The 111,167-nt window shown below is 41.5% G+C and carries 112 protein-coding genes (1 of these 112 cut by a window edge); 6 read left to right on the top strand and 106 right to left on the bottom strand.

Features of this window, described 5'->3' with window-relative positions:
• Positions 1–439 carry the 5' portion of a glutathionylspermidine synthase family protein gene (locus tag BUB71_RS10160; protein WP_073154735.1) on the bottom strand. The gene continues 803 nt to the left of window position 1, outside the view, so only the first 439 of its 1,242 coding nucleotides appear in the window; it begins with the start codon at positions 437–439; the stop codon falls past the left edge of the window.
• 8 nt (positions 440–447) lie between these two features.
• The gene (locus BUB71_RS10165; RefSeq protein ID WP_073154736.1) at positions 448–711 is read right to left on the bottom strand and encodes a hypothetical protein; all 264 of its coding nucleotides are present in this window, start codon (positions 709–711) and stop codon (positions 448–450) included.
• 173 nt (positions 712–884) lie between these two features.
• On the opposite strand from BUB71_RS10165, the gene BUB71_RS10170 reads away from it, so the two are divergent.
• Positions 885–1,184, top strand: a complete 300-nt coding sequence (locus BUB71_RS10170) for a hypothetical protein (RefSeq protein ID WP_073154737.1) — start codon at positions 885–887, stop codon at positions 1,182–1,184.
• Between the two features lie 59 nt (positions 1,185–1,243).
• On the opposite strand, the gene BUB71_RS10175 is transcribed toward BUB71_RS10170, so the two are convergent.
• The 19 genes from BUB71_RS10175 to metK form a co-directional block, all read right to left on the bottom strand.
• Positions 1,244–1,909, bottom strand: a complete 666-nt coding sequence (locus tag BUB71_RS10175; RefSeq protein WP_073154738.1) for a TerC family protein — start codon at positions 1,907–1,909, stop codon at positions 1,244–1,246.
• A 294-nt stretch (positions 1,910–2,203) separates the two neighbouring features.
• Positions 2,204–3,175 carry an ornithine carbamoyltransferase gene (argF, locus tag BUB71_RS10180; RefSeq protein WP_073154739.1) on the bottom strand — a complete coding sequence of 324 codons (972 nt, stop codon included), beginning with the start codon at positions 3,173–3,175 and terminating at the stop codon, positions 2,204–2,206.
• A complete protein-coding gene (locus tag BUB71_RS10185) occupies positions 3,147–4,346 on the bottom strand; it encodes an acetylornithine transaminase (RefSeq protein ID WP_073154740.1) in 1,200 nt (399 codons plus the stop codon). The genes argF and BUB71_RS10185 overlap by 29 nt, the downstream gene beginning before the upstream one ends.
• On the bottom strand, positions 4,330–5,112 hold the full coding sequence (argB, locus tag BUB71_RS10190; RefSeq protein WP_175552339.1) for an acetylglutamate kinase: 783 nt from the start codon (positions 5,110–5,112) through the stop codon (positions 4,330–4,332). Before argB ends, BUB71_RS10185 begins: the two co-directional genes overlap by 17 nt.
• A gap of 10 nt (positions 5,113–5,122) precedes the next feature.
• Positions 5,123–6,334, bottom strand: a complete 1,212-nt coding sequence (gene argJ, locus BUB71_RS10195) for a bifunctional glutamate N-acetyltransferase/amino-acid acetyltransferase ArgJ (RefSeq protein ID WP_073154742.1) — start codon at positions 6,332–6,334, stop codon at positions 5,123–5,125.
• A gap of 28 nt (positions 6,335–6,362) precedes the next feature.
• Positions 6,363–7,391: an N-acetyl-gamma-glutamyl-phosphate reductase gene (argC, locus tag BUB71_RS10200; RefSeq protein ID WP_073154743.1), complete on the bottom strand. Its 1,029-nt coding sequence runs from the start codon at positions 7,389–7,391 to the stop codon at positions 6,363–6,365.
• A gap of 331 nt (positions 7,392–7,722) precedes the next feature.
• Positions 7,723–8,061, bottom strand: a complete 339-nt coding sequence (locus BUB71_RS10205; RefSeq protein ID WP_245815566.1) for a c-type cytochrome — start codon at positions 8,059–8,061, stop codon at positions 7,723–7,725.
• Positions 8,062–8,077: 16 nt separating this feature from the next.
• Positions 8,078–9,058, bottom strand: coding sequence for a hypothetical protein (locus BUB71_RS10210; protein ID WP_073154745.1), 981 nt, complete (start codon positions 9,056–9,058; stop codon positions 8,078–8,080).
• Between the two features lie 72 nt (positions 9,059–9,130).
• Entirely contained in the window at positions 9,131–9,919 is a 789-nt protein-coding gene (locus tag BUB71_RS10215; protein WP_073154746.1) for an enoyl-CoA hydratase/isomerase family protein, read from the bottom strand.
• Between the two features lie 111 nt (positions 9,920–10,030).
• A protein-coding gene (gene prfB / locus BUB71_RS10220) for a peptide chain release factor 2 (RefSeq protein ID WP_139279059.1) occupies positions 10,031–11,144 on the bottom strand; the annotation gives its coding sequence in 2 pieces (ribosomal slippage) (positions 10,031–11,071 and positions 11,073–11,144; 1,113 coding nt in all).
• A 53-nt stretch (positions 11,145–11,197) separates the two neighbouring features.
• Positions 11,198–13,762 (bottom strand): preprotein translocase subunit SecA, encoded by a 2,565-nt coding sequence (secA, locus tag BUB71_RS10225; protein ID WP_073154748.1) that lies wholly within the window; start codon positions 13,760–13,762, stop codon positions 11,198–11,200.
• A gap of 182 nt (positions 13,763–13,944) precedes the next feature.
• Complete coding sequence (gene hpf, locus BUB71_RS10230) at positions 13,945–14,517, bottom strand: ribosome hibernation-promoting factor, HPF/YfiA family (protein ID WP_073154843.1); 573 nt, start codon at positions 14,515–14,517, stop codon at positions 13,945–13,947.
• 243 nt (positions 14,518–14,760) lie between these two features.
• Positions 14,761–14,958: a cold-shock protein CspD gene (cspD, locus tag BUB71_RS10235; protein ID WP_073154749.1), complete on the bottom strand. Its 198-nt coding sequence runs from the start codon at positions 14,956–14,958 to the stop codon at positions 14,761–14,763.
• Between the two features lie 264 nt (positions 14,959–15,222).
• The gene (locus BUB71_RS10240) at positions 15,223–15,498 is read right to left on the bottom strand and encodes an HU family DNA-binding protein (RefSeq protein ID WP_175552345.1); all 276 of its coding nucleotides are present in this window, start codon (positions 15,496–15,498) and stop codon (positions 15,223–15,225) included.
• Between the two features lie 142 nt (positions 15,499–15,640).
• Entirely contained in the window at positions 15,641–16,186 is a 546-nt protein-coding gene (locus BUB71_RS10245) for a ComF family protein (RefSeq protein ID WP_073154751.1), read from the bottom strand.
• Positions 16,187–16,356: 170 nt separating this feature from the next.
• Positions 16,357–18,030: a helicase-related protein gene (locus BUB71_RS10250; protein WP_073154752.1), complete on the bottom strand. Its 1,674-nt coding sequence runs from the start codon at positions 18,028–18,030 to the stop codon at positions 16,357–16,359.
• 529 nt (positions 18,031–18,559) lie between these two features.
• A complete protein-coding gene (locus BUB71_RS10255; RefSeq protein WP_073154753.1) occupies positions 18,560–18,991 on the bottom strand; it encodes a hypothetical protein in 432 nt (143 codons plus the stop codon).
• A gap of 68 nt (positions 18,992–19,059) precedes the next feature.
• A complete protein-coding gene (locus tag BUB71_RS10260; protein WP_084731405.1) occupies positions 19,060–19,803 on the bottom strand; it encodes a LuxR C-terminal-related transcriptional regulator in 744 nt (247 codons plus the stop codon).
• 234 nt (positions 19,804–20,037) lie between these two features.
• On the bottom strand, positions 20,038–21,252 hold the full coding sequence (metK, locus tag BUB71_RS10265) for a methionine adenosyltransferase (RefSeq protein ID WP_073154754.1): 1,215 nt from the start codon (positions 21,250–21,252) through the stop codon (positions 20,038–20,040).
• A 451-nt stretch (positions 21,253–21,703) separates the two neighbouring features.
• On the opposite strand from metK, the gene BUB71_RS10270 reads away from it, so the two are divergent.
• Together BUB71_RS10270 and BUB71_RS10275 are read left to right on the top strand one after the other, a co-directional pair.
• The gene (locus tag BUB71_RS10270; RefSeq protein WP_073154755.1) at positions 21,704–22,729 is read left to right on the top strand and encodes an LCP family protein; all 1,026 of its coding nucleotides are present in this window, start codon (positions 21,704–21,706) and stop codon (positions 22,727–22,729) included.
• A 55-nt stretch (positions 22,730–22,784) separates the two neighbouring features.
• On the top strand, positions 22,785–23,402 hold the full coding sequence (locus BUB71_RS10275) for an IMPACT family protein (protein ID WP_073154845.1): 618 nt from the start codon (positions 22,785–22,787) through the stop codon (positions 23,400–23,402).
• Here the strand turns inward: BUB71_RS10275 and BUB71_RS19570 are convergent.
• From BUB71_RS19570 to prfA, 62 genes are all read right to left on the bottom strand, one after another.
• The gene (locus tag BUB71_RS19570; protein ID WP_175552340.1) at positions 23,399–23,545 is read right to left on the bottom strand and encodes a hypothetical protein; all 147 of its coding nucleotides are present in this window, start codon (positions 23,543–23,545) and stop codon (positions 23,399–23,401) included. The two genes, BUB71_RS10275 and BUB71_RS19570, sit on opposite strands and share 4 nt — an antisense overlap.
• A 343-nt stretch (positions 23,546–23,888) precedes the next feature.
• Positions 23,889–24,518 (bottom strand): exopolysaccharide biosynthesis polyprenyl glycosylphosphotransferase, encoded by a 630-nt coding sequence (locus tag BUB71_RS10280; RefSeq protein WP_073154756.1) that lies wholly within the window; start codon positions 24,516–24,518, stop codon positions 23,889–23,891.
• Positions 24,519–24,666: 148 nt separating this feature from the next.
• Positions 24,667–25,611 carry an NAD-dependent epimerase/dehydratase family protein gene (locus tag BUB71_RS10285; RefSeq protein ID WP_073154757.1) on the bottom strand — a complete coding sequence of 315 codons (945 nt, stop codon included), beginning with the start codon at positions 25,609–25,611 and terminating at the stop codon, positions 24,667–24,669.
• A complete protein-coding gene (locus BUB71_RS10290) occupies positions 25,608–26,750 on the bottom strand; it encodes a glycosyltransferase family 4 protein (RefSeq protein ID WP_084731409.1) in 1,143 nt (380 codons plus the stop codon). The genes BUB71_RS10285 and BUB71_RS10290 overlap by 4 nt, the downstream gene beginning before the upstream one ends.
• A gap of 110 nt (positions 26,751–26,860) precedes the next feature.
• On the bottom strand, positions 26,861–28,255 hold the full coding sequence (locus BUB71_RS10295) for an O-antigen ligase family protein (protein ID WP_073154758.1): 1,395 nt from the start codon (positions 28,253–28,255) through the stop codon (positions 26,861–26,863).
• 3 nt (positions 28,256–28,258) lie between these two features.
• Positions 28,259–29,722, bottom strand: coding sequence for a lipopolysaccharide biosynthesis protein (locus tag BUB71_RS10300; protein WP_073154759.1), 1,464 nt, complete (start codon positions 29,720–29,722; stop codon positions 28,259–28,261).
• A gap of 6 nt (positions 29,723–29,728) precedes the next feature.
• Positions 29,729–30,472 (bottom strand): acyltransferase, encoded by a 744-nt coding sequence (locus tag BUB71_RS10305; RefSeq protein ID WP_073154760.1) that lies wholly within the window; start codon positions 30,470–30,472, stop codon positions 29,729–29,731.
• A 12-nt stretch (positions 30,473–30,484) separates the two neighbouring features.
• Complete coding sequence (locus BUB71_RS10310) at positions 30,485–31,816, bottom strand: nucleotide sugar dehydrogenase (protein ID WP_245815567.1); 1,332 nt, start codon at positions 31,814–31,816, stop codon at positions 30,485–30,487.
• A gap of 1 nt (position 31,817) precedes the next feature.
• Positions 31,818–32,933: a DegT/DnrJ/EryC1/StrS family aminotransferase gene (locus BUB71_RS10315; RefSeq protein WP_073154761.1), complete on the bottom strand. Its 1,116-nt coding sequence runs from the start codon at positions 32,931–32,933 to the stop codon at positions 31,818–31,820.
• Between the two features lie 13 nt (positions 32,934–32,946).
• Positions 32,947–33,984 carry a Gfo/Idh/MocA family protein gene (locus tag BUB71_RS10320; RefSeq protein ID WP_073154762.1) on the bottom strand — a complete coding sequence of 346 codons (1,038 nt, stop codon included), beginning with the start codon at positions 33,982–33,984 and terminating at the stop codon, positions 32,947–32,949.
• A gap of 175 nt (positions 33,985–34,159) precedes the next feature.
• Positions 34,160–35,368 (bottom strand): glycosyltransferase family 4 protein, encoded by a 1,209-nt coding sequence (locus BUB71_RS10325; RefSeq protein ID WP_073154763.1) that lies wholly within the window; start codon positions 35,366–35,368, stop codon positions 34,160–34,162.
• Positions 35,365–35,784, bottom strand: a complete 420-nt coding sequence (gene fabZ / locus BUB71_RS10330) for a 3-hydroxyacyl-ACP dehydratase FabZ (protein WP_073154764.1) — start codon at positions 35,782–35,784, stop codon at positions 35,365–35,367. Before fabZ ends, BUB71_RS10325 begins: the two co-directional genes overlap by 4 nt.
• A gap of 71 nt (positions 35,785–35,855) precedes the next feature.
• Positions 35,856–36,383: a CDP-alcohol phosphatidyltransferase family protein gene (locus tag BUB71_RS10335; RefSeq protein WP_073154765.1), complete on the bottom strand. Its 528-nt coding sequence runs from the start codon at positions 36,381–36,383 to the stop codon at positions 35,856–35,858.
• A 93-nt stretch (positions 36,384–36,476) separates the two neighbouring features.
• Positions 36,477–37,373, bottom strand: coding sequence for a DNA-directed RNA polymerase subunit beta (locus BUB71_RS10340; RefSeq protein WP_073154766.1), 897 nt, complete (start codon positions 37,371–37,373; stop codon positions 36,477–36,479).
• A 341-nt stretch (positions 37,374–37,714) separates the two neighbouring features.
• Complete coding sequence (gene spoIIID / locus BUB71_RS10345; RefSeq protein WP_073154767.1) at positions 37,715–38,011, bottom strand: sporulation transcriptional regulator SpoIIID; 297 nt, start codon at positions 38,009–38,011, stop codon at positions 37,715–37,717.
• Between the two features lie 136 nt (positions 38,012–38,147).
• The gene (locus BUB71_RS10350; protein WP_073154768.1) at positions 38,148–38,831 is read right to left on the bottom strand and encodes a M23 family metallopeptidase; all 684 of its coding nucleotides are present in this window, start codon (positions 38,829–38,831) and stop codon (positions 38,148–38,150) included.
• A gap of 180 nt (positions 38,832–39,011) precedes the next feature.
• Positions 39,012–40,004: a stage II sporulation protein D gene (gene spoIID / locus BUB71_RS10355; protein ID WP_245815568.1), complete on the bottom strand. Its 993-nt coding sequence runs from the start codon at positions 40,002–40,004 to the stop codon at positions 39,012–39,014.
• 142 nt (positions 40,005–40,146) lie between these two features.
• A complete protein-coding gene (locus BUB71_RS10360; RefSeq protein WP_084731413.1) occupies positions 40,147–40,887 on the bottom strand; it encodes a trypsin-like serine peptidase in 741 nt (246 codons plus the stop codon).
• Positions 40,888–41,392: 505 nt separating this feature from the next.
• The gene (gene murA / locus BUB71_RS10365) at positions 41,393–42,691 is read right to left on the bottom strand and encodes a UDP-N-acetylglucosamine 1-carboxyvinyltransferase (RefSeq protein ID WP_073154770.1); all 1,299 of its coding nucleotides are present in this window, start codon (positions 42,689–42,691) and stop codon (positions 41,393–41,395) included.
• Positions 42,692–42,773: 82 nt separating this feature from the next.
• A complete protein-coding gene (locus tag BUB71_RS10370) occupies positions 42,774–43,502 on the bottom strand; it encodes a YwmB family TATA-box binding protein (RefSeq protein WP_073154771.1) in 729 nt (242 codons plus the stop codon).
• A 72-nt stretch (positions 43,503–43,574) separates the two neighbouring features.
• On the bottom strand, positions 43,575–43,820 hold the full coding sequence (locus BUB71_RS10375; protein WP_073154772.1) for a DUF1146 domain-containing protein: 246 nt from the start codon (positions 43,818–43,820) through the stop codon (positions 43,575–43,577).
• 424 nt (positions 43,821–44,244) lie between these two features.
• The gene (locus BUB71_RS10380; RefSeq protein ID WP_073154773.1) at positions 44,245–45,747 is read right to left on the bottom strand and encodes an NADH-quinone oxidoreductase subunit N; all 1,503 of its coding nucleotides are present in this window, start codon (positions 45,745–45,747) and stop codon (positions 44,245–44,247) included.
• Positions 45,748–45,750: 3 nt separating this feature from the next.
• Positions 45,751–47,253, bottom strand: coding sequence for a complex I subunit 4 family protein (locus tag BUB71_RS10385; protein WP_340148297.1), 1,503 nt, complete (start codon positions 47,251–47,253; stop codon positions 45,751–45,753).
• Positions 47,250–49,115, bottom strand: a complete 1,866-nt coding sequence (nuoL, locus tag BUB71_RS10390) for an NADH-quinone oxidoreductase subunit L (protein WP_175552341.1) — start codon at positions 49,113–49,115, stop codon at positions 47,250–47,252. The genes BUB71_RS10385 and nuoL overlap by 4 nt, the downstream gene beginning before the upstream one ends.
• A 26-nt stretch (positions 49,116–49,141) precedes the next feature.
• Positions 49,142–49,465: an NADH-quinone oxidoreductase subunit NuoK gene (nuoK, locus tag BUB71_RS10395; RefSeq protein WP_073154775.1), complete on the bottom strand. Its 324-nt coding sequence runs from the start codon at positions 49,463–49,465 to the stop codon at positions 49,142–49,144.
• Positions 49,465–49,971 (bottom strand): NADH-quinone oxidoreductase subunit J, encoded by a 507-nt coding sequence (locus tag BUB71_RS10400; RefSeq protein WP_073154776.1) that lies wholly within the window; start codon positions 49,969–49,971, stop codon positions 49,465–49,467. The genes nuoK and BUB71_RS10400 overlap by 1 nt, the downstream gene beginning before the upstream one ends.
• Positions 49,968–50,423, bottom strand: a complete 456-nt coding sequence (nuoI, locus tag BUB71_RS10405; RefSeq protein ID WP_073154777.1) for an NADH-quinone oxidoreductase subunit NuoI — start codon at positions 50,421–50,423, stop codon at positions 49,968–49,970. The genes BUB71_RS10400 and nuoI overlap by 4 nt, the downstream gene beginning before the upstream one ends.
• A 22-nt stretch (positions 50,424–50,445) precedes the next feature.
• Positions 50,446–51,426 carry an NADH-quinone oxidoreductase subunit NuoH gene (nuoH, locus tag BUB71_RS10410; RefSeq protein ID WP_073154778.1) on the bottom strand — a complete coding sequence of 327 codons (981 nt, stop codon included), beginning with the start codon at positions 51,424–51,426 and terminating at the stop codon, positions 50,446–50,448.
• Positions 51,426–52,526 carry an NADH-quinone oxidoreductase subunit D gene (locus BUB71_RS10415; RefSeq protein ID WP_073154779.1) on the bottom strand — a complete coding sequence of 367 codons (1,101 nt, stop codon included), beginning with the start codon at positions 52,524–52,526 and terminating at the stop codon, positions 51,426–51,428. Before BUB71_RS10415 ends, nuoH begins: the two co-directional genes overlap by 1 nt.
• A 3-nt stretch (positions 52,527–52,529) precedes the next feature.
• The gene (locus BUB71_RS10420) at positions 52,530–53,138 is read right to left on the bottom strand and encodes an NADH-quinone oxidoreductase subunit C (protein WP_084731417.1); all 609 of its coding nucleotides are present in this window, start codon (positions 53,136–53,138) and stop codon (positions 52,530–52,532) included.
• A complete protein-coding gene (locus BUB71_RS10425; protein ID WP_073154780.1) occupies positions 53,135–53,653 on the bottom strand; it encodes a NuoB/complex I 20 kDa subunit family protein in 519 nt (172 codons plus the stop codon). The genes BUB71_RS10420 and BUB71_RS10425 overlap by 4 nt, the downstream gene beginning before the upstream one ends.
• Complete coding sequence (gene ndhC, locus BUB71_RS10430) at positions 53,644–54,012, bottom strand: NADH-quinone oxidoreductase subunit A (RefSeq protein WP_073154781.1); 369 nt, start codon at positions 54,010–54,012, stop codon at positions 53,644–53,646. Before ndhC ends, BUB71_RS10425 begins: the two co-directional genes overlap by 10 nt.
• A gap of 261 nt (positions 54,013–54,273) precedes the next feature.
• Complete coding sequence (locus BUB71_RS10435) at positions 54,274–54,471, bottom strand: hypothetical protein (protein ID WP_073154782.1); 198 nt, start codon at positions 54,469–54,471, stop codon at positions 54,274–54,276.
• 156 nt (positions 54,472–54,627) lie between these two features.
• Positions 54,628–57,459: a hypothetical protein gene (locus BUB71_RS10440; RefSeq protein ID WP_073154783.1), complete on the bottom strand. Its 2,832-nt coding sequence runs from the start codon at positions 57,457–57,459 to the stop codon at positions 54,628–54,630.
• Between the two features lie 68 nt (positions 57,460–57,527).
• Positions 57,528–60,218, bottom strand: coding sequence for a VirB4 family type IV secretion system protein (locus BUB71_RS10445; protein WP_073154784.1), 2,691 nt, complete (start codon positions 60,216–60,218; stop codon positions 57,528–57,530).
• Positions 60,219–60,220: 2 nt separating this feature from the next.
• Positions 60,221–60,628 (bottom strand): hypothetical protein, encoded by a 408-nt coding sequence (locus tag BUB71_RS10450; protein WP_073154785.1) that lies wholly within the window; start codon positions 60,626–60,628, stop codon positions 60,221–60,223.
• A 33-nt stretch (positions 60,629–60,661) separates the two neighbouring features.
• Positions 60,662–60,940 (bottom strand): hypothetical protein, encoded by a 279-nt coding sequence (locus BUB71_RS10455; RefSeq protein ID WP_073154786.1) that lies wholly within the window; start codon positions 60,938–60,940, stop codon positions 60,662–60,664.
• A 1-nt stretch (position 60,941) separates the two neighbouring features.
• Positions 60,942–61,940, bottom strand: coding sequence for a conjugal transfer protein (locus tag BUB71_RS10460; RefSeq protein ID WP_073154787.1), 999 nt, complete (start codon positions 61,938–61,940; stop codon positions 60,942–60,944).
• Between the two features lie 297 nt (positions 61,941–62,237).
• Positions 62,238–62,843, bottom strand: a complete 606-nt coding sequence (locus tag BUB71_RS10465; RefSeq protein ID WP_073154788.1) for a class D sortase — start codon at positions 62,841–62,843, stop codon at positions 62,238–62,240.
• Positions 62,844–62,852: 9 nt separating this feature from the next.
• Entirely contained in the window at positions 62,853–63,878 is a 1,026-nt protein-coding gene (locus tag BUB71_RS10470) for a hypothetical protein (RefSeq protein ID WP_073154789.1), read from the bottom strand.
• A 947-nt stretch (positions 63,879–64,825) separates the two neighbouring features.
• Positions 64,826–65,224: a F0F1 ATP synthase subunit epsilon gene (locus tag BUB71_RS10475; RefSeq protein ID WP_073154790.1), complete on the bottom strand. Its 399-nt coding sequence runs from the start codon at positions 65,222–65,224 to the stop codon at positions 64,826–64,828.
• A 122-nt stretch (positions 65,225–65,346) separates the two neighbouring features.
• Positions 65,347–66,750: a F0F1 ATP synthase subunit beta gene (gene atpD, locus BUB71_RS10480; protein WP_073154791.1), complete on the bottom strand. Its 1,404-nt coding sequence runs from the start codon at positions 66,748–66,750 to the stop codon at positions 65,347–65,349.
• Between the two features lie 56 nt (positions 66,751–66,806).
• Positions 66,807–67,682 (bottom strand): ATP synthase F1 subunit gamma, encoded by an 876-nt coding sequence (gene atpG, locus BUB71_RS10485; protein ID WP_073154792.1) that lies wholly within the window; start codon positions 67,680–67,682, stop codon positions 66,807–66,809.
• Between the two features lie 38 nt (positions 67,683–67,720).
• Complete coding sequence (atpA, locus tag BUB71_RS10490; RefSeq protein WP_073154793.1) at positions 67,721–69,241, bottom strand: F0F1 ATP synthase subunit alpha; 1,521 nt, start codon at positions 69,239–69,241, stop codon at positions 67,721–67,723.
• Between the two features lie 30 nt (positions 69,242–69,271).
• Complete coding sequence (locus tag BUB71_RS10495; protein WP_073154794.1) at positions 69,272–69,823, bottom strand: F0F1 ATP synthase subunit delta; 552 nt, start codon at positions 69,821–69,823, stop codon at positions 69,272–69,274.
• Positions 69,820–70,308, bottom strand: coding sequence for a F0F1 ATP synthase subunit B (atpF, locus tag BUB71_RS10500; RefSeq protein ID WP_073154795.1), 489 nt, complete (start codon positions 70,306–70,308; stop codon positions 69,820–69,822). Before atpF ends, BUB71_RS10495 begins: the two co-directional genes overlap by 4 nt.
• A 124-nt stretch (positions 70,309–70,432) precedes the next feature.
• A complete protein-coding gene (atpE, locus tag BUB71_RS10505) occupies positions 70,433–70,654 on the bottom strand; it encodes a F0F1 ATP synthase subunit C (RefSeq protein ID WP_073154796.1) in 222 nt (73 codons plus the stop codon).
• A gap of 14 nt (positions 70,655–70,668) precedes the next feature.
• The gene (atpB, locus tag BUB71_RS10510) at positions 70,669–71,439 is read right to left on the bottom strand and encodes a F0F1 ATP synthase subunit A (RefSeq protein ID WP_073154851.1); all 771 of its coding nucleotides are present in this window, start codon (positions 71,437–71,439) and stop codon (positions 70,669–70,671) included.
• Between the two features lie 11 nt (positions 71,440–71,450).
• Positions 71,451–71,870 (bottom strand): ATP synthase subunit I, encoded by a 420-nt coding sequence (locus tag BUB71_RS10515; protein ID WP_073154797.1) that lies wholly within the window; start codon positions 71,868–71,870, stop codon positions 71,451–71,453.
• 122 nt (positions 71,871–71,992) lie between these two features.
• Entirely contained in the window at positions 71,993–72,214 is a 222-nt protein-coding gene (locus BUB71_RS10520; protein ID WP_073154798.1) for an AtpZ/AtpI family protein, read from the bottom strand.
• Between the two features lie 176 nt (positions 72,215–72,390).
• Positions 72,391–73,020, bottom strand: coding sequence for a uracil phosphoribosyltransferase (gene upp, locus BUB71_RS10525; protein WP_073154799.1), 630 nt, complete (start codon positions 73,018–73,020; stop codon positions 72,391–72,393).
• Between the two features lie 238 nt (positions 73,021–73,258).
• Positions 73,259–74,506 carry a serine hydroxymethyltransferase gene (locus BUB71_RS10530; RefSeq protein WP_139279060.1) on the bottom strand — a complete coding sequence of 416 codons (1,248 nt, stop codon included), beginning with the start codon at positions 74,504–74,506 and terminating at the stop codon, positions 73,259–73,261.
• 70 nt (positions 74,507–74,576) lie between these two features.
• Positions 74,577–75,113: a TIGR01440 family protein gene (locus BUB71_RS10535; RefSeq protein ID WP_073154801.1), complete on the bottom strand. Its 537-nt coding sequence runs from the start codon at positions 75,111–75,113 to the stop codon at positions 74,577–74,579.
• A gap of 8 nt (positions 75,114–75,121) precedes the next feature.
• Positions 75,122–75,559 carry a ribose 5-phosphate isomerase B gene (rpiB, locus tag BUB71_RS10540; RefSeq protein ID WP_073154802.1) on the bottom strand — a complete coding sequence of 146 codons (438 nt, stop codon included), beginning with the start codon at positions 75,557–75,559 and terminating at the stop codon, positions 75,122–75,124.
• Between the two features lie 30 nt (positions 75,560–75,589).
• The gene (locus BUB71_RS10545; RefSeq protein ID WP_073154803.1) at positions 75,590–76,243 is read right to left on the bottom strand and encodes a low molecular weight protein arginine phosphatase; all 654 of its coding nucleotides are present in this window, start codon (positions 76,241–76,243) and stop codon (positions 75,590–75,592) included.
• Positions 76,244–76,307: 64 nt separating this feature from the next.
• Positions 76,308–77,030 (bottom strand): ZIP family metal transporter, encoded by a 723-nt coding sequence (locus BUB71_RS10550; protein ID WP_073154804.1) that lies wholly within the window; start codon positions 77,028–77,030, stop codon positions 76,308–76,310.
• A complete protein-coding gene (locus BUB71_RS10555) occupies positions 77,024–77,560 on the bottom strand; it encodes a manganese efflux pump MntP (RefSeq protein WP_073154805.1) in 537 nt (178 codons plus the stop codon). The genes BUB71_RS10550 and BUB71_RS10555 overlap by 7 nt, the downstream gene beginning before the upstream one ends.
• A 98-nt stretch (positions 77,561–77,658) precedes the next feature.
• Positions 77,659–78,732, bottom strand: coding sequence for an L-threonylcarbamoyladenylate synthase (locus BUB71_RS10560; RefSeq protein ID WP_073154806.1), 1,074 nt, complete (start codon positions 78,730–78,732; stop codon positions 77,659–77,661).
• A gap of 7 nt (positions 78,733–78,739) precedes the next feature.
• Positions 78,740–79,180: a GNAT family N-acetyltransferase gene (locus tag BUB71_RS10565; RefSeq protein ID WP_073154807.1), complete on the bottom strand. Its 441-nt coding sequence runs from the start codon at positions 79,178–79,180 to the stop codon at positions 78,740–78,742.
• Between the two features lie 50 nt (positions 79,181–79,230).
• Complete coding sequence (gene spoIIR / locus BUB71_RS10570) at positions 79,231–79,881, bottom strand: stage II sporulation protein R (protein ID WP_073154808.1); 651 nt, start codon at positions 79,879–79,881, stop codon at positions 79,231–79,233.
• An 82-nt stretch (positions 79,882–79,963) separates the two neighbouring features.
• Positions 79,964–80,848: a peptide chain release factor N(5)-glutamine methyltransferase gene (prmC, locus tag BUB71_RS10575; protein WP_073154809.1), complete on the bottom strand. Its 885-nt coding sequence runs from the start codon at positions 80,846–80,848 to the stop codon at positions 79,964–79,966.
• A 14-nt stretch (positions 80,849–80,862) separates the two neighbouring features.
• On the bottom strand, positions 80,863–81,930 hold the full coding sequence (prfA, locus tag BUB71_RS10580; RefSeq protein WP_073154810.1) for a peptide chain release factor 1: 1,068 nt from the start codon (positions 81,928–81,930) through the stop codon (positions 80,863–80,865).
• Between the two features lie 154 nt (positions 81,931–82,084).
• On the opposite strand from prfA, the gene BUB71_RS10585 reads away from it, so the two are divergent.
• On the top strand, positions 82,085–83,140 hold the full coding sequence (locus BUB71_RS10585) for a CPBP family intramembrane glutamic endopeptidase (protein WP_073154811.1): 1,056 nt from the start codon (positions 82,085–82,087) through the stop codon (positions 83,138–83,140).
• Between the two features lie 350 nt (positions 83,141–83,490).
• Positions 83,491–85,080, top strand: coding sequence for a hypothetical protein (locus BUB71_RS10590; protein WP_073154812.1), 1,590 nt, complete (start codon positions 83,491–83,493; stop codon positions 85,078–85,080).
• A 645-nt stretch (positions 85,081–85,725) separates the two neighbouring features.
• Here BUB71_RS10590 and rpmE read toward each other — a convergent pair.
• The 12 genes from rpmE to BUB71_RS10650 form a co-directional block, all read right to left on the bottom strand.
• Positions 85,726–85,929 carry a 50S ribosomal protein L31 gene (rpmE, locus tag BUB71_RS10595; RefSeq protein ID WP_073154813.1) on the bottom strand — a complete coding sequence of 68 codons (204 nt, stop codon included), beginning with the start codon at positions 85,927–85,929 and terminating at the stop codon, positions 85,726–85,728.
• A 79-nt stretch (positions 85,930–86,008) separates the two neighbouring features.
• Entirely contained in the window at positions 86,009–87,040 is a 1,032-nt protein-coding gene (locus tag BUB71_RS10600) for a M23 family metallopeptidase (RefSeq protein ID WP_084731423.1), read from the bottom strand.
• Between the two features lie 132 nt (positions 87,041–87,172).
• Entirely contained in the window at positions 87,173–88,444 is a 1,272-nt protein-coding gene (rho, locus tag BUB71_RS10605; RefSeq protein ID WP_073154852.1) for a transcription termination factor Rho, read from the bottom strand.
• 25 nt (positions 88,445–88,469) lie between these two features.
• Positions 88,470–89,438, bottom strand: coding sequence for a class II fructose-bisphosphatase (gene glpX / locus BUB71_RS10610; protein WP_073154815.1), 969 nt, complete (start codon positions 89,436–89,438; stop codon positions 88,470–88,472).
• 411 nt (positions 89,439–89,849) lie between these two features.
• Positions 89,850–90,497, bottom strand: coding sequence for a fructose-6-phosphate aldolase (fsa, locus tag BUB71_RS10615; RefSeq protein WP_073154816.1), 648 nt, complete (start codon positions 90,495–90,497; stop codon positions 89,850–89,852).
• 244 nt (positions 90,498–90,741) lie between these two features.
• Complete coding sequence (fba, locus tag BUB71_RS10620; RefSeq protein WP_073154817.1) at positions 90,742–91,596, bottom strand: class II fructose-1,6-bisphosphate aldolase; 855 nt, start codon at positions 91,594–91,596, stop codon at positions 90,742–90,744.
• A 180-nt stretch (positions 91,597–91,776) separates the two neighbouring features.
• On the bottom strand, positions 91,777–92,142 hold the full coding sequence (locus BUB71_RS10625; protein ID WP_073154818.1) for a response regulator: 366 nt from the start codon (positions 92,140–92,142) through the stop codon (positions 91,777–91,779).
• 301 nt (positions 92,143–92,443) lie between these two features.
• Complete coding sequence (locus BUB71_RS10630) at positions 92,444–93,643, bottom strand: ABC transporter permease (protein WP_073154819.1); 1,200 nt, start codon at positions 93,641–93,643, stop codon at positions 92,444–92,446.
• A complete protein-coding gene (locus tag BUB71_RS10635; RefSeq protein ID WP_073154820.1) occupies positions 93,640–94,341 on the bottom strand; it encodes an ABC transporter ATP-binding protein in 702 nt (233 codons plus the stop codon). Before BUB71_RS10635 ends, BUB71_RS10630 begins: the two co-directional genes overlap by 4 nt.
• A complete protein-coding gene (locus BUB71_RS10640) occupies positions 94,334–95,401 on the bottom strand; it encodes an efflux RND transporter periplasmic adaptor subunit (protein WP_073154821.1) in 1,068 nt (355 codons plus the stop codon). The genes BUB71_RS10635 and BUB71_RS10640 overlap by 8 nt, the downstream gene beginning before the upstream one ends.
• 27 nt (positions 95,402–95,428) lie before the next feature.
• Positions 95,429–96,649: a HAMP domain-containing sensor histidine kinase gene (locus tag BUB71_RS10645; protein WP_073154822.1), complete on the bottom strand. Its 1,221-nt coding sequence runs from the start codon at positions 96,647–96,649 to the stop codon at positions 95,429–95,431.
• On the bottom strand, positions 96,639–97,334 hold the full coding sequence (locus tag BUB71_RS10650) for a response regulator transcription factor (RefSeq protein WP_217653548.1): 696 nt from the start codon (positions 97,332–97,334) through the stop codon (positions 96,639–96,641). The genes BUB71_RS10645 and BUB71_RS10650 overlap by 11 nt, the downstream gene beginning before the upstream one ends.
• 287 nt (positions 97,335–97,621) lie before the next feature.
• Between BUB71_RS10650 and BUB71_RS10655 the strand changes: the two genes are divergently transcribed.
• Positions 97,622–98,551, top strand: coding sequence for a ketopantoate reductase family protein (locus BUB71_RS10655; RefSeq protein WP_073154824.1), 930 nt, complete (start codon positions 97,622–97,624; stop codon positions 98,549–98,551).
• Positions 98,552–99,161: 610 nt separating this feature from the next.
• On the opposite strand, the gene BUB71_RS10660 is transcribed toward BUB71_RS10655, so the two are convergent.
• From BUB71_RS10660 to BUB71_RS19580, 11 genes are all read right to left on the bottom strand, one after another.
• Entirely contained in the window at positions 99,162–99,494 is a 333-nt protein-coding gene (locus BUB71_RS10660) for a cytochrome C oxidase subunit IV family protein (RefSeq protein ID WP_084731425.1), read from the bottom strand.
• Positions 99,495–99,644: 150 nt separating this feature from the next.
• The gene (locus BUB71_RS10665; protein ID WP_073154853.1) at positions 99,645–101,270 is read right to left on the bottom strand and encodes a CTP synthase; all 1,626 of its coding nucleotides are present in this window, start codon (positions 101,268–101,270) and stop codon (positions 99,645–99,647) included.
• A gap of 355 nt (positions 101,271–101,625) precedes the next feature.
• Positions 101,626–102,000, bottom strand: coding sequence for a DNA-directed RNA polymerase subunit delta (gene rpoE, locus BUB71_RS10670; RefSeq protein ID WP_175552342.1), 375 nt, complete (start codon positions 101,998–102,000; stop codon positions 101,626–101,628).
• A gap of 112 nt (positions 102,001–102,112) precedes the next feature.
• The gene (icmF, locus tag BUB71_RS10675) at positions 102,113–105,271 is read right to left on the bottom strand and encodes a fused isobutyryl-CoA mutase/GTPase IcmF (protein ID WP_073154854.1); all 3,159 of its coding nucleotides are present in this window, start codon (positions 105,269–105,271) and stop codon (positions 102,113–102,115) included.
• A gap of 30 nt (positions 105,272–105,301) precedes the next feature.
• Positions 105,302–105,922, bottom strand: a complete 621-nt coding sequence (locus BUB71_RS10680) for a TetR/AcrR family transcriptional regulator (protein WP_073154827.1) — start codon at positions 105,920–105,922, stop codon at positions 105,302–105,304.
• Positions 105,919–107,073: an acyl-CoA dehydrogenase gene (locus tag BUB71_RS10685; RefSeq protein ID WP_073154855.1), complete on the bottom strand. Its 1,155-nt coding sequence runs from the start codon at positions 107,071–107,073 to the stop codon at positions 105,919–105,921. The genes BUB71_RS10680 and BUB71_RS10685 overlap by 4 nt, the downstream gene beginning before the upstream one ends.
• A gap of 5 nt (positions 107,074–107,078) precedes the next feature.
• Positions 107,079–107,939 carry a 3-hydroxyacyl-CoA dehydrogenase family protein gene (locus tag BUB71_RS10690; RefSeq protein ID WP_073154828.1) on the bottom strand — a complete coding sequence of 287 codons (861 nt, stop codon included), beginning with the start codon at positions 107,937–107,939 and terminating at the stop codon, positions 107,079–107,081.
• 53 nt (positions 107,940–107,992) lie between these two features.
• A complete protein-coding gene (locus tag BUB71_RS10695) occupies positions 107,993–109,141 on the bottom strand; it encodes an acetyl-CoA C-acetyltransferase (RefSeq protein WP_073154829.1) in 1,149 nt (382 codons plus the stop codon).
• Positions 109,142–109,289: 148 nt separating this feature from the next.
• Positions 109,290–110,552: a glutathionylspermidine synthase family protein gene (locus BUB71_RS10700; RefSeq protein ID WP_073154830.1), complete on the bottom strand. Its 1,263-nt coding sequence runs from the start codon at positions 110,550–110,552 to the stop codon at positions 109,290–109,292.
• Complete coding sequence (locus BUB71_RS19575; RefSeq protein ID WP_175552343.1) at positions 110,552–110,707, bottom strand: hypothetical protein; 156 nt, start codon at positions 110,705–110,707, stop codon at positions 110,552–110,554. The genes BUB71_RS10700 and BUB71_RS19575 overlap by 1 nt, the downstream gene beginning before the upstream one ends.
• Before the next feature lie 196 nt (positions 110,708–110,903).
• Positions 110,904–111,167: hypothetical protein (locus BUB71_RS19580; protein ID WP_175552344.1), on the bottom strand; the 264-nt coding region annotated here is incomplete at its 5' end.

Genomic DNA, 111,167 nt, shown 5'->3' on the forward strand with positions numbered 1-111,167 from the left:
CGCATCCTTGATTTGGATTTTCACAGTCAAAGTAATCAGCAATATATTGATTGACATAAAATGATTCGACAATACTGGTAGGCGTATCACTATTATATTCAAGCAATTTTAGCCCACAGGAAGTATATGCGAAATCAAAACGCCCGATGGTAGTCGCCACCTGTTGATTCACTAGTAATCTTACAGATTCCCATGTTTCTGGGGGCAAACCTAGGCTAGCAAATAACGAATCTGGGGCCAAACGCAATTGATTTGCCACCCGTGTAAATAACTGACCGATTCGACGTGTTGCTTCTCTGATCTCCTCGACAAACTGAGGAGTTATCCGATAGACAGTTGAAAGCGCATACTCTTCTTTGTAAAGAAAATCCCAATTAAAAATCCCTGCTGCTTGAAGTGGTTGATATATTTTTTTTCTTAATTTTGCATAATCCTCCACTGGTATACTCACCCGCCATTGCTATGTAACTCACTTCGTCCAAAGCCACTTCGTAAATCATCAAATGAATCTTCATCAATAAAAAGACGCTGCTTCACACCATCAATCACAACATAGGAGTTTTTGTCATATGTTTTTCCACTATCATCACAGTAATTATCGTAATCGTTATCATAACACACCCCTACTTCTTCATCAGGGCTACATCCAGACATTGGAGCTACAACCAATGCACTGACAAATAATGTGATCAGTTGTTTCGTTTTCTTCATTCTCTTCGCCTCACTTTTATCTGTCATATTAACTATAATTGATTTATTTTAAAAATACTACATATAAGCAAACGGGTGCATAATCTACCATTGTTTTGAAAATTATATTTTCTTATCATGTAGCGGTAAACGAAATATTCTGGATCCACTCATGGAGAGTTAGAGACATCTGTTTGAGTAAATCCGGGGATTTTGTATTTCCTAATAATTACGAAAAACATGAAGACCAACAAGTGAAAACATCTTTAGTGCTTGATGATTTAGATGTAGATTTAACCGATCCTGAGCATCAGTTACATGTACATGCAACTATCATGTACAAAGGGAGAACATTAGTTAATTCTCAAACTGAAGTTCCCCCATTCGAAGAACAAAGGGCTGTGATCAAGTTAATAATTTGTGATCACTACACCCTTTTTATCTTGAAGAATAGAAACCATTACCTATGTTATGAATCAGCCATTTCTTTTTAGAAGCATCCCCGCAAACCATGGTCATAAGCAGATCACATGACTTTGCCCATAAATCTTTACTATTCATCTTGTTTTCCTGTATTGCGATGTTTGATCCACCAGCCCAGTAAGAGGACGATGGCGACAATGATAATCTGGAAAAAAATAGGATTAGGAAGGTATGCTTTGATCAGCTTTTCATCTAGCATCATTTTTGCTGCTGTCCAAGCGAGTACGGCAGAGCCAATATAAAGGATAAAGGGGTATCGATCAAGCAATTTAATAAAGAGTGTACTTCCCCAGACCACAATGGGTACACTTACAAGCAGACCGATAATAACAAGCCAGTAGTTATTGTGAGCAGCTCCGGCAATGGCTAGTACATTATCTAAGCCCATTACCGCATCGGCAACAATAATCGTTCGAATGGCAGCCCAAGTCGATTTCCCAGCTTCCACATTATGATCTTTCTCATCGGTCAGCAGCTGAAAAGCAATCCATAGTAATAGCAGTCCGCCGATCAACAATAAACCTGGAATGTGTAGTAAATAAACGACAACCAATGTGGCAATAATCCTGAGGATCACAGCTCCAGCCGTCCCCCAGAAGATCACCTTTTTTTGTTGTTCCGGTGGTAAATTTCTAGCAGCCATACCAATCACAATGGCATTATCGCCTGCTAAGACAAGGTCGATGATGATGATAGTGAGTAAACCTGTTAAAAAAGATGTTGTAAAGAGTTCCATTTATAGATCCAACCACCTTTCCTTTACCATTTCATTTTGTGTAAAAATAAATTTCTTTATCATAAAAAAGAGCAAGACCCTTACCTACACGATAAAACATGTAAGTAAAGGTCTTGCTGACAACAAAAATGTTGCCCGAAAAAGCCGGAGCGTTTGCTCGTAATGACGACTTTATCGTGATAGCTACTCCCCTTTTCATACAAAGAAGGCTCGTTCTTATTTCATTCTCACTTTATAGTATATATAAATCTATGCTGTTTGCTCGCGGCTAAGTTTGAACATCCTCGTAACAAATTAAGCCAATAAAGTAACTAATAATCCATTCTGTGCATGTAAACGGTTTTCAGCTTGATCAAAAACAACTGATGAGGACCCATCGATCACCTCTTCAGTCACTTCAATTCCGCGGTAAGCAGGTAGACAATGCATAAAGATCGCATCTTGTTTGGCCTGATTCATCATAGCTACATCGACTTGAAATCCGGCAAATGCTTTGATTCGTGCCTCTTTTTCTTGCTCTTGCCCCATGCTTGCCCATACATCTGTATAGATAACATCTGCATCTTGTACTGCTTCAATTGGATCATGGCATAAGTGTAACACTGCACCTGTGTGTTTTGCCCACTCTTTTGCTTCATCAACGACTGAAGCTAGCGGTTCATATCCTGATGGTGTAGCAATCGATAGATCCATTCCTACTGCGGCTGCCCCATGCATCAATGAATGCAATACATTATTTCCATCACCCACATAGGCCATTTTCAAACCTTGCCAATTCCCTTTATGTTCATATATGGTTAGCAAATCAGCCAATGTTTGACAGGGATGATATAAGTCAGTTAAACCATTGATCACGGGTACTTCAGCAGCAGCCGCCAATTGTTCCACAAGTTGATGATTACTAATTCGAATCATAATTCCATCCACATAGCGAGAGATTGTTGCACCAGTATCTCCAATCGACTCCCCTCTACCAAGCTGTAAATCTTGTTGGTTAAAGGTCATAGCAAATCCACCCAACCAATTCATGCCTGTCTCAAAGGAGATTCTTGTACGGGTCGATGCTTTATCAAAGATGAGTGCTAAGCCTTTATTAGAAAGGGTAGACTGAAGTGAGCCCTGTTCCTTTTTTTGCTGTTTCAATTCGTATGCTTTTAGAACCAATGCCTCAATCTGCTTTGGGGTATAGTCGAATAAGGTGAGGCAATCTTTATTTTTTAAGGAAAGAAGTATTTCTTCATTCGCTAATTTCAAGCTTTGCATCATTTTCCCCCATCTCCTCTTCAACGGATAGCGTTTGATAGATCAAATCGACAGCTTTTTTTAACTCATCAATCGTTACGATTAATGGTGGAAGTAAACGAATCACACGGTCACCGGCAGGTAGTGCAATCAGCCCTTTACACCGCAATGCGCTGATTGCATCCGTTGCTGGGTGGGATAGCTCGATGCCAATCATGAATCCTAATCCACGCACTTCTCTAACTATCTGTAAGGGGTGAAGAGACTGTGCTAAATGTGCGAGTAACATCTGTCCTTTTTTCTTCACTTGCTCCAAAAACGAGGGTTCTTGTAATAGCTCACAAACACCTTTTGCTACTGCCATCGCTAGTGGATTTCCTCCAAAGGTGGTTCCATGAGAACCGGGTGAAAACAAATCTTTCAGTTCTGAGGTTGCTAACATCGCTCCAATTGGAAAGCCATTTCCCATACCTTTGGCTAAGGTGATGATATCTGGCTTCACTCCATAATGTTGAAAAGCAAACCATTCACCGGTTCGCCCCATACCTGTCTGAACTTCATCAATGATCAATAATATTTGGTTGGCTTGACACCATGCGACTAATTGACCAATAAAGGTAGCTGGGACGGGATAGACACCACCTTCTCCTTGAACCAGCTCAAGGCAGACAGCCACAGTTTGCGGACTCTGTACCTTTTCGACTGCGTAAAGAGATAATTCTGGCGCAATCACAAAGCCTGCCGGGAGTGGTGAAAAACCTTTTTTCACCTTCTCTTGCCCGGTCGCCGTTAATGTAGCAATCGTTCTTCCATGAAATGAGCGAGAAAACGTGATGACCTCTGGCTCGGTTACTCCTTTTACTTCATGCCCCCATTTTCTTGCTAATTTAAAAGCGGCTTCATTTGCTTCAGCCCCACTGTTACAGAAAAAAACAGCATCCAATTGACTCGCTTGGGTTAACAGGTTTGCCACTTCTTCTTGAGCAGGTTGAGTAAAAAGGTTTGAAGTATGCCAAAGTGATGCTGCCTGTTGTTGCAGGGATTGCACCAACTTGGGATGAGCATGACCAAGGTTTGTAACACCAATCCCTGATCCGAAATCAAGATACTTCTTTCCTGATTGATCATAAAGGTAACTGCCACGACCTTTTACAAATGTAAGGGAGTCACGTTGATAATTAGGAAATAATGACATGATTGCCAGCTCCTTTACTAAGTAATCGTGTTCCCGTCCCTTGGCTTGTAAGTGGATGTTTTTTATGACCACTTAATATAACGACTTCACTGATTGCTCCTTGCAATGCAGTTGTCCCTGCTTGCACCTTTGGGATCATGCCTCCTGTAATCTCTCCCGTTTGTATATAGTGATCAATTTGCTGGGTAGTGAGTTGATCCATTTTTTCTCCCTGAATGATCACCCCCGGAACATCACTTACCATGACTAGCTTCTCTGCTCCTACCGCATCGGCAATTGCTGACGCAGCTTCATCTGCATTAATATTGTAGGCTTGCCCATTGTGATCTAAGCCCAACGGGGCAATAACTGGAATCCATTTCGCTGCTAGGAGTGTTATAAGAACCTCTGTATGAACATCTACAACCTCTCCTACAAAACCAAAGCGCGGATCTTTTGGCTGTGCCTTTAATAATTGCAGATCGATTCCACTGATTCCAATCGCTGATATCTCCTCAGCTATAAAGCGTGAGACAAGCTGTTTATTGACATCACCAGCTAACGATTGAATCACATGTTGCAAGTTCCGCTGGTCAGTATATCGTCGCCCATTGATAAAACGAGTTTGGATGCCTAATTTATTCAAATGTTCGGATATCATTGGACCACCACCATGAACAATGATGGGATAAAAACCTTCTTGCAATAACTGTTGACAGTCATGAAAGAATGTGGAGTCCAAATGTTCAAGTATACTGCCACCTAATTTGATCACAATCGTTTTCACGGTTCTCCCCCTACGTTCGATAACTTGCATTGATCTTGACATATTCATAAGTAAGGTCACATCCCCATGCTATGGCGAATTCCTCACCTTGTTGTAAATCAATGTCAATGACAACTGGTGATTGTTGCAAAGCATTTGAAACGTCTATTTCAGAAAAAGGAACAGGCAATCCATTTTGAATCAGTGGAATATTTCCGATCTGTAAAGAAACCCTCTCTGGGTCCACATTGGTTGCACCATAACCTACAGCGCAGACGACACGTCCCCAGTTCGCATCACCACCAAAGATCGCTGTTTTCACCAGATTTGAACCCACAACCGCCTTTGCGACCGACCGGGCAATATCTACTGTTGGTGCTCCGTTTACCTTTGTTTCGATCAAGCGCGTTGCTCCCTCTCCATCCTGAGCAATCTGCTTTGCAAGTTCTTGACACACATATTCAAATGCATGCTTAAATACATACCACTCATCATGATGACGATGAAGGGGCTGATGTCCAGCTAATCCATTTGCCATCGCAATTACCATATCATTTGTACTACAATCTCCATCAACAGTAATCATATTAAAGCTCTGATCTGTTGCTTGCCGGAGTAATAACTCCAATAAATCGCTTGAGATTTGGGCATCTGTTGTGATGAAAGCGAGCATTGTCGCCATATTTGGGTGGATCATCCCTGAGCCTTTCGCTACACCTGAAATGGTTACCTGTTTTCCTTCAATCTCCATCTTTACTTGAACCGTTTTTGTTCGCGTATCAGTTGTTAGGATCGCTTGGGCAAATTTATTCGCATCAGATGCGCTTTTGTTCAAAGACGTTAGTCCATTTCCCATCTTTTCCATGGGCAAATATTCTCCGATCACACCTGTTGAGGCAACTGCTACATAGGGTGAGGGAATACTCCAAAGCTCAGCAAATTGGGAACGAACTTGATATGCGTCCTCTAGACCTCGGTTCCCCGTACATGCATTGGCGATCCCACTGTTTACGACAATAGCTTGCAGACGCCCTTCTTTGGACAAACTGTCCTGTGTCACGATTAAAGGTGCAGCTTGAAAGGCATTCGTCGTATAAACAGCCGCTGCATGGGCTGTTTGTTCAGAGAAAATAAATCCTAGATCAAGTTTGCCTTTTTTGCGAATGCCTGCATGAACACCGCCTGCATAATAACCCTTTGGCGCTGTGATCGAAGCTGCTTCGACCACTTGAAAGAGACTCATTTGATCCTACCTCCTAAATCTATATCGGTTAGGGAGAAAGCGGAGAAAAGAGAAGACCGCTCTCCTGTGGATACCCAAAACGAAGATTAGCATTCTGAATCGCTTGCCCTGCTGCACCTTTTACAAGATTATCGATTGCAGCAATGATGATGAGTTGATTTGTACGCTGATCAAAAGACCATCCAATATCACAAAAGTTACTTCCTTGAACATGTTTACTTTGGGGAAAACCATTTGGAAATAATCGGATAAATGGACTCTTCTCATAATAGGTTTGGTAAACTTCATTGAAATCAAATGCTTGATACTCAGGTCGCACATGCGCATAGATCGTCACAATCATTCCTCGAGTCATCGGGACTAGATGTGGAGTAAAAGTAATCAACACTTCAGGCTGCCCCGAAAATAACTTGGCATAACGCTCCATTTCAGGGATATGTTGATGACCCACTACGCGGTAGGGGCGAATATTTTCATTTAACTCACTAAAAATAAATGTTGCATCAGCTGTACGCCCAGCACCGCTCACACCAGTCTTTCCATCGATGACTAGCCGGGGTTCGATCAGTTGATGTTTTAACAATGGAAGAATCGCTAACAAACTAGCAGTTGCAAAACAGCCTGGATTTGCAATCAATGAAGCATCAAGTATGGTATCGTCAACCCATTCAGTTAATCCATAGATCGATTTTTTTTGCCATTGAGGGGGGGCAGGTTCTCGTTGATACCATTGACGATATTCATCGCCTGGCAAGCGAAAATCGCCAGATAAGTCAATCACCACACAACCCTTTTCTATAAATGATGGCGCCAACTGACTACTAACTCCATGAGGAGTAGCAAAGAAAATGAGTTCATCCCCTTGAACGAGTTGATCAATCTCTAGTGCCTCCAAACGGCTCTTCATATGTGTTAGATGAGGATATATTTTTGCAATCGCTTCTCCAGATTGACTGGTTGAGACACATGATAAGGCATCAATCTGGGGGTGAGATTGTAATAATCGAATAAGTTCTAAACCACCGTAACCAGTCGCACCAATGATTACCGCCTTCACTCCATCCACCTCTTAAACAACTTTTATTGTATAATTATACATACTTAATTATATTTATGCAATAAAATCGTAAAAAAACACTTTTATTTTCTGGCAAAAATTTAATGGACAAGTGATATTATTCGAAATAAATTATAGTTTTAAATAGAAATATACTAGGAAATAATTAATGTAGATAAAAAGATAGGGAGGATATGAAATGAAAAGCGAAGAGGTTTATGAGTTTACAGTAACAAGAACTAAATAAATTCGCCTCATCTACAAACGTGCAGATACACTGTGCGTTTTTTAGTTGCAAAAAAAGACGAATGTTAATCATTCGTCATAGTCACTACTTTTTCTGAGCAAGCCAATCAGCTAATTTATCTCGCGCCTGGTCACTAATTTGTGGCTGACTTGGCATACTATTTTTACCATTTTTTATAATATCGGCAATCTGCTCTTTCTTGAGCTTGCTCCCGATCTTTTGCAAATTGGGACCCATGCCACCCTCTAACGTCATTCCATGACAGCTTGAACAATTATTTGAAAAGATTTGATCTGGTGCTTGGGAAACTTCTTGTGTGGTTTCAGTCTTTTGGCTCTGTTGATTTGTCTGGCTTTGGCAACCTGCTATGACAATAATTAGAGCTGTGACAGTTAACAAATGAATGATTGACTTCTTGATCATAACCTTCTCCTCCATGCTAAAACGTCTTCTTGCGTCTAGTTGTCATACGTCGGGAGTAACTTCCTTGTTCTTGTTGTTGATTAGTAGTGGATCGTTTTGGACGAGATGTAGTGCTTGATCGTTGGAATGGAGCCGTTTGACCGCTTTGGAATGGATTTTCTTCCTGTTCCTGCGTTGCATAAGATGATGTCTGCATAGGACGACGGCGAGCTGAGTTATAATTAGGACGTGACTGTTGTGGTTGTGTTTCTCCATTCGCTTCTTCACTAGATAAAACGCTTTGCTTAAACTTCCGTCGTGCGGTTGCTCCATCAGACGAATTTACATTTGATCTAGCAGCATCATTTGCTTCCTCGGTTTGATTTTTTGGTTTAGGACGTGATGTTTGACTTGGAAAACCTGCAAATTTTTTGGATGCTTCGATAGCTGCCTTTTCTTCTTGTTGCGCACCTGCTGACGGCTTTAACCCTTTTTTAAAACGTTCTAATGGTTCTTGCTCAGTTTGCCGCTTATTGGACCGCTTACGAGTATCTTGTCGTGGCGGATATGATGTAGAAGCAGCCGCAGCAGCTTGTTCATGTAAGGTACTATCCTCTAGGATGGAAGATTGAAAACGTGGTCGTTTGCCCATCCCGCTCTCCTCGGATTGTTGAGTTTCATGAGTAGACTCTTTTAATGTACTCATCCGTGTAGTTTGAACGAATTCTCGATCCTCTTCATCAAATACTTTTTCGCCTTTTTTGGGTCGTTGACGATCTGCATATTTTTTATTGAGTTCCTTATTACGACGCTCTCGCTCGATCGTAGATCGACGTACCTTTTCAACTGGGATCTTTTCCAATTGTTCACCGGAAAGATGACCCTCTGGAAACATATTTTCCAGTTCCTCTACTTCGCGTTTTCGCTTCTTTTCGATCACCATCCATATGACAATGATTAGAGCGATTACAACGACAGCCCCTCCTCCTAAAACTTTTGGATCCCATAAGATGTCCATCTTATTTCTTAGCCTCACTTTCTTAGCTTACCATTTCAAAACATCAGCCGATGCTGATGCTTGCTTACCTATCTACTTTCCACGAAACAATGGTTTCCGTTTCTCCAAAAAGGCAGAGATTCCCTCTTTTCGATCAGTGGTTTCCCAAACGGTTCCAAATGCTTTTGATTCTAATTCTAACGCCTCTGCAAGCGGCAGTTCATATCCTTGTCGAATTGTTTTTTTCAATTGAGCAAGTGCTTGGGCAGGCTGATTTGATAATTGTTTTGCCAAGTTTTCCGCCTCTGCAAATAGCTGATCAAAGGGTAAAACACGCCAAACCCAGCCCCATTCCTTGGCTTCCTGCGCTGTAAATGGATCACCTGTCATACATAATTGTAGCGCTCTCGATATTCCGATTGCCCGGGATAAACGCACCGTACCACCATAACCAGGTATAATGCCTAAGTTAACTTCCGGTTGCCCAAATCGAGCATGCTCAGCGGCCAGAACAATATCACCTGCTAATGCGAGTTCACAACCGCCACCTAACGCGTAACCATTTACAGCCATGATAACAGGCTTATGTAGATTTTCGATTTGTTGGAAAACGTTTTGCCCTAGACGTGATAATTGTCTAGCTTCTGCATCGGTTTGTAGATCGACAAACTGAGCAATATCGGCTCCAGCAGCAAAGGCTTTTTCTCCAGCTCCACGTACGATCACCACATGAATCTCCATCACAGAGGCAATCCAATCGAATATCTCGCCAAGCTCCTGTAACAACTCCTGGTTCAAAGCATTTAATACCTGAGGACGATTCAAAGTCAATGTGACCCAACGACCGCCTCTTTCCACCTTTACATATTTCCACTTCGACATCGAATCCCACTCTTTCATCAAGCTAAAAGACTTCGATTCCTGATGTAAGCAGCAAGGGGGTGTTACCGTCTCTCAATAACACCCTCATTCTACCACATGTATCTTGAAACTTCATCGATTGAAAGGTGAGCGAAGATACGCCTCAATAAAAGGGGTAAGGTCACCATCCATCACCGACTGAACATGACCTACTTCAACCTGTGTCCGGTGATCTTTCACCATACTATATGGATGAAAAACATAGGAGCGAATCTGATTTCCCCATGCGATCTCACCTTGATCCCCTTTTAGAGCGTTAAGTTCTGCTTGCTGTTCTTCTAGTTTCAGTTCTAACAAACGTGCTTTTAAAACTTTTAATGCCCGTTCACGGTTTTTAATCTGTGAACGTTCGTTTTGACAAGTGACTACAATACCAGTCGGCAAATGCGTAATCCGAACTGCTGAGTCTGTAGTATTGACACTCTGACCTCCAGCCCCACTGGAATGATAGGTATCAATGCGCAAGTCTTTGGGATTAATCTCTATTTCTGAGTCATCTTCCAACTCAGGCACCACATTTAATGATGCAAATGATGTATGACGTCGACCCGATGAATCAAAAGGAGAGATTCTCACCAAGCGATGGACACCTTTCTCTGCTCGTAGATATCCATATGCATTCAGACCACGAATGAAGAGCGTTACACTTTTAATGCCTGCCTCATCTCCAGGTAGATAATCAAGTGTCTCTACTTTGTAACCCTTTTTTTCAGCCCATCTCGTATACATCCTAAGTAACATTTCAGCCCAATCTTGCGATTCCGTTCCCCCAGCACCCGGATGCAGCTCGATAATGGCAGAATTACGATCATAGGGGCCATGCAACATTAAGGTGAGCTCAAATGCATCTAGCTTCTGCTGATATTGCGAAAATTCCTTCGCCTGTTCACGAATCAAGTCGGCGCTCTCTTCTCCCGCTTCACTGATGATTAAGTCAAGCATCATCTCAAGCTCTTCCTGTTGTACTTCTAGAGAGTTAAAAGTTTCGATGGTATCTTTTAACTCTTTCACTTCACGAATCACTTGTTGCGCTTTCTCTTGATCACTCCAAAATTCTGGCTCTGTCATCTGTTTTTCTAACGCGTGTAGTTTTTCATTCTTGACATCTAAGTCAAAGAGACCTCCGAATATCCACCAATGTTTTGGCTGTTTTAGAAAGCTCCTGTTTTAACTCTGATACTTCCATTCTTTGGTTCCGCCTTTCAAGGTAAAATCATCCGAATGCTATAACTCTTTTACTTATTTTGCAGCTTGTTCTTTCCGTTGGCAACAGTTCTTATATTTTTTTCCACTTCCACATGGGCAAGGCTGATTTCGTCCGATTTTCTCTCCGCGTCGGATTGGTACTTTCTTCGCTTCTTGCTCCGGCTGAGCAGTCGCTTGAGGCTCATCCCACTCAGGTGATGATGCAACGGGATTAACCGCAACCTCTTCGTGTTCAAACTCATCCTCATCGCTAACAACAGACTTAAAGATATACTTGACAATCTCTTCTTGAATCTCTTCGGTCATTTTTTCAAACATGGCAAAGCCTTCAAACTGATACTCTCGCAAAGGATTATCTTGACCATAGGCACGCAGATGAATACCTTGACGCAAATGTTCCATCGCATCGATATGATCCATCCATTTACGGTCTACTGTGCGTAAAATGACTACTTTGGAGAATTCCTGCAAGCGTTCTTCGGTTAGTTCCTCTCGTTTTTCTTCATAGTATTCTGTAGCTTGCTCATAGATGAAGTCAATCATTTCGTTAGGCTCAAGGTCTTCTAAATCAGATTCGTCGATTCGACCTTCAGGTAAGATATTGGCTTCCACATAGTCAATAATGGCGTCAAGTTCCCATTCTTCATTTAAATCATCAGCAGTGTGTGCCCTGACGATGCGTTCAATCGCCATTTTGACCATATTGAAAACTGTTTCTTGCTGACTATCATTGGTTAAAACTTCGCGTCGTTGCTTGTAGATTACTTCCCGCTGTTGATTCATGACATCATCATACTGTAGCACCCAGCGACGTGTATCAAAGTTATTCGCTTCTACCTTCTTCTGTGCATTCTCGACCGCCTTGGTAAAAAATGTACCATCGATCGGTTCGCCCTCTTCAAGTCCCAGATTGGCTAATCGATCCCATGCTTTTTGAAGGTTGTCACCAAAGCGACGCATCAAATCATCAGAAAGTGAGAGGAAAAACTGAGATGAACCAGGGTCTCCTTGACGCCCTGCACGACCACGCAACTGATTATCAATCCGACGACTTTCGTGTCGCTCTGTACCAATAATATGCAAACCACCTAGCTCTTCTACTTCTTCACCTAGCACAATATCGGTTCCACGGCCTGCCATGTTAGTCGCAATCGTAACAGTTCCTTTTTGTCCTGCGTTTGAGATAATTTCTGCTTCTCGTTCATGGTTTTTCGCATTCAAAACCTGATGTTTAATTCCTTTTCTTTTCAACATACGAGAAAGGCGTTCAGAGTTTTCAATCGAAACAGTACCTACGAGTACAGGTTGACCCGTTTGGTGACATTTGACAATTTCCTCTACAACAGCATGAAACTTTTCTTCTTCAGTTCGATAAAGCGAATCGGTTAAATCCTTACGAACCATTTCTCTATTGGTTGGAATGACTAATACGTCCATATTATAAATCTTACGAAACTCTTCTTCTTCTGTTTTTGCTGTCCCTGTCATACCTGATAACTTCTTATATAGGCGGAAGTAGTTTTGCAAAGTAATCGTCGCCAAAGTCATACTTTCATGCTGTACTTGTAAACCCTCTTTCGCCTCGATTGCTTGATGTAACCCATCTGAATATCTTCTTCCTTGCATTAATCGACCGGTAAATTCATCAACAATCACAACACCTTCGTCATTTACTACATAATCCTGGTCACGTTTCATGAGAACATGAGCTTTTAAAGCCTGTTGCACATGATGGTTGAGCGTAATTGCTTTCATATCATAGAGGTTATCAACATTCATGAACTTCTCGACCTTTTTGACACCCTCTTCAGTAAGCGCTACTTGCTTCGTCTTTAGGTCGATTGTATAATCATCATCTTCTTTCAGACGACGTACTACTCGATCCGCTGTGTAATATAGATCGGTTGCTTTATTCGCTTGCCCACTAATAATCAAAGGCGTACGAGCCTCATCAATTAAAATGCTATCGACTTCATCGACAATCGCATAATGAAGCTCTCGTTGTGTCAACTGCTCTGGGTAAAGAACCATATTATCACGAAGATAGTCAAAGCCAAATTCATTGTTTGTCCCATAGGTAATATCTGCTTGATATGCTTGTCGTTTCGCTTCAGGACTCATATCAGGCAAATTTAGACCGACGGTTAAACCTAAAAATTCAAAGATTTGTCCAACCCATTCACGGTCACGCTTTGCTAAATAATCGTTTACTGTAACAATATGCACACCTTTGCCAGACAAGGCATTTAGATAGGCTGGTAGAGTGGAAACCAATGTCTTCCCTTCACCCGTCTTCATTTCAGCAATATCTCCATTATGGAGCACAATACCACCAATAAGCTGTACGTAGAAATGGCGCATTTTTAAAACACGACTTGATGCTTCTCTCACAACTGCAAACGCCTCTGGCAGAAGATCATCTAGGTCTTCTCCATCCTGACAACGTTTCCTAAATTCAACAGTTTTTTGTTTTAACTCATCATCAGATAGCTGCTGTATTTCATCACTAAACTGCTCCACTTGATCAGCTATCTTCATGTATTTCTTGATCTGCCTCTCATTTGAATCTGGCAATAATTTTTTTAGAACTCCTAACAACGGACTTCTCCTCCTGTCTTTAAACAGACTGACGTATACAAACCCCTGACCATGCGTTCAGGGGGAATCACGCAAAGTATTATATATATTTTAGCAGATGTATTCGAACTTGAATAGCAAGCCCAGATCAAAAAGGCGGTGAGATGACCACCGCCCCATTTTCTTAGATTTATGTAACTTATTTATTCAGGTTCGATCAATCCATATTGTCCATCTTTTCGCCGATAAATCACATTCACCTGGTTGGTTTCAGCTTGAGTAAAGACAAAGAAATCATGTCCTAATGCATTCATCTGTAAGATGGCTTCTTGCGCGTCCATAGGCTTTAAGTGAAAACGTTTGCTACGAACAATTGGAAATCTTTCTGCTGTCTCTGTTGTTTCGCTTTGGCTTTTCACTTCATTTGTTTCTTGTCCAAGGCTATTTTCAATCATTTGCTGACGGAGATTATCATCATAACGGAGTTTTCGAGTAACTTTTGTTTTATACTTGCGGATTTGCCGTTCTAGCTTCTCCACTACAAGATCGATGGAGGCATACATATCTTTACTGCTTTCTTCTGCCCGAAAAACAAGCCCTGGATAAGGAATGGTTACTTCAACTTTGTGATCATTTTTTAAGACGCTCAATACTACATTAGCATCTCCTGTTGGATTCATGTCCAAAAACTTATCTAACCGGCTTAACTTGCTTCTGACAAAATTCCCTAAAGCACTTGTAATAGATATATGGTTTCCTCGAATCACCAAGTTCACTCGAATTCCTGCCACAGAAGGAACACTCCTGCAACAGGATTCACCTCCTTCCATGATCTACTTACTCTATTCCCTTTTTCACCAGAAAAACACCTCTATAAATTAAAAAAATAATACGCAATATTTAGATTTAATTTTGACATAATTTACCATACAAAAAAAGGTCGGACTTAGAGAAGATTCTCTAATGCCCGACACTCGTTTGTCATTTTTAAAACGAGAACATATTACCTCGTTTGAAATCTACAACTTTACTACATTTGCAGCCTGTGGTCCGCGAGAGCCCTCTACGATTTCAAATTCAACTTGTTGTCCTTCTTCTAATGACTTAAACCCATCTCCCTGAATCGCAGAGTAGTGTACGAATACATCGTCAGCATTTTCTACCTCGATGAATCCATACCCTTTCTCAACATTGAACCACTTGACTTTGCCTAGCATGAAGAACATTCCCTTCTTAAAATCAATTGCACTATCCTGACAATAGTGTGAACTACACTATATCATTTCATGCAAACCCCTGTCAAATTACCGAAATATGTTACTTCCACCTAATCGAATCAACGTTATATCTGTGAGAACCGCATGTTAGCATATCGCCATTGAAACGGCGAGCACCTCTTCATTGAACCGACGATCATCGATTCTCAATCGAGGAAATACCATGCCTATATTGTAGCGTTGGAATGTATCCAATCGCTCTCCTTATGTATTCACTGATTCTTTTAATTGTTTTCCTGGTTTAAATGCTGGTACTTTACTTGCTTCAATTTGAATCTCTTCACCAGTTTGCGGATTTCTACCTGTTCTCGCAGCACGTTCACGTACTTCAAAGTTTCCAAAACCGATCAATGTTACTTTTTCGCCTTTTTCTAGCGCTTCAGAAATCGCTTTAAAAATAGCGTCAACACTTGCCGCAGCTTCTTTTTTCGTTTTCCCCGTAATCTCTGCCACACGTTCTACTAATTCAGCTTTGTTCATCATGAATCTATTACTCATATCGATGGCTCAAGAACCATTCGAGTAATAGAAAGTCACCTCCTAAGGCTTTATTATATTTACCCTTGGTGTTGACAGCTTTTCTATATTCTATACCTGATCCGTCTCCCTATCTTATGAAAAGCTATCGGGCAAATGTAGTGGTACATATCTCTTCTACTCCGGCAATTTGCAAAGGTTTCGCACATTCACGCAGAGTTGTCCCTGTCGTATAGATATCATCAACGATCAACACAGGTCTGTCAACCCATAACATAAGAGAAACTTCTTCCAACACAGAAAACGCATTGGTTAATGACTGTATGCGCTCTACTCGTCCCTTCTGACTTTGCGCTCCTATGAAATGTTCTCGTTTAAGTAACGGAATGACGGGCATTCGGAGTTGAGAGCCAATTACTTCTGCTAATAATTGTGCTTGATTAAATCCACGCTCTAATAGTCTTTCACTTGTTAAAGGAACATATGTGATGATAAACGACTTCTTTTGCCAGTTTATTTGTACATTTTCTGCCATCATTCGTCCAATTGGTTCTGCTAATGATTGGTCACCCCGAAATTTATATAGCCAAATAAGCTGCTTCGCAAACGCAGAATATTCTACAACACTGCGATTGATGAGTCGATGACTAGCCTGTTCACAATCTAAACATATCTCACTCTGTCTATCCATAGACCTTTGACGTCCGCAGTAGAAACAGTTTTGGGCCTGAATACGATGTAACTCGGATTTACACTCACTACATATCTCCTGCCAAATACTTTGTAAAGGTCTACGACTAACAAAGGATGAACAAAACCAGCACTGCCCAGAACCCGGAAAGAGAAACGACCACCATCTCTTCATTGACAATACGCTTCTCTTTCGCTAAATCCTTCTTTTTTGCCAAAAATATTTAACCGTTTACACTCTTGGATCGCTTGCACTTGTGCTTCAGTGCGTTGACTGGTTAAGAATATTACCTGACCTTGTTGGTAATGTGCTGCTCTACCTACTCTTCCTGCGATTTGAACAAGCGTTGCTCTTTCGAAGACCGAATGTTCGGCAAATAAGACCAACACATGTGCTGTTGGTACGGTGACGCCTCGTTCTAAAATGGTTGTCGTCACTAAAAAATCAAGTTTTTGCTGCCGAAATAGCTCTACCATTCTACTCCGTTCCGCACAACGAGCATGGACACCAGCAATCCGATTTTTCAATTCGGGGTGTTGTATACGTAGCCAACGACAAACCAATTCAACATCACGAATCCGCGGTACAAAGATAAAGGCTTGTCCATATGTCCTCTGTACTTGTCGAACAAAAGAAGTGATAGCCGGAATATCTTTCTGTTTCACTAGTTTTCTCGATAAGCTCCACTCATAAATAATTCGTGGAACCGGAAGCGGCTTACCATGATAGCGTACTGGTAGCATGACAACTTGAAGTAAGCGCTGTTTTAATAATGACTTCCATTCTGCTGGGGGAGTAGCTGTCAAATATATTTCTTTCGCCCTTGGATGAAGCGAACGACGTAAACCCGAATCTAACATGCGATTGCGGTAGAGAGGAAAGGCATCTACTTCATCAACAATCACTAAGTCAAAAAACTGATGAAAACGCATTGCCTGATGTACAGTTGCAACGACAAAATCCGCCTTGATCCAATTCTCTCTACTCCCACCGTACATACCAATCAAGCGCTCTTGATAAAATATTTGTCTTAGACGGGGAATCAATTCTAGCACGACATCTTTACGTGGTGTGACCCATAATACTCGTTTCCCTTGCTGCAACACTTTTTGAATAATCGGAACAACTACTTCAGTTTTACCTGCTCCAGTAACCGCCCAGAGCAGCAATCTCTGATAAACTGATTGCATAAAATATTCTAGTTTCTCAATCGCTCTTTGCTGCCAAGGGGTATAAAAAATCGATGCTAACATCACTTTTCGCCTTCTCCGTACCATCGGCACAACCGATGATCGAAACAGCAATAAGGGTTCACATGAACAAGATTTCCCCAACAAATGACAGTGTTGACACATTACACAATGCTCATCACATCGTAAACATGTAACTTGTTGTAAATGCTGAATGCCGGCATTACATCGATTACAGCACCAGTCTGTTACTGCGTCATCCCACTCTACAGATGGTTGAATAAATAAACGACCTTCTAGATATAATATTTGCAAAATTTGCAACAATCTTGTGTCACTTATGCCTATTTTATTTTGTCTTAAACATTGTTTGATTTCTGATAGTAATAAAGCTCTTCCTTCGCACAAATGATAAATTTGCTCTACTTGCCCGATCTGCTGTCCACATTTCCAAATGGGTCGAGAATAGGTAAGAGACGTATAAGTGTCTGGCTGATTCCTTTTTACATACCAAAATGCTTTGGCAATGGATCGAGTTTGAAAAATTGGCTTCACCAATCTCCCTCGATTTCGCCAAGCATATTCATCCACTTCAAAGGCGAGACTAAAACGAAGTTGGTCATCACCTTCACACTGATAAATAAACATTTCCATAGCGTCAACCCTCAGAAGTAATTTTATTTACCGCTGTTAGCTCGTTTATCTTCGCCTACAATGATTCATATAAATTCAGCATGTAGACAAAGTCATATGATCTGCACGTGATCGTGGATCACAGCAACATTTCGATTCGGGCATGAAAGGAAGTGTGCGATCGCGTCCTATCAGTCTTTGCGGTCGGGCAAAACTCGTCTTCTCTGGCGTACGCACCTTGGAGACTCAAACCGTTTGCTTGCAGGGAAAATGTCGCTTTAGCCGTCATTCCGCTAAGCTGCGCCCGAAATGGAGTTTTTCCGACCACCCCTCACTCGTTCATTGGGGTTTGTCTACAGTCTCACAAATTCATGTCAAGTTAAGCCAAAATATTATTTTTATAGCTTCGCTGTATGGAAAACAGAAACAAAAATTTTCATCAAAATCTATTATATACAAATCTTAACACTTTTCACATAATTAGTTTGAATATGGAAAAGGGCTCCCACTGATCAACAGTCGAGAACCCCATTCATACATTACCCACAACCTAAGCAGAGTGCTTCTTTGTTTCTTGATCAACTTCTTGTAAATCAAGAACAACCATTTTTTCTTTATCGCCTTGGTGTTTACCCACACAACTTTCAATGGCTTCTTCTACAGTGATGGTTGGATGCAGTTTAATCACTTCAAGTCGATCATATCTCTTTTTTAAGCGATAGAGTATCTTTAATGTATCATCGGTTGAGCCTGTATCAATACTGGTAACATGCCCTTTTTTTCCCATCAAGCGGTTCCAAAAGAAATAAGACCAAATCCGCCATTCTACAGCACGTTGACTATTTCTTGTTAATAAAATAAGGTGCTTTGCTTTATTATGATAAAAACCACCAAACAAAGCCGCAATCATCCGATAGGGAAAGACAAATGGAATCGCCACACCCACCAAGACAGCAAGCGTTAGTAATAGCCAATGTTCCATAATATACCTACTAAAAACCTGCAAAAACAGGGCTTTTAGTAGCTTCCCCCTTTCTTACTGATCTAAGGTCAAATAAGCTGAACCCAACGACATTTAATCGCCATTAAGACAGCCTGTGTACGATCTTGAACACCCAGCTTATATAGTATATTACTCACATGATTTTTTACTGTTTTTTCGCTAATATATAAATGTTCACTTATTGCTCGATTATTTTTTCCCTGCGTCATTAAGCGCAAAACTTCCATTTCGCGATATGTTAAGATCTCTTGCCAATTTGTGCTTTGTTCAGTTGTATGAATACGATGAAAAGCTGTCTCTTGATGACTAAGCCTTCTTAACTCTGTAACCAACTTCTCCATTATAACAGGATGGATGTAATAACCTCCACGAGCAATTACTCGTAATGCTTCTACCACTTGATATTGATTCACATTTTTCAGCAAGTATCCTCGCGCACCTGAACGAATACTTTCCACAGCATAGGGGTCGTTCTTTTCTGACATAATTAACACTCGTGTCTCAGGCGCAATTTGACTTAATCGATAGGTTATTTCTACTCCATCCATTCGCGATAGATGAAGATCAACAATTGCAATGTGAGGACGCAGAGTATCGCATAGAATGGGTACATCTAATCCTTCACAACATTCACCAACCAATTGGATATCTTGCTTCAGTTTTAAGTTTTCTTTACATTGGTTACGATATTTCTGGTTGGAATCGGCGATTACCACTCGAATCGGAGGAGTGGATACCATTTCAATTTGGGGGGCTTCTATTTCCTGTTCAACTGGAGGCTGCCTCTCCATCAAGAAATCCACCTCTTCCTTTAATCAAAACAAAAATCTTTACGATCTTGAACTGGAATACCAGAGTAACATGAATCCGAAATAATTGAAGGCGCGGAACGACCCATCATTCATTTTGATGTAGGTTACCACGCCAAAAAAAGTGAGTACCATGATCATTTTCCTAATGAGTCTTTCACTGATATTCTACTACAAAAAGGACTCAGCCGCTATCTATGCTGAGTCTTTGCTTTTCTAATCCTTCACTTGGGTTCCAAGCTCAATTTGAAGAGCTTCTACTTGATCCGTTTGCTCCCAAGGCAGATCGATGTCAGTTCGACCAAAATGACCATAGGCAGAAGTCTGTCGATAGAGCGGACGACGCAAGTCGAGTTGGCGAATAATGCCTGCAGGGCGAAGATCAAAATGCTTACGAACAGCGCGAATCAAGCTTTTTTCATCAATACGGCCTGTACCAAATGTATCAATCCGGATGGATACAGGTCTGGCAACCCCAATGGCATAAGCGAGTTGGACCTCACACTTATCAGCTAATCCGGCAGCTACGATATTCTTCGCTACATAACGTGCTGCATATGCTGCCGAGCGATCCACTTTTGTCGGATCTTTACCCGAAAAAGCTCCTCCTCCATGCCTTGCATAGCCACCATATGTATCAACGATAATTTTTCGACCTGTTAAGCCCGCATCGCCCATCGGCCCACCAATAACAAATCGACCTGTAGGATTAATAAAATAATGTGTTTGGGAGTCTAACATTTCTGCAGGTACTATGGGTTCTATCACATGACGAATAATCTCTTGTTTTAATTGATCATGCTCGATCTCTTCAGCATGCTGCGTAGAAACCACAATCGTATCAATCCGCACTGGGCGATTCTCTTCATACTCCACTGTTACTTGCGTCTTTCCATCAGGACGTAAATATGGCAAGGTTCCGTCTATCCGCACCTCATGCAAACGCCGAGCAAGTCGATGAGCGAGTGATATGGGTAATGGCATCAATTCAGGAGTCTCGTTACACGCATATCCAAACATCAATCCCTGATCGCCCGCACCGATCGCTTCAATTTCTTGCTCATCCATTGATCCTTCACGCTTCTCTAATGCTTGATCAACGCCTTGAGCAATATCAGAAGACTGTTCGTCGATTGAAGTTAATACAGCACAAGTAGTAGCATCAAAGCCATATTTTGCTCGTGTGTAACCGATTTCACTTATCGTATTTCGAACGATTTTGGGAATATCTACATAGCATTGTGTTGATATTTCTCCAGATACTAAGACAAGTCCTGTAGTAACTGCAGTTTCACATGCAACTCGGGCATTTGGGTCTTTTTCTAAAATGGCATCTAAAATGGCATCCGAAATTTGATCACATATTTTGTCGGGATGACCCGCCGTAACAGATTCAGAGCTAAATAGGCTGCGTTGTTTCTCCTCAGACATATCCTTCGTTCCCTTCACACCTTTAAAGTAGTATATATACGTGCCATTATACAGGAAATAACAGACTAACGCACTCTCAAATTGCAACAGGACTCTGTTTCTACAAGGATAGGCGTTATTCGATAAGGTCTCATCTTTTTGGGATGACTGATAAGAATCGTATTGCTCATTGAAAACAGGAGATTTAGGATTGTTCTATGAAAAGGTCGAAAATATGATGATCAAATGAAAATAGGAAACCAATCAAGTAATCCCGATTATTTCCAAGTTACGAATTTTTTTATGATACTTGCTTAATTTTTTAAAAAAGACTAGCCAGTGTTTGCGGATTCGTCTACAATAATACTACGTACAAAGAGGAGAAATTTTCCCATTCGAAATATTTCGTTCCCTTTTTTTATAAAAAGTTACGTTACAGAAACCGATTGTCAGCAATAAAGTGGTGAAAAACATGCAAAATTATCGACGAAGGCGAAAGGATCGCTTTCCAAAAACAGAAAGGCGTAAATGGGCGATTCGTGCACTCGTCTTTATCATTGTAGTCGCCTTAGGGTCGGCAGTTTATGCTGGGACTCAAATCTGGGATGCAATTGCAAAAGGCCAAGATGAGTTAGAAAAGTCAAAACTCCGCGAAGGTCAAATCGATATGGATAAAGACCCTTTTGCAATCTTGTTAATTGGTTCCGATGCACGTAAGGAAGGCGGTCATAATTGGCGACCAGATGTTTTAATTGTAGCTGCGATCAATCCAAAGAAAAAATCAATGAAAATGATTAGTATTCCAAGAGATAGCTATGTAGAAATTGCCAATACAAATGGTGGTAAAGCAAAAATTAACCACGCTGCTCTCTACGGTTATCAGCATGGTGTAGACCCGGTAAAAAACACAAGAGAGACTGTCGAAAATTTTTTACATATTCCAATCGACTATTATGCAAAGGTTAACTTTAAAGGATTTATGGATTCTGTAGATGTCTTAGGCGGCGTCGATATAAATAATAAAAAAGCGTTTAGCCAAGGGACTTTTGGCGGAGGTAAACTATTTTTTAAATTAGGTCCTCAACATTTAGACGGAGAACATGCTTTAGCATATGCAAGAATGCGGAAGAAAGATCCAAGAGGGGACTTAGGGCGTAATGAGCGCCAACGCGAGGTGTTGAATCAATTAGTTGATAAAGCAATTAGTTTAGGTGGAATTACAAAGTTCTCAGAGTTAACACAAAAAGTAGGAGCAAACTTCAGCTATAGTTTTAAGCCTACTGAGATTCCTTCTCTGATTGCAATCTATAAAAGTATTCCAAAAAAGAACACTGAAACGCTAAATCTAAAGGTAACAAATGGTCGTCGCGACCGACAAGATGTTGTTCTAGTTGATAAACAAGATAGTGAACGGATCAGTAAGATTTTGCAAGAGCAATTGGAATGGAAACCAAAGAATGATCAACAAGGAACTCAGCAAACTGATAACCAGGAGTAATAACAAAAGAGCAAGAATGGTTCTTGCTCTTTTTGTTGTGGAATGGAGTGATCCCATGCAATCATACATAACAGTCAAAACACCTGCCATCCAAACATATACGATCCAAAAATCACGTTTTATCAGTATGATTCGTCCCATTCAATCATTAATAGAGGCAAACGAATGGCTTCGAACTGTAAAAAAAGAGTATTATCGAGCGACCCATCACTGTTATGGGTTTGTGATTGATTCTAAGATTTTAAAATCGAGTGATGATGGTGAGCCTTCTGGAACAGCAGGTCAACCCATCCTTGAACAGATTCAAGCAATGAATTGTTTTTTTACGGGAATTATAGTTATACGATATTATGGGGGTGTAAAGCTAGGAACGGGTGGATTGGTACGTGCCTATACAGAGGGCGCAAAACTTGCTCTTGATGCGGCAACAATGGTCACAATGGATCATTCACAACAGCTAACGCTTTATTTTGACTATGTTTATTTCGGTCGGTTAGAGTATGAACTGCGGCAACATGCAGTCATCAATGAAGAGCCCATCTATTTAGATAAAGTCATATGGAACATCTGGGTATCTGTTCCTACTGTCTCCAATCTAGTCGCCCAACTGCAAAATTGGACAAATGGACAAATCGAAATCAAGTATGGAGAGCGAACCTATCAGCCGCTTTAACGCTTCACGCTTGACCCTACCACCTCGAATGAGCCAAACGCCGTTATATTTAAAGTGAATTGTCCAGCTTGAACTCGTTGCATCTTCTTTAGTAGAGCAGCACTGAACTTTTCAACTCTTTCCTCGATCAATCTTTCTGACAAAGTCCGTCCCCTTTAAGTGATACTTTAACTGTGCGATCATGCAGAGGAGTTTGTACTCTTTTCCCTAAGATTACTTGACAATTACATTTAGTTTACAAATCGCTGTATAGGCGCTTTTTTTATTTCAAGTTGGGTATAATACAGTTAACAGATTGATGGAGGTGTTGGTTATGAATAACGCAACAGTAGTTAACAAAAACTTTTTGATTGGTTCACTCAATGCTGTGCTGCTCAGTCTTCCATTTTGGTTTTTGTTCTTCTACATCCTCCACATGATTACGGGCTAAGCTAATAATCCTTCGGTTTATATATAAGAAAAAACGGGTGAATCAACCCGTTTTTTCTATCTTGCTCCATTTCCAGTTAAAACAACCCAAATGGTTCTGAAAAAGATTTTTGTATCTAAAGCCATTGATTGATTTTGAATATAGTAAAGATCTAAATCCAACTTTTCTTTTGGTGTAATATCATATCCACCATTTACTTGCGCCCAACCAGTTAAACCAGGTTTGACTAACAGACGATGTTTAAAATCAGGAATCTCTTGGGCAAACTCTTCAGTGAAAATTGGGCGTTCTGGACGAGGACCGATCAGACTCATTTCTCCACGAAATACATTTAATAACTGTGGTAATTCATCAATTCTTGTTTTGCGAATGAACTGTCCGATACGCGTCACACGAGCGTCATTTTGTGTTGCCCACTGCGGACCATTCTTCTCAGCATCATTACGCATTGAACGAAACTTTATCACATTGAATAACGTCCCATTTAAACCATTCCGTACTTGTTTATAGAAAATGGGGCCCGGAGACTCCAATTTGATCGCAATTGCTGTAATAATGAGCACAGGCAACGTAACCACTAAGAGTAGCAAGCAGAACAGCACTTCAAACACTCTCTTACCAATATGATAAGCGGATGAACCGCCAATATTTGTCGTTGTTGTCAATAATACATTCTCTGCTTTCATAGTCGACTGTTACAAAAGAGACTAACGCTCCAAGTAACAGTACGTCACCTCCTATATCACTCAAAGATTACAGTAATGTTACAAAGCAACCCTAGTGCTAAGTATACTCTAGCCTTTGTCAGTTTACAACTATAAATTTTAATTCTTGCTATACTTTTGGACCAACATGCATGACAGCATACTCAGTTTGATAGTGGGTGAATGTACTGCGAAGCCCATCCTTCAATCTGATTTCAGCTTTCCAATTTAATGTTTGGTTTGCCAAAGTAGGGTCAAAGTAACTATGCTTGATATCGCCTGTACGCTCGGAAGCATACTTTTTCGTAACTGGATGCTCCTGAACCTCTTCGAATAACTGGATCAATTGATTCAACGAAACGTCTTCACCTGTACCAATGTTTAAAATTTCTCCATGACCTCGATCTATTGCTGCAAGGTTTGCCCTGGCAACATCTTGTACATTGATATAATCGCGTGTCTGTGTTCCATCTCCATAGATGGTAAGCGACTCTTCTCGTAACAAACGGTCAATGAAAATGGAAACGACTCCGCCCTCCCCATGTGGATTTTGGCGAATTCCATACACATTTGCATAACGTAAAATTGTATATTCAATCCCATACAATTCCTTATAGATGTGCAGATAGTGCTCTGCTGTATGCTTTCCTGCACCATATCCTGATAAGGGTTGTATGGGATGTTTTTCATCAATCGGAAGATAAACCGGGTTTCCATAGACTGCAGCAGTGGATGCAAAAATCGTTTTCTCGACACCTGACCTGCGCGCTGCTTCAAGTAAATGAATCGTTCCCATAATATTTGTTTGTGCATCTGCTATGGGTTGCTCAATCGATACAGGCACTCGTGTTTGAGCGGCTTGATGGAAGACGACCTTGGGACGTTCATTCATCAATACTTGTTCAAGCTGAGGGCTTGTCAAATCCATTTGATAACATGTTACAGCTTCGTTCAGATTTTCTCGATTACCAGTTGAAAAATTATCAACCACCACGACATGATGACCTTGCTCAATGCATTGATCAACGATATGTGAACCGATAAAGCCAGCCCCACCTGTAACCAGTACCTTCATCTCGTATGCTCCTTTCTAGAGTCATCCTGTAGCAAACGTTGATAGAGAGCAAATAAGTGCTTCTCTTCCATCTGCCAGTTATATTTCTCTTCATATGTTTTTCTTGCTTGGCGACTCATCAACTGAAAATGCTCTGGGTCTTTTAAGATTTCTACAACCTTTTCAGCAATCTGTTCAGGTTTCAAAGGGTCTACAACATATCCACACTGGTTACTCTCTAAAATCTCTTGCCACTGTGGAAAATTTGTTGCCACTTGCGGCAGTCCCATTGACATATATTCAAACAATTTGATTGGTAAAGATTCTCGATAATTATCAATCGGATGCAGGCAAGTAAGCCCTACTTTTCCTTTCTTGTACCACTCTTTTACCTGTTCAAATGAAACTCTTCCATGTATAAAAATATTTTTTTCTTTCAATGCTTCCTGGTTTTGGTCTTCCTGTTTAATATGTTGCAATGGTCCAATGATATGCAATTCCGCTTGATACTCTTCTGGAATGTACTCCATCATCTCAATCATTTCACGGTATCCTCTTAAATACGAAACACCGCCAACATATAAAATTCGATTCACACTCTTGTCTTCCTGTTGCTCTGTCAGGGGAGTAAAGAGCGGATAATTCTTAACTGTTACAACCTCTTTTGCTCCCTTTGATGTAAATTTCACATTAAAATCGTCTTTGACAGTAATGACGGCTGCTAGTCGTTTAGCTAAGCCTTTTTCGATAACTTTGACAATAGATGAGACAAGGGGGCGCATCCAGCGAGGAATCCAAGGTTTTGTGTGAATTTGTTGAGGCAAATCCTCATGCGAATCATAAATAACCGGTTTTCCTGTGCGCCGCTGAATACAAACCCCCCATGGGAGCAATTCGGGATCATGGAAATGGAAGATATCCGCTCCACTCGCTAGGGCACGTTTATAAAGCACCCAACCATTATAAAGCCGCTTCCAGCGGGACAATCGTTTCACACCAACGATTTTTACCCCTTGTTCCTCTTTTTGTTCAAACTCTGCAACGGCATGAAGCTCCACCTCATATCCAGCCTGAGCAAGCGAAACGGCCTCTTTATGAAAGACACGTGGATCATCATAAGCATGCACAGAACTTAAAATCATGACCTTCTTTTTACCCACTGTAGAACCCCTCTCAATTGTATCGAATGATCATTTTACCCATATGAAAGGGAAATATATTGCTCTTTTTGTTTTAGATTAGGAAAGGAGAGATGTTTGATTCTCCCTCCTTAACCTTTTGGCAATGCTTCTTTTTTCTGTAGCTCTCCAAGCACAACAACAGCTAGCCCAATTCCAATACAGATCCACATCGGTGTAAAATGAATCGCTGTACTAGGTGCAATCCCTCCAAAGCCATAGCCAATCAGCGCAGCAAGGCAGGAAACTGCAGCCCAACGAAGTTTGGTACTGATATATGGAGAGATTTTTCGTCTAGCCAAGATAAATAAACGCCACAACAACCAAACATATAGAGCCATATAAATGACAAAAATGATCACACCAAAATTAACTAAAACTTCAGCCCACCAGTTATGCATATTTACTTTATTTACTTTTGGCTGACCCTTCATCAGTGGTTCAATATTCCCGGCTCCCACACCCATATAGTGACTTTTCTTCAGGAACTTTAACCCATTTAGTAATAAAAACTTACGAACCGTTACGCTTTGCCCCGTTTCACCTTGGACAACAGCTTGATCTCCTTCCTCAACACTCCAACCCTCACGATTCAGGTCAGAAAAAATACCAAATGTACTGTTGAGTTTTGATTTGGCTTGTTTTCTTGCTTCAGCAGACAAAAATGTAGCTGACATCACGTTTACTACAACAGCAGCAACCAGAATCGCAGCGACACCAATTAAAATATTTTTCTTCGTGATTCGCTTTCGATTCATGGACAGCGGCATGACGATCAACAATATGACCGAGAAAAGTGGCAAAGCGAAAAGAGTATTACTTCTTGAACCAGTCGCTAATAATACATAAATCGCCAAGACAGCCGTCACATAGAGAAACCACTTTTGTTTTTTCTTTATCTCTAACATGTATAAAGCAGTAATTAAAAAGGGTAAACCTAGAGTAATACAAGTGGCTAAATCATTCTGGTTATTAAAAACAGATGTTACCACGGCAGAATCAAAGCCAAATGCACGGGAAGAGGGAAGATGTAAAAGTGTAATCGACTCAAAGACACCATAGAAGATGATTGCGACAAAAACACCGCACAAAATCTTCTCCATCTTCCACAGTTTGGATTCTGTGGCTAAGAAGTAAGGAAAAGATAAAGTAAGAGGTAACATCATGCCAAGAAAAATGAGGTATCGTATGCCATCACCCATACTGACAACCCACGTTAGGGAAAGTGTGGCATAAAGAAACCAAAAGAGATAAAACGCAGCATACCAACGAACTGGATACATATGGGATGCTTCCAGATTTTTTTCAGTCATAAATTTCAATATAACGCCGCCTGCGAGTAACACAAAGACTACTCGAAAGAAGGTTAACTTAAATCCTTCTGTAATTGGGATTCCTAAGGTGGGCCCCAAAAGAGCGCAGGCGATCATTAGATAAAACAATGTATCCAAACGCTTCTGTCTGGGTAACAAAAGATCACTCACCATCTCTCACCTTTTTCCTCCTAGTTTTGGCAAAAGAGCACTCAACCGATTCAAAGCTGCAAGGGGTAATAATTGGCTAGCAATAGCTGTCAATAATACAATCATCAATGCGATCAAATAATAAATCCATTGATTAGCAAAATTATTAAGTTGCACCCATGTAATTCCGATCATTGCTAGTAAATAAACCGTGATATAGATTAACATAGATCCAAAACGGAAATCTACAGGGTAAATTTTCTGGTTCTGCCGATATACGAATAAGATCACGACAAGATAAGCTACAACAGTCATGGAAACCGCTCCCCATAATCCAAAGAGAGGGATTAGCAAGATATTGCCTAATAAATAGACAATAGCAGCGACCAGAAAGGACTGAGAGATTTTCTTTGTCTGCTTCTTGATGAGCAAACCAACCCCAAACACTGTGTGTAAAACATTAAATAAGGTTCCGAGTGAAAGTAGCCAAACATAGATGTACCCTGAGGCGAGATCTGGTCTCCCAGCAAATATTTGATAGAGCGGGTCCATAAAGAAAGTTAAAATCATAATCGCAAGAGTTCCTACAACCAACAAAGCGCGCCCGACCAAACTATAGACTTGCGGAGCATCTTCTCGATCTTTAATTGACATTGAGAAAGGTCTCCATGCGAGTTGGAACGGGGAAGTGACAAGTACAATAATACTTGCTAAACGCAAACAGACTGCCAAAATATCGGCATCATGGACAGAAGAAAGATAGTAGACCATCGGCTGGCTAATAGTTGTAATAATCCAGAATGAAAGAAGTGTAGGCAGTAATGGAGCACCATAACTGATTAAATCCCCAAGATGTTTTCCCGATGGCTGAAAAACAAATTCTTTCCGAAAGATAATCAATAATATCAGTGCAACTGAACACTGACCGATCAACTGACCATAAAAGAGACCGAGCACACCTTGACCTTCTACCACAAACCAGACACTGAGCAAACTTGAGCCGATCACATAGCCCATACTAAAACTGTTAAACAACCAAACACGTCGACCATAACGTGCATAACCAAGTAGATGCTGGATAATAATCGCACCTAATGTTGCAAGTGTTGCAACTGTAAAGAGCTGGCTATAATCATGATTGGTTTTAAAAATAAGTTTCGCTAATGATTCTCCTGCAAAGAACGAGATTAAGGTAAAGACTAAGCAAATACCTGCACTAAACATAATCGCATTGGTCAAATATATTTTTCTTTCTCGTTCATCCTTCGCGTCAAAAAAGAAAAACGCCATTGCAGCATCTGTGCCAAGTATACAAAGATAAGTCAAAATTAATGTATAGCTATTTGTTAATCCCCAATCCGCCATCTGACCATCTTGATGAAGATAGCGGGTAAAAACAGGAACAAGCAATGCAGCAACTAGCTTGTTCCCCATTGTGGCTACAGCAAAAGCTGCGGAATCGGAAAATAATCGTTTAATATATTGTTTCATAAATAATCACTCTTGATTTTTGAGCTTCTCCTTCTCTGGTACAGCACGTAATTTCTTAGCAGGTACTCCCAAATATACAGTCTCTTCCTCTGTATCTTTACTAACTAGCGCTCCAGCAGCAATAAAACTTTCTTCTGCAACTGTAACACCAGGTAATAGGATGGAAGCACCCCCAACACGCGCTCCCTTTTTAATATGTGCTCCGCGTATTGATTGAAATCTTTCTTTGGTTCGGCCCATAAAGTTATCATTTGTTGTTGTCACAGTTGGAGCTATAAATACTTGTTCTTCGATTGTTGTATATGCTGTGATGTAGGCATTGGTTTGAATCTTGGTGCGGCTGCCAATTGTGACCTCGTTTTCTACCGCGACACCTCGTCCGACTACAACTTGATCACCAATCACTGTTTGTTCCCGAATCGAAGCTAAATCGCCAACCATTACTTCTGAGCCAATTGTCACACCTCGATAGAGAACTGAATTTGCACCAATTGTTGTTCCAGCCCCAATGATCAATGGTGGTAAATCCTTGCGAACTTTTACAGTTGAGAGTTTAGCTGGTTTTGGCCGCCGACCAATTACAGCATTATCAAAAATGGTCACATAATCCCCAATCTCAACACCAGCATATATCGTTACATTATTGCCGATTGAGACATGGTTTCCAATCTTGACCCCTTCTTCGATTACAGTAAAATGTCCGACAGAAACCTGCATTCCCATTTTTACGGAGTCATGGATGACATTCATGATAACTCCCCTTTATAGTTTTTCGTAAATTGCTTTGATTTTTGTTACATCTGCCAAGGCATTACGCGTGTCAAAGATCATGGGTGAATGATCAGCAATCATTTGATAATCAAAAGTCGTATGATCGGTAGTGATCAATACCAAGTCACTTGCTGATAGAAGTTCCGGCGTCAGGGGAGTTGTTTCAATCGTACGCCCCTTTAGTTGGAAACGGGGAACGTGTGGATCAACTACTGTAACATTTGCATGATTCTGTTCTAATAACTCTAAGATGGGCAGAACTGGCGATTCCCGCATGTCCTCAATATCTTTTTTATAAGCAACACCCAATACAGTAATCTTGGAACCATGTAATGGTTTCTGAGCATCGTTTAACATTTGCATAGCACGTGATAACACGAAATCTGGCATGGAATTATTAATCTCGCCTGCGATCTCAATCAATCGAGTATGATAATTATACTCACGCGCCTTCCAAGTTAAATAAAATGGATCAATGGGGATACAGTGCCCGCCCAATCCTGGACCGGGATAGAACGCCATAAAACCGTATGGTTTTGTTTTAGCAGCATTGATCACTTCCCAAACATCAATCCCCATCTTATGGCAGAGAATCGCCATTTCATTGGCTAGCCCGATATTGATATTCCGAAAGGTATTCTCTAAAATCTTTTCCATTTCTGCTACTGCTGGACTGGAAACTTCATGGACATCTCCCTCTAAAACAGAACGGTAGAGGGCAGCCGCAATCTTTGTACACTTAGTGGTTACACCCCCGACTACTTTGGGTGTATTTTTGGTTTTAAATACCTTATTTCCTGGGTCAACTCGTTCTGGTGAATAGGCAAGATAAAAGTCTTTTCCTACTTCATAGCCAGATGACTCTAAAATGGGTCGCACGATTTCCTCTGTTGTACCTGGATAAGTTGTACTTTCCAACACCACTAACATGTCCTGATGAAGATGAGCAGCAATACTACGTGCAGAAGATTCTACATAAGATGTGTTGGGTTGTTGATACTCGTCTAAGGGTGTCGGGACACAAATCATCACTGCATCAACTTCTTTGATTTTAGAATAATCAACAGAAGCGATCAATTTCCCCTCGTTCACAATCTTCTGTAGGTCATCATCAACTACATCACCTATAAAATTCACACCATCGTTCACCATATTAACACGTTTTTCTTGTACATCGAAACCGATTACTCTAAAACCAGCTTTTGCCTTTTCAACTGCTAACGGCAAACCTACATACCCTAAGCCAACTACACCAATAACAGCAGTCCGATTTTGAATCTTATCAAGCAGAACGCTTTGTTTTACTTTGGTTTCAGTTGTCACCTTAGATTCTCCCTTTATAGAAAGTCTTGATTGCATTGGCCACTTGCTCCATCACATCAAAAGATAGCTCTGGATAAAGAGGTATCGCAAATGTCCGCAATGCTGCTCGTTCAGCATGAGGCATACTACCTTCTGCATACTCTAGATGCTTAAATACTTCCTGCAAGTGGAGTGGTAATGGGTAATATATGCCCGTAGAAACACCTTGTTCTTTTAAGTATGCCATCAATTCATCTCTTTCTTCCGCTTGCACGATATAAAGATGATAAATATGTTTTCTTTGTTCAGCCGCAAAAGGTGTGACTAATGGAGTATCTGCTAACAATTGATTATATCGCTCAGCTCGCTGGCGTCGTGCATCATTCCATTGATCAAGATAGGGTAATTTAACACGTAACATTGCCGCTTGAAGCGCATCCAAACGGCTGTTATAGCCAAGCATATTATGATAATACTTCTTAGGATAGCTACCATGTACGCGTAAAATGCGGATTGTGTCAGCTAGTTGATCATCATTAGTTACAATCATACCGCCGTCTCCATATCCACCTAAATTTTTAGTTGGGAAAAAGGAGAATGTAGCCGCATGACCTAAATTGCCGATTCGCTTATCTTGATATGTTGAACCCATTGCTTGAGCAGCATCTTCAAGCACAAAGAGATGATGCTTTTCAGCAATTTCCATGATTTGATCCATATCTGCTGGTTGACCAAAAATATGAACTGGAATAATCGCTTTTGTTTTTGCTGTGATCTTCGCTTCAATCTTCTTCACGTCAATATTGTAAGTCTTTGGATCAATGTCAACAAAGACTGGTGTCGCGCCTAGCTCGGCGATCACTTCTGCTGTGGCAAAAAATGTAAATGGTGTAGTGATCACTTCATCGCCAGCACCAATTCCTTGTGCTTTTAATGCAAGTAACAAGGCATCTGTGCCATTTCCTACTCCGATAGCATGTTTCACACCACAAAACGCTGCTACTTCTTCCTCAAGTGCTTTTACTTCTGAGCCCATGATATATGCTCCACTTTCCAGCACTCGCATTGCAGCGGCTTGTATATCTTCACGGATTGTCTCAAATTGTGCTTTTAAGTCAAGTAATGATATTGATGACATGCTCATATCTCCCTTATATTGTTATATTTTTCTCTAGCTCTTCCAACTTAATTCTGTTGCCCGTATCTGCTGATCTTTGACATGCTAAAACTAATTTCAACACTTCGCGCCCCTCTACTCCCGAGACCAGAGGTGTACGATTTTCTTGAATCGCTTCAGTTAAATCCTCAATCATGCATTGATGGCCGGATACACCAAATGGATCAGCTTCAATCTGTTCTTTATAAACGGCAGCCTCTTGCTCAGATAGATCAGCAAATTTCCATTCCTTAATCCAGTTTGCCGTAGGTCCACCGATGATTGCAGTTCCTTGCTCACCAAAAATACTTAACGATTCTTCTAGATTCCGAGGGTAAAGCGTAACGGCTGCCTCTAACACGCCCAACGCTCCATTTTTAAAGCGAATAACCGATACTGAGACATCTTCTGTCTCAATATTACGTAAGCGAGTTGCAGAGTAGGTACTCACTTCTTCTGCTTCTCCCATCATCCACAATAGTAGATCCATGTTATGAATCGCTTGATTCATCAAAACTCCGCCATCCATCGCTTTTGTTCCACGCCATGCAGCTTGATCATAATAGGCTTGATTTCGATTCCAACGCACAGTTGCATTTGCATGGCTCAACTTACCAAAAGCGCCCTCTTCTAAGCGTTTATGCATCATTGCAATCGCAGGGCGAAAACGGTTGGGGTGAACAACTGCCAGTTTTACGTGATTTTTCTCACAAACATCTATCATTTGATCGGCATCTTCTAAAGATAATGCCATTGGTTTTTCTACCAGTACATGCTTTCCTGCTTCTGCTGCCTGAATGGTCAGCTTTGGATGAAGACCAGTTGGTGTACAGATCGATACGACCTCAACCTGTGGGTCTTTTAATAATTCATCAAGAGATGTATAACCTTTTACCTCATCATTTACAAAATCCTCTAATCGCACTGGGTCTGTATCACATACCGCAACTAATTTCGCATCTTTTACAGCTTGTAATGCAGCAACATGCTTTTTGGCAATATGACCACAGCCCACGATGGCATAACCAATCATGTTCATGCTCCTTTCCAACCTGTTGTTTGCCATAAGGATTTAGTTACCCAAAATCAGTCATCTACAGTTATTTATACAAATTCAATTCATTTATATTACAGTAATTTTACAAACTACTTTTCACTGTAACATAATTGAAATCTTTTGGGTATCCCTGTCCAAAAAAAGATCAACTTTATTTCTTTTGAGCAATTACTTCTTTATAAACATCAAACATTTGTGTAGCATTACTTTCCCATGTATATTGATAGGATGCTTGATATGCTGCTTCTCCATACTGTTTTCGCAATGATTCATCAGTCGTAAACCATTGCTCTATCACTTTAGCCAACTTGGTCACGTCTTGTGGGGGAACCAGTGACCCCGTTTTACCATTCTGAAGGATTTCTGCAATACCTCCAACATCTGTTGCAATCATCGGAATCCCACAAGCCATGCTTTCCAACAGCACTGAAGGAAGCCCTTCACTTAAACTAGATAATACAATCGCATCTGCACTTCTCATCCAAGTAACCATCTTTTCATACGGCTGCCGACCATGAAATGTAACCCGATGTTCGAGTTGTAAGCGCTTTGTCTCGGCTTCAAGCGAAGCGCGCAATGGACCATCACCCACTAAATGTAGCTGAAGATCAGGCGCCTTACTCGCAGCTTGCCGAAACGCTTGTAATAGATCCGAAACTCCTTTTACAGGATATAGATTTCCGATAAAGAGCAAATTTCCTTGATCAAGGGATAATCCTAACTCCTTACGAGCCTCTTGACGATCTCCAGGGGAAAACTGATTTGCAGAAAAACCATTATAGATCGTTTTTAGCTTTGCTGTTTCGGCAAAAGACCTTGCAACCTTTTCCAAGCGATGGCTAACTGTAATCACTTGATCGCTTTGTTCTAGTGTTTCAATTGTTTTCAACTTTACCCGTGGATTCCGATTTGGGTACAACATCACATCTGAACCATGAGCCGTAACGACTACTGGTAGAGATTGCTCATTCGCCAATCGAACGATTGCGTGACCATCGGGAAAAAGTGTATGTGCATGAATACAATCAGCCTTCGTCTGAGCGAGAATTGGCTTTAATGCCTGCTGGTAAAAATGACTGTAGGAACCAAAGAAAAATCCTTTTGGAAACATACGAGTTGGCACATAAGTGACAGATATTCCTTCATATTCCGTTACTTCTTTCATCGCTTTGTAACCTCGCCACTTTGGGTAACCAGGAAACGAAGGGGTTGGTGAAATTACTTTTACTTCAATCCCAATAGATTGTAAGGCTTTACATTGATTATGTACAAAAATTCCTGCTTGTGGATTCACCAAATTGGGATACATATGTGAAACAACAAGAACCCGCAGTTTAAACCACCCTTTCGAAACATTCACGAAATAGCAAACATCAACTCTCCTTGCACCGCTACTTGATCCTCTACTTTGGCGATTGCTGTTCCTTTACCAATTTTACCTGCCAAACGGGTCATCTCAACTTCTAATGTTAACACATCACCAGGTACGACTTGCTTGCGAAAACGCACTTTATCGATTCCCGCAAAGAAAACTAGTTTTCCACGATATTTTTCCATACTTAAAACAGCAACCCCACCCACCTGTGCTAATGCTTCAACAATTAACACACCAGGCATCACGGGATAGTCTGGAAAATGCCCAGGGAAAAAAGGTTCATTTATGGTAACATTTTTAATCCCAACGGCTCGTTTTCCAGGTTCTACTTCTAACATTTTATCTACTAGTAAAAAAGGGGGACGATGTGGGATTATTTTCTGTATTTCTTGAATATCCATGCTTTTGCCTCCTCATTCAAATATGAATCCATTATAGCGAAAAGCATACAATTGTTTCAAAGTTGTTTTTCCTACTTTGCATGAGATGAACGATTTAGGGAACGAAACTGAGAAATGTAAATGAGTGAAGCTAGATAGGAGAGCCCGATCACAACCCAAAGTAAATGCTGTGCAGCAGGTAAATGAAGCATTAACATGAATAAGACAACATAAAATAATACTGTCGTTAACTTTCCCAGCAAATTCGCTGGAACGGTTTTTTTGCCACGAAAATGAAAGATGGCGGAAAAGATAATCATCGCTAACTCGCGAATTAAAATCGCAATCGCTGCAGAGATTCCAATCACACCTGATAATAATAATGATAGAAAGACAGCGATTAACATACATTTATCGGCTAATGGATCTAACATAATCCCTAGCTGAGTCACTTGTTTATGTTTTCGTGCGATATATCCATCCACTACATCTGTTAATCCAGCCAGCAAGACAATCCCCAATGACCAATAGACTCTCCCTGGAATTTCAGAAAAAAAGACTCCCCAGTACACGGGTACAAGTATAAATCGAATGATTGTGAGTAAATTGGGTAGATTCATGAATAATACCTCCTCTGACAGGATCAACTGATGTCTCTCAGTTCGTTCACATGAAAGACCCCGTCTCTCGCAGGAAACTCTGTGAGACGGGATCTATTTTGTAAATATAAGTTTATACAAATGAATCCACACGTTGAAATTAAAAATGTCTCCAACCGGTTGATCCCCGATTATAGTATGACCGACTATTAATCCAATGATCAAAGCGACAATCAGAGCAACTGGTAACCAGACGATCTTTGCGCTCCAACTCCAAAAAGGACGCTCTTCTTTTTTCTTTTTTGGATCAATCGACTCACGGGTTCGCTTCTTTTTCATTTGGTCTTCATTTTCAGCTGCTGTTGAAGGCTTATCATCTTTTTTAGACTTTGAAAATACAAAAGATGTGCTTGTATCTTGTACTACTGGTTGATCTTTCTTATTTACCTTCTTTTCAGCTTCCTTTACAGGTTTCTTTGGCTTTTTCTTATGAATCTTTGTCTTTTCTAAGTCTTGATTACCTTGCCCTAAATCCGTCGTTTTCTCTTGGTTCTTTTTTCCTTTTTCCGTTGACTGTTTTACCTCTTCATTCGATTTCAACGAGTATTCTTTGAACTCTATTGGACCTAAAGTATCCTCAATGGAATAATCTTTTTTGGATTCTTTAGCTCCTGATTCAGTCTCTTTTTCTTTTGCTCTCTCTCTAGCTTTTGCTTTTCTAGTTTCATTTAAACCATTTTTTTGAGATAGCTTTTTCTTATCCTTATTTTTGCGATTCTTTGCTTTATTTTTCTTCTCTTTTTTGGTATCAACTATATTCTTATCATTATGTTTTGCATCTGGGTCTTGATCTTGTGCTTCCGTTTTTGATTCCGCCTTCAGATCTTCTTTTTCTGCTTTCTGTGAGAATTCATCCTCTTTGCTCCATTTTAATTCCCCATTTGGGACAAATGTCTCTTCTTTTTCTTTCTTATCTGTTTTTGAAAGATTTTCTTTCCCCTTTTGATTCATTGAACATTCCTCTCATCAATCACGTTTATAGATAAATAACTTGTCCAAATCTATAAATAGAATATATCCCAACCAGTAGCACAAGTCTACAATGGGATGAAATTCAAACCAACTCTGCATTTTGCATGAGATTGGAGATTACCATGAACATTATATATGATGATGAGAAATCAAGCATTCTCTTTATTCACTCTATAATCAATAACAATCAACATGCTCATTATGCATAGATTTTATTATAGCATACAAAGATGCACCGGAGGTATAAGGATGATCAATACAAATAGAATGAGAGCAAAATAAATCAATTGGTTACCGGTGCAGCCTATCTTTTGCCACATCTACACTTTTAACGTATTTACTCTTTGCTTATAAGATTCTTTTAATTTTGCTCGTCGTCTATATTTGATTTTGGTTGCCTCTCCACCACGCAAATGTCGAATCGACTTATGATATTCTAAAATCTCTTTTACCCGATTCGCTAATTCGGGGTTGATTTCGGGTAAGCGTTCTGTTAAATCCTTATGAACAGTACTTTTAGAAACCCCAAATTCTTTTGCAATCGATCGGACTGTATTTTGCGTTTCCACAAAATAATGCCCAATCTTTATCGTACGTTCTTTTATGTAATCATGCACTGAGTTCTCTCCTTTCCTTATGACAATTGCTACATTATATGAGCATTTTTGATGGTTATTCGCTTTGTACGAGCCTAGAATCGTGAAAAGAACATAAAAAAGACACCGCTTAGCAAAGCGATGTCCGATTATATGTTTATTTACTTGCTTGTGATAAATATTGTTCTGGATTTAGATGTTTTTTCTCTTTTAGCACCTCAAAGTGAATATGGTTTCCATTCTCTTTTTCAAATTGGTTTTGTCCGGCTGTACCAATCTGGTCCCCTTTTTTGATCACCTGTCCTGCTTTTACGCTGACTTCTCCCAGGCTCTGATAAACAGTGACCATACCGTTATCATGTTCAATCTCGATCTGTTTACCTACCACCGGGTTATCCTCCACCCGGCGAACGACACCATCTAATGCAGCGATGACTGTAAACACTTCTCCATCTTTTCGGGCAAAATCAATACCAGAATGGGGCCAAAATGTATTTGCATATTTTACAAGTGCCGACTCACGATCCTGCTTGGATGCTTGCTCTTGGTAGAAGTCTTTTGTTTTGACTGCCATAGAACTTGTCATCACAGGCATGCCCATGATATCGCGATCTGTTTCTTCTTCATGTAGTAATGTATCCATTGTTGATTGATGTTTATGAACATCACGCATTTGATACCCTTGATACCACCAAGTCACAGCAACAATCAAAGCGACGATTGAAAGATAAACGGCCGGTAAAAACCACTTTCTTGCAAATAAACGCTTCCATCGGAGTCTACGTTTTGCTTGTGCAAACGAAGGTGCTTGATTTTTTGCGTTTTCTTGCTCGTGCTTCATATCCTATCACCTCAGGAACCATTCTGGTCAGTGATTCGTCCTTTTATACCCGAGGTGAGGAATATTTTATTCATCTCAAAATGGATGGAATATTCCATTTTGTAAAATCACAGCATGTTTTTATTTAGATTACACTTTTAACCAAAAGATAAGTTTCTCTTCAGTCTGATATTTTCAGATTTATAATCCTTTTATCTGTACACCTGGATAGTAATGAGCAATAATCTGTGCAGCCGTATTTCCTTGTTCAGCCATATAGTTTGCACCCCATTGGCTCATCCCGACTCCATGTCCATATCCATGCGATAAAATCCAAACCTGCTTTCCCCGACGCCAGCAAGTAAAGTCGCTGGAAGGCAACTGTAATGCATCGCGTACTTCCCGACCTGTAAAAGTTTGATCGCCTATCTTCATTCTTGCTACCCGTTTCCCGGCTGTTAGCGCTTGAATCTGAGCAATTGGGGTCATCTTTGAAGCAGACAGACTGATTTTCCGTCCTGTTTTCGCTTCTAGCTTATGAATCATTTGTTGGATGGTCGTTCGTGTTAAATGTCGATACTTAGGTGATTGGCGATCCCAAGGAGAAGGGACACTGCGTAGATATGGATATGCATTAGAAAAATAATCTTCTGCATTTTCGGTATAACCATTGCTCGTGGAAAAAAAAGCGGCATAGATTGGTTTATCGCGATATGCAATAATCTGCCCTTCTGTTTCTGTTACTGCCTTTCTCACTTTATTCCAATTTTCTCTAAAGTGATTTCCCCATTTTGATCGCAGTTTTTGCTCCGTTATGTAAGCCTGATGCTGCACAGTATCTGTAACCATTGCCTCAGCGGCATCCGCTCCCCAACGGCGCATATCAGAGCGATCTTCTTCCAAACGTTTCGCTATATAAGTTCTTGCTGTCAAAGCTTGGGCTTTTAATGCTTCAAAAGCAAATTCTATTGGCATTTCCGCTGCGACAACTCCTGCTACATACTGTTCCAACGGAAGAGTGATTGTCCGATGTTCATCTACTAAATAAACCTTCACTTTTTGCTGCGCTTGTTGTGCAATGACGGGTTCTGCCTTCTGCCAAATAGCTGGGGTTGTCCAGTTAACCAATAATGTAGGCACCAAAAAAAAACAGAGCATCAATCCGATCATCCATCCGAACCAACTGATCCGCACACAATCCTCCTCCTACCACTCATTCACATAGTAGGAGTATATGAAAAGAGAGAAACGATAGAACTGATTTGCAGGTCGATCTATTATTCAACCAAAAAAGCGCCCCCAGCAATTTTCTAGCTGGGGGACGCGTTGATAAGCTTTACTCGCTCTGAGTGATCCAATGCTGAAATTCTTGTACTACGGAAGCTGTAAATCGAAGGAAGAAACTTGTTCCTTTCGGACACGTTTGGTTTTTGTGACACGATGACTCAACGAGTATTGCGCTTGCAACAAATCTGTTATTTTTTTGTTCTCTGAAAAACGGAGAACCAGATTGGCCACCAATCGCAACTCCAGGAGCAACCAGGCGGTCAATCTTCTTCGCAAAAAAGAAATAAGTATAATGTGCCTGCCACATCGTATCGGCAGGTTTATCACCTGGAAACCCTGCTGTGAGCGAAGGCGGAGCATCTTGTTCAAACTGCGCTAGCTCGAACGGTTTCTGATTCAGCGGTTGACTTAGAAATATGACACCATAGTCCTGACCTGTAGCGCTTTGTGCAAACTTTGAAGCATGTATGACTTCACCTTCTTGTTGACCGGAAGGCAAACTGATAGAGAGCGCATTCTTCAAGCAATGTCCAGCTGTTGCGATCACTTTTGATGCGATGACAAAGCCTGTACATAGATACTTCTGATTGTCTTCTTCTGTCGTGCTCCTCTTTTCAATTGTTAGCGGTACAATCGATGTGTAAGGATCTTGATCGGTCTGCTTCACCAGCACTCGGTGGTCTGTGCTTTGAATGGCCGGGATAAAGTGAATTGCCCGTTCTTGCCAGATGAAAACTGCCAGTAGTGCTGTCAAAAGGAACGAAACTGCACAGGATATAGTGTGCTTCACGAAATTCCTTCAAATGGCCGCCTAAAGGCAGCTCCGACACTTGTTATGCGGTTGCCTCTTACAAGGGCATCTTTGATCAACACAAAGAGAGTTTTTTCAACCCTAGCATAACATAAACGTACAACCGAAACGAAAAAAGATGACTCTAAATGAGTCATCTCAATTTGTAGACAAAGTATAAGTCACTTTCATTTTTGGGAGTCCAGGTTTGCATTTCGCCTCCAGTTCAGGCTGCACAGAAGTAAACAAGGCGCCACGACTGATCGCTCAGGGCGGTATCAACTCGGCTATCGCCTTCAAACAGTACTACCGCCTATTCTTCGCTACACAGTCATAGCTTGGTAGCGCCTGAAAGTTGGCTACATTGCAAACCATCTCCTTCTTGAACATGTTCTATTTTCATTTGACTTTAGACCAAAATGTAAGTTCTTCTTCAATCTGAGATGACTCTAAATGAGTCATCTCATTTCACATGTTTCCATTCTGTTTAAGCTACATCATCATATTATGCATAAGAATGTTCTTGAATAGGTAATTCTTCTTCTTCTATCTTTACACGTTCGATATCAGCGCCTAATGACCGAAGTTTCCCAACGATATCCACATAGCCACGGTCAACATGTTGAAGTTCGGTCACCTCTGTTTCTCCTGAAGCGATGAGACCAGCTAAAATCAATGCAGCGCCTGCGCGAAGATCAGTTGATTTCACTTGCGCCCCAGACAATGGTACACCACCTTTGATAATAGCAGTTCGCCCATCAATCTTGATTTGCGCTCCCATCCGTTTCATCTCTTCAACATGCATAAAACGGTTCTCAAACACGGTTTCTGTCATCACGCTTGTACCCTCGGCAGCTAGCTGTAATGCCATCATCTGTGACTGCATATCAGTTGGAAACCCTGGATAAGGCAATGTTTTCACATCTGCCGCTTTGATCGGTTCATCAGCTCGGGCACGAATGCCATTTTCACCCTCCACCACATGTACGCCCATCTCACGTAACTTTGCAATGAGTGGATTGAGATGATCTGAGATCGCTCCTTCTACAAATACGTCTCCACCAGAAATAGCAGCAGCAACAAGGTACGTACCTGCTTCTATGCGATCAGGGATCACTGTATAGTCTGCACCACGGAGGAAATCAACACCCTCTATGCGTATTTCGTCTGTTCCAGCACCTACGACTTTGGCACCTAAAACATTTAAAAAGTTTGCTAAATCTACAATTTCAGGTTCACATGCCGCATTTTCAATGACTGTTCGTCCTTCAGCAAGCACAGCGGCCATCATAATATTTTGGGTTGCACCAACACTAGGGAAGTCAAGGTAGATACGCGCTCCTTTGAGCCGTCCATGAACATATCCTTCGATATGACCTTCTTGGATATCAAAAGTTGCTCCCAATGCTTCGAGACCTTTTAGATGTTGATCAATGGGACGACTACCAATATTGCAACCACCAGGAAGCGGGATGCGAGCATGTTTTTTTCGAGCCAATAGTGGTCCCATGACTACAAAAGAAGCTCTCATCTTACGTACTAATTCATAAGGTGCTGTTGTAGAATGAAGCTTTTCAGCGTTGATTTTGACGCGGTCTTCACTTAAATCTACTGATATACCTAAGCTTTGCAATAATTTAGTAATCGTCTTGACATCCTCTAGCATGGGAACATCATAAATTTGTATCTCACCTCGAGAAGCGAGAATTGATGCAGCGATCAGGGGTAGGACAGCATTCTTTGCACCATGAACCTTTACTCTACCTTTTAGCTTTGCCCCACCTCGAACGATAATTTTCTCCAAATCTCTTCCCTCCAAAATCGTATAATTTTGTAAAACCCATATGTTTTTCTAGTAAACTTTTTTAGAAATGAATTCATACAATCTAGTACTCAATTGTGATAATAGGTGATCCAATCGTAAAAATAAGTCGTTTCTGGTCAGGTGCGATTCTAGAAGCAATCTGTACGTTCATCCAACCGCCTCTTGTCTTTAAGCTCCGTGTTGAAAAAGGAGTGTACCCTGACTGGCTGAGAAATGAATCCGTCTGGATTCCCTCCACTTCTCTAGCATGAAGCAATCGTTGTGCTTCAGCGACATACTGCTGCCCGTTTACTACATTCTTTTTGGTGCCTTGTACTGATAAATCAATTTGTGGCTGAATTTTAAGTTCGGTCAGAATCCGTTCTATTACTTTTCGGCTCGTGAAAAAAGATTCTTCCCATCTTTCCCCTTTTCCGGTAATTCGAATTGAGAGATAAGGGCGCGTCCAAGTCCGTCCTGGTTCTAAATTACTAACTTTCAAATCGATCATTCCCAATGGACGCCAGAAGCCTGAGCTTGAAAATTCTATATTCTGTGCATGACTACTTCTCATAGGCTCAGCTAGATGAAGCTCATGTGCTAGATAGCGGGCCAACTGATCAATTTCAGAGCGACGCCATAAACTCTCAGTACGTCCACCATGATGCACAACATAAAATGATGGCGTAATTCGAAGTTGTTGAAAAACCGTTTTCATTGCTTGTTCTAGCCCAGGTCCATTGGCAGTTCCCATTAAGCAAAGACTGAATAGGAATAACAAACTAAGCTTGATCAGTTGACTACTTTTCATAACACTCTCTCCTCTTTATTCGAAACTCTTTCTCAATATCTTGCACAAAAGGAGAGATGAATATACTGAAAGTTATAAAAACATCTGGCTAATCTGACGCGTCCAACTCAAATAATCGATAAAGAAATTAGCTAACATATGACCCATTACGACCGATAATAATATCATCAGTGCTTTCGCATAACCTGGGCGCTTAACACGGAGTAACTCTTCAATTCGAACAAACATCAAGATACGCCAGCTAACCACAATACAGATCAGAGAAAGGAAAAGATTGATTAGTGCGTTGACTCCAAACGCCGTCGTTCCCTCCATCATATGCACCTCTTTAAAAACAGGTTCAACCCCCATGAATAGGAAAGGGATAACTGCTAGAGACTACTGGGAGTCGATTTGTTGTTGATGCATTGTATGTAAACGACGATGTCAACTACAATGCTGCTCTTGCTCGTTCACCAACAAACTAAATATGGGAGGTTCCCTGCCTAGCTAAATACCTTTCGATTATATCATGTTCAAAAAAAAAAAGCCTCTTATGAGGCTTCAGCTTGTAGACAAAGTAGTGATTCCGTCAATCTTTTCACGCTTCGCCTGATCATGAGTAGATCAAACGGCTTTGTCCACTCAATTATACGACTCCTTAAGCTACAAGTTACCATTACCATCATTACGATTTATATCTCTTCTAAAAAAGCCTAGCTTGTCACTTCTTTTGATCGCAATGTGTTTTTCTTTTTCTACATTACAATCCAAGGCTTTGTAGCAATTGTAGAAGCAATTGTGGCAAGAGCGCCAATGCTATGGTTCCAACAAGGCTAATTGTGATCGCAATGCGCAATGTCCAAGGAATGGCAATCCTCTCTGGTTGATCTGGCTGACGAAAGTACATTTGTCTGACAAAGCGGAAGTAGTAAAAATAGGAGAGAATCGTGGTCAGAATCATTACGACGCCCAGCAAGATTCCCTTTTTAGTCATAAAAGCATTGGTTAAGAGAAAAAATTTCCCGATAAAACCCGCTGTGAGCGGAAAGCCTGCCAAGGAGATTAAGAAAATAGACATCGCAAATGCAAGCAAAGGATTACGTCGATAAAGACCGGCAAAAGCACGAATCTCTCCCGTTCCAGCTTGTGCCGTTACCTGTGAAATAACGGCAAATGCGCCTGCTACCATGAGGATATAGGCAAAGAAGTAGAAAAAGGTGACTCGGAAAAACAACATGCCTTGCGTTAAAGTGATCAAGGTAAGTGGAACTAAAATATAGCCAATCTGCGCGATGCCCGAATAAGCCATTAGACGTTTTGCTTCGGTCTGGCGCAGAGCTAATACATTTCCTACAATCATGGACAAAATAGCAATTCCCATCAACGCCCATTCTAAATAGTGATTCCAATTGTTTCGATAGAACAAAGGAAGGTAGCTGAGTAATAGCAGACGAACAATAAAGCCAAAAATAGCTACTTTGGTAATTGTGGCTAAGAAAGCTGCCATTGCACTTGTCGTACCTTGATACACATCAGCAACCCAGGTATGGAAAGGGGCAGCAGAAATCTTAAATCCAAATCCAAATAGCATCAGAAAGAAAGAGAGATAGATATAGAGAATCGCTTCAGGTTGAACAGATAATTGTAACGAATTGTAGATTTCCATCAAATTTGTATTCCCTGTCATGCCATAAAGAAATGACATTCCATAAAGAATAAAGGCAGAAGCGACACCTCCCAAGACCACATATTTCCAGGCAGCTTCTACAGCATTCTGATCTTCTTTACGTATTCCGACGAGAATATAAGAAGCTAAGCTTAATAATTCTAATCCGACAAAAAGCGTGATCAGGTCAGCAGAAGAGACTAATACCCATGCCCCAAGTAACGCAACAAGCATCAAATAATAATATTCAGCCTGATATGAGTTACCTGTTGAATTTTGTTTGTTTCCTAATGAAAGCAAGAAAACAAAAATGAGACTTAGCAGAATAAAAAGTTTTAAAATCAAACTTACCGCATCGAATAAATAAGCAGAATCGAAATATTGAATGGGTCTTCCATCTAGATGAGTCTTCCAGATGATCCACACCCAAATAAGAGCCACAGATGCTCCAAGACCTGCTAGCAGAGCTAGCCATCCAAAAAATCGTCTCGATCGCTTGGCAGGAATGAATAAATCAAGCAACATGAGTAGAACAATTGAACCGATGATAATCGCTTCAGGCAGTAATAAATAGCCAAATTTTAAAAATGTCTCCATCGTCTATCCTCCAATCCGTTCTAGCATCATCTGCAAAGTCATTTGCATTGATTTCCCGATTAGATCAGGAGCGATACCGATGCCAATAATCACTGCTACAAAAACAGCGATGGGCAAACTTTCTGTCCATCTGAGATCACTTAATTGATCAAATCGCTTAGGTGTTGGACCATAATTAATCTTCATCATCGCACGAAGGATATAGACTGCCGCAAAAATTAAGCCAAGCGATGCAATGGAGCCCAGGATGACATGCTGACGAAAGAGCCCTAAAAAGGACAGAAACTCACTGATAAACCCTGATAATCCTGGTAAACCAAGTGATGCAAGACCCGTGAATAATAAAAATCCTGCAAAGTAAGGCATTGACTTTGTCAAACCGCCTAGCTCATTTAATTCAGTTGTGTTTGTACGTTCGTATAGGATCGCAACAAGGAAGAAGAAAAGCGCAGCGATAAAACCATGTGAAATCGCTTGAAATAAAGCTCCTTGCAAACCAATCAATTGCATGGAAGCGATCCCAACTAACAATATCCCCATATGGCTAATGCTTGAATATGCTAACACTTGCCTGAGCTCCTTCTGAACAAAGGCGAGTATCGCACCATAGAAAAGATTGATCAAACCAAAAGTGATCAATAGAATCGAGACTTGTTTCATCTGTTCTGGAAACCAGCCCACATGAAAGCGTAGTAGCCCATAAGCGCCAATTTTTAATAAGATCCCAGCATGAATCATCACGACTGATGGTGCTGCCTGTACATGAACACGGAGCATCCAAGTATGGAATGGAAAGATCGGTAATTTGATCGCAAATGCAATCAGTAATGACCAAAAAATGACCCAAGTAAATGTCGGTTCCGCTTTGGCAGCCAAAGGGATCATTTTGGAAATATCCGGAAATTCAAGCGTATTACACATCATCAACAGCAATACCATCGCAAATAGCAGAAAACCAGAGCCCAAACCGTTATAAAGCAAGAAGAGATTTGCCGCCCGTTCCTTCTGAATCTGTCCCCATATGCCGATTAAGAAGTACATCGCAACTAAAATGACTTCAAAAAAGATAAAGAATAAGAATAGGTTGAGTGAAAAGAACACACCGAGCATGCTCGTTTCCATCAGCAGGAGTAGCATATAATATTCACGAATTCTAGATTGGATTTTGACTGAAGCAATTGCTGTTAAAGTAGAGATCAAAGCTGTCATGAAAAGCAAGGGCATAGAGATTCCATCTACTCCCAGATGATAGAAAAACGCCCATCCACGTTCGCCTGCAAAGGTAAACTGAAACCAAGGAATGTTTTGAACCCACTGCCAATCTTTCTGACCAAGATCAAAGTGCTGAAAGAGATATAACAGCAAAGCAAGTGATGGCAAAGTAGCAACAATCCCAATCACTCGAATAAGATTTTGCTTCTTTTTAGGCGTAAACAATAAAATGAACAGACCTAACAGAGGGGCGAAAATAATAATGGTTGGCAACCAATTCATCCATGTTTTCAACTAAAAAACCTCCCCACTGTAACACCGATTACCAATAGGATAAAACCAATTAGACTCACTAGGGCATAAGTTTGTGTTTGCCCGTTTTGCAACATGCTCGCAATACGAGATAAACCAACAGGAACCAGTCCGACTAATCGCACTAAGCCTCCCACAACAAATCGATCCCAACCAATTAGAAAATAGCCAAGTCCCTTTAATGGAAGGGCAAAAACATAATGATAAAGCTGGTCAATATAAAACTTTTGCTCTAAGATACGATGTGCCCAGCCGATCAGACCGACTCTCGGTTTTGCAGGTTGATATCCGCGCCAGTATAGAAGTGTAGCTAAACCAACTCCAAAAAGTGAAAACAAAACAGCTACCCATCCAATCCAAGCAGGCGCTGCCTCTGATGTAAGGGAAGCGAGTTTGCTTCCTTGAAGTAAAAAGCTGGAAAAATACGCTTTTGGGAACTGTACGAACCCTGCTAAGGTCGAGAGTAAGCCTAAGATGGCAATCGGCACCATCATCACTTTTGGTACAGGAGTATTTTTTTGCTCTGTGCGACTAGTGCCGGCGAAAATCAGATGGTATAAACGGAAAACATAGAATGCTGTTAGGAAAACAGTAATTAGCGCCAGTACAAAGAGTCCAATTCGCCCATCCATATAGACTGTTTGTAGGATTTCGTCTTTTGAAAAGAAACCTGAGAATGGCGGTAATCCAACTAAGGCAAAACAGCCGATCAAAAACCAGATTGCTAAACCTCGATTCTTTTTCCATAGCCCTCCCATCTTGCGCAAATCCTGTTCATGATGAAGACTAACAATAACTGCTCCAGCAGCTAAAAATAATAAAGCTTTAAAGAAACCATGTGTAACGAGGTGAAAGATCCCTTCCACATAGCCTTTTGATCCTAATGCCAACATCATATAACCTAACTGACTAACAGTGGAATAAGCGAGTACACGCTTGATATCCGTTTGTACCAATGCGATACAAGCAGCAAAAATAGCCGTAAAGCCTCCAATGTATGACACGATATCTAAAGCATACGATGAGGCTAAAAAGACTGGGAAGGTAGCAGCCACAAGATAAATTCCAGCGGTCACCATTGTAGCCGCATGGATCAATGCACTCACAGGTGTTGGACCTTCCATGGCATCTGGCAACCAAGTATGTAGTGGAAATTGCCCTGACTTACCAATTGCTCCGATCAAAATGAGGATTGCGATCCAGGTAACCCAGACACCACTGATCGTCCCTGTGGAAACAGCTTTACTTACAGCATCTAGTTCAAAACTCCCGATCTTCCAGAAGATCATAAGAATCGCAATAAAAAATCCAACATCACCGATCCGCGTCACAATAAAAGCCTTTTTCGCTGCATCGCGCGCCTCAGGTTTGTAATACCAATAGCCAATTAATAAAAAGGAACAAAGACCTACAAGCTCCCAGAAAATATAGATTTGCAACAAGTTAGCTGATGAGACAAGCCCTAACATAGAAAAAGTAAACAGACCTAAGTATGCAAAGAAGACGGGAAATCTCTCATCATCACGCATGTAACCCCAGGAATAAATTTGCACAAGACAACTTACCAAACTGACCAACACAAGCATAACTGCTTGTAAAGCGCCAATCTTGATTCCCAAGTGCACGACCTGATCTGAGAGGGTTAACCAAGGCATCGAAATGACGACTTGTGTCTTTTTTTGAATCATGTTCATGAGCAAATAACTGGATAAATGAAAAGCACCATATGATGTAAGTACACCAATCCCTGCTACAAGTCCACGACTTCGCCATTTTCTACCGCCAATTAGTAGCAGAAAAGAGAGTAATGGCAAGAGAAGAATGGTCAGAGTAATCCATCTCATATACATCCATCCTCGTTAAATAGATTTCATTTTTGTAAATCGGATTCATCCTTTAATGAGTCATACTCATCTACATTAGATGTGCCTCGCAAACGGTAGAGGGCTAATAGGATCGCAATCCCTACCGCTGCTTCAGCCGCTGCAACTGTGATGGTAAAGAGCGAAAAAATATGCCCTGTTACACTCGGGTTGAGACCATATTTAGAAAAGGCAACCAGATTAATATTCACCGCATTTAGCATGAGCTCAATGGAAAAGAGCACAATGACGGCATTTCGTTTGGATAGTACACCATAGAGTCCGATACTGAAGAGGATTGCAGCTAAGGCTAAATACGAAGTAATCTGCACTACTCCTTCTCCTCCTTTTTGGCAAGGATAATCGAGCCAATCAAAGCAACTAACAAGAGTAAAGACGTTAATTCAAACGGTAATACATATCCACTTTTAAACAATTGCTCTGCCAACTTATTTACAGAATAAAGAGATTGATCACCTGCAGGCAATGTAAATGGAGCAAGGTAAATCACACTCATCAAAATAGCTAGAAAACCAAGCGCAAATAGAAAACTAAGCCATTGGTGCAGCTTCGTGCGGGTAAAAGTCTGCTCTTTCTCCTGATGCTTGGTCAGCATAATACCAAATAACATCAAAATCGATACAGCCCCGGCATAGATTAAAATTTGAATCACAGCTACAAACTCAGCATCAAGTAAGAAAAATAACCCTGCAATTGCAAAAAAAGTAAAAGCGAGGGATAAAGCCATATGCATCACTCGATCAAAATGAATCATAAAGACGGCTCCACCAATCGCACAGATCGCTAAGATAAAAAAAGCAAAAAATTCTCCTGTCATGCTTTCTTCGCCCCTGTTTTCTTAGGTAATGGATGAAGAGTATTCTCTTTCCGAACCAAAGTATTATTTTGACTGAGCCATTCCATGTCTTTATACAAATCATCACGACTATAAGTGGCAAGCTCATAATGATTAGTCATCACGACTGCTTCTGTCGGGCATACTTCCGTACATAAGTCACAAAGGATACAAATCTCAAAATTGATCTCATAAGTATCAATCACTTTCCCTTTGACATTTGGATCATCACTTTTCTTGCCTGTCAAAGTGATACAATCAGTTGGACAGATACGCACACATTGATTACAAACAATACAGAGCTCAGGAATAAAATATTGAATCCCCCGAAAGCGATTGGGCATTTCCAATGGTTCATGAGGATATTTGTAAGTTACTCTGGGTTTAACCATATTTTTCAAGGTAAGCCCTAAGCCTTTGACTAATCCAAACATTGAAAGCTCCCCTTTCTCAAAGCTAGCGATAAAAAGTTTGAATCCATGGTACTTCTTTCAATACAGCGGTTAAAAAGATATTAAACAATGCGAGTGGAAGCAAAACTTTCCAAGCAAACTCCATTAATTGATCTGTCCTTAATCGTGGAAGTGTACCACGTAGCCAAAAAAGTAAAAATACAATCACCGCAAATTTAAGTATGAACCAGATAAGCGGAGGTAGAAATGTCCAACCAAAAGGTGCTTGCCAACCACCAAGAAAAAGGATCGTTGTAAGTGAGGCCATAGCAAAGATATAGGCATATTCTGTTAACATAAAGAAGGCAAAGCGAAATCCAGTATATTCAACATGATATCCTGCAACTAACTCTGACTCTGCCTCAGGCAAGTCAAAGGGGGTTCGATTTAACTCCGCAATCGAAGCGATCAGAAAAACAACAAAGCCAATCAACTGTGGAAAGATAAACCAAACTTCATTTTGTGCTGCCACAATTTTTGTTAAGTTTAGCGTATGAGCGCTCATGACGACCCCAATCACAGACATGACCAAGGGAATCTCATAGCTGATCATCTGCGCTGCTGACCGCATTCCACCAAGTAGCGCATATTTGTTGTTACCTGACCATGATCCAACGAGAATGCCCATCGTAGTAATACTTGAGATCGCCATGTAATAGAGTAGCCCAACAGCTAAATCCGCAAATCGAATTCGATCTGTGAAAGGAATCACTGCTAAAACGAGAAATGCAGGAACAAAGGTGATAATGGGGGCAATTTTAAATAGCGTTTGGTCTGCCCGTTCAGGGACGATGTCTTCCTTTGTCAATAGTTTAAAGATATCGGCGACAGTCTGAAAAACACCCCAAGGCCCTACCTGATTTGGTCCTGGACGATTCTGAATCCAGCCGATTACTTTACGTTCAAATAAAATTGCATATGTTACAAATCCTAACATGATCCCGAGTAAGAGAATGGGACCAATTATATAAAACAACCAGTCCATCAACAATCGACCTCCCCAAGCACTATATCGATGCCACCTAGAATCGCAACTAAATTTGCCATATTTTCTCCTCGCAGTAACACAGGCAAAATTTGCAGATTGCAAAATGAAGGTCGACGAAACTTCAAGCGCCAAGGTTTATCTTTACCTTTGCTAACAAGATAGCAGCCTAGTTCCCCTCTAGGAGATTCAATTGAAACATAGCACTCACCCTCTGGAACGCGTAAAACGCGAGGTACTTTCCCAAGCACACGTCCTTTTTCGGGGAAAGAAGCTAGTGCTTGTCCGACTATCTTCAATGATTCTTCCACTTCATTCATTCGACAAAGATATTTATCATACAGATCACCATGACGACCCACAGGAACATCAAATTGAAATCGATCATAGATCGAATAGGGATGTTCTTTACGTAAATCTCGTTGTAATCCTGTCACTCGAAGGTTTGCACCAGATAAGGCATATTGAATCGCCATTTCTTGACTATAGACACCAACACCCCGAGTACGTTGAATAAAAATTTCATTCCCTGTAATCAATTGATGATAATCCTTCATTCTTTTTTCCATCATCGTGATAAATTGCTCTACTTTCTGAAGCCATCCATTTGGAGCATCCCATTTGACTCCACCGACACGCATATAGTTATAGGTCAATCGGGCACCACAAAGCTCATTAAATAAGTCGAGAATCTTTTCACGATCTTGAAATGCATATAGGAATGGGCTTAACGCACCGATATCTAACAGATATGTACCCATCCACACTAGATGACTAGCGATTCGATTTAGCTCTAACGTAATCACTCGTAAGTATTCTGCTCTTTCTGGGATTTCAAGCTTTAACATTGTCTCTACAGCATGGACAAGCACATAGTTATTGGACATCGCAGAAACATAGTCCATCCGATCTGTATAGGGAATAATCTGTGTGTAGTTTAAGTCTTCTGCTAACTTTTCTGTCCCGCGATGTAAGTAGCCAATTACAGGCGTTGCTTCTCGAATCACTTCCCCATCGATTTTTACAACGATTCTTAATACACCATGTGTACTTGGATGCTGTGGGCCCACATTAAGCAGCATTTCCTCTGTCCTTAACAAAATCTACACCCCCTCGTCTAATGGTTGATAATCTTTACGAAGTGGATACCCTTCCCATTCATCTGGCATAAGAATGCGCTGTAAATTAGGATGACCTGTAAATTGAATCCCCAACAGATCATATATTTCTCGTTCATGCCAATTCGCAGCAGGCCAAATGTTAACCACAGAAGGTATTTCAGGCTGATCCCGGTCAACTTTCACATGAACGCAAATTTGATCATGATGTTCAAGAGAATAGAGATGATAGACAACTTCAAAATACGTTTGCTGATCAACACCAGCACAGTTTTGCAAATACGTATATTGCCAATTTGCTTCCTGCTTTAGTAAAGAAGCCAATTTTGCCCAATGATCGCGGTTTACTACCAATGTAAGTAGATGCTCACCATTTTGATTCACATATGATTCCTCAATTGCCTGTTCACCTAGCTTCTCTGTCACTTGCTGAACCAACTCAGCAAGTAATGGCTCTTTTGGCGATGGCTCAGGTGGTGGTGCCTCCTTTTTCACTCGCGGTCGCGGTCTGGCGGCAGGTCTTTGAACTGGTTTTTTCTCTTGATCTTCTTTTGATTGTGCAGTTTTCTCCTCCTTGTTATTTTCCTCTGTCATGTATGGGTCACCCGCTTTCCGTGTTTTGCTTCATAACGAATCTTTTCCTGCAACTTATGAATGCCATAGATCAATGCTGCTGGATTAGGGGGACAACCTGGAATATATACATCAACCGGTACAATTTGATCTACTCCTTTAATGACTGAGTACGACTTTACATAAGGGCCACCAGCCGTTGCACAAGAGCCCATCGCGATCACCCATTTTGGCTCTGGCATCTGGTCATACAGTCGACGGAGCAATGGGCCCATCTTCTTCGTTACGGTACCTGCTACGATCATCAGGTCGGATTGTCTAGGTGAAGCGCGGAAAATGACACCAAACCGATCTAGATCATAGTGTGAACCACCCGTTCCCATCATCTCGATTGCACAACAAGCTAGACCAAACGTTAATGGCCACATTGAGTTGCTACGCGCCCATGCTTTTACTTGATCAAGTGTTGTGGTTAAGACGTTGCGCTTAAATTCCTCTTCTTCCCAAGGTTGATACTGCTCTAGGTTCATTTCCATTCCAACACCTTCTTTTTCCAAGCGTAGACGAGACCCAATACCAAAAAGAAAAGAAACAGCACCATTTCACCAAGAATCATGAGCCCCATACTGCTTCGCAATGAATCGTAAACCACTGCCCAAGGATAGAGGAAAGCGGTTTCTACATCAAAGATGACAAAAAGCAATGCAAAGAGATAATAACGTACATGGAACTGAACCCAGCTTCCCTCTTGAGGTGCAAGCCCACTTTCATAGTTTAATCTCTTCTCGACAGAAGGAATATCTGGACGTAAAAAGCGGCTTAGTGTAAAAGCGGCGATTGGCAGTGCAAGTCCAAGCACAAGAAAGAGAGTGATTACGAGCAAATTATGATTCATTACCAACCCTCCTGATTCAATTCAAAAAATTGCCTCTTCTCTTTTGGCAATCATAAGATATTTGAAGGTTACTTCTTGTAGGTAAATAGTTCCTTCATGAATCGCAAAAAGTTCAATAAAATGTTAATCTCTTTATTTTTCGATTATACACTACCTATACCCTAAATTAACAAGAATCAATTCAGTTTTATACTGATAACTCGCAAATTTAACTTTTAAAGATAAAGAAAAACCCACTAAAGGATGGGTTTATAGGCGTTCTTATGTTTGTTGTTTTTTTAACGGTTCGACTCTCTTGTTTTCAATTTGAATTGGAAATTTGCTGGAGAGTTCTTTCCCCTGTGCCTTGGAGATTCCAATGCCCCAGATATAGTAATAAATAACAAAACAGAGCAATCCCCAAAAGATGATGAGTCCCGTGATGCGAAGAAAGTACTTCCAATCCCTCTTTGGCTCCACAAAGTTTTCCCCCTAACGATGAGAAAAACAAGTTTATACAATCTTGATTATCGCCAATCTTCGACTCGTATGATGTGACTGATTTGTACATCACAATCTCATCTTAGTTGATCAGTATGTAGCTATGTGAAGATGGATCCCCACATAGCTAAAAGGTTAATCTTTTTTATCATTCTTATCTTTTTTTCCATCTTCACCTACAGAGATATTTTTGGCAACTGAGCCAGCTTCATTGGCTCCTGATTGTCCCGCTACTTCACGAGTGACTCGTTCCACAATCTGTACAGTCTCTTCATTATTAAACTCTTGATCAATCATTTGCTGGAATTGCTGATTTACTTGAGCTTGAGTCGTTTTATTAACGGTTTGATTAAAGTTTTGTTGTTGCGTTTGGTTTGTGTTGGACAAGCCCCCAGCATTCACTGTATTATTCCCAGCACCTGTTACTTGCTGTGGGTTTACTTGTACATTGATCGGTTGTGAAGAATTGGGTATATGTCCTGAGCCGCCGCTTCCTCCTTCACGGATAATTTCTCTCGTATGTGTTCCACCGGAACTTGGCGATTGAATTATTCCGCTAGAAGAAGAACTGGATTGAGTAGGCATCTTCACATTTTGCGTTACGTGTGTAACATCGCCTGCTTTGTTGATGTGATTATGAATTTGCTGCGTTATATGTTGCTGTACATTTCCCGATGAAGGCGTATGAACGCCACCAGTTTGAATAGGCGTTGGGATTGACCCTCGAGAAACAATGCTATCGGATGTTGGTACATGCGATGATCCTGATCCTCCACTAAAATGAGTCGGTACACTATGTCCAGTACTTGGAGTCGACGTCACATGTTGCGTGGTTTGCTGAATATTGGTTCGAGAATTCGTTTCGTACTCGGTCTGAGGAGTACTCATATTCATTGCTGAGCCACCACTATAAGTTGCGTTTCCACTAGCAAATGTAGTTCCAACATCTGTTCGGGTTGATGGCGTACCATTACCCAACTCCCAGTCGGTATCGACTACACCTCGTCGTGATAAACGGGCAGACTCACCTGTCTGTTCATCTCCAGTAATTGGATTTCCTTTGTTGTCAACATCGAAGAGCGTTTCTTGTTGGTAACGCGTGCGTAGTGTTCTTAGACGCTCTTGATTTTCACCTTCTGGCATAGGTTGTTGTTGACCACCTTGCGGAGTAGGGTCTGGCGTAGGTCCTCTACGAGGTCCTCCACCACCTCCGCCTGAGTCGCCATTATCATCATTGCCACCATCATCAATTCCACCTTGAGGATATTGCTGATTGGGCGGAGGTTGAGGTACTTCACCAGGATTTTCCCTGTCAGAGTTCATTGGATCATCTGATTCACCGCTTCGTCTCTCTGCTGCACTCTCAGCGGCAGCACCAAGCATTTTTGACAACGGACCTGAACCAAATTGTTTTAAACCTTGAGCCAGCATGGGTGTTCCTGTTGCTACTCCGGCAGCCGCTGCCGCACCCAAAGCTGCTGTTTTCCCAGTTTCGATCAAAGTATCCTTGATCTGATAAGCTGTTTGTTTTCCTTTGTCGTACAATTGGTCTTCTACTGTCTTTAGCATATCCATTGATAATGCGGGGAACATTCCAAAAAAGGTTTTTCGTAAGGCAAAGAACGCCATCATCAAACAAATCTGACCAAAAATGGCTTCTAACCAGTTACTAGTTGCAGCATAGATGGCCTCTTGCATCAACAATAAAGCCACCAATAGCTGGGCAACCACAATCTTATATAAAGCAGCCCCTAACACGGCTCGCACCCAGCCCATAAGTGCTTGTCCACCATAATCAGGCACCATTGCGATCAAAAAGACCAAAGGTGAGACAATGGCTAGCAAAAACATCAAAATCTGTGCAATCACAACCGTTCCTGAAATCGCCAGTAAAAATGCGCCATATGCTGTCCCAATCGTAAAAGTGAGAAAGACAACGAAAAAGCGAAATGGAATTCCAGCGGGTGATTTGGAAACCAAGATCGGATCGCCTGCATGAATATCTGCCTTATCTCCAGGCGCAAGTTTGTTCCAACCTTCTCTTAAAAAGCCACCAATTTCCTTTAATTTATTTGCTACATCTTGAAGCTTTTCTGTTACTGGATTGGCATTAGCTGTTAACTGATCTTTAGTTTTATTGTATACCCAACTTTGATGGGGTCGTGCCCAATTTCCTTTTTGACTTTCAGGTGCATATTCACCAAATTCCGCAAACTGCCAAGGGATCAATAGGTTATATTCAAAGAAACGGTCGGAAATATTGAGAAAAGCATTTTTACCTGGATCACTACTATATGTTTTTAGTTTCCCAGTTGATGCACCAAATGTTCCATAAGCCTGAAGTACAATGTCGGAACCAGTCTTTCCTAATTGAATAAGTCCTGAGATAATCGGCTGCATATTAAACAAGATCGTTAGCGCGATGATTAAGTTGGCAATGACTTGCAACAGTTTCCCAGCTACATCTTCATTCCGTCCAAAAGAGAAAAGTAATGAAATGCCCAGGAAAAAGAGTGCGACTGTAAATAATTCACCGAAAAATAGCTTTTCAGTTAGTATCTTGACAAATTCCCCTACTGCGTCTGCAATCTTTTCAAACCCTGTATAATTAAAAGCCATCGAACTAATATAGATGACCAGCATGGCAGCACCTGCCATAAACTGCATACAGAGACTTAAAATTTGATTGATAACCGGTAAGAAAGCCAATGCCCCAATCGTACTAGAAAAAATATCAGTTGAAAATTTATAGCTCCACATCGGATAGCGTTTAAACAAAGGAGCATTTTGATCGGATCCAAATTTGATTCCAGCCATATCCCATGCATCGCCAGTAAATGGAAATAATGCGTTCCAAGGATTGATCGTTCCACTATCAGCGTAGATGTTACCAACTGGAACAAAAAAGGCCATTCCCACACATAGGATCATGATCAAAACAAGAACGCGCTTCCAGTTCCCCTTCAAGATGTTCACTCCTTTCAGTGCAAATGAAGACAGGTAGCAAGCAAAATTTACTTGCTACTCATCATCCATTACTGCTGTGCTTGTGCAGGGGGCTTGATCTGCGGCTGTGATTGCATGGAAGGTCCTCCGATTTGTCCTGGCACTTGTTGCCCCTGTAGCTTTGCAATCTCTTCCTGTGTACGCATAGTTCGGAAGTGACCAAATTTTTCTTCGCGAATTCTTAAAATTTCAGGGTCTGAAGTATTAAAGCAACGATAGAGAGCAGGATCAACTTGCTGGAGATTAAATCGAACTAAACCAACGTTACCATTGAAGTCTCTCATCATAAATGAGCCAGAACCCATTACCGTACGATCCCTCAGCAGCTCTACATTTGACTTCACTGCTGGAATCCCAAGTAAATCACAACCCTTAATCGCTTCTGCACGGTCATCAAGACGATATAAAAATCGGTTGGTAACGTTACTCCGTACCTCACCGCCACCATCTTCCTCACTACTATCTTCATCTAAGTTCAGGTCACGGGCATTATGCAGACAGAGGATGACATTATTACGCTTTGAACGTCCTGTCCGCAATAAGATCCGTAACATGGAGGCACCTTCTTTATCATCCGTGATAAAGTACGCTTCATCGATAAAAACAGTTCGATAACCAATTTCCTCATCAGCGAATTCACGTGCTAGATCAAGCACCGCCATAAAGACCACTTTACGAATCCGAGTATCTGTACTCTCATCTTGGTTTGTCCCTGACAATAAACCTTGAACTTGTAAGATGGTTAATTGTTTGGATAGATCGACTGGTTGGTTGGTTCCATCATTAAATAGAAGTCTTGATAATCCTGAGCGTGAACGCATCTTCAGGGTAGAGTGAATATCAGCAGCAGCATAATCGATTTTATCTTTTAATGAAGGATGGAAGTCCCATCGTGCTCTACCTTCTAAGTAATCATGCATCTTTTCTACTACACGCATCATATTAGGCTGAATTCGATTGCTTTCTTCCACAACTTCATTCACTACATGATCGATCACTTTCTCATATATGCTATCATTTCGACGGTTCGCCATGTAGTTAATAATCTCTTTTGCTGAAGCAATTGCAGTGGTGTCTGTAATCTGATTTCTCACACGAGCAAGTGGATCTAATTTCCCTTGGTCATCAATTGATTCCTTTAGCGTCACCACATTGGTAACAGGGTGCAGATAAGGTAGTTCATAAGGCCAATGCCAACGCTCATTCTTCGGATCGAATATTAGAGCCTTTGCTCCACGCATGAGTTCCTGGTGAACAATATAATTTCCTAGAACGGATTTACCACCACCGGGCGCTCCTTGAATCAAACAAGAACCTGTGGAGGCTCGTCTCGAATCTTCAGAACCTCGTCTTGGATTAAGCAAGACTGGATAGAGCTCTTGCAAACCTGTATATCCAATTAAAAATCCATATGGATCACCTAGTTTAGTTGATGCAATCGGCATGGTTGCTGCTAGCCACTCTGTGGTTAAACGCAGGAAATATTGATAACCCGTCTTCTTTGGAAAACCGGGTAATGTATTATAAAATAATTGTTTTTGTTGTAGGACAGGAACTTGTAATTCGTAGTTGCGAAGTGCTTTTGAAATTTCTTCCCTATTCGATACGACTTGCTCTGGCGTTTCACCCCAAGTACAGATCGTAATCGTCGTCTTAAACATCGGATGTTCCGTTTCATCCAGATACTCCTGTAATGCCCTTGATTCGCCAAGTACTTCCCGTGTCTTCTTCGAAACCTCTTGCTTTCGCTGCATCTCTTTTCCAGCTTTTCCACGTGAGAGATAGCGACTTGTGTTTAGCTTCCATCGAACATCCTCTGGACTAATCGGTTGAAACTGAACACATACTTCAACAGGACAAGGAACAAGCTCTTGGATCACCTTAAAGATCGTCGTATCACCTGGATAGGTGCCCATTCCTTTCGGCAAACGGGAGACGCACATAAATGAAAAGTATCCACTCTTCACTCCCTCAGGAAACCCTTTTTCAAACCGCAACATGCCAGGAACCGCTTTTTTATCCAGCGCAACATCGGTAAATGCTTTCATCACTTCAACAGGGGAAGCCGATAACAGCTCGCCAGAATCCTCAATATAATCTTCATTCGATAAACGTGCTGGGTCGATTCCACGCATTGCACAACGACTGACTAACCAATCTACTTCGATCTGCCTCAATCGACGCAGGCTGATAAAACGATTAAAGAAGGTGAAAACTTGTTCTTCTTTCTCCTTAAATCCTTCCCATTCACTTTTAGCTAGAGTAAATGGTTCACCACCCAGCGCATGCTGTGTTTTCTTAGATAAGTCGCGGAAAGTCTCCGCAATCGTTTTCGCTATTTCTTTAAAAGCAGAGCCTGATTCTTGTTCTACAAATATAATCATATACATTCGATATTTATAGGGAATTTGTCTGATATGCGCGGCCATTCGTTGAACGCCATGAAGAAAGCTTTCTTGCAGCACTTCAGGAGTTTTTGCTCCCTTCATCAAGTCATCAACGGGATCATATGGGGTGGGGGCCATTAGAAACATGCCTGAGTAATACATTTTTGAAATGGCTTGTTGAAATTGAGAGAGGAATAATTGATAGTCATCCATCTTCTTAAAATCGAAATGAATCGGTTCTAGTTCATAACAGGCTGCAGCATGGTATCTTCCGGCTTTGGTAACAATCAAGTTGTCCCTTTTCAACACAAGAGGGCTTTCAAGTTTTGCCATCGCTAATCCTCCTCTCCTCTCAAGTTGGCCTGCACCTGTTCCAAAACATTACCTTCGTCAAAAGGTGTAAAACGATCACGAGACAGCTTCTCCATGGTTAAGATGATAATCCATCGCCAAAATCCGACGCCATCTCGCTTTGTTAATTTGATAATAGCAAATGGTGCTGCAACAGGAAAGATGACATATTGAACAATATAAAATTGTTGATCCCATAGCCACTGATAAAACGTTTGCACAATGGGGATATAACCGAGCAGCAACATGACCAGCTCAATCGCTAAAGTTAGAGAAAGCCAGTCAATGATAAATGACTTGGCTGATTCTCCCAGAAATTGAAGGTCAAATGCATTATTATATGAGCGAATCTGCAATGGCTGCATATCGGATTCATACTCTTGTTTTGCCATTATGCATTCCCTCCAACGACTCGATTATTTTTGCTAAAATTTGCCTTGGAACGTTTTCTGTGTCAACTCTTTGATGATATTCATGATCATATTACGGAAATCTTCTTCTGTAACAAAGGCTAAGGTGACACCACCAAGAACAATACGGGTGACAGATGCCCAGACATCTCCTTCTTGCGCTGCTTTGATAGCCGTCCAACCGATAAAACCAATTCCTACGATCCGTAACCCCATAATCATTGCACCCATAAATCCCGTACTTTCATCTAATAACATCATCGCATAATTCATAATGGTTGCCATCATTGACATGCTAAGCACCTCCATCTGTTTTCGATACATATAGCGGTATATAAGGTTCTGTCTTCTCTATATACCACCGATTACTATTTTTAGTCATGTAAATTTTAAATGATTGTAACATTTGCATCCCATCAACTTTTGCATCTACAGATGCTTCTATCATTACTTTATTGGGATTATCTTTTTGTACTTCATATAATTTCGTGTCTCTGATTTGAACCAATTGCCCTGTTTTTAAGGTGTTTCGTGGTTTTTGGTCAGCAAAATAAACACCGATTTTCTCTGGTGCCCCCCCATAAAACTCTGTTAAAAAGAGCTGAACATTTTTATTAATTGCTTCAGAGTCAGGTTGTGAAACATGCGCTTCTGTTTTTGAGGTAGCTTGATAGCTAGCTTTACCTGGGAATGGTAAGTAGATGGGTATACCTGTTACCCCATACTTTCCTCCTGGTTCCCGTGTTAAAGGAACGTAAAGATAAACAGAACGAGCCTGATCTTGTGCAGTTGCTTTTACCCCAGCTTGAATGACTATTTGTATCTCCTTATCTGATTTGACATTTACATCCCAAACCAGGTTCCAGTCTACAATTTGGCGTTTTAAAGTTGCTACATTTTCTGGAAATTGATAGCCAACCGCAAGATATTTAGACGCCATGGGTAGATCACCTGAAATCCAATGAAAGGCAAAGTTATTTGCATATGTGCCTGCACCTTGAAAATCAAAGGGAGCGATGTTGGAATTCGTCGTCGTCTCAGTCTTTTGATTGGAAGTCTCAGGAGGGAAAATTTCAGGCAAGACTGCTAACCGATAAGCGACAAAGACCAATGCCGCAGAAATTAGCAACAATGCCCCATTAACATACAATTTAATAAGTGCATTTTTCGCTTTTTTCTTTTTGCCAACAACAGGTTGGACAATTCCGCTGCTAAGTGCTTTGGGCTCTTCTAATCGCTTTTGTTCACCTTGCGTTCGAAAAGCTTCTAGTAAATTTGTGTTTCGATCGACCATCGTTGCACCTGCCTTTCAATCAAGAAGCAACTCAATAAGGAAAGGGGATAGGTGATCACCTCTATCCCCAAGTGTTGTGACGAGCTGTGAAGGAAGGTTGTTAGACCATACCTCGCAAAAGGCGCGATTTTGTGACCACTAGAAGGCGTTATCGCGGAACGGCACGCAACACCAGTGGAACCTTTTACACAACTCCCTGGTCTGGGGATGTCCGTTCTCAATTTAAAAATACAGCCTCACCTTATCTATGAAGAAATCATGACGACTTCTTCTTTTATTCGTAGCCCTCCATTGGGGCTAAATCTTTTCAGATTTGATTAATTCAGCTTGTATCACATAGCGTTGGGGAGCTGAACCGATCCAATTGAATGGATAACAGGTTGTCAATGTGAGGATTTGTTTTCCATGGTGAGAAACAATGACCGTTCTGTCATCATCATCAACAATCCAAGGCTTTTTATTAATACGATAGGTAAAGATACCTGCGGATGTTTTAACGATTAACTGATGACCTTGCTTTAATTTCCAAGCACTGCGGAATACAGTATCTCGATGTCCGCTAAGAACGGAATTATCATTTTCACCCGGTAACACACTACCTGAAAAATGACCAACGCCTTTTTCAAGCTGATCAGGATCTGTCCCTTCAACAATTGGCAACACTGCCTGAAAATCAGGTACAGATATAATCAGCTTTCCAAACTCCTCATCTGTCTTTGGTCTAACTCTATAGTCAGCGATAAAAGTTGTTTTTTGTTTGATATGTTTCTTCGTTTTTAATTCTTTTTCAACTGATGATTTGCTGTAGTCGCCAATCCAAAATTGAGGGAGATAATCATAAACAGAGTAAGCAATCATTGCTAGCCCAATTAGAACCAAGCATAATGATAACTTATTTCTCATGCGTTTCCACTACTTCTTCTTCTTACCTCGAAGGATTGCGCCCAGCGTTGTTAAACCAAGACCCATTACACCAACAAAAGGAATGGGTAAAGCTGTTTTCGGTAATTTCTCACCATTTTTTGTTTTTGGTTCTTCTTTCGTAGTTGTCTCTGGAGTTGTCGTTGTATCTGGAGTTGTGGTTGTTGAATTTTCATTATTTAAAGCAACTTGTTGTACATTGTCGCCATCTCCATTCCAACCTCCATCCCAACCATTGTCGCCAGGGGTTTGTCCGTTACCTGGATCTTGTCCATGACCAGGTTGGTTGTCTCCACCAGGTTGGTTGTCTCCACCAGGTTGGTTGTCTCCACCGGGTTGGTTATCTCCACCAGGTTGGTTGTCTCCACCGGGTTTGTTGTCTCCGCCTGGTTGATCATCTCCACCAGCTTTGTCTCCGCCTGGTTGATCATCTCCACCAGCTTTGTCTCCGCCTGGTTGATCATCTCCACCAGCTTTGTCTCCGCCTGGTTGATCATCTCCACCAGCTTTGTCTCCGCCTGGTTGATCATCTCCACCAGCTTTGTCTCCGCCTGGTTGATCATCTCCACCAGCTTTGTCTCCGCCGGGTTGATCATCTCCACCAGCTTTGTCTCCACCGGGTTGATCATCTCCACCAGCTTTGTCTCCGCCTGGTTGATCATCTCCACCAGCTTTGTCTCCGCCTGGCTTATCGTCTCCACCAGCTTGACTGTCATCACCAGGATCTCCACCAGCTTTGTCTCCGCCTGGTTGATCATCTCCACCAGCTTTGTCTCCACCGGGTTTATCGTCTCCACCAGGTTGACTGTCATCACCAGGATCTCCTGGTCCGTTACCATCCGGTAACTTAATCTTGATTTTGGTAGATGCATTTACTGACTTAGCAACGGTGTGTGATTTACTCGTTTCACCAAACTTTAAGTTTAGTTTACTATCAGCTGAAACAACTGCGGGATGGACTGCAAAAATAGAAAGACATAGAACAATTGCACCAGATGCTAATTTTCTTTTGTTCAAATCTAATCCCCCTTAACTACTTTCTCCCTTCCTTCACAGCTGTCAAATTCTTAAAAAGAGTAGGCCTGTGTCATGAAGTCGACGAATTGATTCCCAATATATAATCATTTATATAAAATAGGGAATCATTTTCCGTCTCTGTACTTGATCAACTGAGGTCGATTTTTACACCTGCTGATTATTTGGAAAAATATAACCAAACAAGTCTTTTTTGAATGGATCTCTACACAACTTGCTCCATTCACCAAAATTGATGGTTTCCATGTAGAATAAGACTCTTCCTATTATTTCCAATCATTAAGCTGCCCTAGAATTGGAAAGTATTTTCTATATACATAGTAGTGTCGCAATTCTACACTGTCAACCAATTTTTTTTACTTATTTGGTAGTATTTAACCATAAATAACAAATGTAATAATCGATTTACTCAGTTCAAAAAAAACAGAGCCCTAGTACTCTTCTCCACATTATAATATAAAAATATGTTTAACATATTATAAAATATACTTACAGTTATATTTTTTATGTTTAATACTTCCAGAATGGTCTGACTTTAGTCTGCAATTGTCCTCACCATAAAAAAAAGAGGGTATATGCCCTCTTAGACTAAAAACAAAGGTAGTTCCATCAATATTTCGCGCTTCGCCTTCATTTCAGGATGCGTTGATGTCTTCAAGACGCGCATCTGCTCGCTCAGGGCATCAACCCGGCTATCGTGTCATAGTGAGGCTTGCAGCCTTAGCTGCATAGCAAAAATTTTGCACGGCGTGTACAGACAGTACTACCAGCCTATTCTTCGCTACACTTAACAAGGCTTTGTAGGCCTAGTAAAATGCGGGTGAAGGAGCCGTTTTCCACCCGCCTCGAAATATTGACTCCGCGATTTCTTATTCTTCTACCTAAATGCTATGACATCTTTTATAAACTAAATTATTCTTCTCTACGTATTACGACTTCCAATTCGCAACCTCAATTCGGACATTAGCACGATCTAAAGCAACTTTTGCCCGAACCAGATCATCTTCGCTTATGCTCTTTTGTTCGATTCGTTCTTCTGCCCTTTTCTTAGCTGCGACTGCTCGGTCAAGGTCAATCTCATCAGGTAGCTCAGCAGACTCAGCCAAGATGGTGATATGATCAGGGCGTACTTCGATAAAACCACCACCAACAGCAACACGTTGCTCACCTTTGGGGGTTTTAATTTGAACAGCCGTCACCTTCAGCGGACTGACGAGTGGAGCATGCTGAGGTAAAATTCCGATGTCTCCCTCAGCTGCACGAGCAATCACCATCGTAACTTGCTCACTATAAACTCTCCGCTCTGGTGTCACAATATCTAACTGCATGTAAACACCATCCTTTGGTTGGCCTTGATAAAGGGATATCCTTTTCACTACAAGAGCAGGGCACAATTGACCCATCTATGTTAAAATACTCAGTTCGTCCCCGCTCATCTTAATTATTGTACTTAGCCAACCAGATTTTTCGCTTTTTCACGTGCATCATCGATGGTTCCTACCATATAGAAAGCATCTTCAGGTAGATCATCATGTTTACCTTCCAAAATCTCTTTGAAGCTACGTACCGTTTCCTTAACAGGTACATACACACCAGGCTGCCCGGTAAATTGTTCAGCAACATTCATTGGCTGTGCAAGGAATTTTTCAATCCGACGTGCCCGTGCAACCAATTCTTTATCCTCTTCAGATAGCTCATCCATACCCAGCATGGCAATAATATCTTGCAACTCTTGATAACGCTGGAGGATGCTTTGTACACTTCGTGCAACATGGTAATGCTCTTCACCCACAATTGCAGGAGAAAGGATACGTGATGTTGATGCAAGCGGATCAACAGCAGGATAAATTCCTTTTTGTGTCAGACGACGTTCCAAGTTCGTCGTTGCATCTAAGTGAGCAAAGGTAGTTGCTGGAGCTGGGTCAGTATAGTCATCAGCAGGCACATAGATCGCTTGAATCGAGGTAATAGATCCATTCTTCGTTGAAGTGATTCGCTCCTGTAATTGACCCATTTCAGTGGCTAACGTAGGTTGATAACCAACGGCTGAAGGCATACGACCTAGTAACGCAGACACTTCAGAACCTGCTTGGGTAAAACGGAAAATATTATCGATAAATAAAAGTACATCCTGCCCTTCAGAGTCGCGGAAATGCTCTGCCATGGTCAAGCCGGATAGAGCGACTCGCATCCGGGCACCAGGTGGTTCGTTCATCTGTCCAAAAACCATTGCTGTCTTTGGCAAAACACCAGCATCCTTCATTTCGCCATAGAGTCCATTCCCTTCACGGGTACGCTCTCCAACACCTGCGAAAACGGATAAACCACCATGTTCCGTAGCAATATTGTTAATCAATTCTTGAATCAAAACGGTCTTGCCGACCCCTGCTCCACCAAAGAGCCCAATCTTACCACCCTTTGCATAAGGTGCAAGCAGATCCACAACTTTAATTCCTGTTTCAAGCAATTCCTGCTCGTTAGATTGTTGTTCAAAAGTAGGCGGTTCACGATGAATCACATGAAATTGCTTTGCACCTACCTCACCTTGTTCATCAATTGGCTGTCCTAATACATTAAAGACACGTCCTAATATCTCACGTCCAACGGGAACAGAGATAGCTGCTCCTGTATCCACAGCCTCCATCCCTCTGACTAACCCATCGGTTGAGGCCATGGCGATTGTACGCACGGTGTGGTCACCTAAGTGTAGTGCCGCTTCCACCACGAGCTCAACTGTTTCTCCATCTTGTTCATAGTTGATCTTAATTGCGTTATTGATTGCCGGTAAATGCCCATGTTCAAAAGCGATATCGACAACCGGACCCATTACTTGAATCACTCGACCAGTACTCATATCTACCGTTACGAAAAAGCGTTTCCGTAACGCATACCCCCCTTTCGTCGTTTCCGTTACAGCGCGTTTGCTCCACCGACGATCTCGGCGATCTCTTGCGTAATCGCTGCTTGACGAGCTCGGTTATATTGAAGCGTCAGATTATCAATCATTTCTGTTGCATTATCCGTTGCATTTGTCATGGCAGCCATTCGCATCGCAAATTCACTTGCCTTCGCTTCTAGCAATGCACTGTAAATAAGTGTTTCGGCATACCTTGGCAAAATGACTTGTAAGACTTCTTCCTCTGAAGGCTCAAACTCAATCATCGTCGATAGTGCTGTCCCTTCCTGCGACTGAGCTAGCTCTTCGGCTGCAAGCGGAAGTAATCTCTTTTCCTCCGGATGCTGATTAACAGCACTCACAAACTTGTTATAGACAAGATATAACTCATCAAATCGCTCTTCCGCATAGAACTGAACAGCTTGTCTGGCGATTTCTTTAATCCCAGCAAATGTAGGTGAATCACCTAACCCTGTTACATAGTCAATGACAGGATATTTACGTCTCTGTAAATACTCCAGACCTTTACGGCCAATAACAAAGATTACATATTCATCATTGTTATCATGACGCTGATCCAAGGTTTGCGTTAACTTACGCAGTAGGTTACTGTTATAACCTCCTGCTAGTCCACGATCAGAGGTGATAACCAGATAGCCAGCTTTCCGAACAGGTCTTGAAGCGAGCATAGGATGGTTTACATTTGATGTTCCATTTGCCAGATGGACAATTACATCACGTAACTTCTCAGCGTAAGGTCTTGCTGCTTCTGCTTGTTGTTGGGCGCGCCTCAATTTGGAAGCGGCAACCATCTTCATCGCCTTCGTAATCTGACGGTTCTTATCAAACGAGCGAATCCGACGCTTAATCTCACGCATATTTTGTGCCATTGAATCGATTCACCGCCTTCCGTTCAATCTTTCGTTGATCAATCCTCATCTGAAACAATAAAGCCTTTTTTAAAGGTACTGATTGCTTCGACCAACTTCTGATCGTTCTCATCCGTCATAACCTTCTCTTCAATAATGCTCTTTAAGATTTCTGGATGTTCTGCATCGAGGAAGGCGAGGAATTCCTTTTCAAATCGACGTACATCAGCGACTGGTACATCATCTAAATGACCTTTTGTTACAAGATAGAGTGCAACAACTTGTTTATCAATCGGCAGTGGTTGATGCTCATCCTGTTTGAGAATCTCAATCGTACGTTCACCACGTTCTAGTTTTGCCACTGTTGCTTGATCTAAATCAGAACCAAACTGAGCAAATGCCTTCAGATCCATATACTGTGAATGATCAAGTAACAAAGTACCCGCTATTTTGTTCATTGCTTTAATCCGTGCATCTCCTCCTACTCGTGATACAGAAAAGCCTACGTCAACCGCTGGGCGAATCCCCGAGTTAAACAGATCCGAGTCAAGGAAGATTTGTCCATCAGTAATTGAGATCACGTTCGTAGAGATATAAGCAGAGATATCACCTGCTTGTGTCTCGATAAAGGGAAGAGCCGTTAATGAACCACCACCGCGCTCATCGCTCAACTTCGCAGCACGTTCTAAAAGGCGAGAATGAAGATAGAAGACATCCCCTGGATACGCTTCACGACCTGGAGGGCGACGAAGTAATAAGGAAAGTTCCCGATAAGCAACCGCCTGTTTTGATAAGTCATCATACACACAGAGTGCGTGCTTGCCGTTATACATAAAATATTCGCCCATTGCACAGCCGGCATATGGTGCGATAAATAAGAGAGGTGCTGGATCAGAAGCGCTTGCTGATACAACAATGGTATAATCTAAAGCCCCAAGACGACGCAGTTTTTCTACAACATTTGCAACGGTGGACTTTTTCTGTCCAATTGCTACATAGATACAAATCATATTTTGATCTTTTTGATTGATAATGGTGTCTAACGCGATTGTGGTCTTCCCTGTCTGACGGTCACCAATTACCAATTCGCGTTGACCCCGACCAATGGGCACCATAGAGTCAATCGCTTTAATTCCTGTTTGCATGGGTTCAAATACGGGTTGACGGTCAAAAACACCTGGTGCTGGTGCTTCGATTGGACGAAATTCTGTTGTCTCAATCGGTCCCTTTCCATCCAATGGTTGTCCTAGTGGGTTCACAACACGCCCGAGCAATGATTCACCAACAGGCACCTCCATCAAACGACCCGTTCTTTTGACTTGGTCACCCTCACGGATTCCAGTATAAGGACCTAGAATAATGACCCCCACATGGTTCTCCTCTAAGTTGAGTACCATACCCATGACGCCATTAGAGAATTCTAATAGCTCTCCTGCCATTGCATTCTTCAAACCATGAACTTGGGCAATTCCGTCCCCAACGACAATCACTGTACCCACATCAAGAACTTCTAGTTCAGTCTGATAGTTCTCGATCTGCTGTTTGATCAGTGAACTGATTTCTTCAGATTTGATGCTCATACTCGTTCATCACCTCAATCTTGTCATGATCTAACCTACATCAACACGTGAATGCTGTAATTGTTCTTGAAAACGCTTCAACTTCGTACGTAAGCTACCATCGTAAACACGGTCATCGATCTGGACGACAACACCGCCTAAAAGCTCTGAGTCTACACGTTTTGTAAGCAATAGTTTTTTATTGATTAACCCAACAAATACTTCGATCAGTTGCCTTTCTTCTTCTTCTGTCAAAGGAGTGGCTGATGTTACAATCGCCTCTACTTCGCCATGAGCTTCGAGCACAAACTGATGGAAATAAAGATAGATATCCTCTAAATGCTCAATTCGATGACGATCAATCAACAGAAAAAGCAAGTTCTGCGATAACGAATGTATTTGGGCAAAAGTTGTTTTGATAATCTCTTTTTTAGCTGTCACGTTAATGGAAGGGGCAATCAGCAGTTCAGCTAACTGAGGCTGTCTCTTCAATACGTCATTGATCAGCTTTAGATTACTTTCTAACTCTTCGATCAAGCTTTGTTCGGAGGCAATTTCGAAAAACGCTTTCGCATATCGATTTGCAACAGCTAGATCTCTCATTGTACACGTCCCACTTCTTCAAGGTAACGACCCACCAGCTTTGATTGCTGTTTGGAATCGATCTCTTGACCCAGTACTTTCCCAGCTAGATCAATACTAAGCAAGCCTACTTGGTCTCGAAGCTCACTGATCGCTTTCTCTTTCTCACGGATAATTTCTAATTTCGCCTCCTGAAGCATCCGCTCCGCACGATCTTTTGCTTGATTAATAATCACTTCTGCCTCTCGATCCTTCTGGACTTTGGCGCGTTCAATAATCTCTTTTGCTTCGATTCGCGCTTCATGCAAGGCAGTTTTCTGTTCTTCTACTAGTTTCTCCATTTGCTCACGGTTCTCTTCAACTGAACGAATTTGTGCCTGAATATGATCTTGACGATGTTTCATCATTCCCAAAACAGGACGCAATCCAAAGCGAGATACGAGGAGCATCAAGACAACAAAAGCAATGATTTGAAACAGCATCGTACCGATTTCTAGTTTCAACATCCGGGTTCACTCCTTTCCGATGGTTGAACATAACTGTCCATTCGTCGGCTGTCATACGCTGGTATGCAAACGCCCATCGGACGGGGAAAACATAGTGGACTTCCCACCCCGCCCTATTCTCTTCTTAGACTCCCAAAACTTTCATGATACCGAAAGCAACTGCGATAATCGGAACAACCTCTACCAACGCTACACCTAAAATAGCTTGAACAAAAAGTGTACTCCGTGCTTCAGGTTGACGTGCAACACCTTCTACAAAACGGCTGATTACCAAACCGTTACCAATACCACCACCAATTGCAGCAAATGCGATCATCAATGCACCAGCAAGAACATCTAAACTCATCTTTTATTTCCTCCTTAATGATCAGTCGTAATTTTTTGTGATAGATAAACAAATGCGAGTGTCGTAAATACATACGCCTGTACAACACCTACAAACAGCGAGTATCCAATCCATAGAATCAGCGGTAAACCTGTCATCAGCGGACTGGCTTGTAGCATGATTACAATCAAAACTTCTCCGGCAAAAATATTGGCCCATAGCCGCATACCATGTGTAACTGGTTTTGCAACTTCATCAATCAGATGCAATATCACCATCCAAGGATACGGTTGAAAATAATGTGCGAGATAGTTTTTTGGAGAGCGTTTGATCCCAATAAAATGCGCCATCAGCGTAATTGCAATCGCCATAGCGAAGACAACATTTAGATTAGCTGTTGGTGATTTCCACCAAGCATATTTACTTGCTTCTTTCCCCGCTACCTCAGCATGATTACTTGCTTCAATGCCTAGGAAGGGAATGGGCTGTTGGTGTTCAGTCACAAGATTAAAGACTAGACCGAGCTGATTGGCAATCAGTAAAAAGAGAAAAAGAGTAAATGCAAACCCATAGAATCGAGAACTTGTCTTGAGGTCTAGATTTGAGCGGACAATGCCTTTGGTAAAATCGATTACCATCTCCACAAGATTCTGCATACCGGAAGGAACCATTGTTAGTTTTCGTGCTGCTAAGACAACGATTAAGAAGACGAGGAGACAAGTAACAGTGGTTGTAATGACGACGGTGAGATCAAAATCGATTGGCACACCGCCTAACTCAAAGCCAATTTTAGGCGTTTTTTCCATCTCGAGCAAATTCACCCCTTTCTGGAACGAACTCCTTGACGCAAAACTGCAATCAACTCCAGTAAAACGACAAGTATATAGCAAATGGGTAACCCTAGCACAACCGCACGCACATCGATCCAATCACGATAGAGTATCGCGATAATAATCGCCAGCGTTACCATAAGATACCGATGAAACATACCACTTCCTGGCAAGCGGATCGACGATAAAATGCTTTGTTCACATTTCAAGCGAATTCTACGGGTGAGATAGAGGATATTATACAGGCTGATTGAAAGACCTAGCATCACACCAGCAATAAACGGCTGAATAGGGAAGAGAAACCATAAGATAAGGCAGAGAGCGAGGAGTCCAGTGGTAAAGATGATGACCCAACGTCGAATGGCAGTAAAGGGGTTGGTCTGAGGATTAATCGATGAAAGACTCATCTAGTCGAGTCACCCACCTGATCATCCTATTTTTATTTGAATAAAGCCCAATAAATAACATCATATCACCCCAACCTCATAGCGGGTAAAACCGATTCATGATTAGGTTTATCTGATCAGGGTTAACTTTTCTTCAGTAAAACACGAAATGTGTAAATCGCACTGACAAAAGCAAACACGAGACCTAACAAAACCCCTAGCAAAAGACCGATGGGCTGACTGTGTAGGTATGCATCAAGCTTGCGCCCAATCCAACCCCCACCGATTACTAACACAATAAACTGTAAGCTGACACTACTGAGTACTGCAAGCACCTGCCACGGGCTCTCTTGTTTTTTATTCATCTGCATCCCCCATCCATCAGAGTGTAAGGAGTAGGATGTATAGGGATATTTGAGGAAAGAGCAGACCATTCCACTGCTTATAGTAACGAAGGCATAGATGCATTGTCAACGCTTTCGCACAAATGGTATATGAACAAATCGTCACATTTACCTACATATTGCTCAGACTTTGCTTTTTATTTCGTACCAAATAGCCGATCTCCTGCATCACCTAACCCCGGAACAATATAACTTTTTTCATTTAGTCTTTCATCAATTGCTGCTGTATAAACCATAATCTCTGGATGTTCTTTATGCAGACGCTCTAACCCCTCTGGTGCAGCTAGTAAGCAAACAAATTTGATTTGCTCAGCTCCCCACCCCTTTAACATATGTATCGCTTGACAAACTGAACCACCTGTAGCCAACATCGGATCGAGCACGATCACTTCTCTCTCAGGAAGATCTTGTGGCATTTTAGAATAGTACTCCACAGGTTTTAATGTTTTCGGATCACGATAGAGGCCGATATGCCCTACTTTTGCCGCAGGGAGAATGGATAACATACCATCAACCATCCCCAAGCCCGCTCGTAAGATTGGAACTAAACTCATTTTTTTCCCAGCAATCAGGTACCCTTTCGTTTTCGTAATAGGCGTTTCAATCTCTACCTCCCGCAATGGCATTAGACGTGTAATCTCATATGCCATTAACATAGAAACCTCTTCAACCAACATTCGAAATTCCTTCGTACCTGTCGTACGATCGCGTAATAATGTTAACTTATGTTGGATCAATGGATGATCTAATGTCTGTACGCTCTCCATCCTTTACTCTCCTTCTACGTTCATTGTAGCCAGAAAATGATCAATACATCCTATTATGTATATTTCATAACCTTGAAACACTCCTGTTCTATCATATTATGATTTTCCGCGATTGGCGACCTTTTTATAAAAAGCATTTCCGAAGTAACATTCGCTCGATCTCACGATCTTCTGAGCGTGATTCGCAATTTTCGCTGAATAAGTGAACCGGGTGGACGTCATTGTCCACCCGGTTTTCCTATAACTTCATACCCCTGTAGAGCGGGAATTGTTCTGTTACTTTTGCTACTCGATCACGCGCTTCTTGTTTGATCTGCTCATCATCAGGATTTTTCAATGCAAGTGCCATGATCTTCGCGATTTCTTTCATCGCTTCTTCATTCATTCCGCGAGTAGTTACCGCTGCCGTACCAATCCGAATACCACTTGTCACAAACGGGCTTTCAGGATCGTTTGGAATGGCATTTTTATTTGTGGTGATGGCTACTTCATCCAATATCTCTTCTGCTCGTTTACCTGTTAGACCTAGGTTGCGTACATCAATCAGAATTAAGTGATTATCCGTTCCACCTGAGATCAGCTTGAAACCTTCACTTTGCAATGTTTCTGCTAAACGGGTACTATTTTTAATAATTTGCTCCGAGTACTCTTTAAAAGCTGGCTCTAGTGCCTCACCTAGTGCAACCGCTTTTGCAGCAATCACATGCATCAAAGGCCCACCTTGAATCCCTGGAAAGATCGCTTTATCGATTGCCTTTGCATACTTTTCTTTACAAAGGATCATTCCGGAGCGAGGTCCGCGCAAGGTTTTATGAATAGTTGTCGTCACATAATCTGCATAAGGAACTGGATTAGGATGATGTCCAGTCGCTACCAGTCCTGCAATATGAGCCATGTCAACCATGAGTAGCGCACCTACATCATCTGCAATCTCACGGAATCGCGCAAAATCGATCACACGCGGATATGCACTCGCACCTGCTACAATTAACTTTGGTTGATGCTCTTTGGCGAGCCGATGTACCTCATCATAATCGATTCGATGTGTCTCATCGTCTACACCATATGCTACAAATTGATAAAGCTGACCAGAAAAATTAACAGGGCTTCCATGTGTCAGATGTCCACCTTGAGCAAGATTCATCCCCAGCACGGTATCTCCTGGCTCTAAAGCGCTAAAATAAACACCCATATTGGCTTGAGCGCCCGAATGAGGCTGGACATTGGCATGTTCTGCCCCAAAGAGTTTTTTGGCTCTCTCAATCGCAAGATTTTCTACAATGTCAACATATTCACAACCACCATAGTAACGGCGTCCTGGATACCCTTCTGCATATTTATTTGTTAAGACACTACCCATTGCTTCGATGACTGCTTCACTAACAAAGTTCTCAGAAGCAATTAACTCGATATTATCCCGTTGTCTGGACAGTTCCTGCCCCATCGCCTCAATCACTTGTGGATCTTGTTTGCGTAAATGTTCCAAACGTAACGTCCCCTTTTCACTTTGCATTAATCGATCAAGATGAATGAAATAATTCTTTCATATGCCTAATTTATTCGTATCGAGCCCGTAAACCCCCAATGAGCTTGGGTCGTGAATAAGCCATTGTAATATGCGCTTCGCCAATTCGTAGCAAGCGAGGGCGGACAGGGACGGCGACTGGTCTCATATGCATCCCTACCCAAGTGTCGCCAATGTCGACTCCTGCATCCGCTTGAATGGTTTCAACGCAAATCGCCTGATCCAGATGGGCAAATGCATAACTCGCCATTGCTCCTCCAGCAGAGCGAACCGGAATCACACTCACTTCATCCCAACCCTTTCGTTCGGCTGTTTTTCGTTCTACCACACAGGCTCGATTCAAATGTTCACAGCATTGAAAGACAGGTTGAAAGCCAATCTCCGCACGTGCTTGCTGAATTCCTTGAAAAAGTGCTTCTGCAATCTCCTCTGAACCCTCTGTCCCAATTCGTTTCCCAGCGATTTCACTCGTACTCACTCCAAATACCACTACATCCGTCGGTCTTATGGGATGAGCATCGTTTAACTCATATAATGCTGTAACCAATTGTGCTGAAAGTTGATCCATCTCATCATTCACCCTTCCAGGGCATGCAATTTCTCAATACGGCGTTGATGACGATCCCCTGCAAATTCTGTTTCCAGCCAGACACGCACAATTGATTTTGCCAAATCTGGTCCAATCACCCGTTCACCCAGAGCAAGGATATTTGCATTATTGTGTTCACGGCTCATTCTTGCAGAAAATTCATCGCTCACCACAGCACAACGAATGCCTTTCACTTTATTGGCCGCAATCGACATGCCTATGCCTGTCCCACAAACTAAAATTCCCCGATCAAACTCACCATTCGCTACGCGCTGGGCTACTGGCTGTGCATAATCTGGATAATCGACAGAGTCACTGCAATCACATCCTACATCTGTTACCTCTATGTCTAGTTCTTTTAATAATCCAATAAGATCCGCTTTTAAACGAACCCCGCCATGATCCGAACCCAAGATGATTTTCATCTACATATCCTCCTTTCACGTAGTCTATGATCATTTCTCATTTTTCAACTGCGAGATCCACTGACGCAATTCTGCTTCAATCTCATCTCTACAGGCACGGTATTCCTCCAAAGAACCGCCAAATGGGTCTTGTATGTCTGCGTTTAGGTTAACCTGATCCAATTTTTTTCGCAACTGTTTCTCTTCCTCAAGTAAAGGAGACAGCTCTTTTTTCCAACGTTCCTCTGCTTCTTCGGGCCATTTTTCCTCGGATTCAATTTGAAATTCACTCTGTATCGCTAGGCGTTTTTCTTCAACCTGTTGATAGATTTTGTCCAATTTCTGCTCGATAGAAGCGGCATCAGAATGATGGTATGCTAATTCTTTTAATGTGATCATTTGTTCAATCTTCTCAGGAGCAAATTGAAATAAAATTTGTTTATGATTTGTTGTCATCGTAATGACCAAATCCGCCCAGTGCAAAATATCTAAATCAATCATTTGCGACTGTCCTGTATACTTAATTCCTTTTTCCTGTAAAACAGAGATTGCATGAGAAGAGATTGTACCACCATCTAAAGCGGCAATTCCAGCTGATCGAGTCTCGATCTCCAACCCTTCTTCATGTGCGATCTGACGCAATAAGGCTTCTGCCATTGGGCTTCGGCAAGTATTTCCAGTGCAGACAAATAATATTTTTTTCATTTCTTTCACTCCCGGTTCAGACTATCTACATTACCCATCTTCTATTATTTTAGGGTATTTTTGTCTATCTGTGGAATTGATGCACAATATACATAAAAATCCCCCCAGCAAGCAAACCATAAACGGAAAATTTTCTTCCAAGGTAAAATGCATGTGGAAAAACTTCACAGACAACGATCCAGATCATAACAGTTGCTGCAAAAACAAGGCTAGTCGCGGTAATATCAATATTATTGCTTAACCAGTTTATCCCCATCCAAGTGCCAAGCGGCAATGCCATACCACATAACAAGCTCAAACTAATAATCTGCAAAGGTCGATACCCCTCTTTTAAGAGAGGCAGGGACATTGCCATCCCTTCGGGTATATTATGAATCGCTAAAGCTAGAACCAGCAGCATTCCAGCATGATGTTCACTTTCAAAACCAACACCAATGGCAATTCCTTCAGGTATATTATGGACTATGATTGCCATAATTAAATAAATCCCCAATCGTTGATAAGCAGATTCAGGGGATATTGCATGAAAATGACCAAATGGCAATTGCCGAAAAAGGATCATAGTTAAAACAGCAAGTCCCATACCGATTCCAACATGATAAAAATCCCCATATTGAACAGCTGTTGGTAACAGGGTGGCATAGGATACAAGGAGCATGATTCCCGAAGAAACCCCAAAAGCGAAAGAAATTGCCTGTCGACTCAATGGTACTAATAAAGAGAGGATTGGTCCAATCATGGTGCAAAGTCCAGCTAAAAAACTATAAAAGATAGCTTGATTCACCATATAAATTTCATCCCCAATACAATTAATAAAATGCCTCCAAATGTTTCACCATAGTGACCTAACCAAAAACCTGCTAATCTGCCAATGCTGATACCCATCGCAGTTAACAATGCACTGGATAGACCAAATAGCAATAATGCCAGTCCTTGATCAGTAGCAAATAGCCCTAGACTTAATCCAGCGGAAAGCGAATCTAAGCTGACTGTGATCGTCAACAAAATCATCTGTCCCAAAGTATGAAGTTGAATGGTTTCATCAGGCTCCTGCCAGATCATCTTTGCCCCTAAAAAACACAAAACACCTCCTCCTACAAGAGTAGCAATCCCTTTCATAGCATGGCTGAGGACACTGCCGATCAACATACCGAGAAAAGGCATCACTACATGAAATGCTCCCACAAGTAGACAAACAAACAGCATTCTCCGCAAGGTGAGCTGCCTTGTCCCCAAAGCCAATCCAAGTGAAAATGCATCCATTGCTAAAGCAACTGCTAGCATTGATACCGTTAATAGTTGGCCTAATTCAGGCATACATGCTCCCCCTTTGTACAATCCTCAAAAAATCGTATGCAGAAAATAGATAAACAGAACCCGACACACGAACTGATTCGAGTGTCGGGTTCTGTTCACTAAACTTCTATTATCTTTCCACCAGCGGCTTTGACAAGTCGATTCATCACCGCTACAAAAGAATCTTTTAAGGGGAATGTTTCACTATAAATGAGCTCTATTTCTGCTTGGTCAAATTGATGTAATGACTGATAGAGGTGCTGTGCAACACTTTGTGGATGCTTTCGAAAGCCGCACGCCACTACCATCGTTGCTTGATATTGATCTTTATATTCTTCTGTAGTTAAAATGCCCACTCGTTTCCCTTTTGCCATCTCCTTTGATACTTGTTCTTGAATCTGTAAACGAGTTTTTTCTTCATCTCCCATTATCAACCAGAGATCGGCTTTAGGCGCATAGTGACGATATTTCATACCAGGTGCTCGAGGGGTATCAGGCGTAGGTGAATCTAGCATCACCTGATCTACTTCCCCTAGCTGCTGGACAAGCATTTCATAGGTGATGCTACCAGGTCGTAAAATGGTCGGTTTTTCGAGACTGAGATCAAGAACTGTTGACTCTAAGCCCATATTAGTTGCCCCACCATCTAAGATATATGAAACGCGATCTGATAAATCCCGCCATGCATGCTCTGCCAGTGTCGGGCTAGGACGACCTGAACGGTTTGCACTTGGTGCCGCAATCGGAATGCCAGCCGTTTGCAAGAGTGCTGTTGCCACCGGATGCCGAGGCACACGCACTGCTACTGTGGGTAGACCTGCCGTAACGGACGAAGCAAAATGACCTTCATTTGGTAAGATCAAGGTCAAAGGGCCTGGCCAAAATCGATTCATCAATTGTCTAGCTGGTGATGAAAGATGTCGAAACATACGCTCTACCTGCTCTTGAGCTGCAAAATGAACAATGAGCGGATTATCACTTGGGCGACCTTTTGCGATATAGATCGCACGCACTGCATCCTCCGATCGTGCATCAGCTCCAAGTCCATAAACCGTTTCTGTTGGAAAGACAACACGTTCTCCATCTCGAAGAGCCTCAGCTGCTGCTTTAACTGCTGGGCTTGACAATAGTTGTTCTGTAGGAATTTGCCGTAAGTCTACATAAGTTGCTTCCTGCTGTTTCAATCGATTCATCCTCTTCTTAATGTTGAATCCAGTAGACCATGACCGAACTGCTTTGCTCCATCTTTTGAACAGGCGTACTTTCCTGTATCTCAATTGGCAATTTATCTACTGATATAGGAGCAAAACCCAATTGCTGAAAAAAACCTTCTGCTGCCTGTGTAACCAGATAAATGCTTGCTAGTTCTAATTGTCTCGCATACTGAATCAAAATTTCAATACATTGGATACCAATCTCCGCATTCCATAATTGTCGATCCATAACAAACGAGCGTAACAAACCACATTTCTCATAGATTTCCATTCCAATTGTTCCAACTACAAGTCTTTGTTCAGGTTCTTCGACTACAAAAAAGTGTTGCCTTCCATTACCCGTTTCCACTGCTGGAAGTGATGCTTCAGTTAATAATTGTTCAATTGTTTTCATATCAGTCGCAACTGCGCGACGAACGATAATCATCCATCCGCCCTCCCTTTTCTATTAACTCTATGAAAAGGGATAGAAGATTATCACTTTTGCAGATTTTGCATCCATTCTCTATATTTATCCAACAATAAAAACCGTACTTGTGGTGGTTGCTCTTGCTCTACTCGTTTCGCTTCTTCTGCGTAAGCCTGATTATCAACTAATGATGCCGACGAATGAGCTTGAACCGCATCACCATTTTGCATTTCAACAAAACAGAGCGGTGGAAAGAGGACACACCACCAATTATCTCCTTCTCCGCGACCGATACGAATCAACAGAGCTTCATAAAAGCCAGCAGGATAAACCTGTTCTCCATATAATTTTGTTGGAAAGGGGACTCTTCCAAACTGCAAATGAACAGGATAACTGAAACCATATCGTCTGATCGTCTCGATTGCTATTTCTTGTAATTGCGGCAGCCGCTTACGAATGAGCTGTCGAGCTTCAGCACGTGTTTTTGGTTGCTGAGCCCATTGTTTCATTTCTGATACAATCTGATCACGTACTTTTCTTTTCAGCCACTGATCTTGAACAGTATTACTATTTGCCAAGATTCGCAGGCGAATAGCTTGAGCTGGAATAGCAGGCTGATCCAAACTCGCATTTTCTGTGATCGACATCGGATCAATCATATATCCAGTTGCAATCAATAAACAAATAACGGTCAATATTATATAAATTCGACGTTTCATGTGGCTTCATCCTTCCGCTTTTCTCTCTTATTCAAGAGTATGGACAAAGCGAAAGGATCTTAAACAGTTAACGATAGAATTTTCAGACTAAATCATCTCTTGCCATGGAGAACCAGACGACTCGGTCATGTCCAGCTAGATCAGGCTCTACCTGGATGCAGCCATTTATTGCCAGAAAGCGGAAAAGTTCTGGTACTGTTTTTCCTTGATCATAACCAATCTCCAAAACAACGTGGCGAGGAGGCTGAGGCAAGTGCGCAATTTGTGTCGCCAATCTCCGATAAATGGTGAGTCCATCTTCACCGCCATCTAACGCTAATCGCGGTTCAAACCCTTTTACTTGCTTTTCTAATCCCTGATAAGCTGTTTGATCAATATAGGGAGGGTTACTGACAATAATCTGTGCCTGGACATTGATTGACTCAAGAGGAGATAGCAAATCACCGTTATAAAAAGAGATTCTCTCTTCCAAACCATACTTTCGTGTATTCTGCTTTGCCACTTCCAGCGCAGCGGATGAGCGATCTATGGCAATCACTTGCAACTGAGGCAATTCTAAAGCACAGGTGATTGCAATCGCACCACTACCTGTACCTACATCAACCAAATAGAGCGATTCATCACTCGCAAAATTGTCTGAGATCAATTGAATCACGCGCTCGACTAATCCCTCTGTCTCTGGTCTGGGTATCAACACAGCAGGATTGACAATAAAATCTCGTCCATAAAATGACTGTTTCCCGACAATGTATTGCAATGGCTCCTGCTTACATCGACGATGAAGCCAACCATGCAATTGTTGAATCTGCTCGGTAGAAAGCTGATGCTCCCAGGATAAAAAAAGTTGTGTCCGAGTACAATCGAGCAAAGCTGTTATTAACCATTCCGCTTCAAATGCAGGATCATCAATCTGACATTTCTCCAAAAAAGAAGAAGCCTCCTGGAAGGCTTCACGAAGTGTTGTCATTTCTTACATCCTCTCTATCCCAACTGACCGAGTAACTCTGCCTGTTGATAAATAATTAATTGGGAGATCACCTCATCCAGATCTCCATCTAAGACATAATCTAACTTATGCAATGTTAATCCAATACGATGGTCAGTTACACGACTTTGTGGGAAGTTATAAGTTCGAATCCGCTCGCTTCGATCCCCAGTCCCTACTTGGGATTTACGTTCATCTGCTAATTTTGCATGTTCTTCCTGTTGTTTGAGATCATATAGACGAGCACGCAATACGCGCATAGCCTTCTCTCTATTTTTAATTTGAGATTTTTCGTCCTGACAAGAGACAACAATACCTGTTGGCAGATGTGTAATTCGTACCGCTGACTTCGTCGTATTAACGCTTTGACCACCTGGCCCACTTGAACAGAACGTGTCGATCCGTATATCTTTATCATGAACTTCAATTTCAACATCTTCTGCTTCAGGTAGCACTGCTACAGTCGCGGTAGAGGTATGAATGCGTCCGCCTGATTCGGTGGTGGGCACACGTTGTACACGATGAGCTCCACTCTCATATTTGAGACGGCTATAAGCGCCTTTACCCTGTATAGAGAAGACCATCTCTTTTAAGCCGCCTAAACCTGTTTCATTGGTCTCTAACACTTCCACTTTCCAACCCTGACGTTCTGCATACCGCGAATACATTCGATAGAGATCAGAGGCAAAGAGCGCTGCTTCTTCTCCCCCAGCCGCACCACGAATCTCGACAATGACGTTCTTTTCATCATTTGGATCTTTGGGTAATAATAAGATTTTAATCCGCTCTTCAAGCTCAGTTTGTCGGCTGGTCAGTTCGCTAATCTCTGATTTAACAAGTTGTTTCATTTCATCATCAAGTTTTTCATCAAGCATTTCCCGTGCTTCCTGTAACTGATCCATTACTTCTCGATACTCAAGATAGGCTTGATTTTGTTCCTCTATACTCGATTGCTCTTTCGCATAATCGCGAAGTCTATTTGGATCGCTGATCACTTCAGGATCACTTAAAAAACGGGTTAATTCCTCATATCTTTGATGGATAGCCTCTAAACGATCCAACACTTTGATTCACCTCGATCAATTCACTCATAAAAGCTATTGTATCATAGGTCATTCTTTTTCAAAACTCCATATATCCTTCATGATACTATGTTAGAGTTAAGAAAGAGAGATCCTCATCCCACCACTAAAAATGAGTAAAGGAGCGATTCGTCTAATGAACCCTAACATATATGATATTCTAATCGGTAATATTGTGAGCTTTGGTCTCTTCATTGCCTATTATTTTCTATTCCATTTTCTGATACAAGAAGGAAAAAAATCGAAGATTGCTCGTTATGCCTCTTCATTTCTATACTGGATCACCTTTGCTATCTATTTCTGTTGCCTCCTGTTGGGGTTTGCGATCCATTTGGTCGCTTTTCTGCTCTCTATCTCCGATCTAACCATGATTGCGGAATTGATCGGTATAAAGCCGAATCAAGTTCATGTTAGCAGTTTACATCTGATTGCTCTGTTCACTTGGTTATCAGCACTACTGGGAATGTTATTCTTTATTCCCCTCTTTAGGCGTTTTATCGCTCGCTTGATTCCGATCGACCCCAAAAACCGTATACATACCGTTTCTCTTGCCATTGCTGTACTTATTCCCTTCCAGCTCATCATTACCTACCTAATTGGACTGAGTTCTTTGAATGAAGGGACGGGAAGCGCAAGCCTAGCTGAAACACTCGTTAGCATCTGGTCTCAGGACATTCTATTTTTCATATTTGGGATGATTGGAGTAGGTTGGCTAACATCGCGCAACAGTAAAGAAACTTTTCAACGTTTAGGCATTACTCGGATCTCGCTGAAACATGTATTTTTAGCAATGGGTATTGCGGTACTCTTCGTTGTACTTGGACAATTGGTCGACTTGTTTTCCACTCACTTTCAAGTCGGCGTGGACCCAGAGGTAGAATCATATACTGATAAGTTGATTGGACCTCTTTTTAGCTCATGGTTCGGGATTTTCACATTGGGCGTGGCTGCCGCTTTGGGGGAAGAAACCATTTTTCGTGGCGCACTTACACCGCGATTTGGGATCATCCTCTCCAGTCTGCTCTTTGCTGCTGTCCATGCTAATTATGGTTTTAGCCTCTCTTCACTCATTGTCCTCATCTTAGGGATTGCGTTAGGCTGGCTACGAATGCGGTACAGTACAACTTTTACGATGGTCGTGCATGCAACCTACAATATCATATTAGGAATTCTCGCTTTCAATCATTCTTAATACAAGCATCTCCATCTAAATTCCTTAGGGCGAACCTGCACTCATGAAAGAAAATTGCCGCGTCTACCTGAAAGCGTTGTTCAATATGCGCTGTGCTTTGTAACAAACAGCAAATTCAACTTGTCTGCGCAACGTAGACGCGGCTTTATCGTGCTTGAAAAACGACTATTTGCAAATCTCCTCCCTATATTTCCAAAATTCTTTATAAATCGATTAGAATTAAAGAACTTTCACGATATATATATTTAATTTAAATATGTATAATCTTTGACTATATGAATATTTTCTAATAAAATTGTATACATGCAAATAAATTCATCTTTGTGATTCATCTAGGAGGGGGTTATCTATTGACCCAGTTTAAGCGTTATTTAACAGTTGGACTTACTAGTTTAACTTTGGCACTGGCTCCATTTGGTTTAAGCGGCTTCAATCATGTCTCAGCCGATCCAAACCCTACTAAGGGAATTAATTTCCCTATGATGGCAGCAGCAACACCTTTTAAAGACGAAGGATATTCACAGGAATGGCACGGTACTGATCAAAATGTTGCCTTCCAGCTTTATTGTAGTGAAGCGATTGACGGCGGAAAGGGAGAAATCGGCGTTGGTGTTTATCTGCAACGGAAAGAAGGGGATGATTGGAAAGATTCTGGCGGCAAGATTCAAATGGATTGCCATGGTATCGACAAATTAGCAACCATCGACGGTGGTAATGATGAAAAACCTGCTTTTACCAAAGAAATCTTTGATGACAAATTGTACCGACTAAAATTTGATGGCCCTAATGGAGACAAAGGATTTAAAGTACGCTATAGCATCAACCAAAATGGGCAATCTGCACCTGAAACCAAAAAGACAGAAGAAACAGTTAAATTCCTAGATGATAAAAAAACATCACGCAATTGGGTTTCTACAGGTAAAAAGGTAAAAATCACTTATACCTATGATATTACCAATAATCCTGATAAGAATCACAGTGTAGATATCATTCTCTTAAAGGATGGGAAGGAAGTAGCAAGAAACAAAGATCTGCCAACCACCTCTAAAGAAAAGAGCGCAGATATCTATTTTGATAAGAACCTCTTTGTAAAAGGGGTTACTTACTCCCTAAAATTTGATGGGAGTGGTGATACTGATAAAAATGAAGATAAAAAACATCAGATCAAATATACAGTTGCTGAAGTAGAAGACAATGTTGGTCCCATTGTCCAAGATGATATCACCTTTGACCCTACAGGTAATTCGAAAAATTGGACAGCTACCAAGCCAAAGGCAAACGTAACCATAACCTATGATTATCAACATGAACCAGATGGTAAAAAACCACTCGATGTCATCTTGATAAAAGGGAATGAAGAGAAAGGCAAGCAACAAATCGTCCCTACAGGACGTTTTACAACGCAAACCTTCTCCTTTGATACAGAGCCAGGCGCTACTTATCAATTAAAATTTAGTGGAGAGACAGTGAATGGTGGAGATCACCGGATCAAATATCAAGTAATCGAAGCCGACGCTGCACCTGCCCCAGCATCTGCACCTAAGACTGATCCACAACAATTATCACCACAGCCTGAACAACAACCAACACCGGGAGATAATCCTAATCCCAATGCAAACCCAGATACAAGCAAAAGTGGTCAATATGTTCAAACATCGACCGACGCTGGCTTTGACCTCAGAAAAGAGCCTAAAATTGATGAGTCAGCTAAATTCAATCCTTGGGTCACACTAAAATCAGGTACTCCCGTAACGGTAAAATGTCAAGTTCCAGATGGTGATGAAGTAAGTGGACGCTTTGGCACTACCAAGCTCTGGGACTATGTCGAAGTTCTTGATGGTGATCATAAAGGGAAAAAAGGCTATGTCTCTGATTCATACGTTTATACCGGTAAAAATGGTCAAATCGCAAAAACCTGTACCCCTGAAGATACCAAATAACAATCAACGCTAAGAGTCCAGTGAAAAGCTGGGCTCTTTTGATTTGTAGACAAAGTAAGGTTCCGTCAATATTTCACGCTTCGCCTTCATTTCAGGATGCGTTGATGTCTTCAAAGCGCAGCGACTAACTTGCTCAGGGCGGGTATCAACCTCGGCTACTGCGTCATAGTGAGACTTGCAGCGTTCGCTGCTTAGCGAAACTTGTGCACGGCGTGTGCAAACAGTAACTACTGCCTATTCTTCGCTTCATAGCCGTAGCTTGTAGACAAAGTCACACAATCTGCTCGTGATCGTGGTTCAAGGCGCCGCGACTGCACGGTCAAATAGTCTTACAAGTTCCGCATTTTATAAGTCTAGATCCAGCTTATTGTTCAAATTTCTATTGAATCCATACTCTTCTATCGCACCTTGGATTGCACTTGCCATCACACGAACATCGAACTCACATAACACTCCTGCTGACTGACCTTCATGCAAGATCTTTTGTAATTCATCAGTCAGGGGATCATCAAATTGTAGACAGTATTGTGTTCTCTGTTAATAATTTTTATAAAGTGCCATAAACTTAGTCTGATCGATGAACATGCACCATACTCTATCTACAAACTAAGACCCCAGTTTTCACTGGGGTCTCGGTTATACTGCTTATTTAAGGTTATATTTTTTCTTAAATCGATCAACCCGTCCACCCGCATTGACCAATTTCTGTTTCCCAGTATAGAAGGGATGGCAGGCAGAGCAGATATCTACACGCAGGTCATCTTTTGCAGTAGAACCTGCTTCAAAGGTATTGCCACACGCACAGGTGATCGTCCGCATCTTAAATTCAGGATGAATTGCTGTCTTCATCATCTTCACCTCACTATCTCATGCTCTATTCGCACCAGAACGAATCAAAGTGCATTATAGCATGAGATGAGGTATTTAATCAATCTAGTACTGCTAACGGATTGATTGCCTGCCCATCTTTTCGGACTTCAAAGTGAAGATGATATCCCGTCGCATTTCCTGTTTGCCCCATATTCCCAACAATATCAAATGCATCTAAATGTTGACCTTTGCTCACACGAATTTGACTTAAATGGGCGTAATAAGTTTCCCAACCATTTCCATGATCGATGACCACTAAATTCCCATATCCACTGGCATATCCTGCTCGCGATACTACCCCGCTTCGAGCAGCATGAATCAAAGCTCGGTTACAAGCAGAACTCCATATATCAATTCCTTTATGTGCGCGACCATGTCGCCAACCAAACTTACTTGTGATCCGTCCATGAACTGGCCATAGGAAATCCCGATCCGACCGAATCTCTTTCGCTGGATTTGGATAACTAGCTAAGACGACCCGCTTCTTTTTCTTTACAGACTTTGACCGAGCTGAAGCTTTTTTCTGCCAAGCAGATTGCGTAGGCTGAACCATCTCAATGCGTTTTACTGTGAGAACCCATCGACCCTCCAATGGTCGATCAATCTCGCTAATTTCGGGATTTAACTGCTGTAGAAGTTCTACGTTCGTCTGGTGTTTTTGAGCAATCGTATGTAGCGTATCTTTCGCCTCACTACGAATCCATTGGGTTTGCAATGGAATCTTTAATGTTTGCCCAATATAAATCCGATTCGGGTCGGCTAGCTGATTATATGCGGCGATGTCTTGATAGGAAACTCCATGATAAAGTCCAATCCGATAAAGACAATCTCCTTTCTTCACTTGGTACTGGAGTGGTTGACTCTCAACATTCATCTTCGCTACCACATTTCCAAGTGCCACAGCCGAAAAAGAAGATAAATACTGGTTTGTATTTTGTGAGACCGTCTGTTGCTCTGGCACAGAAGGCGTTTTTCCTACATCATCAGCATATACAGCAGGATGTCTTCCCGTTCCCATCGTTAATGCGGCAGTTGAAGCCGAACAAAGAGTTAGGGATGAAGCTAATAACACCTTTTTCCGTGACATCATAGCACCTCACAGCAGAAAATATTATGAAGCCTATCGTATTCTTTTGATGTAAAGCTTTAAGTATACTGTTCTAGAATACGACTTATATTTTCATCCCTATGCATCGATAGATGATCATAGACCTACATTCTCTTAGATCACACTTGTAGCCTTACGGGGTGCGGGTGATTCCAACGAATCCAGAAACTCTTGATTTGTTTTTGTATGTTTCAATCGACGCACTAAACTATCCGTATACTCATTATTCTCAATCATGGCTTTACGGAGTAGCCATAGCTTTTCCAAATCTTCTTTTTCTATCAGCAATTCCTCACGCCTTGTACTGGAACGCCTAATGTCAATCGCAGGGAAGAGGCGCTTCTCCGCTAAACGGCGGTCCAAATGAAGCTCTAGATTGCCTGTTCCTTTAAATTCTTCATAGATGACATCATCCATGCGTGATCCTGTATCAATCAACGCCGTAGCTAGAATGGTTAAGCTCCCACCTTCTTCAATATTCCGTGCGGCGCCAAAAAACCGCTTAGGACGATGGAAAGCAGCTGGGTCAATTCCACCTGAAAGGGTGCGACCACTTGGCGGAATGACAAGATTATATGCCCGGGTTAAACGCGTAATCCCATCAAGTAAAATCACTACATCACGTTTATGTTCAACCAAACGTTGCGCACGCTCTAAGACCAACTCCGCGACTTTGATATGATTTTCAGGCAATTCATCAAAAGTAGAACTCACTACTTCACCTTTTACTGATCGTTGCATATCGGTTACTTCTTCGGGACGCTCATCAATCAACAAGACAAATAGTTCGATCTCAGGATAATTCTCAGAAATACTGTTCGCAATTTCCTTTAGAAACATCGTTTTCCCAGCTTTTGGCTGGGCGACAATCATACCTCTTTGCCCAAGTCCAATAGGGGCAATCAAATCGATAATCCGAGTTGAGATTTTGTCAGGTGATGTCTCTAAAATCAAACGTTTTTGGGGATAGAGAGGAGTTAAAGCGGGAAAGTGCAATCGTTCAGCTGCTGCACTTGGATCTTCTCCATTGACCGCCTCCACGTGTAATAAACCAAAATAGCGCTCGTTCTCTTTAGGAGGTCTTACTTTGCCAGAAACGAGATCACCTGAACGCAGATCAAAACGACGAATTTGAGAAGCAGAAATATAAATATCCTCAGCCGAAGGAAGAAAATTAATCGGTCTTAGGAAGCCATAGCCTTCGGATAAAACATCAAGTACACCTTCCATGAATAGTAATCCATCATGTTCAGCTTTTGCTTTTAAAATTGCAAAAATCAGTTCTCGTTTTTTCAATTGACTGTAATAAGCCACTTGGTACTCTTTTGCTAGCTTATATAATTCTGTCAACTTGCGATTCTCCAAATCGCTTAACGTAAAATCCACCAAAAACCAACTCCACTCATTTCATTCAAATTTTCATTGGTAGATTTGGCTTTTTTTCTAGACGATGAGTTGCTTCCATAAAGCGAATTGTTCCTGTCTTTGCTCGCATTACAACTGAATGCGTTGTTACGATTCTTCCTTGGTAACGAACACCTCTTAACAATTCACCATCAGTCACTCCTGTAGCAGCGAAAATCGCATCATCGCCTTTCACCAAATCATTCATTCGCAATACTTGTTTTGGCTCTGAAAGCCCCATGCTTCTGCATCGCTCATACTGTTCATCATCTTCTGGAAGCAAGCGGGCTTGCATCTCTCCGCCTAAGCACTTTAGTGCGGCTGCTGCAATCACACCTTCTGGAGCCCCGCCTGTTCCAACCAACAAGTCGACACCAGTATCTTCAAAACCTGTATAAATGGCTGCCGCTACATCTCCATCAGAAATGAGTTTAATGCGAGCGCCAGCTTGGCAAACTTCATTAATCAGTCGCTCATGTCGGGGACGGTCTAAAATGACGACCACTAAATCTTCCATGTCTTTGCCAGTTGCTTGCGCAACAGCATGTAAATTATCAACAATGGGGGCATCAATATCAATCTTCCCAATCGCTTTCGGCCCTACTGCAATTTTCTCCATATACATATCTGGAGCATGCAATAGACCGCCGCGTTCAGAAACAGCTACAACTGAAAGGGCATTCCACATTCCCTTTGCAACAAGATTCGTACCTTCTAACGGATCGACAGCAATGTCAACTTCAGGTAAATAACCGAGACCCAATTTCTCACCGATGTAGAGCATCGGAGCTTCATCCATTTCCCCTTCTCCGATCACCACAGTCCCGCGCATTGGAATGGTGTCAAAAAGGCTTCTCATAGCGGTCGTTGCTGCTTCATCCGCTTCATCCTTCTTGCCTCGTCCCATCCAACGACCTGAAGCAATTGCAGCAGTTTCAGTTACACGTACCAACTCCATTGATAAACTTCGTTCCATTCTATGAATCCCCCTCTTTATACGTAAAAAGTTAATATTAGGGTAACACATTTAACCCTATTATTACATACGAATTAAAAAAACATATAATTAGAGGGAATAGAACGTCCTTTTTTACACGCTTTGGAACTTATATCCATACATGTGATGATCAGAATCAGTCTACGAAGGAGAGTTGAAGATAAATCGGAGATGGATGTGAGTTAAAAAATGCAGAAGTAGAATATAATCGGTTAGTTTATACTATTAACATTGAGTTTACAAGACTTTATATAAAAGAGTCTGAAATTTGTTCATAAGTTGAATAGGAGGAGAAAGCCCCTCAAACCCATACATAAAGCACTCTCGCGAATATCATTTGATCACGTAGACTATGCGACGGTTGGGGAGGGGAGTTCATCCTATACTTATTTACTTTTTAAGTGCTTTTTCCCAGTCTTGTTCAAATTTTTCAATCCCCTGATCTGTTAGCGGGTGTTTTACAAGTTGTTTGATCACACTGTAAGGAAGTGTTGCAATATGCGCTCCTACTTGTGCAACGGCTGATACATGATAGGGGTGACGAATACTAGCTGCAATAATCTCTGTAGGGAGCTGATGTTGTTCAAACATTCGAGCAATCTCATCAACAAGTTGCACGCCATCATGGCTAATATCATCCAATCTACCTAAGAAAGGACTTACATAGGTTGCTCCAGCACGCGCTGCCAACAATGCCTGATTCGCTGAAAAAATCAGTGTAACATTGGTAGATATCCCTTTTTTTGAAAAATGATGGACAGCTTTTAATCCTTCTAAAGTCATTGGAACCTTAATAGTTACATTTTTTCCATAGGCCGCTAACCGCTCACCCTCTTGGATCATGCCTTCAGCATCACGACTAATCACTTCTGCACTGACTGAGCCATCTACAATAGTTAAAATCTCTTGTAATACTTCTTCAAATATACGACCTGACTTTGCGATTAAGCTAGGGTTAGTCGTTACACCTGCAAGAATCCCTAATTCATTTACTTCACGAATCTCTTCAATGATTGCAGTGTCTAAAAAGAATTTCATCAACAGACGCCTCCGTTGTTCTGATTTTATATAGGTTTACCTCTAAACAAGGCAAAGTCATGTGATCGGCTTGTGATCGTGGTTCATACTTCGCCGTACTACCAGCCAAGGTATAATCATCTTGTTATATTACTTCATGGGATCGGTACACGAAGTATGTAATCCGTATGCCGACTGAGCTTATCGCATTGCAAGATCAGTCGGCTTTTTCAAACGATTATCCGTTTTAGGATTCCCTAAAAAATTAAGCTTTTCCAGAGCTACCGAAGAGACGCATTTTCCCACGCACGGTCTCTTTGATTGCTTCTCTTGCTGGTCCTAAGTATTTACGAGGATCGATCATATCTTCATCTTGATCAAGCAACTGACGGATGACAGCTGTACTTGCCACTTGATTCTCTGTATTCACATTAATTTTTCCAACTCCAAGAGAAATCGCACGCGTAATAGATTCGTCAGGAACCCCTGAACCACCATGTAAAACAATGGGTGCTTCGATTGCTTTGCTTACTTTTTCGATCACTTCATAACGGATTTTGGGCTCGCCTTTATACATGCCATGTGCCGTACCCACAGCAATCGCCATTGCGTCAACTTTTGTTTCTTCCCAGAAACGAATCGCTTCATCTGGATTTGCAATGGTAGCATCTTCATCAGCGACGACTAGATCATCTTCTACGCCACCAATCGTTCCCAATTCACCTTCTACTGATACACCAACAGCGTGTGCCGCTTCCACTACTTTTTTCGTTAGTCGTATATTCTCTTCAAATGGATGATGAGAACCATCAAACATGACAGAAGAAAATCCTGCTTGAATACACTTCATCACCATCTCAAAGTTACTACCATGATCTAAATGTAAGGCAACAGGTAGACCTGATTCCTCAGCAGCTACCCGGGCAAGAGCTACAACATTATGCAACCCCATATAACGGATTGCCCCTTCACTTGCTCCAAAAATAAGCGGAGATTTTTCTTCCTTACCTGCTTCGATAATCGCTTGGACATATTCTAAATTATTCATGTTAAATTGACCGACAGCGAATCCTTCCGCTTTCGCTCTTGGTAAAAAATGGTTCATTGAGACTAATGGCATATGTCAGCATCTCCTTGATCCTATAATTGTCTTCAAGCATTATATCACATCTTCAGCTTATCCCGTTTTAAACAGCAAAAAACCGATATTTCAAAGAAATACCGGCCAACAGCAAAATATAAATATATGATTCAACAATTCAATATCCACAATACAGAGTGTTCAACGGGTTCGATCATTTCAGGATGCAAGCTGCTTTAATACTTCATCCCTCAATTCCTCAATATCAAAAGGTTTTGTAAAATGAGCAAGGGCTCCTAATTTGGATGCTTCTGTTACCATATCTAATTCACCGTATGCAGTCATCATGATTACTTTAGCAGAAAGCCCCATTTGGCGCAGCCGACGTAATAACTCAATCCCATCCATTCCAGGCATCTTCATATCTAACAAAATCAAATCTGGTTTTTCTTGTTGGATTACTTCTAATGCCTGATTTCCATTTGATGCCTGAGAAATATTTAGATTTTCCTTAGAGAAGACTTCTTTGAGCAATAAGCGAATTCCATACTGATCATCGACGACCAAGATCCTCTTTGCATTCAATTGTGAAGGACCTGCTACGAAGAGTATAGAAAAATGTCCCACTGCCGGCTCGCATCATTAGGAGACACCTTTCGAAGTAGCAGGCATTCACCTCCTTATCTTAATCTGTCCAGCAAATCACCGATCACATTGCTCGATTCTAGTATTTCTGTTTACAACAACCTTTTCCTGCTAAGTAGAGAAAAAAAATGCAACTTCTCTCTCGATAATATGGGATGAATCTTTTAAAAGAAACCTATAACTGATCCTAACCCCTATTTCCTAATTGTTATATCTAGTTAAACCTATCGCTTACTCATACTTACTCATAACGTAGACATTCGATTGGATTGAGACGAGCGGCCTTATTTGCAGGTAAGAGTCCAAAGATGATTCCAAACAGCATCGAAAAGAGAACACCACCAATTGCAACTGGAATGGAGACGGTTGCAGGCCAAACATTGGTAATCGTTAATGTATATGCAACGCCAGAACCAAGCAAAATGCCGATACCCCCACCTAATACGCATAACGTCACAGCTTCTATCAAAAATTGCATCAAAATGTTGCTCCTTGTGGCACCTAATGCTTTCCGAATACCAATCTCTCTCGTTCTTTCTGTGACTGAGACTAACATGATATTCATCACGCCAATCCCACCCACTAAAAGCGAGATTGCTCCTATACTTCCTACAACTGTTGTCATAATTTGTGCAGCTTGATTAATACCTTGAGTTAATTGCTCAATATTTTCAACCTCATATCCATCTCTTTTGTTATGATTGTGATTAAGTACTTGTACTGCTTGTTTCCCTACGCTTTTCATCTGCATTGCATCATCGAGCTGAATGGAAAGTTGATCAATCTTTAACTGACCAAAAACTGTTCGCCAAGTCTGGGCTGGAAGATAAAGATCAGTCGAACTGGGTAAATACGCTTGGATTCCATCAGGCTTCTGTAAAACGCCGATGACTCGAATCGGGCTACCCGCGACCATGATTAGTTGCCCCAAAGGTTCTTTCCCAGGAAATAATTTGACTGCCACATTTTCTGAAATAATGGCACCACCATTTCCACTCTGATAATCGGCTGCGTTAAACATACGACCTTTCGCTAACTTTAGCCCTGAAAGATCGAGCATCATCTGATTATTAATTCCATAAATGGTGGTGACGGGCGACTTTTTCTGTAGATAACGTACATTAGCAGCTTTCATACTAACTGTGATCACTTCTTTTACACCCGGAATAAACCTTAAATCTTGTATATCTTTTGCAGTAAAATGAATCTCATCTTTGGAAGGAGGAAGTAAGGCATCATCGTCTTGCTTCACCTGTAAGTTGATTCGATTACCTGACCCGGTAATTGCTTTGGTTAATTGTGTTGTCCCCCCTTGACCGATGGAGACAATGATTATCACCGCAGCAACTCCAATAATGATTCCTAACATAGTAAGAATTGAGCGCATTTTATGCACAAAGATCGCATCAAGTGCCATGCGAATACTTTCCCACAAACTCATCGATCTTCCCCCTTTGTTCGATTGTGCTTCTGGATCGCAGATACGATCTCTCCATCTCGAATCACAATCTGCCGCTGGGCTCGTTTGGCAACTTCTGCATCATGCGTAATCATGACAATCGTTCGACCTTCACGGAATAATTCATCAAATAAATCCATCACAGTTGCACTTGAATGGGAATCGAGCGCACCTGTTGGTTCATCAGCTAATAAAACAAATGGTTCTGTTACCAAAGCTCGAGCTATCGCAACACGTTGTTGCTGTCCACCTGATAATTCAGTAGGACGATGATGGGCACGCGATGCTAAGCCGACTCGCTTTAGTGCTGCTTGCGCTCTTTTTTTTCGTTCGTCCGAAGATAAACCTGCGTATATTAAAGGGAGTTCTACATTGCGTAGCGCACTCATCCGAGGTAATAATTGAAACTGCTGAAAGATAAAGCCTATCATTTTGTTTCGAATTGATGCTAAGTGCTTCTCTTCCGTTTGTGAGATATTTTGCCCATTGAGTCGGTATTCTCCATTGCTTGGTTGATCTAAGCAGCCTATAATGTTCATCAGCGTAGATTTCCCTGAACCTGATGGTCCCATAATAGCTACATACTCACCTTGATCAACTTGAAAACAAATATTTTTTAGGACAGGTACTTCTAACTTGCCAGCAGTATAAGTCTTATAGATCCCATTCAACTCAATCATTGACGATCACTTCTTTGCCTGCTGTTAATTCAGATGTTGGGTTGAATACAACTTGATCACTCGTGGTAATCCCAGATATGATCTGTACATATTGATCACTACGTTTTCCTACTTTTATATTTTTTCGCACAAGACTTCTCTTTTCTACTACGAATACATATGATTGATCACCATCTTGACGTACTGCTGCTTGTGGGATTGCCTGAAGACGTGCAGAGGTGAGTATCACTTCAACTATGACACGAGAGCCAATTTTCATCGGTGGCTTTTCATCCAATCCAATTTCAACAGGATAATCTACTTGTTTTTCTTGTGAATCTTCACTCGTTGTCTGGCTTCCTACTGAATCAGGTAAAATCCCAATTTTCCGAACCCTACCCATCCATTCTTTCCCTGGTAGCGCATCAGAGGTGACTACGACTTGTTGATCCTCTTTTAATTTTAACGCATCATATTCAGAAACCTTTGCCTCAATTTTTGTATTATTTATATCTGCTACAATCACGACCGGTTGCGGCGAATTACTCCCATTAACAGCGTTTTCATTTACCTTGGCGACAATCCCATCTTGTTTACTTTTGATGATTAATTGATCCTTTTTTAACTTAGCTTGTCTCAATTGTTTTCTTGCTTGCTCAAGTTCAAGTCTCGCTAACTGAATTTGATCTTTTAAACTACTCGATTTGTTTCCTTCCCGCTTTTTCTGTTTTTGAAGATTATTCCATTTAATTTTTGCCTGCTTTAATGCAATCTCTGCTTGACTCACTTCCATATTGGCAGAAGGATTTGTAAGCTCTACCAACTTTGAACCTTTGACAACCTTCTGACCTTCGTCTACCCAAATTTTCTTCATTTCTCCTCGATCTGCTTGTAGATATACGTCTTGTTGACCACCCGTGGCAATCGTACCTGTAGTCGTTAATTTCTCCTGTATTAATTGACTTGACAACTGCCCCACTTTTACTTCAGGCGTTCCCGTTGAATACATCCAAAAATAACCGACAATACCGAGTATTGCTAATATTCCTAAACCGATCCAAACTTTTTTCTTTTTGTTCACTTGCAATCCTCCGTTTAGTTACTTATTTCATTGTTCTTTAGATAGATATGCCGTTTCGTTATCACCCCTCTCAAACCTAAAAGGTGGTGAATCAACTGTATCTAACGAGTGGGTACGAGGTAATATAATATAAAACGTAAACGCTCCCTGTTTATGTTCAAGCCCAATTTCACCTTTATGCAGCTCAATAATCGACTTTGCGATTGGCAGTCCTAAGCCAGATCCCGAAGGGACATTCTGATCATTCCGGGCTTCATTCGATTTATAAAATCGATCAAATAGCTTTTTCTCTTGTTCTACTGTTATCGGTTGTCCAACATTATGAATGGAGAGCCGTATCTGCTGCTGATTGAGGAGCAACTGAATCGTGATCTCACTATCTTCTTCAGAAAACTTCAAGGCATTCAGCAATAAATTGTCGATTGCACGAACCATTTTTTCAGAATCGAGGCGTATAAAAAGGTTGGCCGCAGCTTTATCAATTTTCAAACGAACGATACGATTTTCAGCAATCGGTTCAAATTCGTAAACCAATTGCTCGAGCAAATGGACAAAGTTAACCTCTTGTAATTGCAGTTGAACATCTTTGTCAGCAAGACGTGTATAGACAAATAAATCATCAATCAATTTTTTTAATTGTGTTGTTTTACGGAGAGCATTTCTGAGATAGCGTTTCTGTTCTACTGGATCGGGTGCAGTATCTAACTGTAAAAGATTTAAATAACCAATAATGCTGGTTAAAGGAGTTCTTAAATCATGTGAAACACCCGTGATTAATTCCATTTTTGATTGTTCCCACTCACGTTCTCGAATTTTTTGTTGTTGAAGTTGATCCGCCATTTGGTTAATATTCTCAGCTAATAAGCCGAGTTCATCTACGCGATTTACTGGAACCCGATATTGAAAATCTCCATGTGCAATCTTCATAATTCCACTTGCGAGCATTTTAATATAATGAATTTGACGTCTGGTCAATAGATGGAAGAATAGAAAAAACAGCCCGACTGGATATAGATTTGAAAAGATACTAAGTAGCCCTGTTAAGGGGAATTTTAAAAGAATAAACCGTTCAATCAAACTTGTGAAGAAGCCTGCCAGAATCAAACTTGAGAAAACAGCGAATAAAAACCATCTGCGAATACTTTTGGTTACCAAACCACGTACATTTCGCACCAAGAAATTGCGTATTCTCTTCAAAGAGAGTTTTCGAACACCTTTTTTTATGAATGATCTTAGTTTAATCTTCAATTTTATAACCCACTCCCCAGACAGTTTTGATATACTCTGGCTTTCGGGGATTTACCTCGATCTTCTCACGAAGATTACGAATGTGAACCATAATTGTATTACGCGAATAATAGGCGCTGGTCTCATTCCAAACCTGTTGATAAATCTGCTCAGTACTAAAGACTTGTCCACGTTGACTTGCCAGTAACTCCAAAATTGAAAACTCGATGGGTGTTAATGAAACTTCTCTGCCTTCTACTTTTACAACATGTTTATTTTTATCGATGATTAAATCATTTACTCGAATCTCAGAAAAATTTTGTGATGACTGCTGAAAAAAATCTTGTCTCCTGAGTTGTGCTTTAATCCTTGCCACAAGCTCTAGTGGATTAAAAGGCTTCACCATATAATCATCAGCACCCACTGAAAGACCATTGATTTTATCCATATCTTCGCTTTTTGCTGATAAGATAATGATCGGGATTCTTTTTTGTTGCCGGATTTTCAAACAAGTTTCGATCCCATTGATCCCTGGCATCATAATATCGAGCACAACACAGTCGATTTTTTCTTTTTGAAGTTGCGTAAGTGCAGAAATGCCATCTTCAGCTTCAAACACTTGGTAATTTTCATTTTGAAGATATATATGGATGATTTCACGAATCTCCGCGTCATCATCAACAATCAAAATTTTTTTCCTCATCATAACCCCCTCTATCCGAGTTTTCATGCTCGATTGGCATTGTTTGGATTCATTCGTTTTCATCGGAAATAGATTTAAATATAATCAACTAACAAGAAGTTTTTTCCTTAGGTAGAATATATTATGTGTTTACGTTGTAACCAATCATGAAATCTATTCATCAACGTTTTGAAGATAGTAATAGCATACAAGATAAAACTTAACATTTGTCTAGATAAAATCTAATGAATTTCTTAATTTTTTCTTTAGAACAGTGCATAGAAACATGAAAATATAAGGAGGTAGGATGAATGCGTGTAGGAATTGTTGGTGCAGGGGCTGTCGGAGGTTATTTTGGTGGACGACTTGCTGAAAAAGGGGCGGATGTTACTTTTTTGGTTCGTCCAAATCGAAAAAAACGACTCACAGAAAAAGGGCTCGTGATTCATAGCCCCATTCATGGTAACTCGCATAGATCCGTTTCAGTGGTCACTCCAGAAGAGACAGCACCACCTTTTGACTTACTGATTGTTGCAGTGAAAGCATATCATTTAGATTCGGTCATCCCCTTTATGCAAACTTTTAGCGATCAGCATACGATGATTCTTCCATTGCTCAATGGATATGCACATATTGATCATCTCCAACAAGCCTTCTCCAAGGATTCCATATTTGGTGGTTTCTGCTTTATGGAAAGTACTTTGGATCAGTCAGGCGAAATACATCTACTAGGAAAACATCATCGATTGGTATATGGAGAATTGCAGGAAAATGCGAATCATGCTCGGATGGATCAACTAAAGCAGCTATTTGCAGATGCCAATCTAGAAGCCGTTCAATCCGATTTCATCGAAACAGAAATGTGGAATAAATATCAATATATTGCAGCTTTAAGTGGTATGACTACATTGATGAGAAGTGAGATTGGAGCCATTCGAGATTCGACTTATGGTAGTGAGCTATACCAACAATTATTGAATGAGATTTATCAAGTCACCATTCGGCAGCCGCTACCAAAACCGCCAGAAAGTCCAGACATCATCTGGAATCGTGTACAAAAAGCGAGTCCACAGAGCACATCTTCTATGTATCGTGACCTAAAACAAGGATTACCCATTGAGACAGATCATTTACATGGCAGCCTTGTTCGTTGGGGAAAAGAAGCTAACTTATCTTTGCCGATCTTAACCACAATCTATACAGGCCTTTCACTCTATCAACCTAGTGGTTCCAGCTTGTAGATAAAGTAAAGGTTCCGTCAATATTTCACGTTTCACCTCCATTTCAGGCTACGAAGAAGTCTTCAAGGCGCCACGACTGCTCGCTCAGGGCGGTATCAACTCGGCTATCGCGTCATAGTGAGACTTGCAGCATATCTGCTTAGCGATACTTGTGCACGGCGTGTACAGACAGTACTACCGCCTATTCTTCACTACACAGTCGTGGCTTTGAAGCGCCTAGTAAAATACGGGTTTAGGAGCATTTTTCCGCCCACAGCGAAATATTGACTCCACGATTTCTCCTTCTTCTACCCGATTGTATGACCTATCTTTTCATCATGTGGGTATTTAGGGTTAGAGTGTGAGAAAAACCGAATGAGCGAGTGGAGAGGTGATCGGCGGCAAAGCTCCATTTCGGGCGCAACTTAGCGGAATGGCAGCTGTAGCGGCATTTTCCTTTCGGGCAAACTGTTCGAGGCGGATGCCAGAGGAGGCGAGTTTTGCCCGGCCGCGAAGGCTGACAGAACGTGGACAGACCCACATCTTTGCAAGCCCGGGTCGGAGTCGTCACCGAGAACCACGATCACGAGCCGGTCACATGACTTTATCTGCAAATTAAAATCCCTAGCTTTTAGGGGTTTATTTTTGGTGCATCAAAGCCAAGCACCCAAGCAGAGATAAAAGCGATCAAAACAGCCAAACCAATAAAAATGACAATGATCCGATAATGTTTCCAGTCTAAGTGCATAAAGGTAAAGAGCTGTAGGATGACTTGAACAATTGCCATTGAAAAGATCAGCCAGAATATGGTGTTCGGATTGGTAACCACTTTGGATATCACAATATAGAAGGCAGCTCCAGTAAACAAAAGCATCCAGATAAATGAAAGCAGGTAACGCAACACTTGATGGCTATTCTCTTTTTTCACAGTATATGGATGTTGATCCCATTGCGGTTCCATCATCCTCCCCCTTTATGTCAAGGAGTTAAATATTACAATTATGTGAACGATTGATTATTCTTTCTATTCCCTAAAATTGATACATCAAAACCAATGCTTCCATATTCAAGGCAAATAAAAAAATCCCTTGCTCACACAAGAGATTTCATTACCTTACTGATTAATCAACAGTTTTGTCTTTTTGCTACTTTCTAAAGCGGCAGCGACAAATTCTCGAAATAATGGCTGGGGACGGGTTGGACGTGAGATAAATTCAGGATGAAACTGCGTTGCCACAAACCAAGGATGATGTATATATTCAATAATCTCTACTAACCGTCCATCTGGCGAAGTTCCTGAGAAACGATAACCCACTTCTTCTAGTTGGTCCCGATATTCGTTATTAAATTCATAACGATGTCGATGGCGTTCATATACAAGATCGCTCTGATATGCTTCAGCCGCTAAGCTATCAGGAACTAGTTTACATGGATAAAGACCTAGGCGCATCGTCCCTCCTTTATCCTCCACTTCTTTTTGTTCAGGTAATAGATCAATGATCGGATATGCTGTCTCTGGATCAATCTCTGAGCTATTTGCCCCTTGATAAGCAAGCAAGTTACGCGCACCTTCCACACATGCCATCTGCATACCTAAGCAAATTCCTAAAAACGGAACTTGTTTCTCCCGAGCATATTGAACAGCTATAATTTTACCTTCAATACCCCGATCACCAAAACCGCCTGGAACCAATATTCCATCAACATCCGAAAGAAGCTCATCAACTGATTCAGTCGTCACATCTTCAGCACTCACCCATTTGATCTTGATCTCTGTATCAATATCGAACCCAGCATGTCTCAATGCTTCTACAACACTCATATAAGCATCATGTAGTGCTACATACTTACCTACAATTGCAATTGAAGTTCGATGAGACAAGTTTTTGACTCGATTGACAAGAGTTACCCACTCTTCCATGTTTGCAGGCCCACAGTTTAGATCTAGATAATGAACAACAAACTCGTCCAATCCTTCTTTTTGCAACATTAAGGGGACTTCATATAAAGTCTCTGCATCAATTACTTCAATGACAGCTTTACGATCAATATCGCAAAAGAGAGCTAATTTCTGTTTAATGCTCTCAGATAAAGGATACTCAGTTCGACAAACAATTACATTGGGTTGAATGCCAATTCCCCTCAACTCTTTTACACTATGTTGAGTTGGTTTTGTCTTTAGCTCTCCGCCAGCTTTTAACATAGGCACAAGCGTACAATGGATATACATCACATGTTCTCGTCCCACTTCAGTTTTTATTTGACGAATTGCCTCTAAAAAAGGAAGACTTTCAATATCTCCGACTGTGCCACCAATTTCTGTGATCACTACATCTGGATGTGTTTCACGAGCTGCTCGATAGACCCGATCTTTGATCTCATTTGTAATATGTGGAATCACTTGAACAGTTCCTCCCAAGTAATCTCCACGCCGTTCCTTATTAATCACACTTGAGTAAATCTTCCCTGTTGTCACATTACTGTTTTTCGATAGATTAATATCGATAAAACGCTCATAATGACCTAAGTCTAAATCCGTTTCAGCACCATCATCCGTCACGAAAACCTCTCCGTGTTGATAAGGGCTCATCGTTCCAGGATCGATATTGATATAGGGATCAAATTTCTGAATCGTAACCTTTAGACCACGGTTTTTAAGCAAGCGTCCAAGTGAAGAAGCAGTAATCCCCTTTCCTAAAGAGGATACAACTCCCCCTGTAACAAAGATAAATTTGGTCATTGTTCTATCTACCGCCACAGACTTCAATGTTCTCAGGCGGCCTTCCTCCCTTCTATCAAATCATGAACTGGCTGTTTTCATGTGCGTTTGGCCCTCATACTTCAACTTGATCATCCGATCAACAGAATGCTATGGGGTTTCCAGTTGACTCATCATCCATCTGTACATTTGTCTAATCATGCAATAGAATAACCAATACAATAGCAAAAAATAGAAAGAGCGTCCCCATCAGGGACGCCCAGTATAAGTCCGCGAACAAAAATGTAATGAGCCCAGGAAACAGTCTACCTGCGGATGCTGGTATTTGTCAAGGTTTTTCATGCCCATTCACTCCTTTGGATGATCGAAAACAGCTTTAATCACCCTCGCCAGACGGATCGATTTCCAGCTCGTCCCCTTCGGTCTCCTCATCTTCTAGCTCTTCATCATCTAAATAATCATCTTTCATGCTTGCAGCGACAGCGCTATCAGTCGTTTGATCAAGTGGATACCAATGCTTTAATCCCCATAATCCTCGACCTACACAGACAAAACGTCCATCAATATTGACCTCTGTGTAGAGCTGGGCAATATATCGAGCAACATCCTCTTTTCGGAAATTTTTTATTGCTGCAACTGATTGCATAATATCTTGATAGGTCATCGGTTCGCCTTTTTCGTGCAGAAGTTGATAGGTTAAATCTACCATTGCCGTTTCTCGTTGTTTTTCTGCAGTCATGTTATCACTCATACTTGTCACGCCCTTTCTATGAAGGAGTGGCTCCTTCTTGGCATGTAACATATTGTATCCAAAAAAAGCGGCAAGTCAACATCATCGAAAAAAATCAACGAACAACATCCGCTTACATATTCCGACGATATTGACCACCTACCTCATACAAAGCCTGTGTAATCTGACCAAGGCTTGCCACCTTCACTGTCTCCATCAACTCGACAAAGATATTATCTCCTTTTCGAGCCACCACTTTCAAGCGTTTTAAAGCATGAGTCACTTGATCGCGATGTTGCTGATGAAACTGTTGTAAGTGGTCGATCTGCTCTTTTTTCTCTGCTTCTGTTGCCCGCGTTAGTTGTGCTAGCTTTGGCTCTTCCGGCTCTTCTGATTGAAATCGATTGACACCAATAATCGGTAATTCACCACTATGTTTCTGCTGTTCATATAATAAAGATTCATCCTGGATTTTGCTTCGTTGATAACCATGCTCCATCGCACCAAGTACGCCTCCACGTTCATTGATCCGTTCAAATTCTTTTAGTACGGCTTCTTCTACCTGATTTGTGAGTTGTTCAATAAAATATGATCCTTGGTAAGGGTTTTCATTTTTTGTCCAACCAAATTCCTGCATGATAATCATCTGAATGGCGATGGCTTGACGGACAGACGCTTCTGTTGGCGTGGTGATAGCTTCATCATAAGCATTTGTATGCAACGAATTACACTGGTCGGAAATCGCTAATAGTGCTTGAAGTGTCGTCCGAATATCATTAAATGAGGCTTCTTGTGCATGAAGAGAGCGTCCTGAAGTTTGAATATGATATTTTAATTTTTGACTCCGTTCATTTCCTTCGTAATAGTCGCGCATTGCAATCGCCCAAATTCGACGTGCCACTCGCCCAATTACTGTATATTCTGGATCGAGTCCATTGCTAAAGAAAAAGGATAGATTCGGCGCGAAATCGTCGATCTTCATACCTCGATTTAAATAGTATTCAACATAAGTAAAGGCATTTGCCAGGGTAAATGCTAACTGAGTAATCGGGTTGGCACCAGCTTCTGCAATATGATAGCCACTAATACTGACAGAGTAAAAATTGCGAACCCTCTGCTTAATAAAATATTCCTGTACATCTCCCATTAGCCTAAGTGCAAATTCGGTTGAAAAAATGCATGTATTCTGCCCTTGATCCTCCTTTAATATATCGGCTTGCACGGTTCCACGAATCTGTTGTAATACACCATTTTCTATTTTCTGTTCTTCTTCAAATGTAGGCTCGCGACCATGTTGCTGTATATATTTCTCCAATTGTTGATCGATTGCTGCTCGAAAAAACATGGCTAATAGGATAGGTGCTGGTCCATTAATCGTCATCGATACACTAGTCGATGGATCACATAAATCAAAATCGGCAAAAAGCTGCTTCATATTCTCCCACGTACAGATACTAACGCCAGATTCACCTATTTTCCCATATATATCAAGTCGTTCATCGGGGTTCTCTCCATAGAGGGTTACACTATCAAAAGCGACAGAGAGTCGCTTTGCCTGATCATATCTGGAAAGATAGTGGAATCGTCGATTGGTTCGAGCAGGGGACCCTTCTCCAGCAAATTGACGACGGGGCGCTTCATCTGTTCGTTTGAAAGGATAGATCCCTGCAGTATAGGGGAAGTAGCCAGGTAGGTTTTCACTTCGTAACCACTGTAACTGTTCACCCCAATTTTGATAGGGTGGAAGCGCGATCTTGGGAATCGAAGTTCCTGCCAACGAAATTGTGTATAAAGGCATACTGATCTGCTGGTCACGCACTGAATAAGTAACTTCATCTTTTTGATACTCTGCTTTTCTATCTGCCCATTCTTTGATTAGTGTCCTATTTTCAGCTTTAACTTTCTCTTTTGCACGTTGTTGATAAGTTTCGATCTCTTCAGATTGGCTAGAACCTGTGATCAGCGTCTTCAGACTGGACAAATGATACCATTCTGTTGCCGCTGCCGACTGTTTCTTTGTCTCTACATGATAGTGACGGATTGTCTCCGCAATTTCGCGTAAATATTCTTTCCTACGCAACAATGGGCTACGATGGTCGATAGGTGTCTCAGTCTTGCTCCGCTCAGTAGTCAGTTGAAGATGTTTGCGTATGGCGTGATACAACTGTAGAACACCTGGATCATGAAACCGACTCGCAATCGTCCCAAAGACAGGCATTGCTGCCAATGGTTCAGAAAAACGCTGCTGATTTCGTTGGATTTGTTTTTGTACATCATGCAATGCATCAACTGAGCCCTGCCGATCAAATTTATTAATCGTTACAAAGTCTGCGAAATCCAACATTTCAATCTTCTCTAGTTGTGAGGCAGCCCCATACTCTGACGTCATGACATAAAGCGAGGCATCGGCAACAGTTGCAATCTCAGCATCCCCCTGACCAATTCCACTTGTCTCTACAATGATCAAATCAAAAGCAGCAACCTGACAGAGTTGGATCACCACTTCTAAAGCATCGGACAGCTCTGTCTTGGTCTGACGAGTCGCCATCGAACGCATAAACACACGGGGATGGTATATGGTATTCATCCGAATTCGATCACCAAGTAAAGCTCCTCCTGTTTTCCGCTTCGTAGGGTCTATCGAGATAATTGCGATACGCCAAGTGGGATAATCTGTAAGAAATCGGCGCAAAAGCTCATCAGTTAACGAGCTTTTCCCCGCACCGCCTGTTCCAGTAATGCCAAATACTGGCGTTGGTTTTCGCTTGAGCACAGAGGGAATGTGCAGTTTCTCATTTTCACAATAGGTTATCAGGCGTGCCAGTGCTTGAAAATCACCTTTCTTTAAGCGATCCCATTCATCCGTAACCTCTTCAATTGTAGCAAAGTTACTCGCAGTGATCATATGGTCAACGATTCCTTGTAAACCAAATTGCTGACCATCATGAGGGGAGAAAACGCGATTTAATCCCCATTGCTCTAATTTCTTTCGTTCCTCAGCAACAATAACGCCTCCTCCACCAGCAAAAACCTGAATATGACTTGCTTTTCTTTGTTGCAATTCATGAAGCAGATAGCGGAAAAACTCCATATGTCCACCTTGATAAGATGAGACAGCAATTCCTTGCACATCTTCTTGGATCGCTGTCTCCACAATCTCTTGCACAGAGCGGTTATGACCCAGATGAATCACTTCTACACCTGATGCTTGTAGTAACCGCCGAAACAAAGAAATCGATGCATCATGACCGTCAAACAAGCTAGCTGCCGTCACAAAACGAATCGGATGCATTTTCTGATCCAAGGGAACACCTCCGTGAAATTATGCTTTTAACTCACGAATCAATAGAGCCAGTTGCTGTTCGATATATTCATCGAGTGAGTAAGTACGCCCTAATGACCAATAGCGAAATGTCCACATCTGTCCCATCACCATAATATTATGCGCCATCAAGGAGATCGAATGGGTCTCCAATTGGATACTTCCGTCTTGAATGCCTTTTTCTAATACGTCTTCAAATAAAGAGGTAATCGCTAACTCTTTTTCTAATACATATTTCATTTGTTCTTTTGGTAGTGATTTTGTCTCCTGATAAATAAGGAGAACCAGCGGACGCATTTCATCCATAATTTTCAATAATTGTCGAAAGCTATGCTTTAGTAAAGTAAAACCATTATCATGACCTTTTATAGTTCGTCTTAAACGAGATTCCATCTTTTCATGAATTGCTTCACAGACAAGAAAAAGAACATCCTCTTTTGTCTGAATATATTCATACATGGTTCCAATCGACATTTTACACTTCTGAGCAATCTCTCGCGTTGTTGTCTTATGAAATCCCTTTTTTGTAAAGAGCTGCACAGCGCCATCAATAATTTGTTGTCTCCGTCGCTCAACCAGTTGTTCATTCTTTACCATAGAAGGGATTAATCTCTTATTCATGATTGCTTCCTTTCTTTCTGTAAGTGTTTTGCAATTACTAAGCGTTGAATCTCATTTGTTCCTTCATAAATCTGTGTGATTTTTGCATCTCTAAACATTCGCTCTACAGGATATTCACGGGTATAGCCATATCCTCCTAAAATTTGAATCGCTTCAGTTGTTACTTCAACTGCCGTATCAGCAGCAAAACACTTTGCCATAGCAGCTTGCTTTGCGTGTGGCAGCTTTTGATCTTTTAGCCAACCTACTTGATATGTTAGCAGGCGCGCAGCCTCAATCCGTATCGCCATATTGGCCAGCTTGGCTTGAATCGATTGGTGCTTTACAATGGGTTGCCCAAATTGCTTACGCTCACAAGCATAAGATAAGGCATAGTCAAAAGCCCCCTGTGCGATTCCAACGGCTTGTGCAGCAATCCCCATCCGACCGCCGTCCAGTGTCTTCATCGCAATTTGAAAACCTTCTCCTTCCGCACCCAATCGCTGTGAGACTGGAATCATACATTGATCAAGATGTAATGAAGTAGTGGGAGAGGAGCGAATGCCCAACTTCTTCTCCCCTGCACCAATCGTCAATCCAGGTGTATCTGCCTCAACAATAAACGCACTTAATCCATGATGCTTTTTGGTGGAGTCAGTTTGCGCAAAAATTAAATATAAATCTGCTTCGCCGCCATTGGTTACAAACACTTTCTGCCCGTTTAACCGATAATGTTGACCCTTTTTCTCTGCTGTTGTCTTCATATGAACAACATCTGATCCAGCAGCTGGCTCCGTCAAAGCAAAAGCACCTAATTTTTGCCCAGCCGTCAAGCTATTGAGATATTTCTTTTTCTGAAGTTCAGAACCATATTGCAGTAAAGGCCATGACACCAGTGAAATATGGACAGAGAGAGTAACGCCTGTTGAAGCACATACTTTTGATAGCTCTTCAATCGCAATCACATAACTTAGAAAATCAGCTCCTGCACCTCCCCATGCTTCAGGGAGAGGGATTCCGGTTAAACCGAGTTTACTTAATTCTAGAAATATCTGTCGGTCAAAGCGTTCCTGTTCATCTCGTTCTGCTGCCGTAGGTGCAACGTAAGTGTCGGCAAAATCGCGAATCATTTTCCGCATCATCTGCTGTTCAGTAGTCAACGAAAATTCCATCACGCTCACTCCTCCACTGAATACAGATAAAAACCTCGACCGCTTTTTTTCCCTAGTCTACCAGCTTGCACATACTTCCGTAGAAGTGGGCAGGGACGATACTTATCATCACCGAATCCCTGATAGAGAGATTCCATAATATACAGACATGTGTCTAAACCAATCAAATCAGCCAGTGCTAAAGGCCCCATCGGATGATTCATACCTAGGCGCATAATCTGGTCAATCTCTTCCGCTGAGGCGATCCCTTCCTGCAGCGCAAAAACCGCTTCATTCAACATCGGCATTAATAGTCGATTGGAAATAAATCCGGGAGCATCCTGTACTACAACAGGCTCCTTCCCCCAATCTCGAGCAAGTTTCACAATCGTTTGGACGACCTCCTCATTCGTCTCTAAACCTTGCACCACTTCTACCAAGGGCATTCGATGCACAGGATTCATAAAGTGCATCCCAATCACTTTAGTCGCCCTAGATGTATGGGCGGCCAGTTCTGTAATCGATAGGGAAGATGTATTGCTTGCAAGTATGGTATGATCAGCAGCAAAACGATCTAATGTCTGAAAAAGAGCTTGCTTTTGCTTTCGCTGCTCAATGATCGCTTCAATCACAAGGTCAACACGATCTAGCTGCTCTAATTGGTGGGTATATTGAAGTTGCGCCGACCAATGACTCCGTTCTTCTGCGGTGATATACCCTTTTTCTTCATTTCGTTTCCATCGATCCTCAATCACTCGTTTTGCTTTCTCTAGCTGCGAAATCTGTTGATCCATCACAATAACGGACATTCCTTGGGAAGCTGCCAAAGCTGCAATCCCGCTTCCCATTTGACCTGCACCAATAACGGCAACAGATTGAATTTTCATTGATCACACTCCAGACCATATTCGAAAACAGAAATGACTCAAAGCATCATATCTCATTCAACTCGAATGAGAATTGCATCTCCTTGACCACCACCGCTACAAATGGCAGCAATCCCCAATCCCCCACCACGCCTACGTAATGCATGAATCAAAGTTAATACAATGCGGCTGCCGCTAGCCCCAATTGGATGCCCAATCGCCACAGCACCTCCATTGATATTTACTTTTGTAGCATCGATTGCTAGCTCTTTTAACGCTAGTAATGGAACAAGTGCAAAGGCTTCGTTCATTTCAAAGCAGTCGATCTCATCAAGTCTGTAACCTGTTTTTTGCAACAATTTTTGAACTGCAAAGATAGGACTGATCGGGAACAGACGAGGCTCACATGCAATACTTACATGTGCGACAATTTGTGCCATGCGCTTTGGAAAATGTGGGGCAACCGTTTCTGAAGCGAGTAGTAATGCGACGGCACCATCATTGAGACTTGGTGCGTTGCCAGGTGTAATCGTATCCTGAGGATCAAATACAGGTCTTAATTGTGCTAATTTTTCTCTACTGGTATCAGGTCGAATCGTCTCATCTTTTTCTTGTTCACATCCACTGATCATTTCAGCAGCAAAATATCCTTTTTGCGTTGCTTTCCATGCGCGCTGATGACTTCTAAGCGCCCAATCATCTTGTGCCTCTCTACTGATTTGGTACTCCCTCGCAACATATGCAGCATGTTGAATCATATGCACATTTTCATAGGCACACCATAATCCATCAACTAGCATGCTATCCATTAGTTTTCCGTGCCCTAACCGTTGTCCCCAGCGAACATGGGGGAGCAGATAAGGTGCATGTGTCATACTTTCCATGCCACCTGCTATGATCAATTCAGCATCACCTGCCCGAATCATCTGATCGGCCAAGGTAATACTTCGCATTCCTGAGGCACAAACTTTATTGATCGTCTCCGATTGAACTTCCCACGGTAATCCTGCCCCATGGGCCGCTTGTCTAGAGGCGAGTTGACCTGCTCCAGCTTGTAAGACCATCCCCATGATGACAGCATCGATGGGTTGTTTTGTCTGATATTGTTGAACAGTTGCACGGATTGCTCGGGCACCCAATTGGACAGCTTGTTGCTTTTGCAGGGCACCACCATACTTGGCAAATGGAGTTCGCTTTCCTGTGATGATCCATGTACTTTTCATCTCACACCACCTACTGAGCGTTCGCTCATTTAAGCGTTTTCATTTTGATTGTATAAAATAAATGTATTCCTTTCAATGCCAATTTTATGATGATTTTGCACAAAAAAGAGTCGGATTTTGCATTCATTCTACATTCGTCCGACTCTATCTATTTCGCATATCCAATTGGTAAGAACCGACAGGAATCCTGGGTAATCTCCTCTGACAGACGCGTAGTAACGGCTGAAGCTTGTCCATTCATAAGAAAACAACCCCAGACTAACCAACCTTTATAGGCACCCTCTAAACTCATTGTTTCGATTGTTTCTAACTCAACCAGTTTTTGATAGACCATTGTCTGCTCCCAAAAATCTCCTTCATCATCCTGAGCAATAATGGTGCCATCTTTTGCATACATCGTAACCGACCCACCTTGGCGTCCCAAAACTGGCTTCTCTACAAAGGGCTCTTTTCCACGAAAAACATTTTCCATATAAGTAGGAATCATATATTTAGAAATAATTTCATTTTCTTCCTTTGTGAAAAATGCACCTTCTTCGTGTAAGTTCCATATTAATGCCATTAATGCTTTGGTTTGCGCAATAAAAGCTTGTGGAGGGTTAATCATCGCAATCTTCCGATTTGCCGCTGCTTGTAGCAGCCAAGTGCCAATTGGTTGTCCATTCGCACTCTTTTCAGCAGCAATACTGGTGAGCGCATAAAAGCGATACCATAAATCAATCGGTTCAAACGATCCACTATTCGTATTTTTCATACAAAGTTGACCTTCGTGAAATACATGGTCTGCTAAAGGAATATACTCTGCTTCTAAACCTGAGTGTGCCAATAAAAATCGAGTCAATGCTGTTTCTTCAATGGATGGCTTTGAACTAAAAATCTTTCGATCCATGTGATATCCAAGTTTTTGATATTTATGTACGGCAGACTGAAAAGTTGTTTTGATATCCCGTTGACGACCAGCATTGGGATTCTCCCAACCATAATAGTCACAAACCCATTGGTTCACATGGTATGCTTCAACAAATCCACCTGGTGTATCAGCATTAAACTCAAGCAACTTTAAACCATCAGGCGTGTTAGCAAAATCGAGTCGCCCAATCACTGTCGCAATCGATGGATCAAATGATTGCCGAACAGCTGACCATGCATTTTCAGGGATTCCTAATTCTCTTAGCAGCTCATCAGCTCCCTGTTGTACAACAGGGATCACCCGTGCAAAAATATGTCCCAATTGCTCAGTTGCATGACGAACTTCCTTGATAAATTCTCTGGTGACAGGGTGAATCGTAGCTAGACCATACTCTTCATGGTCTACGGCATCTTGATCCCAAGTGAAAATTCCCTCTTCGCGCAGTGGGTGATAAATTTCAGCCCGACGCTGGTGATAATCTTCAGGAATTTGGCGTGCCATTAATCGATATCGATGCCGCCACCATCACCATAACCATCACAGGAGACTGTGTTTCCTTGTGAGTCTTTACAATCATCATCACTGCCACAACCAGCAATTGGCACAACGAGTAAAGCTGCAGCTGCAAAAAGTCCTACTAATTTCTTAGATTTCATCTAATACTTCCCCTTTCAATTACACAAGAACATATATTTAAAATGTCTTTAAACATAGTAATATTACCATTTTAAATTTAATATCGCCACACTTTTTTCAAATAAATACGATCAAGCGTTCCATCTAAGCTCCCCTTTGACAGAAGAGTCTGCTTTCGAGTACAATAAAAAAGACGAGGGTTTCCCCTCGTTGTCTCTATAACAGAGACTGGATGATGACTACATGGAAGTCGGCCAAGACGTTAGCCATGTAGTCGTAAGAAGCGGCTGCCACTAAGGTAGCCGTTTTTTCATGCCCAAAAAGAGGGGCGAGCATCCAATCGTATAACTTACCACCAATGAGCTTTACAAGGTCGGAAAGCAGATTGGTCGACACTCCAGCAGCCATCATGGGGATGGTCATCAAAGTGACATACAGCTTCCAATTCTTGCGGATGCGCGACCAGAGCGTGGGTGAGGT

Origin of the sequence: Seinonella peptonophila (assembly GCF_900129355.1) — a bacterium.
Taxonomy (GTDB): Bacteria; Bacillota; Bacilli; order Thermoactinomycetales; family Thermoactinomycetaceae; genus Seinonella; species Seinonella peptonophila.

Coding starts and splice junctions, on each gene's coding strand:
- BUB71_RS10650 (WP_217653548.1), bottom strand. CDS start 97,334: ATGATGAGGAAAAAAATTTTGATTGTTGATGATGACGCGGAGATTCGT.
- BUB71_RS10340 (WP_073154766.1), bottom strand. CDS start 37,373: ATGAATCAAAAGGGGAAAGAAAATCTTTCAAAAACAGATAAGAAAGAA.
- atpB (WP_073154851.1), bottom strand. CDS start 71,439: ATGGAAAAAACGCCTAAAATTGGCTTTGAGTTAGGCGGTGTGCCAATC.
- BUB71_RS10545 (WP_073154803.1), bottom strand. CDS start 76,243: ATGAAAAAAATATTATTTGTCTGCACTGGAAATACTTGCCGAAGCCCA.
- BUB71_RS10350 (WP_073154768.1), bottom strand. CDS start 38,831: ATGAAGCACGAGCAAGAAAACGCAAAAAATCAAGCACCTTCGTTTGCA.
- BUB71_RS10255 (WP_073154753.1), bottom strand. CDS start 18,991: ATGGAACATTGGCTATTACTAACGCTTGCTGTCTTGGTGGGTGTGGCG.
- BUB71_RS10560 (WP_073154806.1), bottom strand. CDS start 78,732: ATGAATCGATTGAAACAGCAGGAAGCAACTTATGTAGACTTACGGCAA.
- BUB71_RS10165 (WP_073154736.1), bottom strand. CDS start 711: ATGAAGAAAACGAAACAACTGATCACATTATTTGTCAGTGCATTGGTT.
- BUB71_RS10375 (WP_073154772.1), bottom strand. CDS start 43,820: ATGATGGAGGGAACGACGGCGTTTGGAGTCAACGCACTAATCAATCTT.
- BUB71_RS10210 (WP_073154745.1), bottom strand. CDS start 9,058: ATGGACATCTTATGGGATCCAAAAGTTTTAGGAGGAGGGGCTGTCGTT.
- ndhC (WP_073154781.1), bottom strand. CDS start 54,012: ATGAATCATAATTTGCTCGTAATCACTCTCTTTCTTGTGCTTGGACTT.
- BUB71_RS10270 (WP_073154755.1), top strand. CDS start 21,704: ATGCAAAATTATCGACGAAGGCGAAAGGATCGCTTTCCAAAAACAGAA.
- atpF (WP_073154795.1), bottom strand. CDS start 70,308: ATGTTGAAACTAGAAATCGGTACGATGCTGTTTCAAATCATTGCTTTT.
- BUB71_RS10445 (WP_073154784.1), bottom strand. CDS start 60,218: ATGGCAAAACTTGAAAGCCCTCTTGTGTTGAAAAGGGACAACTTGATT.
- BUB71_RS10685 (WP_073154855.1), bottom strand. CDS start 107,073: ATGGAATTTTCGTTGACTACTGAACAGCAGATGATGCGGAAAATGATT.
- prmC (WP_073154809.1), bottom strand. CDS start 80,848: ATGACAACACTTCGTGAAGCCTTCCAGGAGGCTTCTTCTTTTTTGGAG.
- BUB71_RS10635 (WP_073154820.1), bottom strand. CDS start 94,341: ATGATTGAGTTGAATGGGATCTATAAGACTTATACTGCTGGCAAGTTA.
- BUB71_RS10185 (WP_073154740.1), bottom strand. CDS start 4,346: ATGTCATTATTTCCTAATTATCAACGTGACTCCCTTACATTTGTAAAA.
- atpG (WP_073154792.1), bottom strand. CDS start 67,682: ATGGCACAAAATATGCGTGAGATTAAGCGTCGGATTCGCTCGTTTGAT.
- BUB71_RS10460 (WP_073154787.1), bottom strand. CDS start 61,940: ATGGTCGATCGAAACACAAATTTACTAGAAGCTTTTCGAACGCAAGGT.
- BUB71_RS10520 (WP_073154798.1), bottom strand. CDS start 72,214: ATGAATAAAAAACAAGAGAGCCCGTGGCAGGTGCTTGCAGTACTCAGT.
- icmF (WP_073154854.1), bottom strand. CDS start 105,271: ATGCATCCGATTCGTTTTGTGACGGCAGCTAGCTTGTTTGACGGTCAT.
- argF (WP_073154739.1), bottom strand. CDS start 3,175: ATGATGCAAAGCTTGAAATTAGCGAATGAAGAAATACTTCTTTCCTTA.
- BUB71_RS19575 (WP_175552343.1), bottom strand. CDS start 110,707: ATGAAATCTAAGAAATTAGTAGGACTTTTTGCAGCTGCAGCTTTACTC.
- BUB71_RS10555 (WP_073154805.1), bottom strand. CDS start 77,560: ATGCCTGAATTAGGCCAACTATTAACGGTATCAATGCTAGCAGTTGCT.
- BUB71_RS10300 (WP_073154759.1), bottom strand. CDS start 29,722: ATGAAACAATATATTAAACGATTATTTTCCGATTCCGCAGCTTTTGCT.
- argJ (WP_073154742.1), bottom strand. CDS start 6,334: ATGAGTCTCTTTCAAGTGGTCGAAGCAGCTTCGATCACAGCGCCAAAG.
- fabZ (WP_073154764.1), bottom strand. CDS start 35,784: ATGGATATTCAAGAAATACAGAAAATAATCCCACATCGTCCCCCTTTT.
- BUB71_RS10700 (WP_073154830.1), bottom strand. CDS start 110,552: ATGGCACGCCAAATTCCTGAAGATTATCACCAGCGTCGGGCTGAAATT.
- BUB71_RS10400 (WP_073154776.1), bottom strand. CDS start 49,971: ATGACAGGAGAATTTTTTGCTTTTTTTATCTTAGCGATCTGTGCGATT.
- BUB71_RS10175 (WP_073154738.1), bottom strand. CDS start 1,909: ATGGAACTCTTTACAACATCTTTTTTAACAGGTTTACTCACTATCATC.
- BUB71_RS10465 (WP_073154788.1), bottom strand. CDS start 62,843: ATGAGAAATAAGTTATCATTATGCTTGGTTCTAATTGGGCTAGCAATG.
- BUB71_RS10335 (WP_073154765.1), bottom strand. CDS start 36,383: ATGAATCTACCCAATTTACTCACAATCATTCGATTTATACTTGTACCC.
- spoIIR (WP_073154808.1), bottom strand. CDS start 79,881: ATGAAACGTCGAATTTATATAATATTGACCGTTATTTGTTTATTGATT.
- nuoH (WP_073154778.1), bottom strand. CDS start 51,426: ATGGACTGGTTGTTTTATATAATTGGTCCCATTCTCTTACTCGGGATC.
- BUB71_RS10665 (WP_073154853.1), bottom strand. CDS start 101,270: ATGACCAAATTTATCTTTGTTACAGGGGGAGTTGTATCCTCTTTAGGA.
- BUB71_RS10315 (WP_073154761.1), bottom strand. CDS start 32,933: ATGTCATCAATATCATTACTTGACTTAAAAGCACAATTTGAGACAATC.
- BUB71_RS10295 (WP_073154758.1), bottom strand. CDS start 28,255: ATGGTGAGTGATCTTTTGTTACCCAGACAGAAGCGTTTGGATACATTG.
- BUB71_RS10565 (WP_073154807.1), bottom strand. CDS start 79,180: ATGATTATCGTTCGTCGCGCAGTTGCGACTGATATGAAAACAATTGAA.
- BUB71_RS10280 (WP_073154756.1), bottom strand. CDS start 24,518: ATGAAAGCAGAGAATGTATTATTGACAACAACGACAAATATTGGCGGT.
- BUB71_RS10260 (WP_084731405.1), bottom strand. CDS start 19,803: ATGGAGAGGCAGCCTCCAGTTGAACAGGAAATAGAAGCCCCCCAAATT.
- BUB71_RS10495 (WP_073154794.1), bottom strand. CDS start 69,823: ATGAGAGATCTAGCTGTTGCAAATCGATATGCGAAAGCGTTTTTCGAA.
- BUB71_RS10455 (WP_073154786.1), bottom strand. CDS start 60,940: ATGTCAATGATGGCAACCATTATGAATTATGCGATGATGTTATTAGAT.
- fba (WP_073154817.1), bottom strand. CDS start 91,596: ATGCCATTAGTCTCAATGAACCATTTTTTACCAAGAGCGAAAGCGGAA.
- atpA (WP_073154793.1), bottom strand. CDS start 69,241: ATGAGCATCAAATCTGAAGAAATCAGTTCACTGATCAAACAGCAGATC.
- BUB71_RS10660 (WP_084731425.1), bottom strand. CDS start 99,494: ATGATGGAACCGCAATGGGATCAACATCCATATACTGTGAAAAAAGAG.
- upp (WP_073154799.1), bottom strand. CDS start 73,020: ATGGAGAGCGTACAGACATTAGATCATCCATTGATCCAACATAAGTTA.
- BUB71_RS10215 (WP_073154746.1), bottom strand. CDS start 9,919: ATGTCGAAGTGGAAATATGTAAAGGTGGAAAGAGGCGGTCGTTGGGTC.
- glpX (WP_073154815.1), bottom strand. CDS start 89,438: ATGGAACGAAGTTTATCAATGGAGTTGGTACGTGTAACTGAAACTGCT.
- BUB71_RS10320 (WP_073154762.1), bottom strand. CDS start 33,984: ATGATTGGTTATGCCATCGTGGGCTGTGGTCATATTGCCAAAAAGCAT.
- BUB71_RS10550 (WP_073154804.1), bottom strand. CDS start 77,030: ATGGTGAATCAAGCTATCTTTTATAGTTTTTTAGCTGGACTTTGCACC.
- rpoE (WP_175552342.1), bottom strand. CDS start 102,000: ATGAGTGATAACATGACTGCAGAAAAACAACGAGAAACGGCAATGGTA.
- BUB71_RS10630 (WP_073154819.1), bottom strand. CDS start 93,643: ATGAGTTTGTGGGAAAGTATTCGCATGGCACTTGATGCGATCTTTGTG.
- BUB71_RS10680 (WP_073154827.1), bottom strand. CDS start 105,922: ATGAATAAGAGATTAATCCCTTCTATGGTAAAGAATGAACAACTGGTT.
- atpE (WP_073154796.1), bottom strand. CDS start 70,654: ATGAGTTTAGATGTTCTTGCTGGTGCATTGATGATCGCATTTGCTGCA.
- BUB71_RS10245 (WP_073154751.1), bottom strand. CDS start 16,186: ATGGATAGACAGAGTGAGATATGTTTAGATTGTGAACAGGCTAGTCAT.
- BUB71_RS10425 (WP_073154780.1), bottom strand. CDS start 53,653: ATGGAAATGAACCTAGAGCAGTATCAACCTTGGGAAGAAGAGGAATTT.
- BUB71_RS10450 (WP_073154785.1), bottom strand. CDS start 60,628: ATGGCAAAACAAGAGTATGAATCCGATATGCAGCCATTGCAGATTCGC.
- atpD (WP_073154791.1), bottom strand. CDS start 66,750: ATGAGTACTGGTCGAGTGATTCAAGTAATGGGTCCGGTTGTCGATATC.
- metK (WP_073154754.1), bottom strand. CDS start 21,252: ATGTCTGAGGAGAAACAACGCAGCCTATTTAGCTCTGAATCTGTTACG.
- nuoL (WP_175552341.1), bottom strand. CDS start 49,115: ATGAGATGGATTACTCTGACCATTCTTCTCTTGCCATTACTCTCTTTT.
- BUB71_RS10275 (WP_073154845.1), top strand. CDS start 22,785: ATGCAATCATACATAACAGTCAAAACACCTGCCATCCAAACATATACG.
- BUB71_RS10690 (WP_073154828.1), bottom strand. CDS start 107,939: ATGAAAATTCAATCTGTTGCCGTTATTGGTGCAGGTCAAATGGGAAGC.
- cspD (WP_073154749.1), bottom strand. CDS start 14,958: ATGCTAGGCAAAGTCAAGTGGTTCAATGTTGAGAAAGGGTATGGATTC.
- BUB71_RS10240 (WP_175552345.1), bottom strand. CDS start 15,498: ATGAACAAAGCTGAATTAGTAGAACGTGTGGCAGAGATTACGGGGAAA.
- BUB71_RS10515 (WP_073154797.1), bottom strand. CDS start 71,870: ATGAGTCTTTCATCGATTAATCCTCAGACCAACCCCTTTACTGCCATT.
- BUB71_RS10205 (WP_245815566.1), bottom strand. CDS start 8,061: ATGATCAAGAAGTCAATCATTCATTTGTTAACTGTCACAGCTCTAATT.
- BUB71_RS10420 (WP_084731417.1), bottom strand. CDS start 53,138: ATGACAGAGGAAAATAACAAGGAGGAGAAAACTGCACAATCAAAAGAA.
- BUB71_RS10535 (WP_073154801.1), bottom strand. CDS start 75,113: ATGGATCAACTTTCAGCACAATTGGTTACAGCATTATATGAGTTAAAC.
- rpmE (WP_073154813.1), bottom strand. CDS start 85,929: ATGAAGACAGCAATTCATCCTGAATTTAAGATGCGGACGATCACCTGT.
- BUB71_RS10250 (WP_073154752.1), bottom strand. CDS start 18,030: ATGGAAATGTTTATTTATCAGTGTGAAGGTGATGACCAACTTCGTTTT.
- nuoI (WP_073154777.1), bottom strand. CDS start 50,423: ATGTTTGGATTAGTCAAAGGCTTAGGGCTTACCTTGAAAAATATGGTT.
- fsa (WP_073154816.1), bottom strand. CDS start 90,497: ATGAAATTCTTTTTAGACACTGCAATCATTGAAGAGATTCGTGAAGTA.
- BUB71_RS10380 (WP_073154773.1), bottom strand. CDS start 45,747: ATGGAGACATTTTTAAAATTTGGCTATTTATTACTGCCTGAAGCGATT.
- BUB71_RS10285 (WP_073154757.1), bottom strand. CDS start 25,611: ATGAAGGTACTGGTTACAGGTGGGGCTGGCTTTATCGGTTCACATATC.
- BUB71_RS10600 (WP_084731423.1), bottom strand. CDS start 87,040: ATGATGTCACGGAAAAAGGTGTTATTAGCTTCATCCCTAACTCTTTGT.
- BUB71_RS10585 (WP_073154811.1), top strand. CDS start 82,085: ATGAACCCTAACATATATGATATTCTAATCGGTAATATTGTGAGCTTT.
- BUB71_RS10475 (WP_073154790.1), bottom strand. CDS start 65,224: ATGCAGTTAGATATTGTGACACCAGAGCGGAGAGTTTATAGTGAGCAA.
- rpiB (WP_073154802.1), bottom strand. CDS start 75,559: ATGAAAATCATCTTGGGTTCGGATCATGGCGGGGTTCGTTTAAAAGCG.
- BUB71_RS10370 (WP_073154771.1), bottom strand. CDS start 43,502: ATGAAAAGTAGTCAACTGATCAAGCTTAGTTTGTTATTCCTATTCAGT.
- BUB71_RS10305 (WP_073154760.1), bottom strand. CDS start 30,472: ATGAATGTCATCCATGACTCCGTAAAAATGGGAATGCAGGTTTCTGTC.
- BUB71_RS10655 (WP_073154824.1), top strand. CDS start 97,622: ATGCGTGTAGGAATTGTTGGTGCAGGGGCTGTCGGAGGTTATTTTGGT.
- BUB71_RS10695 (WP_073154829.1), bottom strand. CDS start 109,141: ATGAAAAGTACATGGATCATCACAGGAAAGCGAACTCCATTTGCCAAG.